Raw genomic sequence first — 115,343 nt, 5'->3', positions numbered from 1 at the left:
CGGCGGTCATCGCGGCGATCGAGGCACGACGCAGCACGGTGCGGCCGATGCCGCGGGACGTGCGGGGCTGGTGCGTCATCATCGGACCACCGTTCCGAAGGTCTCGCGGTCGGCGGGCAGACCGCCCTCGCCGGGCTTGAACGTCTCGGTGGGCGCGCCGCCCGTGCCGCCGATCGTCCACGGGAACAGGTAGACCGCGTGGCCCTCGGCCGGGCCGTACGGCATGCCGACGTACACGCCGGCCGCACCGCCGCCGATGCTCATCCCGGCGTACTCGCGCGGGGCCTGGGGGGTCGGGATCTCGGAGCCGGGCTCCAGGATCTTGTCGGTCGCCCCGGGCGCACCGACCATGCCGAACATGTGCACCGCGCCCCGGTCGGGGACGCCGTTGGCGGCGTCCTCACCCGGGACGCCGACGGCGAGCTTGACGTTGGCGCCGGTGCTCGTGCTGGTCGGGGCGGTGTTGTAGGCGGCGACGCGCTGGCCGAAGTAGTCGCCGGCCTCGGCCTCGCCGCCGACGTCGGCGGTGTTCTGGTCGATCCAGGCGAGCTCCGTATAGGCGCCCGCCGCGTCGATCTTGAACACCTGGACGGCGCCCGCGTCGACGGTGGTGGACAGGTCCTCGCCCGGGATTCCGACGGCGAGGAGGGACTCGGTGGTGCTGGTGGCTCCGGCGGCGCGGTAGGGCGTCGCGGCCAGCGACCGGCCGAAGCCGTCGCCGGTCTCGCAGGCGCCGAGCACGTTGGGCGTGTCCTGAGTGATCACGTTGAGCGGCTTGGGATAGCCCGCCGTGAGGGCGTGGCTGAAGATCGTCACCGCGCCGGACTCGGCGAGGGTGCCCTGGGCCTCGCCCGGGGAGCCGACCGCGAGGTGGGTCGCGGTGGCCGCGACGGTGGTGCCGAAGCGGTCGTACTCCTCCTTGACGTCGGGTACGGCTCCCGCGTTGGTGGTGTCCTGAGTGACGAGCGTGGCCGTCATCGTGGTCGAGCCGGAGAGGTAGAGGAAGGCGCCCGCGTCCACCGTGGTGCCGAGGTCCTCACCGGGCACGCCGGCGACGAGGAACGGCACACCGGCCGAGGTCTTGCCCGCGGCGAGGGAGTAGCCCGTCCAGTCGTGCGACTCGGAGGCGATGCCGGAGATCAGGCCGGCGCCTTGGACGTACTCGACGCTCGCCTTGCCGGCGGCCAGGCCGGTGGGCGAGCCGTGGACGACGACGATGCGGCCGGCGTCGACGGCGGTGCCGACGTCCTCGTAGGGCATTCCGATGGCGAGGTCGCTGCAGCCGTCGAGGTCGGCGTCGTACACGGCCATCGAGTAGCCGAACTGGTCACCCGCCTCGGACCCTCCGGACCTGGCGGCTTCCTGGGTCAGTTCCAGGACTCCCTTGCCGCCGCCGTACACGATGTGCACGACCCCGGCCTTGGAGATGCCGTTGGCGGTGGCCTCGGGGTCCGCGATCGCGGTGTCCCGGATGCCGTCCCCGTTGAAGTCCGATTCGGCCCCGGAGCAGCCGGCGGCCGCGGTGGCCGTGCTCACCAGGGGGGTCGGTCCTGCCGTCAGGGTCAGGGTGAGGGCCGTGGCCGCCAGGGCCCACGCTCCTCTGGCGGCACGCCGCCTGGCCGCGCCGTGCGGCGCGGTTCTCGCTCTGCTCACGTAATGGTCCCGTTTTCGTCGGTTCGAAGCTGCTGAGCGGCAGCCGGGAACCAGGAAGGAGCAACGGAACGTGAAAGATGTGCGACAAAGAGCGACGTCAGCGCGGGTCAGTGCGCGTGCGTCGGCATATCCCCCCGCTCGTCAGGGATCCCCCTCCTTGACAAGCCGCTTGACAGCAAGCGTTGAGCCACTGTGACGTGAACCTGCCTACTAGACAAGGCCAATGTCCGACATGAGGTGATCGCGGATCACAACAGATTGATCACATCAAAAAACGGCTCTGCCCGGCACCAACTGGTACCGGACAGAGCCGTTTTGGACCGTACGCCGCGGAATCAGTCCTCGGTCGGAGCCGAGACGGACGGGGCGGCCTGCTGCTCCGCCGCCGCGGTCTTCTTCGTCGTCCGCTTCGCCGCGGTCTTCTTGGTCGTGGCCGTCTTCTTGGCCGCGGTCTTCTTGGCGGCCGCCGCCTTCTTGGCCGGGGCCTTCTTCGCCGCGGTCGCCTTCTTGGCCGGAGCCTTGCGGGCGGCCTTCTTGGCCGGCGCGGGCTCCTGCGCGGAGGCCTCCGGCTCCGGCTCGGCCTCGGTCACCGGGGCCTCGACGACCACCACGGCGGCCTCGGCCGCGCCCGCCGGGGAGCCGGCGGGTGCGGTGGCCTTGCGGGTGGCACGACGGCGCGGACGGGCTGGCGCGGCCTCCGCCACCGGGGCCTCCTCGACCACGGCGGCCGGCGCGGGCTCGACGACGGGCTCGGGCTCGGCGACCGGCTCGGGCTCCGCGGCCACGACCGGCTCGGGAGCCCGCTCGGGCTCCGGCTCCGCGGCCACGACGGGCTCCGCGGCGGCCTCGGCGACCGGCGCGGGCGCGGTGGCCTTGCGGGTCGCCCGGCGACGGGTACGGCCCTTCGGCGCGGCCTCCTCGACCGGGACGGCCGGGGCGGCCGGGGCGGCCTCGGCCACGGCCTCGGCGACGACCTCGGCGGCCGGCTCCAGGACGGTGTCGGCGGGCTCGGTCACCGGCTCGGCGACGACCTCGGCCACGGGAGCCGTGGCCTGCGCCGGAGCGGCCTCACGCCGCGGGGCGCCCGCCGGAGCGGTCGCCTTGCGGGTGGCACGGCGCCGGTTGCGACGGCCGCTCAGACCCGCCGCGGCCTCCGCCTCGGCCGGGGAGCCGTAGAGCTCCTCGCCCGCGGCGAACTCCGGCTCGGGCAGCGCCTTCGGCGCCGCGACCTCGGCGGCGACCTCGGCCTCGGACTCGAAGGCCTCCAGCTCCGCCTCGGCGGTCTCGACCGTCTCGACCTCGTGCTCGTGCTGGTCGAACTCGGCGCGGCCGCCACGGCGCTTCGAGCGCTTGCCGTTGCCACCGCCGCCGATCGCGGCCGGCGACTCCATGTGGACGATGACACCGCGGCCGTTGCAGTGGACACAGGTCTCGGAGAAGGACTCCAGCAGACCCTGGCCGACCCGCTTGCGCGTCATCTGGACCAGGCCCAGCGAGGTGACCTCGGCGACCTGGTGCTTCGTACGGTCGCGGCCCAGGCACTCCAGCATGCGGCGCAGGACCAGGTCGCGGTTGGACTCCAGGACCATGTCGATGAAGTCGATGACGACGATGCCGCCGAGGTCGCGCAGCCGCAGCTGGCGCACGATCTCCTCGGCCGCCTCCAGGTTGTTCCTGGTGACGGTCTCCTCCAGGTTGCCGCCCTGACCGGTGAACTTGCCGGTGTTGACGTCGATGACGATCATCGCCTCGGTCTTGTCGATCACGAGGGAGCCGCCGGAGGGCAGCCACACCTTGCGGTCGAGCGCCTTGGCGAGCTGCTCGTCGATCCGGTACGTCGCGAAGACGTCGACCTCGGAGGTCCAGCGCTGGAGCCGGTCGGCCAGGTCCGGGGCCACGTGCGAGACGTAGCCGTGGATGGTCTCCCAGGCACCGTCACCGCTGACGATGACCTTCGAGAAGTCCTCGTTGAAGATGTCGCGCACGACGCGGACCGTCATGTCCGGCTCGCCGTACAGCAGGGACGGCGAAGAGGTCGTGATCTGCTTCGACTTCTTCTGGATGTCCTCCCACTGCGCCTGCAGACGCTCGACGTCGCGGCGCAGCTCGTCCTCGCTCGCGCCCTCGGCGGCGGTGCGCACGATGACACCCGCGTCCTCGGGGACGATCTTCTTGAGGATGGTCTTCAGGCGGGCGCGCTCGGTGTCGGGCAGCTTGCGGCTGATACCGGTCATCGAGCCCTCGGGCACGTAGACCAGGTAGCGGCCGGGCAGCGAGACCTGGCTGGTCAGGCGGGCACCCTTGTGACCGATCGGGTCCTTGGTGACCTGCACGAGGACCGACTGGCCGGACTTGAGGGCGGACTCGATGCGGCGCGGCCCGCCCGCCATGCCGAGCGCCTCGAAGTTGACCTCACCGGCGTACAGGACGGCGTTGCGGCCCTTGCCGATGTCGATGAAGGCGGCCTCCATCGACGGCAGCACGTTCTGGACCTTGCCCAGGTAGACGTTGCCGACGTACGAGGTGGCCTCTTCCTTGTTGACGTAGTGCTCGACGAGCACGTTGTCCTCAAGGACGCCGATCTGGGTGCGCTCGCCGGACTGGCGGACGACCATCACGCGCTCGACGGCCTCCCGGCGGGCCAGGAACTCGGCCTCGGTGATGATCGGCACGCGACGGCGGCCCTGCTCGCGGCCCTCGCGGCGGCGCTGCTTCTTCGCCTCCAGGCGGGTCGAGCCCTTGATGGACTGGACCTCGTCGGACGGCTCGGCCTTCTCGCGCGCCGGGCGCGGCTCGCGGACCTTGACGACGGTGCGCACACCGTCCTCGTCGCCGGCGGACTCGCCGGTGACATCGGCGGGCTCACCGCTGCGGCGACGGCGACGGCGACGGCGACGGCTGGAAGTGGAACCGAGGGCCTCTTCGGTCTCCTCCTCCTCTTCCTCTTCGGCCTCCTGCGCCTCGGCCTCGGTCTCGTCCTCGGCGGACTCGTCGAGGTCGGCGGCCTCGCCGCGACGGCGACGGCGGCCACCGCGACGGCGGCGGCGCGAGGGGCGCTCGCCCGACTCGTCGCCCTCGTCGAACTCGGCCGACTCGGCGGACTCGTCCTCAAGGTCGGCGGCCTCGGCCTCCGGCTCCTCCTCGGCGAGCACCTCGGGCAGGGAGACCGGCGCGGCCTCGGCGGCGCCACGGCCACGACGGCGGCGACGGCCGGCGGGCTGCACGGGCTCGGCGGGAGCCGCGGCCTCGGTCTCCTCCTCCTCGGCCTCCTCGGCCTCGATCGCGGCGGCAGCCGCGGCGGCGGCCATGGCGGCGGTCTCGGGGGTCTGGAACATCGGCTCGGTGAAGACCGGCGCCTGGAAGACGGCCACGGCGGGACGCGCCGCCCGGCGGGCACGGGCCGGGGCGGCGGGCGCCTCGGCGGCCTCGGGCTCGGCGGCGGGCTGCTGCGGGGCGGCAGCGGCCGCGGTGGTGGAACGGGTGGCACGGCGGCGGCCGCGCTTCGGGGCATCCACGGCGTCGGCGACGGTCACGGCGCGGGCGGCGGCCTTGGGGGCCTCCTCCACGGCGGCGGCCGGAGCCTCCGCGACTGCAGCCTCGGCAGCCTCACCGACCGGAGCGGTCGCCGCACGGGTCGCACGACGACGGGTACGCGGAGCCGGAGCCACAGCCTCCTCCACCACCGGAGCCGAAGCAGCCTCGACGGCAGCCGGAGCCTCCGCAACCGCAGCCTCAGCCACCGGAGCGGTCGCCGCACGGGTCGCACGACGACGGGCACGCGGAGCCGGAGCCACAGCCTCCTCCACCACCGGAGCCGAAGCAGCCTCGACGGCAGCCGGAGCCTCCACAACCGCAGCCTCGGCAGCCTCAGCCACCGGAGCGGTCGCCGCACGGGTCGCACGACGACGGGCACGCGGAGCCGGAGCCACAGCCTCCTCGACCACCGGAGCCGAAGCAGCCTCGACGGCAGCCGGGGTCACGGCGGCGGGCTCGACGACGGCGGACTCCGCGGCCCGGGTCTTCGGAGCGGCCACGGCGCGGGTCGCGCGGCGGCGGGGACGGGCGGGGGCGGCGGTCGGAGCGGCCTCCTCGACGGGGGCGGGCTCCGCCACCGGCGTCGGCTCGGCGGCGGCGGTGGTGCCACCGGGCGGACCGGCCGGCCGGGAAGCGGCGCGGCGACGCCTGCGCGGGGGCAGGTTGTCGCTGGGGCTGCCGCTGTCGGCGCCGGCGGGGGTGGTGTCGTTCTCGTTGTTGAGCATTGCGGGCGGTTCTCCCGTCACGCCCCCGGGCGCCGCGGCTGACTTCCGGTCCGGCTCGGCTCCGCGCGGAGCGCGGAACCGGCCTCCGGGGCGCGTTCGCCACACGGGAGCTGTAGTCCATGGCCGCCGGTTCCGTACGTGTTTGTCCGTACGGCCTGGCGGAAGTCTTCAGGTCTGTACGCGGCCCGACCCAGGTGGCTCCCGAGTGCCAGGGCTGCGCGACGACGACGATCCCTACGCGGCGGGACCTTCCGGCGCCTTCGCGTCGGCGGTCACGGCGGCCGTGGGTGGGGCGGCCGTGTCTGCCTCGCGGTCGGGCGCGAGCGGGTCGGTCACCGTGCCGGACTCCTCGTCGAAGAGCCCCTGCGCCAGCCTGGTCACCGCAGAGGGGACCGGCGGCGCCAGGTCGGCCACAGCTCGGAGACCGGACAGGACGTCGTCGGGTCGCACGGCAGGTGTCAGATGCCGAACAACCAGCCGCAGTATCGCACAAGCATTGTCCAGCGGCCTATCAGCCGGCGCGGGGAGCGCTTCGAGGCTGACGACCGCGCCGCGGGTGTCGAAGGTGCGGACGCCGTTCTTGGTCTTGCGCTGCACCTCGACGGTCTCGGCGGCGAGGAAGACCGCCACGGCCCGCTCGGCCTCGGTGAGCTCCACGCCGTCCAGGCGCAGCTCCCACACGGATGCGGTCAGCCGGTCGGCCAGGCCCGGGGTGCGGGCCTCCACGGCGTCGATGATGTCGAGTCCGACCGGCATCGACTCGTCGAGCAGTTCGCGGAGCTTGTCGGGGTCGCGCGGCGCGGCGAGGCCGATCTCCAGGTACTCGGCCTCGCTGCCGGTCCCGGTCGGTGCGGCGTTCGCGTAGCTGACGCGCGGGTGCGGGGTGAAGCCCGCCGAGTACGCCATGGGTACCTCGGCGCGGCGCAGGGCCCGCTCGAAGGCGCGCTGGAAGTCTCGGTGGCTGGTGAACCGGAGGCGGCCGCGCTTGGTGTAGCGCAGTCGGATGCGCTGCACCACCGGTGCGGGAGGCGGGCCTTCGGGCTGTCGCTTGCCCAGGGGTTCTTCTCCTTGTGCGGGGCTCCGCGGCTCGCGCATCGCCCTGAGGTCTGTCGACCCGCTCCGGCTCACCCCTGCCGTCGGGGCAGGGAGATCTCGTCAGCGGGTGCCGCGTCGGCGGCTGTCGTACTACCCAGAGTACGCGCCCGTGACCTCGCCGGTTCCCCGGGAGGAGTACCGAAGACCGCGCGGCGCACGGTGGCGCGTGCCTCGCGGACCGCGGCGCGGCCGGTCCGCCAGACCTCGCGCACGGCGTGTCCCACCGGGGTGAGCACGTGCCGGTACACCCGGGAGGCGGGCCACCGACCAGCACCCAGCCGACCAGCTTGAGTCCGCGCCACAGGGCCCCGAGGATCCGCCCGGCCACGTGCCAGGCCCAGAGCAGGACCTGCCCGACCTGGGTGAGCACGTACCGGTACAGACCGGCGGCCAGCCACGCGAGCCCCAGCCCGACCGGCTTCAGCAGGTACCGGTACAGAGCCACCACGAGCCAGGCGAGGCCGTGCCCGACAGGCGTGAGCACGTGCCGGTGCACGGCCCGGCCCGCGGCGACCAGCAGTTCCCACACCACTCGTACGGGCAGTACGACGAGTACGGCGACGATCTTCACGGGGATCCTGATGACTCCCACCAGGCACCCGTCGCCACCGTCGGCGAGAGGCCGTTCGTCCATGTCCATGCCGTCAAGGACACGACGGAGACCCCACCCGTGGCGGATTCTCGGGGGCCTCTCGTGACCCAAGGGTTACTCACCCGCTACGTCGCCACGGGCCGATGTGAATGCGTAGCCGTCTGAGACCAGAAACCGACACACCCACAACCAACATCGGAACCTGTCGTTCGTCACGGCGTGAAGACACCCATGAACGGAAAGCAAGGAACGTTCGCAGCGGGCCTCCACTGGAGGGAGCCCGACGTGCGGTTGCTCGATGAGTTCCTGCTTGCGGAGAATGCACTTCCTCCGGACGCCCCGCGCGCCCTGATATCGGTGCGCCTCTCGGCTCTCACCGCGGACACCACGTCGCCAGTGCGCCAAGAGCTCGAACTGCGCGCTTTGGCCCAGGAAAAGGGTTTGCGTGTCGTGGGTGTCGCAAGGGACCTGAACGTCTCGGCCACCCGGGTCCCGCCCTGGCGGCGCAAGGAACTCGGATGCTGGCTGAACGACCGCGCACCCGACTTCGATGTGATCCTCTTCTGGAAGATGGACCGTTTCGTCCGGCGGGTGACCGACCTCAGCACCATGATCGATTGGTGTTCGGCCCATGGGAAGAACCTGGTCTCGAAGCACGATGTCATAGACCTGTCCACCCCGCGCGGACAGGCCGCCGCAGAGCTCATCGGCGCTCTGGCAGCGATCGAGACGGGTAGCACGAGCGCACGCGTGACGAGTCTCTGGAACTACGCCAGAACGCAGTCGGACTGGCTCGTGGGAAAGCCGCCCTACGGGTACGTGACCGACGGCGGCGGAAAGCTGGTCATCGAGCCGCAGGCACGACGCGTGTTGGGGTGGTGCCGCGACGCAGCGCTGCGAGGAGTCTCGGCTCGTCGCATGGCCACGGTGCTCAACCGCGGTGGGGTCCCCACCGGTGGCGGCGGGCAGTGGACGGCCAGCACGTTGCTGAGGCGGTTGCGGAACCCGGCGCTGATGGGGCTCCGGGTCGTCGAGGAAAAGGACGGCGGTGTTCGCCGGTCCAAGATCGTCCGTGACAGGGACGGCCTCCCTGTCCGCGTGGCTGAGCCCATCTTCACGGAGGGCGAATGGCGAATGCTTCAGTCCGCCCTCGACCAGCGGAGGAAATCGCAGCCCCATCGCAGCGCGTCCGGGGCGACCTCGTTCCTCGGGGTTCTGGTCTGCACGGACTGCGGCACGAACATGACTGTCCAGCGGAGCGCGGTTCAGGGCCGCACCTACGCCTACCTGCGCTGCCGGAACTGCCCGAGCGGCGGCTTGGGCGCCCCCGAACCGGATGCCGTCTACCGGGCGCTCCGCGCCCGCGTCATATCCGCACTGGGTGCGCAGCCGGTACGCACACGGAGGTACGTGCGCGGCGGGGCCGGCCCTCAAGGGACCGAACCACATTGGGTCATCGAAGTGAGCGGGGAGACCCTCGGCGACCGCTGGGAACGGGAGGGGCAGGAGGTCATGAGCGACGACCTGCGGCGGGCCGGGATCACCTGCCGGGTCAGGCGCACGAAGATCCCCAGGACCAGGGCGCCGGAAGTCGGGCTGGAACTCGACGTCCCCTCCGATGCCGAGGAGCGCCTGATCATCAAACCGGACGCCTTCCCCGACCTGGTCCGTTGACGCAGTCGGCCCCGTCCTCAATGGACGGGGCCGACGCAGCGGGCACTTCTACTTGTTGACGACCGACAGCGGCAGCAGCTTCTTGCCGGTCGGGCCGATCTGGATGTCCAGGCCGAGCTGAGGACAGACGCCGCAGTCGAAGCAGGGGGTCCAGCGGCAGTCGTCGACCTCGGTCTCGTCGAGGGCGTCCTGCCAGTCCTCCCAGAGCCAGTCCTTGTCGAGGCCGGAGTCCAGGTGGTCCCAGGGCAGGACCTCCTCGTAGGTGCGCTCGCGCGTGGTGTACCAGGCCACGTCCACGCCGTAGGCGGGCAGCGTCTTCTCCGCGGCCTCCATCCAGCGGTCGTAGCTGAAGTGCTCGCGCCAGCCGTCGAAGCGGCCGCCCGACTCGTACACGGCGCGGATCACGTCACCGATGCGGCGGTCGCCGCGGGAGAGGAGGCCCTCGACGATGCCGGGCTTGCCGTCGTGGTAGCGGAAGCCGATGGAACGGCCGTACTTCTTGTCGCCGCGGATCTTGTCGCGGAGCTTGCCCAGGCGGGCGTCCGTCTCCTCGGCCGACAGCTGCGGCGCCCACTGGAACGGGGTGTGCGGCTTGGGCACGAAGCCGCCGATCGACACCGTGCAGCGGATGTCGTTCTGGCCGGAGACCTCGCGGCCCTTGGCGATGACGTTGACCGCCATGTCGCCGATCTGGAGCACGTCCTCGTCGGTCTCGGTGGGCAGGCCGCACATGAAGTACAGCTTCACCTGGCGCCAGCCGTTGCCGTAGGCGGTGGCGACGGTCCGGATCAGGTCCTCCTCCGAGACCATCTTGTTGATGACCTTGCGCATGCGCTCGGAGCCGCCCTCGGGGGCGAAGGTCAGGCCGGAGCGGCGACCGTTGCGGGTCAGCTCGTTGGCCAGGTCCACGTTGAAGGCGTCGACGCGGGTCGACGGGAGCGACAGGCCCACCTTGTCGTCCGAGTAGCGGTCCGCGAGGCCCTTGGCGATGTCGGCGATCTCCGTGTGGTCCGCCGAGGAGAGGGAGAGGAGACCGACCTCTTCGAAGCCCGTGGCCTTGAGGCCCTTCTCCACCATCTCGCCGATGCCGGTGATGCTTCGCTCCCGCACGGGGCGCGTGATCATGCCGGCCTGGCAGAAACGGCAGCCGCGGGTGCAGCCGCGGAAGATCTCCACGGACATGCGCTCGTGGACGGTCTCGGCGAGCGGGACCAGGGGCTGCTTGGGGTACGGCCACTCGTCGAGGTCCATGACGGTGTGCTTGGACACGCGCCACGGCACGCCGGAGCGGTTGGGGATGACGCGGCCGATGCGGCCGTCCGGCAGGTACTCGACGTCGTAGAAGCCCGGTACGTAGACGTTGCCGGTCTTGGCCAGACGCAGGAGGACCTCTTCGCGCCCGCCGGGCCTGCCCTCGGCCTTCCAGGTGCGGATGATCTCGGTCATGTCCAGGACGGCCTGCTCGCCGTCGCCGATGACCGCGCAGTCGATGAACTCCGCGATCGGCTCCGGGTTGAAGGCCGCGTGACCGCCCGCGAGGACGATCGGGTGGTCCACCGTGCGGTTCCTGGCCTCCAGCGGGATGCCCGCCAGGTCCAGTGCCGTGAGCATGTTGGTGTAGCCCAGCTCCGTGGAGAAGGACAGGCCGAACACGTCGAAGGCGGAGACGGGGCGGTGGCTGTCCACGGTGAACTGGGGCACGTTGTGCTCGCGCATCAGCTCTTCGAGGTCCGGCCACACGCTGTAGGTGCGCTCGGCCAGGACGCCCTCGCGTTCGTTGAGCACCTCGTAGAGGATCATGACGCCCTGGTTGGGCAGCCCGACTTCGTATGCGTCCGGGTACATGAGCGCCCAGCGGACGTCGCAGCTCTCCCACGGCTTCACCGTGGAGTTGAGTTCACCGCCGACGTACTGGATGGGCTTCTGCACGTGCGGAAGCAGGGCCTCAAGCTGAGGGAAGACCGACTCGGTCATCACGCGACTTTCGTGAAGCGGGCAGGGGGCAGCTATCTAGCGTACCCCGACGGCTCAGCCGCCCCCACCCGCGTGATCACTACAGGGCCGTGCGCAGGGCCGGGGCCGATGCCTTCGCCCAGATGTCCGGAAGCTCCCGTTCGCGCCGCTCGGCCAGGGCCTCCTCGCGGCCGTAGAGCACGCCCCAGGTGAAGGCCGGCTCCCCCGCGTCGGCGGCCTGGGCCGCGAGGCCGCGCAGGGCTTCGCGGGCCACCACGCTGTCCTGGTGGTCACCGAGCAGGGTCTGGACCTTCTTCACGGCCTTGGCCAGGTGTTTCGCCGGCTTGCCGAGTTCGGGCTCGGCCGACTCCGCCGCGTACCGGACGCGCTTGGCCGCCTTGCGCGCCTCGTGCAGGGCCAGATCCCGTTCCTTGCCCTCGCCCAGGGCGAGGGCGCTGTCGATGCGGGTGGCGAGGCGCGCGTAGTCGCGGAGCACGGCCTTGGGGAGGACCTTCTTCGGGGACTCGGCGGCACCGCCCAGCAGCGGGGGCGCGTCCAGCAAGGTGTCCAGGGCGTTCAGCAGGGCGACGTAGCGGTCGCTGTCCAGCGCGGCCAGGGCCCTGCGGCGCGATCCGGAGCGCCGGGCGGTGTTCCACGTCCGCAGCCGGCTGCGGACCGGGCCGGTCAGCAGGGGGCGCGGCAGTTCGGCGAGGTGGGCCTGGAGGCGCTCCATCAGGACCTCCTGGTCGCGGTCGACGCCGAGTTCGGCGGCCAGCCAGCGCAGTTCCTCGCCGATCGGGTCGGTGACCTCGCGGTCCAGGACCTTGCGGTACGTCTTGAAGACGCTGCGCAGCCGGCGGGTGGCGACCCGCATCTGGTGGACGGAGTCCGGCAGGTTGCGGCGTACGGCGGGGTCCTGGGCGACGAGGGCGTCGCGCTGCTCGGCCAGGTACGCGACGACGTGCGCGCCGGCGGTGCCCCCGGGTCCGCCGCCGGAGGGCCGGGCCGGGGGTTCGGCGTCGGTCTCGGCGAGGGCGCGGGCGAGCTTCGAGGGGGCGTCGGAGACCTTGAGCCCGGATTTACGGAAGGTCTTCTCGACGGCGTCGAGCAGGTCGGGGTCGACGCCGTCGGCGAGTTCCACCTCGACCTCGGTCCACCCTGCGGTGGTGTCGCCGCGCTCGGCCAGGACCTCGTCGGTGCTCAGTTCGGCGAGGAGCGCTCCGTCGGCGTCCAGCAGGTGGCTGACGCGGCGCGAGGAGACCAGCCGGACCTGCGGCGTGAGTCCGGCGTCACGGACGCGGGAGCGGATGAGGGCGGCGAGCGCGGGCGGGACGGTGTCGCTGAGCTCGGCCCCGACCTCGTCGCGTACCCCCGGGGAGACGGGCAGTTTGAGGTGCCAGCCCTCGTCCGCGCCGCCCGTTCTGCGCCGGAGGGTGAGACCGTCGGCGGCGAGCCGCTGGTCGGGGGTGTCGTAGTAGACGGCGTCGAGGTCGACGGTGCCCTGGTCGGTGACGGCCGCGATCGCGGCCGTCCCCGTCAGGTCCGGCACCCCGCGCCGGGCAGATTTGGCCTTGGAGAACTCGAATTTCCGCTCGATCTCGCGCTTTGTGTCCGCCATGTACCGAACTTAGACCTGAACGGAACACCTCTGCAGGATGAACGGAACTTCAGGCTGACAATGGTCGCTGGACCTTGATCGACTGGAGGAGTCCGACCGCTATCCACACGGCGAACATCGACGAGCCTCCGTAGGACACGAACGGCAGCGGCAGTCCGGCCACGGGCATGATGCCCAGGGTCATCCCGATGTTCTCGAAGGACTGGAAGGCGAACCAGGCGATGATCCCGGCGCACACGATGGTCCCGTAGAGCTCGGTGGTCTCCCGGGCGATCACGCAGGCCCGCCAGAGGATGACGCCCAGCAGCACGAGGATCAGTCCGGCGCCGACGAAACCGAGCTCCTCGCCGGCCACGGTGAAGACGAAGTCGGTCTGCTGCTCGGGCACGAACTGGCCGGTGGTCTGCGAGCCCTTGAAGAGCCCGGAGCCGGTCAGGCCGCCGGAGCCGATCGCGATGCGTGCCTGGTTGGTGTTGTAGCCGACGCCGGCGGGGTCGAGCTCGGGGTTGGCGAAGGCCGCGAAGCGGTTGATCTGGTACTCGTCGAGGACGCCGAGCTGCCATATCAGGACGGATCCGCCCACTCCGGAGGCGAGGAGGCCGATCACCCAGCGGTTGGAGGCCCCGGAGGCGAGCAGTACGCCGAGCACGATGACGACCATGACCATGACGGAGCCGAGGTCGGGCATCAGCATGACGATGCCCATCGGGGCGGCGGCCAGGCAGAGCGCCTTGACGACCGTGCGGTGGTCGGGATGGGCGAGGTCGCCCGCGTCCACGCGGGTGGCGAGGAGCATCGCCATGACCAGGATGATCGTGATCTTCACGAACTCGGAGGGCTGGAGCGAGAATCCGCCGCCGATGACGATCCACGCGTGGGCGCCGTTGATGGTGGCCCCGAGCGGGGTGAGCACGGCGAGGATGAGCACGAGCGAGAGCCCGTAGAGGACGGGCACGGCTCCGCGCAGGGTGCGGTGGCCGAGCCAGACGGTACCGATCATCAGCACCAGGCCGATGCCGGTGTTCAGGGCGTGCCGGGCGAGGAAGTAGTAGGGGTCGCCCTGGTTCAGGGTGGTCCTGTTGCGGGTCGCCGACCACACGAGCAGGGCGCCGAGGAAGGACAGGGCGAGCGAGGAGAGCAGGATCGGCCAGTCGAGCCGGCGCAGCACGGAGTCGCGGGCGGTGAGCCTGGCCATCGGGCCGCGCTCGGGCGCGTACCGGGAGACGGAGAACTTGTTGGCGGTTGGCATGTCGGTATGGGGTCCTCAGTCGTGCCGTGTCGGGGGAGGCCCGGCGAGCGCCGGCGGTTGCAGTTCCTCCGGGGACGGCGGTACGTACGGCCGGATCTCGGGGGAATCGATGGAACCGTCGGGGTTGATCCTGGGCAGTTTCGTCTCCGGGGCCGGCAGCAGGGCCCTCTTCGGGTCCTGCTTCCCGTCCATGGTCAGACCGTAGAGGGCGTTGTAGAGGTTGCGTACGGCGGGGCCCGAGGCTCCGGAGCCGGTGCCGCCCTGGGAGATCGTCATGACGATCGTGAAGTCCTTGGTGTAGGTCGCGAGCCACGAGGTGGTCTGCTTGCCGTACACCTGGGCGGTACCGGTCTTCGCGTGCATCGGGATCTTGTCCTGGGGCCAGCCGCCGAAGCGCCACGCGGCGGTGCCGCCGGGCTCGACGACCATGCGCAGGCCCTTGTCGAGGTCGGCGACGGTCTGGGCGCTGATGGGGAGCCTGCCGTGGGACTGGGGCTCGATCATCTCGATGTGCTTGCCGTCGGGGCTGATCACGGCCTTGCCGACGGTGGGGTTGTAGAGGGTGCCGCCGTTGCTGATGGCGGAGTAGGCAGTGGCCATCTGGATGGGGGTGACGAGGACGTCGCCCTGCCCGATGGCGAAGTTGATGCTGTCGTAGGCCTTGAGCTGGTTGCCCTCCAGGCAGCTCTCGTAGGCGATCTGCTCGACGTAGGTGCCGCCCCGCTTGCCCTGCTTGCACCAGGAGTTCTTGTTGGCCGCCCAGAAGCTCTGCTTCCACTGGCGGTCGGGGATGCGGCCCTTGACCTCGTTGGGCAGGTCGATCCCGGTCTCGGAGCCGAGCCCGAACTCCCGGGCGGTCCGGTAGAACCAGTCGTGGGCGTCCTTCTTGGGGCTGAGGCCGCCGTCGCGCTGCCACTCCTTGTGTCCGAGGGCGTAGAAGACGGTGTTGCAGGAGAACTTGAGGGCCTCGCCCAGGGTGATGGGGCCGTGCCCCCTGGACTCGAAGTTCGCGAAGCTGCGGCCGCCGAGACTGTAGGAGCTGCTGCAGTTGTACTTGTCGTTGAACTTGTATCCGGCCCGGACGGCGGCGCTCGCGGAGACCACCTTGAAGATGGAGCCGGCGGGGGCCATGCCCTGGATGCCGCGGTTGAGCAGCGGGTAGTTGGAGCTCTTGCTGGTGAGCTTGGCGTAGTCGGCGGCGGAGATGCCGCCGACCCAGGCGTTGGGGTCGTAGTCGGGCTGGGAGGCCATCGCGATGATGCGGCCGGTCCTGCCCTCCATGACGACGACGGCGCCCGAGTCGGCCTCGTACTTGCGGCCGGTGATGTTGTCGGTCTCGTTGCGGACGACCTTCATCGCCTGCTGGAGCTCGAACTCGGCGACGGCCTGGACCCGGGCGTCGATGCTGGTGACGAGGGTGGACCCGGCGACCCCCGGGTCGGACTTGGTCTGCCCCATGACCCGGCCGAGGTTGTCGACCTCGTACGAGGTGACCTGCGCCTTGCCGCGCAGCTGCCGGTCGTAGGTGCGCTCGATGCCGGAGCGGCCGACCTGGTCGGAGCGCAGGTGCGGGGAGTCGGTGTCCTTGGCCTTCTGGATCTCGTCGTCGGTGACGGGCGAGAGATAGCCGAGCACCTGCGCGGTGCGGGCTCCGCCGGGGGCCGGGTAGCGGCGGACGGCGGTGGGCTCGGCGGTGATGCCGGGGTACTCCTCCGGGCGTTCGCGCAGTTGCAGCGCCTGCTGGGTGGTGGCTTCGAGGGTGACCGGGATCGGCTGGTAGGGGGAGCCGTTCCAGCAGGGCTTGGGCGTCTGGGAGTCGCAGAGCCGGACCTTGTCCATGACCTCCTTGGGGGTCATGTCCAGGACGCCGGCGAGGCGGGTCATGACGCCCTTGCCCTTGTCCTTCATCTTCATCAGCGCGGTGCGGCTGGCGGAGACGACCAGGCGGGTCTCGTTGTCGGCGAGCGGGACCCCGCGGGCGTCGAGGATCGAGCCGCGCACGGCGGGCTGGACGACCCGCTGGACGTGGTTGCTCTTGGCCTCGTGGTAGTACTCGGCGCCGTTGCGGATCTGGAGGAACCAGAGCCGGCCGCCGAGGGTGATGAGCATCGAGAAGACGAGGACCTGCATGATGACGAGCCTGATCTGCACCCGGGAGGTGCGGCCGGTCTCCGGGACGTTGGTCACGTCTGCTCCTCCCTCACAGCTTCTTGACGCTCTTCACACCCTTGGCGGGCTTGACGCCCTTTATGCGGACGGCCTTGTTGGCGCGGGACCGCGCGGTCTTCAGGCGCAGGCCGCCGCGCTGGCTGCCGATGCGCAGTCCGGTGCCGCCGGCCAGCCAGCCGGCGGAGACGTCGGCGGCCTTGCCCGCGGGGCCGCCGCCGGCCTCGACGGCCATCGGGTCGTTCTCGGCGCGCCGGGCCAGCGCCATGATCCACGGCACGGTGAAGGGCGCGAGCAGCAGGTCGTAGAGGGTGGCGGTGAACACCAGCCCGGTCAGGCCCACGTGCCGGGCGGCGGTGTCGCCGACGAGGGCGCCGACGCCCGCGTAGAGCAGGGTGGAGCCGATCGCGGCGGCGACGACGGTCAGCATCGGGCCCCAGGCGGAGCGGAACCGCCCGCCGTCGGGGCGGACCAGGCCGGCGACGTAGCCGATGACGCACAGGACGAGCGCGTAGCGCCCGGCCGCGTGGTCGGCGGGCGGCGCCAGGTCGGCGAGGAGTCCGGCACCGAAGCCGATGAGCGCACCACTGACGTGCCCGTACACCAGTGCGAGGGAGACGACGGTGAGGAGCAGCAGGTCGGGTACGGCGCCGGGCAGTTGGAGCCGGCCCAGGACGGTGACCTGGATAACGAGGGCGACCACGACGAGGGTGGCCGAGAGCAGGATCCGGTTGAAGCGCATGCGGGGTCGGCTCCTAGTCGTCGGCCGGCTGGGCGAGCCGGCTGGCGGACCCGGACGGGGTGACCGTGACCGTGACCGTCGGGATGGGCTTGGGGGCCTCGGGCTTGGGCGGCAGGACGGCGTCGCGCGGGTCCTCGCGCGGCGGCATCACCACGACGCCGACGATGTCCAGTCGCGAGAAGCCGACGAACGGACGCACCCAGACGGTGCGGGTCAGGTCGCCGCGCGAGGGGTCGACCTTGACCACCTCGCCGATCGGGACGCCGGGCACGAAGGGCTTGTTCCCGTGCGAGCCGAAGGTGACGAGCCGGTCGCCGGGACTGACCTTGGCCTTGCCGTTGAGCATCTGGACGGACAGGGCCCGGTCGCCCCGGCCGGTGGCGAAACCGAGTTCGCCGGTCTTCTCCAGGCGCGTGCCGACGGTGAAGTCGGGGTCGTTGGCGAGGACGACGGTGGAGGTGGTGGGGCCGACGGTGGTGACCCGGCCGACGAGTCCGTCGCCGTTGAGGACGGTCATGTCGCGCTCGATGCCGTCCTTGCTGCCGGCGTCGATGGTGACGGTCCAGGAGAAGCCCTGGGCCGCTCCTATGGCGATGACCTCGGCGCCCTTGATGCCGTACTGTCCGGCGCCGGCCCGCTTGAGCATCTCGTCGAGCTCGTGGATGCGGCTGCGCGTCCGGTCCTCGCTGCCGAGCTTGGCCTTGAGGGCGGCGTTCTCCCGCTCCAGCGTGGCGATGCGGTTGTGGCGCTCCCCGGAGTCCCGTACGGCCCCTATGGCGTTGGCGACCGGATCGACCGCGGTCGCCACACCTTCCTCGACCGGCCCGAAGACCGCTGCGGCGGCCTGCCGGGCACCGTCGACCGGTGACTCCTCGCCCGCCCTGATGTCCACCGTGATCAACGCGAACGCGATGGCGATCAGAAGCACCAGGAGCAGCCGGCTTTCTCGTGTGTCCCTCACGTGCGGCGGCCGTGCCTTCCTCGTCGGAATTCTCTTTTGCCTGTATATCAACGATCCGCCGTACGGGCCCGGTAGCACCCGTACGGCGGATCCTTGTGTTCCGCTGAGCCTCTCCCCGACCGGGAGGGGTGTCGTCAGCGACGGGGCTGCGCGTCCAGGACCTGCTGGAGGGCCTCGAACTCCTCGACGCACTTGCCGGAGCCGAGGGCGACGGAGTCGAGCGGGTCCTCGGCGATGTGGATCGGCATGCCGGTCTCCCGGCGCAGCCGCTCGTCGAGGCCGCGGAGCAGGGCGCCGCCACCGGTCAGGACGATGCCGCGGTCCATGATGTCGCCGGAGAGCTCGGGCGGGCACTTGTCGAGCGTGGTCTTGACCGCGTCGACGATGGAGTTGACGGGCTCCTCGATGGCCTTGCGGACCTCGGCGGCCGAGATGACGACCGTCTTGGGCAGGCCCGAGACCAGGTCCCGGCCGCGGATCTCGGTGTGCTCGTCCTTGTCGAGGTCGTACGCCGAGCCGATGGTGATCTTGATCTGTTCGGCCGTCCGCTCACCGAGGAGGAGCGAGTACTCCTTCTTGATGTGCTGGATGATCGCGTTGTCAAGCTCGTCACCGGCCACCCGGATGGACTGCGCCGTGACGATTCCGCCGAGGGAGATGACGGCGACCTCGGTGGTGCCGCCGCCGATGTCCACGACCATGTTGCCGGTGGCCTCGTGGACGGGCAGGCCCGAGCCGATGGCGGCGGCCATGGGCTCTTCGATGATGTGCACCTGGCGGGCGCCGGCCTGCGTGGACGCCTCGATGACCGCGCGGCGCTCGACTCCGGTGATGCCGGAGGGAACGCAGACCACGACGCGCGGGCGGGCCAGGTAGCGGCGCTTGTGGATCTTGAGGATGAAGTACCGGAGCATACGCTCGGTGATCTCGAAGTCGGCGATCACGCCGTCCTTGAGGGGCCGTACGGCGACGATGTTGCCGGGCGTGCGCCCGATCATCTTCTTCGCCTCGGAGCCGACCGCCAGGATGCCACCGGTGTTCGTGTTGATGGCGACCACGGACGGCTCGTTCAGGACGATCCCCCGGCCCCTCACGTACACCAGCGTGTTGGCGGTCCCGAGGTCGATCGCCATGTCACGGCCGATGAACGACATGTTGTTCCCCTTGTTCCCCATGAGGAGCGTCTGGCCTTCCAGTTGATAGCGGCTGCTGTCAGGTCGGCGAGGTGGGTGTGTGGGTGGAGGCCCCATCGTAGTGCCGGGGTGCGGACACCGCGCGACGGGACTCCGGCAATCCCGCCGGAATGGATACCCGCCCCCTCAGTGGTGACGACGTGTCCTGCCCAGGCGTTCCCGCTCGGGCCCGGAATTACCTGGGGGCGACCGAAATTACTTCGGTCGCCCCAGGTCATGAGCGCTATTCGGCTGATGTCTCGTCAGAAAAGACTGATCAGAGTGCGGGGAAGAACAGCTTCAGCTCACGCTCGGCGGACTCCTCCGAGTCCGAGGCGTGGATCAGGTTCTCACGGGTGATGGTGCCGAAGTCACCCCGGATGGAGCCGGGCGCCGCCGCGATCGGGTCGGTGGGTCCGGCCAGCTGGCGGACACCCTCGATCACGCGTTCCCCTTCGACGACCAGGGCCACGATCGGACCGCTGGACATGAAGCCCATCAGCGGCTCGTAGAACGGCTTGCCCTTGTGCTCGCCGTAGTGCGCCTCCAGGGTCTCCTGGTCGAGCGTGCGCAGCTCCAGTGCGGGAATGGTCCAGCCGGCCTTCCGCTCGATGCGGCCGATGATCTCGCCGACCAGGCCACGACGGACGGCGTCGGGCTTGAGCAGGACGAGGGTGCGCTGGGTCATGGTGCGGCTCCTTGCGGCATACGGGTGCGGTAGGGCGAATCTACAGGGCCGTCCGGGGCGGTCCGGCAGTCCGGGTGCTCCGGCGGTACGAGCGGCCGGGGCGGCCGGGCGGTACGGGCGGCCCGGGGGATCCGGGCGGCGCGGACGGTACGGGCGGCCCAGGCCGTACGGGCGGCCCGGGCGGCCGGGTGGCTCGGGCCGCGCGGACGGTACGGGCGGCCCGGGTGGCGCGGACGGCCCGAGCGGTACGGGTGGCGCGGACGGCGCGGACGGTACGGGCGGCGCGGGCCGCCCGGGGATCCCTCAGGCCGTGTCGGGTGCTCCGGACGCCGCAGACGCCGCGGGAGCCTCCTGTGCGGCGGCCCAGCGCGCCTTGATCGAGTCGATCTTCCGGCCGTAGTGCACGGAGCACCACCACAGGCAGGCGAAGACCGCTCCGAGGAAGAACATCGTCGGGACGACGAACCCGCTCGCGACGAGACCGATCTGCAGGGCCCAGCCCAGCTGGACGGCCCCGGGACGCGACAGCATGCCGCACAGCAGCACCGACAGCAGCATCGCGATCCCGCACACCGTCCAGACCGTGGCCTGGGTCAGGTCCGGGTCCTTCATGGCGACGAGTCCCGCGAAGCCGATCACGAAAAACTCACCGATCAGCGTGCTCGCACACAGCGTGCGCATCCTCAGCCCCTCTTCAGCAGCAGGCGGGCCTCGCCCACCGTGATCACGGAACCGGTCACCAGGACCCCGGCCCCTCCGTACTCGGCCTCTTCCTCGGCCAGGGTGATCGCCGCCTCCAGGGCGTCGTCCAGCCGCGGCTCCACCTGCACCCGGTCCGTGCCGAAGACCTCGACGGCCACGGCCGCCAGATCGTCGGCGCCCATCGACCGGTGGCTGGAGTTCTGCGTGACCACGACCTCCGCGAAGATCGGCTCAAAGGCCTCCAGCACCCCGCGCACGTCCTTGTCCTCGCTCGCCGCCACGACGCCGATGAGCCGGCTGAAGCCGAACGCCTCGGTGACCGCCTCCGCGGTGACCGCCGCGCCCGCCGGGTTGTGCGCCGCGTCCAGGATCACCGTCGGGCTGCGCCGCACGACCTCCATGCGGCCCGGCGAGGTCACCGACGCGAAGGCCTTCCGCACGGTGTCCACATCCAGCACCCGGGCGTGCTGCCCGCCGACCCCGAAGAAGGCCTCGACCGCGGCGAGGGCCACCGCCGCGTTGTGCGCCATGTGGGCGCCGTACAGCGGCAGGAAGACGCCGTCGTACTCACCGCCCACGCCGCGCAGCGTCAGCTGCTGCCCGCCGACCGCGACCTCGCGCGAGACGACGCCGAACTCCATGCCCTCGCGGGCCACCGTCGCGTCCACCTCGACGGCCTTCTTCAGCAGCACCTGCGCCGCGTCCACCGGCTGCTGCGCCAGGATGACGGTGGCGTCCTGCTTGATGATGCCGCCCTTCTCCACGGCGATCTCACCGGGCGTGGAGCCGAGCCGGTCGGTGTGGTCCAGGCTGATCGGGGTGACCACGGCGACGGAGCCGTCGATGACGTTGGTCGCGTCCCAGCTACCGCCCATGCCGACCTCGACCACGGCCACGTCCACCGGGGCGTCCGCGAAGGCCGCGTAGGCCATCCCGGTCAGCACCTCGAAGAAGGACAGCCGGAACTCCTCCGCGGCGTCGACCATCTCCACGTACGGCTTGATGTCGTGGTACGTCTCCACGAAGCGCTCGGCCTCGATCGGCGCCCCGTCGAGGCTGATCCGCTCGGTGATCGACTGCACGTGCGGGCTCGTGTAGCGGCCGGTGCGCAGCTCGAAGGCGTTCAGCAGGGCCTCGATCATGCGGGCCGTGCTGGTCTTGCCGTTGGTCCCGGTGACGTGGATGGAGGGGTACGCGCGCTGCGGCTCGCCCAGTACGTCCATCAGCGCCGCGATCCGCGACACCGAGGGCTCCAGCTTGGTCTCGCCCCAGCGGGTCGAGAGCTCCTGCTCCACCTCCAGCAGCGCCCGGGCGACCTCGGGGTCGACGGGCCGGGCGGGCACCGGGTCGCCCTGGGGCGGTCCGGCGTGGGCGCGCAGGGTGCGGCTGCCGGCCTCGATCACCGCCAGGTCGGGGTCGCGGTCGGACTCTTCCGCCACGATCTGGTCGAACTCGTCGAAGGCGCCGGCGAGGTCGTCGTGGTCGTGTCGGTCGGGGTTCTCGGGCTGCTGGTCACTCACAGGGCCAGTCTACGGACGGCGGCCCGGAGGACTTTCGCCCCGGCCGTTTCGGGACCTTCGACGCCGGGAGCGACCTGATCGTTATGCAAGCCTTGCGAGCAGCAGATAGGGGAGCAAATGCCGCAGGCCAGTACCAACAAGACAGCTTCCAGCCGCGACATAGGGATCGACCTGGGAACCGCGAACACCCTCGTCTACGCGCGGGGGCACGGGATCGTCCTCAATGAGCCGTCCGTGGTCGCCGTCAGGGCGGGCACCACCAGCGCCCTGGCCGTCGGGGCGGACGCCAAGGAGACCATCGGCCGCACCCCCGGCTCGATCACCGCGATCCGTCCCCTCAAGGACGGTGTGATCTGCGACTACGAGGCCGCCGAGGAGATGATCCGGCACTTCGTGCGCAAGGTGGTCCCCGGCCGGCGGACCCGCACCCGGATGGTGATCTGCGTACCCTCCGGCGTCACCCCGGTCGAACGCCGGGCCATCGTCAACGCCTCCACCCGGGCCGGCGCCCGGGCCGTTCACCTGATCGAGGAGCCGATGGCCGCGGCGATCGGGGCCGGACTGCCCGTGGCGGAGGCCCGCGGCTCCATGGTCGTGGACATCGGCGGCGGCACCACCGAGGTAGCCGTCATCTCCCTCGGCGGCATCGTCACCTCCCGGTCGCTGCGCGTCGGCGGCGACCGGCTCGACGCGGCCATCATCGACCACGTGCGCAAGGAGCACTCGCTGCTCATCGGCGAGCGCACCGCCGAGCAGGCCAAGCTGGCCATCGGCTCGGCCTGGCCGGTGCCGGACCGGCCCGAGCTGGAGACGGCGACCTTCACCGTGCGCGGCCGGGAGAGGGTCGGCGGCATGCCCAAGACGTATCCGTTGGGCGCGGCCGACGTGCGCGCCGCCCTCGACGAACCGGTCGGGGCGATCATCGCGGCGGTCCGCGGCACGCTGGAGGAATGCCCGCCGGAGCTGTCCGGCGACGTCATGGAGCACGGGATCGTCCTGACCGGCGGCGGCGCCCTGCTCCCCGGCCTGGACCTGCGCATGGCCTCCGCCACCGGCATCCCGGTCTTCGTCGCCGACGACCCGCTGGACTGCGTGGCCCTGGGCTCCGGCCGCTGCGTGGAGGACCTGGACGCGCTGGGCGGCCTGCTCACCCCCGCGCGCGCCTGACCCGCGTCTAGGGCCTGTATTGAGTTGCCCCGCGGCGTCGCGACGCCCGGCACGCACCCTCGGCGCACGAGCCGAATGTCCTAGTAGCTCCGCTACGAGGATATTCGTCCCGCACGCCGAGGGCACGCACCGAACGCCGCTCCTTGCTCCACGGGGCAACTCAATACAGGCCCTAGCGCGTGTTCTGAAAGTCCCGCCTGGCTCACGACGCCTGGCACCGCACCTCGCCGCGTTGTCGGGTTCGCCCAAGTACGTCCAGTACAAGGGCGCCCCTCCGCCTTGCGATGCACGGCACCAGACGCCGTGAGCCACGCCCTTCGGGCGCCCGGCGCTACTTTCAAAACACGCCCTAACCCCGCGGGAGCGTGGCGACGACCTCGTAGGTGTCGTCCGTACGGGTCGCCGTCAGGGAGCCGCCGAGGCTGCGGACACGCTCGGACATGCTCGCCGTGCCGGATCCCGCCGATACGGGGGCCCGGCCCGGACCCCGGGCCGGCAGGGCGTTGCTGACGGCGATCCGCAGGCTCGGGCCGTCCGCCGCGATCGACACCTCGATGGTCTCCCCGTGCGCGTGCTTGGCGGCGTTGGTCAGGCACTCCTGCACCACCCGGTAGACCGCCGCCTGCCGCAGCGGCGACAGCCCGTGCACGTCCTCGTCCATGGCCAGCCGGACGGGCGAACCGGCCCGGCCACTCTCCTCCGCGAGCGCCGCCAGCCCGTCCACCCCCGGGGTCGAGGGCCTCTCGCCCCGCTGCACGATGATCTCGTTGAGCACCAGATGGGCCCGGCGCGCGGTGTCGGCCAGCTCCTCGAAGTCCTTCGCGTGCGCGCTCCCGCGCGCCCGTACCGACAGCACCTCCGAACGCACCGTCAGCAGGGTCAGCTCCCGCCCGACGAAGTCGTGCACGTCGCGGGCGACGGAGGTGCGTTCCTGCTGGACGGCCTGGAACACGGCGGACTCGGCCCGCCGGGCGGTGAGTTCCCGCACCAGGTCGTGGCGGTAGGCGGCGATCCCCACCGCGGAGGCCAGGGCGCCGATCGGCACGACGATGCCGAGGAAGCCGCTGAGCGTCCGCCCCGGGGGCTCGGGCCAGCCCGGCACCCGGAACATGACCAGCGCGAAGGCGATGTACCCGAGCGTTGCCAGGATCCCCGCCCGGCGCCCCCGGAAGCGGCCGACCGAGTAGAGCGCGAACTGGATCAGGGTCAGCTCGTGGAGCCATCCGATGAAGAGCAGCGCGGACAGGTACGAGATCCAGGGCAGCCGGCGGCGCACCAGCAGGGTCGTGCAGCCCAGGGCGAGCACAACGGCTGCGGTGGGCCCGCTCAGCGAGTTGTCGGCGGCGGCGAGGCCCGGCAGGTCGAGGGCCATCAGCCCGAGGCAGCCCAGCGCGGTGAGCACGTCGACGGCCCGCGGGGTACCGGCCCAGGTGCCGGTCAGCCGACGGCCGGCGGCCACGCACCGGTGGAACACCGGGGCGAGGGGCTTGACGTGCATGCCCTCCATCATCCGTGGTCGGTGCGGCGGATGAGTTCCGGCCGACAGGTGAACGCAGTGATTTAGGGCACTTCGGACAGGGTCGGAGGTCCCGGCGACCCGCGACCTTGCGCCCTGCCGCGGTCCCCGCCCCCGCTCCTAGCCTCGGAGGAATGACGACGGGAACGACAGGGACGCCGGGAACGACGCGGACGCTCCCCCACTGGCTGGTACCGCTGGCGGGGTACGCGGTGGTGACGGGGCTGGTGGTGGCGGAGTTCGGCGACCGGCTGCTGTGAGGCCCCTCCCCGTACGGCGAAGGCCCCCGCCACCGGTGATCCGGTGCGCGGGGGCCTTCGCCCCGTACGGGGCCCTCGTACGAGCCCTCCCTACGAGGGGCTACGCGGTGGGCAGCGTCTCCAGCTGGGCCTGGATCCGGGCGATGTCCGCCTCGGCCTTGGCCAGCCGGCCCTTGATCTTGTCCACGACGTTGTCGGGGGCCTTGGCCAGGAAGGCCTCGTTCCCGAGCTTCGCCTCGGCCTGCTGCTTCTCCTTCTCGGCGGCGCCGAGGTCCTTGGTGAGGCGCTTGCGCTCGGCGTCCACGTCGATGGTGCCCGACAGGTCGAGCGCGACCGTGGCGCCGCCGACCGGGAGGGTCGCGGAGGCGCTGAAGTCGTCGCCCTCCGGCTGGAGGCGCAGCACCTGGCGGATGGCCGCCTCGTGCGCGGCCAGCGCCGTACCGGACAGGTCGAGACGGGCCGGGACCTTCTGCTTGTCGTCGAGGCCCTGCTCCTTGCGGAAGCGGCGGACCTCACGGACGAGGTTCTGGACGTTTCCGATCTCGGTCTCGGCGGCCTCGTCGCGGAAACCGCTGTCCTTCGGCCAGTCGGCGATCACGAGGGACTCGCCGCCGGTCAGCGTGGTCCACAGCGTCTCGGTGACGAACGGGACCACCGGGTGCAGCAGGCGCAGCATGACGTCGATGACCTCACCGAGGACCCGGCTGGAGACCTTGGCCTGCTCGCCGCCCGCGAAGAAGGTCGTCTTCGACAGCTCGACGTACCAGTCGAAGACCTCGTCCCACGCGAAGTGGTACAGCGCCTCGCTGAGCTTCGAGAACTGGAAGTCCTCGTAGTACGCGTCGACCTGCGCGACCGTCTTGTTGAGGCGGGAGAGGATCCAGCGGTCGGTGGCCGACAGCTGCTCGGCCGGCGGCAGCTCGCCCTCGATCGTGGCGCCGTTCATCAGCGCGAAGCGCGTGGCGTTCCAGATCTTGTTGGCGAACTTGCTGGACGCCTGCACCCAGTCCTCGCCGATCGGGACGTCGGTGCCGGGGTTGGCACCCTTGGCCAGGGTGAACCGGACGGCGTCGGAGCCGTACTTGTCCATCCAGTCCAGCGGGTCGACGACGTTGCCGAAGGACTTCGACATCTTCTTGCCGCGCTCGTCGCGGACCAGGCCGGTCAGCGCGATCGTCTTGAACGGCGCCTGGCCGTCCATGGCGTACAGGCCGAACATCATCATCCGGGCGACCCAGAAGAAGATGATGTCGTGGCCGGTGAGCAGGACGTCGGTGGAGTAGAACTTCTCCAGGTCCGGGGTCTTCTCCGGCCAGCCGAGCGTGGAGAACGGCCACAGGCCGGAGGAGAACCAGGTGTCCAGGACGTCGGTGTCCTGCGTCCAGCCCTCACCGGTGGGCATCTCGTCGTCGGGGCCGAGGCAGACGACCTCGCCCTCCGGGCCGTACCAGACCGGGATGCGGTGGCCCCACCACAGCTGGCGCGAGATGCACCAGTCGTTGAGGTTGTCGACCCAGTCGAAGTAGCGCTTCTCCATCTCCTGCGGGTGGATCGCGACGCGGCCGTCGCGGACCGCGTCACCCGCGGCCTTGGCAAGGGTCTCGACCTTGACCCACCACTGCAGCGACAGGCGCGGCTCGACGGTGGTGCTGCAGCGCGAGCAGTGTCCGACGGAGTGCAGGTACGGACGCTTCTCCGCGACGATGCGGCCCTGCTGGCGCAGGGCGCCGACGACCGCGGAACGGGCCTCGTAGCGGTCCAGGCCGAGGAAGGGGCCGTGGACGGTGATGATGCCGTGCTCGTCCATGATCGTCATGTTGGGCAGGTTGTGGCGCTGCCCGATGGCGAAGTCGTTGGGGTCGTGGGCGGGCGTCACCTTGACACAGCCGGTGCCGAACTCGGGGTCGACGTGGGTGTCCGCGACGACCGGGATCGAACGGTCGGTCAGCGGGAGCTTGATGAGCTTGCCGACCAGGTGCCGGTAGCGCTCGTCGTCCGGGTGGACGGCGATGGCGGTGTCGCCGAGCATCGTCTCGGCGCGGGTGGTGGCGACGACGAGGGTGTCCTCGCCCTCCCCGTACTGGATGGAGACGAGCTCGCCCGCGTCCTCCTGGTACTCCACCTCGATGTCGGAGATGGCCGTCAGGCAGCGGGGGCACCAGTTGATGATGCGCTCGGCGCGGTAGATCAGGCCGTCGTCGAAGAGCTTCTTGAAGATGGTCTGGACGGCCTTGGACAGGCCCTCGTCCATGGTGAAGCGCTCGCGGGACCAGTCGACGCCGTCGCCGAGGCGGCGCATCTGGCCGAGGATCTTGCCGCCGTACTCTTCCTTCCACTGCCAGACGCGCTCGACGAACTCCTCGCGGCCCAGGTCGTGGCGGGACTTGCCCTCCTCGGCGAGCTGCTGCTCGACCTTGTTCTGGGTGGCGATGCCCGCGTGGTCCATGCCGGGCAGCCACAGCGACTCGTGGCCCTGCATGCGCTTGCGGCGTGTGAGGGCGTCCATGAGCGTGTGCTGGAAGGCGTGGCCCAGGTGGAGGGAGCCGGTGACGTTCGGCGGCGGGATGACGATGGTGTACGGGGGCTTCTCGCTCGCGGCATCGGCCGTGAAGTAGCCACGCTCTACCCAGCGCTCGTAGAGCTTCCCCTCTACGTCGGCCGGCTTGTAGGCGGTCGGCAGTTCGGAGTCGGGGCTGCTGGGTGTCTGCGTGTTCTCGGTCACGGGGCTCAGTTTAGGGCCGTAACAGTCCAGTCATGAAACCGGTTCCGGAGGGGCCCGGCGCCCTGGGACGCTTCGCCTTCCGTCAGGATGTGAGGAACGCATAAGCAACCTCAGAGGGGGACGCGGGATGAGCTACAACCAGCCGGGGCCGTACGGACAGCAGCCTCAGCAGCCTGGACCGTACGGTCAGCAGCCCCCGCCGCCGCCCGGCCCGTACGGCCAGCCCCCGCAGCCCGGCCCCTACGGCCAGCCGGCCCAGCCGGGTCCGTACGGACAGCCGGCGCCCCCGCAGCCCGGCTACGGCTACCCGCAGCAGCCGGACGTCCCCCCGCAGGGCTACCCCCAGCAGCCCCCGCAGCCCGGCTACGGCTACCCGCAGCAGGCCCCGTACGGCGGCGAGCCCCCGAAGAAGTCCAAGGCGGGCCTGATCATCGGCGTGGTGGTGGCCGTAGCGGTGATCGCAGGCGGCGGCTGGTACCTCCTGGGCAGCGGCAGCGCCATCTCGGACGACACCAAGGGCTACAAGCTCGCCTTCCCCGCCTCGGTCGACAAATACCAGAAGGCTCCGGACACCGCGGGCGCTCCCCCGGCGGACGCCCCGGTCACGGGCGAGGGCAAGACCAAGGCCGAGGCTCTTGGCGTGCAGAACGGGCACAACTCGACCGCCAAGTACCAGGTGGGTACGGACGGGAAGGGCAAGCAGCTCGCGGCCAACGGCCTGTGGGGCGACATCGCAGACCCGGAGAAGGCGGTCGACGGCTACTACGCCGGCATCGGCCAGAACAACAAGGAGACCGAGAAGCTCGGTTTCAAGTACGAACTGGTCGGCACCCCTGAGGCGTTCACTCCGGAGGGGTTCAAGGGCGCTGTGATGAAGTGCGCCAACATCAAGATGATCAGCATCAAGCCCACCACGGGCAAGACGCCCAAGGACATGGAGATCCCCTCGTGTGCCTGGGCAGACCACTCGACGCTGGTCGGCATCAACGCCGCCGACCCCGCCGCGCTCGTACTCGGGGGCAGCAGCGGCACTCTCGAGGAGGTGGCCGCGCTGACGGCGAAGCTCTACAACACGAGCCGCACCAAGGCCTGATGCAGCAAGGGCCCAGCACGCGAGCTGGGCCCTTGGGTCACAACATCAGTCACGTGCCGCCTGATAGCACGCCTCAGTGCTGTCGTCGTACTTCACACCCAGCTGGATCATCTGGGCGAAACAACCTTGCTGGCCGATGAAGCCCCGCTCGCCGAGATCGCAAGCACCGATGACTCCGTTGCCCACGATGTAGCCCAGATTCCGCATGTAGTTCTGGCAGTCCCCGGACGTGGCCTGCGCGGGTGACGCTGCGAGCACAGGAAGCGCACCCGCCATCGCCGTTGCCGCCGCCATCCCGATGATCCGTCGCACCTTGCTCATCTACGTACTCCTTGCGGGTTGTTTCCTACCAACCGGTAGTCAAGTCACCGAGGAATGCGAACTCAACACAAAATCGAACTTACGACCTACATGCATGCCTTCTTGGCTGATCTCCACACGCAGGAGGGCCGATCCCAGCCAACTGGCTGAAATCGGCCCTCCTGCGTACTGCCGTGCGGCTAGGCCGACTTCTCGTGCGGGCCCTGGTCCTTCGGGACGATCCGCGGGACCAGCGTCGGGTTGACGTTGGAGCGGACCACGTCGGCGGTGATGACGACCCGGGCCACGTCCTTGCGGGACGGGACCTCGTACATCACCGACATCAGGACCTCTTCCATGATGGCGCGCAGGCCCCGCGCGCCCGTCTGGCGCAGGATCGCCTGGTCCGCGATGGCCTCCAGCGCCTCGCGCTCGAAGTCCAGCTCGACACCGTCGAGTTCGAACAGCCGCTGGTACTGCTTCACCAGCGCGTTGCGCGGCTCGATGAGGATCTGGAGCAGGGCCTCGCGGTCCAGGTTGTGGACCGAGGTGATGACGGGGAGACGGCCGATGAACTCGGGGATCATCCCGAACTTCACCAGGTCCTCCGGCATGACCTCCTGGAACTGGTCGCTGGCCTCGATCTCGCGCTTCGAGCGGATCGTCGCCCCGAAACCGATGCCCTTGGCGCCCGCACGCGACTCGATGATCTTCTCCAGGCCGGCGAAGGCACCGCCCACGATGAAGAGCACGTTCGTCGTGTCGATCTGGATGAACTCCTGGTGCGGGTGCTTGCGCCCGCCCTGCGGCGGCACGGAGGCCGTCGTGCCCTCAAGGATCTTCAGGAGAGCCTGCTGGACGCCCTCACCGCTCACGTCGCGCGTGATCGACGGATTCTCGCTCTTGCGGGCGACCTTGTCGATCTCGTCGATGTAGATGATCCCGGTCTCGGCCTTCTTGACGTCGTAGTCGGCGGCCTGGATCAGCTTCAGCAGGATGTTCTCGACGTCCTCGCCGACGTACCCGGCCTCCGTCAGCGCCGTCGCGTCGGCGATGGCGAACGGGACGTTCAGCATGCGGGCGAGCGTCTGCGCGAGGAGCGTCTTGCCGGAGCCCGTGGGGCCCAGCAGCAGGATGTTGGACTTCGCGAGCTCGATCGCGTCCTCGCGGCCCTGCGCGCCGCCGTTCTCGCCGGCCTGGACCCGCTTGTAGTGGTTGTAGACCGCTACCGAGAGCGCCTTCTTCGCCGGCTCCTGGCCGACGACGTAGCTCTCCAGGAACTCGTAGATCTCACGGGGCTTGGGGAGCTCCTCCCACCGGACCTCGGAGGTCTCCGCGAGTTCCTCTTCGATGATCTCGTTGCAGAGGTCGATGCACTCGTCGCAGATGTACACACCGGGTCCTGCGATGAGCTTCTTCACCTGCTTCTGGCTCTTTCCGCAGAACGAGCACTTGAGCAGGTCGCCGCCGTCACCGATGCGTGCCACGAGGTGCTTCCCCTTCGCCTGGGAGACGCCTGGTTCAGCGCTCCTGGTGCCTCATATCCGACGGTACCTTGCCGGGGGCCCCGCGCGGGGCCCCCTTGACGTGGTTCACATCGCCGAATCCGGTGGTGTGCCCGCGCCAACTGACGGCAAGGGTCAGAGCTTGGTGCTCTTGCGGGTGGAGATGATCTGGTCGATCAGGCCGTACGCGAGGGCGTCCTCGGCCGTCAGGATCTTGTCGCGCTCGATGTCGTCGCGGATCTTCTCGATCGGCGTGGTCGAGTGCTTGGCCAGCATGGTCTCCAGCTGGTCGCGCATGCGCAGGATCTCGTTGGCCGCGATCTCGAGGTCCGAGAGCTGCTCACGGCCGGTGCCGCCGGAGGGCTGGTGGATCAGCACGCGGGCGTTCGGCAGGGCCATGCGCTTGCCCGGCGTACCGGCGGCGAGCAGAACCGCGGCGGCGGAGGCCGCCTGGCCCATGCAGACCGTCTGGATGTCCGGCTTCACGAACTGCATCGTGTCGTAGATCGCCGTCAGCGCGGTGAAGGAGCCACCGGGGCTGTTGATGTAGATCGAGATGTCGCGGTCCGGGTCCATCGACTCCAGGCACAGCAGCTGCGCCATGACGTCGTTGGCCGAGGCGTCGTCGATCTGCACGCCGAGGAAGATCACGCGCTCCTCGAAGAGCTTCGCGTACGGGTCGTACTCGCGCACGCCCTGCGAGGTGCGCTCGACGAAGCGCGGGATGACGTAGCGGTTGTCCACCTGCGGGCCGGAGTAGAGGCCGCTCGCGGAGCTCGCGGAGAAGTTGTTCTGCATCTGGGTGTTCACCATCCTGGTGGCGTTCTGCGGGCTGTCGGCTGCTGGGGTACTGACGGTGCCTACCGGGATCAGGCCCCGGTGCCGCCGCCGCCCGGTGCGTTGGACGCGGCCGAGATGATCTCGTCGATGAGGCCGTAGTCCTTGGCCTCCTCGGCGGTGAACCAGCGGTCGCGGTCGCCGTCGCGGATGATCGCCTCGACGGTCTGGCCCGAGTGGAACGCGGTGATCTCGGCCATCCGCTGCTTGGTGCGCAGCAGGTACTGAGCCTGGATCTTGATGTCCGACGCGGTGCCGCCGATGCCGGCGGAGCCCTGGTGCATCAGGATGTCGGTGTTCGGCAGGGCGAAGCGCTTGCCCTTGGCGCCGCCGGTGAGCAGGAACTGGCCCATCGAGGCCGCCATGCCCATACCGATGGTGACGACGTCGTTCGGGATGAACTGCATGGTGTCGTAGACGGCCATGCCGGCGGTCACGGAGCCACCGGGGCTGTTGATGTAGAGGTAGATGTCCTTCTCCGGCTCGGCGGCCAGGAGCAGGAGCTGCGCGGTGATCTTGTTGGCGATGTCGTCGTCGACCTGCTGGCCGAGGAAGATGATGCGCTCGCCGAGCAGCCGGTTGTAGACATGGTCGCCGAGGCCGCCACCGATGGACGGCTCACCCGCGGCGTAAGGCTTCAGATTCGTCACGTATCCACCTGCTCGTCTCCGACGGCCATGTGCCGTCTCAGCGTTTCGTTCTGGGGCGCGGTCGAGCCGGAGCGGACGGGTCCGCCGGCACCCGGGTACTCACGTGCCCTCGTATTCATGGACCCTAACGCGCAGGTCGGACAACGCCATCCCGCTTCCCGAACTGTTCGCTCGGAGCGCAAGCTCCGGCGGCCTTGCGGGGACCGCCCCGCAGCCACGCGGAAGGGCCCGGACGCGGCTGCGTCCGGGCCCTTCGGGGCACTGCTCGGCGGGCTCGGCCCGGAGTGTTACTTGGCCTCGTCGGCCTTGACCTCGGCGTCGCCGTCAACGGCGGCCTCGACGGTCTCGGCGGCCGTCTCGACCTCGTCCTCCTCGTCGGAGAGGTCGACGACCTCACCGTTGGTGTCGACGACCTTGGCGGCCTCGACGACGACCGCGAGGGCCTTGCCGCGGGCGACCTCGCCGACCAGCATCGGGACCTGGCCGCCCTCGACGACGGCCTGGGCGAACTGGTCGGGGGACATGCCGGAGGACTGCGCACGGCGCATGAGGTGCTCGGTGAGCTCCTCCTGGTTCACGCCCAGCTTCTCCTTGTTGACCAGGGCGTCCAGGACGAACTGGGTCTTGATGCCCTTGATCGCCTGCTCCTTGGTCTCGGCGTCGAACTCCTCGACCGTCTTGCCCTGGAACTCCAGGTACTTCGCCAGGTCCAGGCCCATCTGGCCGAGCTGGTGGTGCTCCAGGTTGTGCTTGCGGGTGTTGACCTCGTCCTCGAGCAGCTTCTCGGGGATCGGCACCTCGACGAGCTCCAGCAGCTTCTCCAGGACGCGCTCCTGGGCCTGCGTGGCCTGGTCGTACTGCTTCATGTTCTCAAGGCGCGTGCGGCTGTCCGCCTTGAGGTCCTCAAGGGTGTCGAACTCGCTCGCCATCTGGGCGAACTCGTCGTCCAGCTCCGGGAGCTCCTTGGCGGCGACCTTGGTGACCTTGACGGTGACCTCGGCGTCCTTGCCCTCGGCGGAGCCGCCCTTCAGCTGCGAGGTGAAGGTGGCCTCGCCACCGGCCTCCAGGCCGGTGACGGCCTCGTCGATGCCTTCGAGCAGCTCGCCCGAGCCGATGGTGTAGGAGACGTCGGAGGCGACGCCGTCGGGCAGCACCTCGCCGTCGACCTTGGCCTCCAGGTCGATGGTGACGACGTCACCATCGGCGGCGGCGCGCTCGACGTCCTTGGTGGACGCGAAGCGGCCCCGCAGCTGCTCGACGGACTTCTCGACGTCCTCGTCGGAGACCTCGATGGCGTCGACCTCGACCTCGATGCCGGAGTAGTCCGGGATCTCGATCTCGGGGCGCACGTCGACCTCGGCGGTGAAGGCCAGCAGCTCGCCGTCCTTCAGCTCGGTGATGTCGACCTCGGGCTGGCCCAGCGGGTTGAGGTCGGCCTCGTTGACAGCCTCGGTGTAGAACTTCGGGAGGGCGTCGTTGACGGCCTCCTCCAGCACCGCACCGCGGCCGAAGCGCTGGTCGATGACGCGGGCCGGGATCTTGCCCTTGCGGAAGCCCTTCACCGTGACCTGCTGGTTGATCTTCTTGTACGCCGCGTCGAGGCTGTCCTTGAGCTCCTCGAAGGGCACCTCAACAGTGAGCCGAACCCGCGTCGGGTTCAGGGTCTCAACGGCGCTCTTCACGGTTCGGTCTCCTTGTGGCTGACTGCTGGGGGATCTGCCGTCGCGCTGGAATCAGCGGCCCGGCGGACTTCGGCCCGGTACATCAGACACACGGGCACGCAGCTTGCATAGTAGCCGCAAGCGGCAATCAGCCCACAACGTGATCTTGCAGTGGTCGGGGTGGCCGGATTCGAACCGACGACCTTCCGCTCCCAAAGCGGACGCGCTACCAAGCTGCGCCACACCCCGTCGGTGCGACACGTAGGGTACATGCCCGGAGACCCTCTGATGCGCGGTGCTTCCAGAGCCGTTTCGGACAGACCACGGCGCGGGCACGGAATGTGGTGTGCGATCCGCCGGAACGACCCGCTAGGATGCTGTCCGTGCCAAGGTCCCGGACCTGCGGCGCAGCCCGTGCGGGCGTAGCTCAATGGTAGAGCCCTAGTCTTCCAAACTAGCTACGCGGGTTCGATTCCCGTCGCCCGCTCTGAGTACCAAAGGGCCAGGTCAGAGGACATTTCCTCGACCTGGCCCTTGGTCGTTCCCGGCCCCGGAATCAGCCCGTCGTGCCCCCCGTACGCTCCTTAGCGGCCGGAATGGTCGGCGCTGACCGATCTCTGTAGAGCTACGGATTAGAAGGGCCTCCAGAGCCGTGTACGTCGAAGCGGCCCCCGACGGATGCTCAGGGGCCGCTTCGTTGTCTCGCCCAGACTGCTCCTAGCTGGGATGTGCAGGCAGTTCACCGTGGGCAGCGCGGGATCAGCCTGTTGCCAGCGTGAGGTCGTGGGGGACGTAGAAGCAGGGCAACTGGGAGAGTCGGACCGAAGCGAAAGTGCCGGCCCCGGCTGAGATTGCGGCGCGGCTCGGGATCGTCGAGGGAGATCTGTGCGTGCGCACGGTCTACGAGTTCCTCGCCGATGGACGGCCGGTGCAGTTGTCCACGAGTTGGGAGCCGTACGAACTCACCGCGGGGACGCTCGTGGTCCTGCCGGAGGGTGGGCCGCATGCCGGCGTCGGTGTGGTGAACCGGATGGCCGCGATCGGGATCATCGTCAGCCATGCCGTGGAGCAGCCGGAGCCGCGGCAGGCGACCGCCGAGGAGGCGTCGCTCCTCGGGATCCAGAAGGCAGCTCTGGTCACCCACATCCGGCGGACGTACTACAGCGATCAGGGACAGCCTGTGGAGACTGCGGACATCGTCATCCCAGCCGCTCTGTGCGAGATCGTCTACGAGGTCCCTGTCGGCCGTTAGAGCAGCCGCAGGAGGAGAGAGGATCTCTGTGGACGCGGAGCGGACGGCCCGCATAGCCGCGCTGGCTGTGGCTGCTGGGCCCGTGTGGGCGGAGAGCCACGACGGCTCGGCCCGTCAGGAGTTCTTGAAGGAGATGGGCTGTGACGGCGTGGACGCGGTCCTGGTGACCAGGGAGGTGGTCGGATGCAGCCTCGGCGAGGCTCAGGAGATGTTCTTCACCGCGCCCTGCCGGGGTGTGGAGCTTGCCGTCCACAATGCCCTCATGGAGGCTCTGGAGCGGCCTCAGGGTGACGTCTGGCCTGTCGAGCGACCTGCTTCGGGTGCGCGCCGCTCGGGCCGCCGTCCGCCGACGCAAGCCACCAGTTCACCACCGTCCTCGGTGAAGAAGAGGTAGAAGGTCCATGAGCCGTCAACGGCTGTGATCCTCCCCCTCCGAACCGGCTGGGCGTGCTCGCGAAGCAGTCGCACCGCCCGTTCCCAGCCCAGGGTTTCCATGCCCCTGCGCTGGGACGACCTACGCCGGCTCTCGTAGCCCCGGGCGTAGTCCTCGGAGGACAAGTCCACGCCCTCCCAGACGACATGGTCGGCGCCATCGGCGAGGGCGGCCAGAGCGGCCTTCGATGCTTCGTCTTCGCCCGCCAGAAGCCGCATCAGGTCCTGTCGTTCCATGTTCACCCCTCCCCGCCTGAATCCTGCTGGAGCCGGGCAAGGCGCCGCAACGCCGTTAGGGTCCTCGGTATGACCAGCGACGCGCCTACCTGCCCGGACTGCGACCAAGCCATGAAGTTCGGCGGATTCGTGCTCTGTCGCCGGGAGGACGACGGCGAACGGGTCTGCCGGTCGCTGTGGAAGTGCCCCGCTCGGCATCTCTGGTGGCATTGAGCCGACCGGCCGGACCAGGCGTTGGAGGCGTGCCCGATGGCGGAGACGTTCCTCTGACGGTCGTGTCTGCTCGCGTGCCCGTCGGGTGCCCGATCGGACGGCGACTGGTGGGGAACCACGGTGAACCGGGGTGGGTGCTCCGCTCCGGTGCACGTCAGGTGCTCGGCAGGTCGGGCCTCCTGTTCGTACGCCATCTTCCAAACTAGCTACGCGGGTTCGATTCCCGTCGCCCGCTCTGCCGCACAAAGGGCCAGGTCAGAGGATGTTTCCTCGACCTGGCCCTTCGTCAGCTGCGCAGGTGCCGCCGCCCGCCGTCCTCGACCAGCACCGCCCGGTCCGGGTCGCCGGTGGCGGTGGTGCGGCCGGGCACGGTGGGGCCCGCGAGGGCGACGCCCGGGGCGGCGGGGCGCCGCGCCCGGTCGACGGGGTGGTTCGGGCCGTCGGCCGGCGTCGTCGGCGTCAGAGCTTGATGTTGGCGATCATCGTCGCCAGGGAGTTGAGGAAACGGTTCACGTCGTCCGCGATCGAGCTGGACGCCAGGAAGAAGCCGAAGAGGGCCGCGACGATGGCGGGGCCCGTCTTGATGTGGTTGCCGCGGATCAGCACCACCAGGATGACGCCCAACAGAACCACAACTGAGAGCGAAATGGCCACTACTGATCACACCTTCGGTCGTCCCCTGGTCGGCCGGGGGCGCACGGCCGGGAATGCCCCCACATGGACCATCCTCCCACCAACCGGCCACGGTCATACGCCCCGTGACGAAAGGCCATGGTTCCGTTTTCACCGATCGCCGCGGCAGGGGGGGTCAGGAGGCGGTGAGACCCAGGAGGGAGCGGACATGGGCGTACTTCGCGGACAGCCTCTCGCGGGTGGGGGCGTCCAGCACGGAGAGGCGTACGGGGTCGGCGTTGTGCGCGAGGTCGGCCTCCTTCACGAGCAGGGCGCCCGGGGTGGCCAGGATGCGGGCGGCGTACGTCTCGACCGGCTCGTCGGGGCGCTTGGTGACGGCCAGGACCATGTCCTTGACGGACTGCGGAAGAGCGGCGGAATCCAGCCATGTGAGGCTCAGCGCCTCGTCCTCGATCGCGTCGTGCAGCCAGGCCGCCGCCTGTTGTTCGGGGCTGCCGCCGCGCACGCGCACGCCCTCGGCGACGGCCGCGAGGTGCTCGGCGTACGGCCGGCCGGCCTTGTCGGTCCGACCCTCGTGCGCGTCGCGCGCCAGGGCCTCGACCTCCAGGAGGGTCAGGGGACTGCCGGTCATGCGATCTCCCTCGCTGCCGTGCGCAGGGCCCGGGCGGCCCTGCGGACATCTGTCTGCGTCGTACGCCAGTTGGAGAACGCGGCGCGCAGCCCGGCGGTTCCCTCGTACACGGTCGGGGTGACGAACACCTCGGCGGACACGGCCTCGCGCAGGGCGGTCAGCCGGGCCGGATCGCGGCCGTCGGCCAGGGTGAAGCAGACGACGTTGAGGCGGACGGGGGCGAGGAGGGTGAAGGCGGGGTCCTCCTCCAGGGCCGCGCCCAGGGCCCGGGCGCCGGCGACGTTGCGCTCGACGATCTCCCGGTGCCCCCGGCGGCCGTAGGCGCGCAGCGTGAACCAGGCGGCGAGGGCGCGCAGCCGGTGGGAGTTCTCCGGGGTGAGGTGGACGAGGTCGGGGTGTTCGCCGAGGGGGCCGAGGTAGGCGGCGGCGTTCTGGAAGACGCGCGCCTGGAGGTCGCGGCGGCGGGTGAACTGGACGGCGCTGTCGTAGGGGACGTTGAGCCACTTGTGCAGGTCGACGCAGACGGAGTCGGCGGCGTCAAGGCCTTCGGTGAGGTGTGCGTGCTCCGGGGAGAGCGCGGCGAAGGCGCCGAAGGCGGCGTCGGTGTGGAGCCAGAAGTCGTGCCGTGCGCGGAGGGCGGCGATGGCGGGGAGGTCGTCGAAGTCGACGGTGTTGACGGTGCCCGCGTTGGCGACGACCACTGCCGGTCCGGGGGTGTCGGCCAGTGCCCGGTCCAGGGCGGCGGGGTCCACGGCCTCGCGGCCGGGCAGGGTCGGGACGCGGACGAGGGAGTTGCGGCCGAGGCCGAGGAAGGAGAGGGCCTTGGCGATGGAGGAGTGCGGGGCGCCGGAGAGGACGCGGACCGGGCCGAGGGATGCGGCGCCGTCCTCGGCTGGGGACACACCGAGGCGTTCGCCGAGCCATTCGCGGGCGATGGCGAGGCCGGTGGTGTTGGACATGGTGGCGCCGCTGACGAAGGTGCCGGTGTGGGCGTCGGAGAGGCCGAAGAGTTCGCGCAGCCAGCCCACGGTCTCGCGTTCGAGGTCCTGGCCGGCGCCGTCCATCGAGGAGTTGGAGTTCTGGTCGTGGGCGGCGGTGAGCCAGTCCCCGGCGAGGGCGGCGGGGGTGGCGCCTCCGGTGACGAAGCCGAGGTAGCGGGGGCCGGCGGAGGCCGAGAGCCGCGGTTCCCAGCGGGCGCGGAAGGCCGCGAGGGCGGCCTCGGTGCCGTAACCGTGCTCCGGGAGCGGTTCGGGGTCGGCCGGCTTCGGGGCGGCCGGTACGACGGCGCGCTCGTCCAGGGTGGCGAGCGCTTCGGCGGCGGCGCGGCGGGTGGCGTCGAGGAGGTCGGGGAGCCGGGCGAGGTCGGCGGCGAGCGTGCGGTCCATGGGGGCACGGTAGGGCCGCGCGGGCCCGCGCGGGCGTGCCAATTCCGGGCGGGTGGCCCCCGTACCGCCCCGCGGGCCGGGCGGGGCGGCGTAGGCTCGACGGATGATCGCGAAGCGGCGGGAGCGGCGGGAGCGGCGGGAGCGGCAGGTGCGGCAGGTGCGGGGCGTTCGGCGGGGGCGGGGCGTTCGGCGGGTGCGGTCGGGTCGGTCGGTGCGGGGCGCGGTCGGGGGCGCGGTGGCCGCGGGGCTGCTCGTGGGGGCCGTGGGGTGCGGTACGCCGCCGGCGCCGCGGGCCGCGCCGGGGCCGGTCTCCGAGTCGCGCGCCCGCCCGGCGGGGCCGGGTACGGGGGGCGCGCCGAACCGGGGAGCCCCCGAGCCGTCCTCCGACCCGGCATGCCCCGAGGGCGGGGTCCGGCTGGTCGAGGCGGGCGGGAACGCGGCGATGGGGCTGCGGGTGGAGAGCTACCAACTGATCAACTGCGGTACGGAGGCGTACGTACTGGAGGGCTACCCACAGGTGTGGCTGCGGGACGGCCGCGACGAGCTGCTGGACGTCTCGGTGGAGCACGGCTCGGCGGGGATCACCACGGGGGTGCCGGACATCGACGCGGCGCCGCAGCGGGTGACGCTGGCGCCGGGACAGGCGGCCGCCTGGTCGGTGGTGTGGCGCAACCTCGTCACCGATGCGGCGGTGCCGGCCACGACGGCGGCGGCCCTGGAGCTCGCGCCCCGGCCCGGAGCGCCCCGGCTGTGGCTGCGGCCGGCCCGGCCGTTCGACCTCGGGAACACGGGGAGGCTGGGGATCAGCGCGTGGACGGCGGTCGCCCCGTGATCGTCTGGCTGAACGGGCCCTTCGGCGGCGGCAAGACCCGGACGGCGTACGAGATCTGCCGGCGGCTCCCGGGCAGCGTCGTGTGCGATCCCGAGCACGTCGGGTTCGGGCTGCACCGGATGCTGCCGCCCGGCCTGCGCGGGGACTTCCAGGACTTTCCGGCCTGGCGCCAGGGGGTGTTCGAGGTGCTGGACCTCGCGGCGCGGCGGCATCCGGGTGCGGTGCTGGTGCCGATGACCGTCACGGAGCCGGTCCCTTTCGCGGAGACCGTGGGGCGGCTGCGGGAACGCGGTCACGACGTACGGCATTTCGCGCTGCTGGCGGAACGGGAGACGGTGCTGCGGCGGCTGCGCGGGCGAGGGCTGGGTCTGGGGCTGAAACGGGAGGGCTTTGCCGTGTCGCGGCTCGACGGCTGTCTGGAGGCGCTGCGCGCGCCGGAGTTCGCCCAGCACCTGACCACCGACGGGTTGACCGTGTCCCGGGTCGCGGACCGGGTGGCCGCCTCGGCCGGCCTGGACCTGGCGCCGGACACCGACGGCCCGCTGCGGTCCCGGATCCGGCGGACGCTGGTGGGCGTGCGGCACATCCGCTTCGACTGAGGGGTGGTGCGCCGGCCCCACCTCGGTCCCGCCCCGGCCCCACCTGGGCCCACTTGGGCTCCGGCCCCGGCACGGCTCAGGGGGAGCGGCGGATGAGGAGCAGGGCCCGGTCGTCGTTGACGTCCTTTGCGACCTTCTCGATCAGGTGCCAGGCCGCGCCCGCCCAGCCGGCGGAGACGTAGCGGTCGGCTTCGCCGGTGAGGCGGTCGATGCCCTCGCTGATCTCGCGGTCGGCGGTCTCGACGAGGCCGTCGGTGAAGAGCATCAGGACGTCGCCGCGGCGGAGGTTGCCGCGGGCGGGGGTGAACTCGGCGCCGTCGTAGACGCCGAGCAGCGGGCCCTCACCGGACTTCTCCTGCCAGCGGCCGGTGCCCGCGCAGAGCTGGAGGGCGGGGAGGTGGCCGGCCGAGAGGAGTTCGTAGTCGCCGGTGTCCAGGTCCAGGACGAGGTGGATGGAGGTGGCGAAGCCCTCGTCCCAGTCCTGGCGGAGCAGGTAGCCGTTGGCGGCGGGCAGGAAGCCGTGGGGCGGCAGCGCGCCGAGCAGTCCGCCGAAGGCGCCGGACAGCAGCAGGGCCCGGGAGCCCGCCTCCATGCCCTTGCCGGAGACGTCGGTCAGGACGATCTCCAGGGTCCGGCCGCCGTTGGTCCGGGCCGCGACCACGAAATCGCCGGAGAAGGACTGGCCACCGGCGGGGCGCAGCGCCATCTCGCGGTGCCAGCCGCGGGGCAGGGCAGGCAGCTTGCTCTGTACGCGGATGCGTTCGCGCAGGTCGAAGAGCATGGTGCCGCCGCGCCGCCAGGGCACGCCGACGCGGCTGCGGAACTGCGCGATGAGCAGTCCGAAGAAACCGCAGGCCGCGACGACCAGGACGGTACCGGGGGTGACCCGTGCCGGGCCATGGGTGTAGGGGCCGAGCACGAGGGCCTCGACGATCAGTGCGGCGGCGGAGGCCGCGTACAGGGCGAGGAGGCTGGCGGGGCGCAGCAGGAGGCCGCCGGCCACGATGGGCAGGACGAGTGCCGCCGGCGAGAACCAGACGGGCATCATCAGCGTGCCGCAGGCTATGGCGGGGACGGTGAGCAGCAGTCCACCGAAGGCGAGCCAGTCGGAGGCGTCGCCGCGGAAGTAGTCGACGGCGGATTTGCGCAGGGCGGTGCGGCCCCGGTGCGACCGCATGCGCATCCGGGCCAGAAGGGTCTCCACACGTGCTCCGGCCATTGCTTCGGGACCCTATCCATCCTGGCTGTGAATGCGCAGGGGTACCCCCGGACCGGAAGCCGCGAAGTGCCCGAAACCTCCCCGGTGATGCGGAATGCCCTGGTAGGGATGGGCGCATGGCTCTGGAGATGCGCCCCTTGCCGACCGATGGGCGGGATGCCCCCTACGCCCCCTACGCCCCCTGTCCCAGTTCCCCCGCTCAGCGGCTCAGCGGCTCCCCGGCTCTGCGCCTCAGCCCGCCTGGCAGCCCGGGCACCAGAAGAGGTTGCGGGCCGCCAGGTCCGCCGTGCGGATCTCGGTGGCGCAGATGTGGCAGGGCATGTTCGCCCTCCGGTACACGTACACCTCCCCGCCGTGGTCGTCCACGCGCGGCGGGCGGCCCATCGCCTCCGGAAGGTGCTCGTCGCGGACGGTGTCGATGCGGTTGTTCCGCACGCCTTGGCGCATCAGCGCGGCGAGGTCCTCCCACATGGCCTCCCACTCGGCGCGGGTGAGGTCCTTGCCCGTGCGGTACGGGTCGATGCCGTGCCGGAAGAGGACCTCGGCGCGGTAGACGTTGCCGACGCCCGCGACCACCTTCTGGTCCATGAGCAGCGCGGCGATCGTGGTACGGGAGCGGGAGACACGGGCCCAGGCACGGCCGGGGTCGTCGCCCGGCCGCAGCGGGTCCGGGCCGAGCCGGTCGTGTATCGCCTTCTTCTCGCCCTCGCCGATCAGCGCGCAGGCCGTCGGGCCGCGCAGGTCGGCGTAGTGGTCCGCGTTCAGCAGGCGCAGCCGGACCGTGTCGGTCGCGGGCGGGGCGGGGGCCGGGCCGAAGCCGAGCTTGCCGAAGAGGCCGAGGTGGACATGGATCCACTCGTCGCCCTCGAACCCGAGGAAGAGGTGTTTGCCGTGGGCGTCGACGCCGTCCAGGGTCCGTCCGTCGAGCAGGGCCGCGCTCTCGGCGAAGCGCCCCTGCGGACTGCTGACGGAGACCGGCCGCCCGGCGAACCTCTCGTCGTGGTCCTGGGCGAGGCGGTGGATCGTATGCCCCTCGGGCACGGCGGGCTCCTCGGAGGAATGGAACGGCCGTGCCGCCCCCGGCGGGAGCGGCACGGCCGGAAGCGGGATCAGCCCTGCGGGTGGTGGGCCGGGATCGGGGGGAGTTCGCCGGTCTGCTCGTAGGCGGAGAGCATGTCGATGCGGCGGGTGTGGCGCTCCTCGCCGGAGTACGGGGTCGCCAGGAAGGCCTCGATGAAGCTGACGGCCTCGTCCTGCGTGTGCATGCGGCCGCCGACGGAGATGACGTTGGCGTTGTTGTGCTCGCGGCCGAGCTGGGCGGTCTGGACGCTCCAGGCCAGGATGGCGCGGACGCCCTTGACCTTGTTCGCGGCGATCTGCTCCCCGTTGCCGGAGCCGCCGATCACGATGCCGAGGCTGCCCTCGTCCGCGGCGGTCTTCTCCGCGGCGCGGAGGCAGAAGGGCGGGTAGTCGTCCACGGCGTCGTAGATGTGGGGGCCACAGTCGACGGGCTCGTGGCCGTTGTTCTTGAGCCAGTCCACGAGGTGGTTCTTGAGCTCAAAGCCGGCATGGTCGGATCCGAGGTACACGCGCATGGGTCGAGTGTGGCACGAGGAGCCCCGACAGCCCGCAGCGGGTGTCGCGTAAGTCACTTCTAAAGCTCAAGTAAACCCAAAGGACACAGATGGGACACGGCAGGACGCCGCTCCCGGTCGTTCGCCCCGGCCCGACGATCCGAATCGAGGTCTTCCGTCCTGTGTTCATCTCAGGTTTGAATGCCGGGGCTCGCAACCCGAGAACCTAAGGATTCGTCCATGAGCTCCACGACGACCCTTCAGAAGGCAGGCGACCCCACCGGAAACCCCGGTGACGGCGGCCTGCCCTCCGACGGTCTGAAGGCCGGTCTCAAGAACCGCCACCTGTCCATGATCGCCATTGGCGGTGTCATCGGCGCCGGTCTCTTCGTCGGCTCCGGTGGCGGCATCGCCAAGGCCGGTCCCGCCATCCTGATCTCCTACGCCCTCGTCGGAGCCATGGTGGTCTTCGTGATGCGGATGCTGGGCGAGATGGCCGCCGCCAGCCCGAACTCGGGCTCCTTCTCCGCCTACGCCGACCGGGCGCTCGGCCGCTGGGCAGGCTTCTCCATCGGCTGGCTCTACTGGTTCTTCTGGGTCGTCGTCCTCGCGGTGGAGGCCACCGCCGGTGCCGCCATCCTGGAGAACTGGATCCCGGCCGTCCCGCAGTGGGCCTGGGCCCTCATCGTGATGGCGGTGCTGACCGTCACCAACCTCGGCTCGGTCGCCTCCTACGGTGAGTTCGAGTTCTGGTTCGCGGGCATCAAGGTCGTCGCCATCGGCGCCTTCGTGGTCATCGGCATGCTGGCCGTCTTCGGCGTCCTGCCCGGCTCCGACAACCCCGGCGCGGGCTTCGCGCACCTCACCGACACCGGCGGCTTCTTCCCCAACGGGTACGGCGCCGTCCTGACCGGTGTGCTGATGGTCGTCTTCTCCTTCATGGGCAGCGAGATCGTCACGCTCGCCGCCGGCGAGTCGGAGAACCCCCGCAAAGCGGTCACGCAGGCCACCAACTCCGTGATCTGGCGTATCGGCGTCTTCTACCTCGGCTCGATCTTCGTCGTGCTGACGCTGCTCCCCTGGAACGACAAGTCGATCACCGAGAAGGGCTCGTACGTCGCCGCCCTGGACTCGATCGGCATCGCGAACGCCGGCACGATCATGGAGGTCATCGTCCTGACCGCCGTGCTGTCCTGCCTGAACTCCGGCCTCTACACCGCCTCCCGCATGGCCTTCTCGCTCGGTGAGCGCGGCGACGCCCCCAAGGCGTTCGCCAAGGTCAACAAGAACGGTGTCCCGGTCGCCGCGATCCTCGGCTCCACGGTCTTCGGCTTCGTCGCCGTCTACTTCAACTACGCCTTCAAGGACACGGTCTTCAACTTCCTCCTGAACTCCTCCGGCGCCATCGCGCTCTTCGTGTGGCTGGTGATCTGCTTCACCCAGCTGCGGATGCGCGGGATCCTGGTCCGCGAGGCCCCGGAGAAGCTGACCGTGAAGATGTGGCTCTTCCCGTGGCTGACCTGGGCCACCGCCGCGCTGATCATGTTCGTGATCGGCTACATGTTCGTGGACGACGCCAACCGCGAGGTGGTCACCCTGTCCTGCCTCGTCGCCGGCCTGGTCGTCGCCGTCGGCGTGGTCATGGACCTGCGCCGCAAGCGCGCCGCGGTCCAGGGCTGACCGCCCGGTCGTGTCCCGTGCGCACGCCGGAGCCCGGCCCACCTCGTCAGGCGGGCCGGGCTCCGGCGCTGCGGGGCGGGGCGGGGCCGCGTCAGCCGCGGCGGCCAGCCAGCTTCCAGGCGGCCGGCAGGGCGCCCATCGCGAAGGCGGCCTTGAGGGCGTCGCCGACCAGGAACGGGGTCAGGCCCGCCGCGACGGCGGCACCCAGGGACATCCCGGTGGAGGCCATCAGGTACGGCACGCCCACCGCGTAGATCACCGCGGAGCCGAGCGCCATCGTGCCCGCGGTACGCAGGACCGAGCGGTCGGCGCCGCGCCGCGCGAGGGCGCCGACGACGGTGGCGGCGAGCATCATGCCGAGCACGTAGCCGAAGGAGGCGCCGCCGGCCCCGGAGGTCCCGCCCGCGAACCACGGCACGCCGGCCATGCCCACGAGGGCGTACAGCGCCAGCGAGAGGAAGCCGCGGCGGGCGCCGAAGGCGGTGCCGACGAGCAGCGCGGCGAAGGTCTGGCCCGTGACGGGGACCGGGGAGCCGGGGACCGGCACCGCGATCTGCGCGGCGAGCCCGGTCAGGGCGGCGCCGCCGACGACGAGCGCGATGTCGCGCACCCGGCTCGCGGGCAGCAGGTCGGCGAGGACGGCGCCGGGCCGGAGGGAGACGGAAGCAGTGCTCATGAGGGGCTCCGCACAGTGGTGGGGGTCGGGACGATCACCGACGTTAGTGCGGGGTCCGGAGCCGCCCCACCGCCGCCCGGGACAAAGCCCCGCTCCCCCTGTTCGTGGGGACCGGACAAAGCCCACCCCTCTGATCAGCGTGGCGTGATCCTCGTCACTAGGAACATCCGACAACACGTCCGTTTTGCACGGACGACCGCCGCTCAGCGAGACTGTTGGATCCTGCCAAGTCAATGGCGGAGTCCCCACCACCGCTGGGCCGAACGAGAGTACGAGCACTCCTCATGCGTGAGCGCCTGCCAGACGCACCTCCCACGACGGGCGACCTGCCCCAGGAACCCCTCAGCCACAGCCTCAAGCAGCGCCATCTGACCATGCTGGGCCTCGGCGGCGTGATCGGCGCCGGCCTCTTCGTCGGATCCGGCGCCGGCATCGGCATCGCCGGTCCCGCGATCATCTGCTCCTACCTCCTCGCCGGCCTCCTCGCGATGCTGGTGATGCGCGCGCTGGGCGAGATGTCGGCCGCGATGCCCGCCTCCGGCTCGTTCTCCGTCTACGCGGAGCGGGCGCTCGGCCGCTGGGCCGGCTTCTCGGCGGGCTGGCTGTACTGGTTCCTGCTGGTCGTGGTGCTGGCCGTGGAGGCCACCGGCGCCGCGAAGATCGCGAACGGCTGGGTGCCCTCGATCGACCAGTGGGTCTGGGTGCTGCTCTTCATGGTGGTCTTCACCGTGAGCAACCTGGCCGCCGTGAAGAACTTCGGCGAGTTCGAGTTCTGGTTCGCCGCCCTCAAGGTCGGCGCGATCGTACTCTTCCTGATCCTCGGCACCCTGGCGATCCTCGGCGTGCTCCCGGACACGGATCCGGTCGGCATGGCCAACCTGACCGGCCACGGCGGCTTCTTCCCCGAGGGCTTCGGCGGCGTGATCGCGGGCATGCTGGCCGTCATCTTCGCCTTCGGCGGCCTGGAGGTCGTCACCATCGCGGCCGCCGAGTCCGACGACCCGGCCCGCTCGGTGTCCCGCGCGGTGCGCAGCGCGGTGTGGCGCATCCTCTTCTTCTACGTCGGCTCGATGATCGTCATCGTGACCCTGCTGCCGTGGGACTCGCTGGAGCCGGGGCAGAGCCCGTACGTCGCCGTCCTCGACTCCGTCGGCATCCCCGGGGCCGGCCAGATCATGAACATCGTGGTGTTCGTGGCCCTGCTGTCGGCGCTGAACGCGAACCTGTACGGATCCTCGCGCATGATCTTCTCGCTGGCCGAACGCGAGGAGGCGCCCACGTCGCTGCTGAAGGTCTCGGCCGGCGGCGTGCCGCGGCGGGCGGTGTTCGCGTCGGTGGCCTTCGGCTTCGTCTCGGTGGTCCTCAACCTGCTGTGGCCGGACACGATCTTCCTCTACATGCTCAACGCGGTCGGCGCCGTCCTGCTGTTCGTGTGGGCGCTGATCGCGGTCTCGCAGCTGAGGCTGCGGCGCCGGATCGAGCGGGACATGCCCGAGCGGCTGGTCCTGCCGATGTGGCTGTTCCCGTACGCCACCTGGGCCGCGCTGGCCGGGATGGCGGCGGTCCTGGTGCTGATGCTGTTCGACGACTCCGCGCGACCGCAGTTGCTGTGGTCGACGGGCGCCGCCCTGCTGGTCCTCGCCGTGGCGGGCGTCCGCGAGCTGCGGGAGCGGCGCGGCCCGAGGTCCTGACCGCCGGCCGGTCCACGGCCGCTGTCCACGGCCGCTGCCCACGGCCCACCTGGAGACCCCCGCGCATCCGGCGCGGGGGTCTTCGCGCGTCAGGTGCGCAGGTACGGGGCTCCGTTGACGTCGAGCACGGTGCCCGAGCTCCAGCGAGCCGCGGGCGAGGCCAGGTGCAGCACGGCGGCGGCGACGACCTTCTGGGGCGCGCCGACCCGGCCCCCTCCCCTGTCGTCGCGTCACCCGCGTCCTGTCGGCAGCGTACGGGTGTGATCACGGCCGGTCATTCGGCCGTCCGAATATCGGACAGCGATCATCCGAAGATCGGACAGAGGTGAGACTGGGGCACCTCATCACGTCCCCCCGCACAACCGGACAGGCACACCCGCAATGAGCCAGAGCACCCTGACACCGCACGAAGCGCCGCGGACCGACGCCGGATCCCCGCTCGGCAACGGCCTCAAGCAGCGCCACCTCTCGATGATCGCCCTCGGCGGTGTCATCGGCGCCGGACTCTTCGTCGGCTCCGGAGCCGGCATCGCCGCGGCGGGCCCCTCGATCGTGCTCGCCTACGCCGCGTCCGGACTGCTGGTGATGTTCGTGATGCGGATGCTCGGCGAGATGTCCGCCGCCAACCCCGCCTCCGGCTCCTTCTCGGTGCACGCCGAGCGGGCGATCGGCCCGTGGGCCGGGTTCACCGCCGGCTGGATGTTCTGGACGCTGCTGTGCGTGGGCGTGGCCATCGAGGCCATCGGCGCGGCGCACATCATGACGGGCTGGTTCCCGGGCACCCCGTCGTGGATGTGGGTGCTGGTCTTCATGGCGCTGTTCTGCGGCTCCAACCTGGCCGCCGTCTCGAACTTCGGCGAGTTCGAGTTCTGGTTCGCCGCGCTCAAGATCGGCGCCATCGGCCTCTTCCTGGGCCTCGGCGCACTGGCCGTCCTCGGCCTGCTGCCCTCTGCCGGCGCGCCCGGCACCGCCAACCTGCTGCACGACGGCGGCTTCCTGCCCAACGGGGTCGACGGCCTGCTGGTCGGCCTGCTGGCCTCGGTCGTCGCGTACGGCGGCCTGGAGACGGTCACCATCGCGGCCGCCGAGTCGCAGGACCCGGTCAAGGGCGTGGCCAGGGCCGTGAGGACCACCATGTGGCGCATCGCCGTCGTCTACGTCGGCTCGATGCTCGTCATCGTGACCCTGCTGCCGTGGAGCGACCCGAAGGTCACGGAGGACGGCCCCTACGCGGCCACCCTGGACCACCTGGGCATCCCGGCGGCCGGCGAGATCATGAACGTGGTCATCCTGATCGCGCTGCTGTCCGCGATGAACGCCAACATCTACGGCTCCTCCCGCATGGCCTACTCGCTCGTCTCCCGCGGCCAGGGTCCCAAGGCGCTGGGCAAGGTCACCGGCCGCGTGCCGCGCCGGGCGGTGCTCGCCTCCTCCGGCTTCGGCTTCGTCACCGTGCTGCTGTCGTACTGGTACCCGGACACCCTGTTCGCCTGGCTGCTGAACATGGTCGGCGGCGTCATCCTCGTGGTCTGGGGCTTCATCGCCGTCTCGCAGTTCGTGCTGCGCCGCCGGCTGGAACGCGAGGCCCCCGAGAAGCTCGTCGTGCGGATGTGGGGCTTCCCGTACCTGACCTGGGTCGCGCTGGCCGGGGTGGCCGGGGTCCTGGTGCTGATGGCGCTGGGTGAGGACACCCGGGTCCAGGTGGTCTTCACCGGCGGGCTCACCGTCGCCCTCGCCGTGACCGGATACCTGCTGCAGCGCAGGGCGCCCGCCGCCCGCTGACAGCGCCTCGACCGCAGGTGGGCCCCGTGCGAACGCACGGGGCCCACCTGCGTTTTACAGAGGTGACCCTTACGTGTGAGGAGGAATAGATACTGCTAGCGTGCAGTTGCGCATTAATTGCAATAAGCGATTGGCACGCCGAGGGGACCGGACAACACGCATGGCCATCTACACGCTTCCTGAGCTTCCGTACGACTACGCGGCGCTGGAGCCGGTGATCAACCCGCAGATCATCGAGCTGCACCACGACAAGCACCACGCGGCCTACGTCACGGGCGCCAACAACACGCTGGAGCAGCTGGCGGAGGCACGCGACAAGGAGAACTGGGGCGCGCTCAACGGCCTCGAGAAGAACCTCGCGTTCCACCTCTCCGGGCACATCCTGCACAGCATCTACTGGCACAACATGGCCAGCCCGAAGACCGGCGAGGGCGGCGGCGAGCCCACCGCGGCCGACGGCCTGGGCGACCTGGCCGACGCGATCACCGAGTCCTTCGGCTCCTTCGCGAAGTTCAAGAAGCAGCTGACCTTCGCGTCCTCCGCGACCCAGGGCTCCGGCTGGGGCGTGCTCGCGTACGAACCCGTCAGCGGCCGCCTCGTCGTCGAGCAGGTCTACGACCACCAGGGCAACGTGGGTGTCGCCAGCACCCCGATCCTGGTCTTCGACGCCTGGGAGCACGCCTTCTACCTGCAGTACAAGAACCAGAAGGTGGACTTCATCGAGGCGATGTGGAACGTCGTCAACTGGCAGGACGTCTCCAAGCGCTACGCCGACGCCAAGGCCAACACCCCGCTGCTGATCCCCGTCAAGGGCTGATCGCACCCCCGAGCCCTCCCCCAGCTACCGCCGGGAGGTGCCCCCAGCCTCGTGATCGTCTTCTCAACCTTCACTGGCCGGGGTGTCCAGCGGAAGACCCCCGTGAGGACGTGACTCACGGGGGTCTTCTGTGTCAGGTGCGGACGTACGGACTACTCGAAGGACGGGCCCTTGGTGCGGGTGCGCTTGATCTCGTAGAAGCCGGGCGTGGAGGCGACGAGCAGGGTGCCGTCCCACAGCCGGGCCGCGGCGTCGCCGCGCGGGGTCGGGGTGACCACCGGGCCGAAGAAGGCGACGTCGCCCTCGCCGTCGGCGCCCGGAACGGAGATCACCGGGGTGCCGACCTCCTGGCCCACGCGGTCGATGCCGTCGTTGTGCGAGGCCCGGAGCACCTCGTCGTACTCGTCGGAGTCGGCGTACGCGAGCAGCTCGGCCGGCAGGCCGACCTCGGCCAGCGCCTCGGCGATGACCTCGCGGGTCGGGCCCTTGTCCTCGTTGTGGATGCGGGTGCCGAGCGCGGTGTAGAGCTTGCCGGTGATCTCGTCGCCGTGCTTCTGCTGGGCGGCTATGACGACGCGAACGGGGGCCCAGCCCTTGGGGCCGAGCAGCTCGCGGTAGACCTCGGGAAGCTCGTCGAGCTTGTTCTCGTTCAGGACGGCGAGGCTCATCACGTGCCAGCGCACCTCGACGTCGCGGACCTTCTCGACCTCCAGCATCCAACGGGACGTCATCCAGGCCCAAGGGCAGAGCGGGTCGAACCAGAAGTCGACCGGGGTCTTCTCGCGCACCTGGGTCTCGGTCATGTCTCTCCTCGGTGTCGTTCTCGGGCGGGAAAAGGCGGCAACGGCCCATGTTCCCCGTGGCCAACCAGGACACCGTCGCGCGCATTCCCCCCGTGCGAGGATTCGACCCAAGAACGCGATCACGCACGAAGGAGTGCAGGTGCCCGGAGAGAATCTGTCCCGCGAGGAGGCCCGCGAGCGGGCCGAGCTGCTGTCCGTCGACGGGTACGAGGTCGCCCTCGACATCAGGTCGGCGGTGGACGAGACCGAGCCGGCGGAGGGCCCGCGGACCTTCCGTTCGGTGACGACGGTCCGCTTCCGGGCCGCGGTCCCCGGCGGCGCCACCTTCGCGGACCTGATCGCCCCTTCGGTGAACTCCGTCACGCTCAACGGGCGGGCGCTGGACGTGGCCGCCGTCTTCGACGGGTCGCGCATCGCCCTGGCCGACCTGGCCTCCGAGAACGTCCTGGTGGTCGACGCGAACTGCGCCTACAGCCGGACGGGTGAGGGCCTGCACCGCTTCGTGGACCCGGAGGACGGCGAGGTCTACCTCTACACGCAGTACGAGCCGGCCGACGCCCGGCGGGTGTACGCGAACTTCGAGCAGCCGGACCTGAAGGCGCCCTACCGCTTCGAGGTGACCGCGCCCGAGGGCTGGCAGGTGTGGAGCAACGGCGCCGAGGAGTCCCGCGAGGGCTCCGTGTGGCGGTTCGCCGAGACCGCGCCGATCTCCACGTACATCACCTGCGTGGTGGCGGGTCCCTACCACTACGTGACGGACACCTACACCCGCGGGGACCTGACCATCCCGCTGGGCGCGATGTGCCGCAAGGGGCTGGCCAGGCACTTCGACGCGGACGACGTCTTCCTCGTCACCAAGCAGGGCTTCGACCTCTTCCACGAGATCTTCGACTACCCCTACCCCTTCGGGAAGTACGACCAGGCCTTCGTGCCGGAGTACAACCTGGGCGCCATGGAGAACCCGGGAATGGTGACCTTCCGGGAGGAGTACATCTTCCGCGGCAAGGTCACGCAGGCCTCGTACGAGCGGCGCGCGAACGTGATCCTCCACGAGATGGCGCACATGTGGTTCGGCGACCTGGTCACCATGAAGTGGTGGGACGACCTGTGGCTGAAGGAGTCCTTCGCGGACTTCATGGGTTCCTTCGGACTCGTCGAGGCCACCCGCTTCGACCAGGCGTGGGTGACCTTCGCCAACAACCGCAAGGCGTGGGCCTACCGCGCCGACCAGCTGCCGTCCACGCACCCGATCACGGCCGACATCCGTGACCTGGAGGACGCGAAGCTGAACTTCGACGGCATCACCTACGCCAAGGGCGCGGCGGTGCTCAAGCAGCTGGTCGCCTACGTCGGCCGGGAGGCGTTCCTGGAGGGCGCGCGCCGCTACTTCAAGGCCAACGCGTACGGGAACACCACGCTGGACGACCTGCTGTCGGTGCTCGGCGAGGTGTCCGGCCGGGACATGTCCGAGTGGTCGCGGGCCTGGCTCCAGACGGCGGGCGTGAACGCGCTGACCCCGGTGGTGACCTACGACGCGGCGGGGCGGATCACCGAGCTCGCCGTCGTGCAGGAGGGCGACGAGCTGCGGCCGCACCGGGTCGGCGTCGGCCTGTACCGGCTGGAGCCGGACGGTGCGCTGGTCCGCTACGCGCGGGCCGAGGCGGACGTCTGTGGCGCCCGTTCGGTGATCGCGGAGCTGGCCGGGCAGGACCGGCCCGACCTGGTCCTGGTCAACGACGAGGACCTCACGTACTGCAAGATCCGGCTGGACGAGGGTTCGCTGGCCACGCTGCGCGGGCACCTGGGCGATCTGACGGATCCTCTGGCACGTGCGCTGAGCTGGTCGGCGCTGTGGAACCTGACGCGGGACGGCCTGATGCCGGCGCGCGACTTCGTCTCGCTGGTCCTGGCGCACGCGGGCCGGGAGACGGACGTCGGCGTCCTGCAGCAGCTGCACGCGCAGGCGCAGACCGCGGTCACCCACTACACGGCGCCGGACCGGCGCGAGCAGGGCGGCCGGGACCTGGCGGCCGGTGCGCTGCACGAGCTGCGGGTGGCGGAGCCGGGGTCGGAGGCCCAGCTGACCTGGGCGCGGTTCTTCGCGGCGAGCGCGGCGACGGAGGGCGACTTCCAGCTGCTGCTGGGGCTGCTGGAGGGGTCGGCGCGGATCGACGGGCTCGACGTGGACCAGGAGCTGCGCTGGGACTTCCTGCTGCCGCTGGCCGCGCACGGGGCGGTGGACGAGGGCGTCATCGCCGCCGAACTGGCCCGGGACGACACCGCGTCGGGCAAGCGGCACCAGGTCCGGTGCCTGGCTGCACGCCCCTCGCAGGCGGTGAAGGACCAGGCGTGGGCGGCGGTGGTCGAGTCGGACGCGCTGTCCAACGCGCTGGTGGAGGCGACGATCGCGGGCATGCAGCAGCCTTCGCAGCGGGGCCTGCTGGCAGCCCACGCGGGGCGCTACTTCGAGGTGATCGAGCGGGTGTGGGCGGACCGGTCGATCCAGATCGCGATGGACATCGTCAGGGGGCTCTACCCCTCGCTGCAGGGCGACGCCGCCGCGCTGGAGGCCACGGACGCGTGGCTGGCCGGGCACGAGAACGCCGCCCCGGCCCTGCGCCGTCTGGTGCTGGAGTCCCGCGACGACCTGGCCAGGGCCCTTGCCGCCCAGCGGTGCGACGCGGCGGCCGGCTGACCTGCGGCAACCCTGTCGGCGCCCGCCCCCGACCCCTGGTCCGCACACGCCGGACGGGCTGAAGACCCAGCCCCGCCGGCGTGTGCGGCACGGGGTCCGGGGCGGAGCCCCGGTGCCGGCGGCGCGGGCCGTGTCCCCCGTACGGGCGCACCCCATCGGCAGTCGAACGCCCGTACTTTAGCCCCGGCTTGTCCGGATTTGCCGACGAGCGTGTAACAGGGGTTAGCAAGGCCATGGCCTGAGGGAATCACCGCGTCATGAACCACAACGCGCCCCTCCCCCTCGCCCACCTCACCGTCAACCGCCCCCGCGTGCTGACCCTCGCACAGCTGCGCGAGCACGGCGTGAGCGCCTCCGAGGCCGCCGAGCGGGACTGGCAGCAGATCCTGCCAGGTGTGTTCCTGCTCCACCCCGGGCCGGCGACCAGCGAGGAACGGCTGCACGCCGCGCTGCTGTACGCGGGCCGGCGCGGCGGGGGCGAGGCCATGATCACCGGACTGGCGGCCCTGGCCCTGTACCGCTTCGCCTCCGCGCCCTCGCTGCTCGCCCTCCCGCGCATCGACGTGCTGGTGCCGGGCATCCGGAGGCTCCGGTCCACCGGTGACGTGCGGATCGTGCGCGCGCACACCGCACCCCGCTCCCAGGAGGTCACCGGGCTGCCCGTCGCGCCCGTCGCCCGGGCGGTCGCGGACGCCGTCGCGCAGCTCTCCGACGCCGGCACCGTACGCCGGCTGCTGAGCGAGGCCGTCCGCGGCGGGCACTGCGAACCGAGTGCCGTCGTACGGGAGCTGACGGTGGCCCGGCTGCTGAACCGGCCGCATGTGGTCGACGCCGTCGAGTCCCTCCTGGCGGAGGGCCGGGCCATCGCCGAGGACCGGCTGTACCACCTCGTGCGCGGCTACGGACTCCCCGACCCCCTCTGGAACGTGGACCTGCGGATCCCCGGCGGCCCGCACCTCGGCGGGGTCGACGCGTACTGGCCCGAGCACTCCGTGGCCGTGGAGATCGACACCCGTGCCCCGCGCCAGGGCGAGGACGAGGAGTGGTCCGAGACCGTGCGCAAGCGCGAGACGCTGGAGCGGCTCGGGGTGACCGTCCTCCACATCACCCCGCGCAAGCTCCGCGACTGGCCCGAGCAGCAGGCCGCGGTCGTCCGGACCGCCCTGACGGCGTCCGACGACCGCGAGCCCGCCGCCTACCTGGTGGTGCTCCCCAGGTGAGGGGAGTACTCCGGGGTGCTCCACAGCAGCCGCCCCGGATGCACGCCCTCCACCACCGATTCCACCCGGAAGCGGGTGCGGCGGCCGCCGTCGGGCGCGAACTCCGTCCGGGCCCGGCCGCTGAGCTGGAGGACGGCCCCGCTCTCCCAGTCCGGGAAGAGCAGCCCGGCCCGCGGGTCGGTCATCAGGTTCCCCAGGGTCAGGAACATCGCGTTCCCGGCGTAGTCCGGCCAGGACAGCTCGACCGGGGAGAGCACCTCCACGAAGCCCGGCAGGCCGCCGCGGTGGCTCGCGTCGACACCGTCCCCCTCCGCCGTGGTGGCGACGAAGAAGGTGTCGGCGCCCCGGACGGTACGCACCTGGCCCGGGGTCAGCGTGTCCCCGCGGCGCACCACGCCGGCCCCCTCGGCGACCAGTTCCAGCGGCTGCCGCTGCTGCAGGTACTTCGGGCAGTTGGCGAAGACCTGCTCGGCTTCGACGGCGAAGCCGCGCGGGGTCGCCGTGAGGGTTCCGTTCAGCCGCATCCGGCGCCGGGTGCGCGGGTCGAGCGCGATGGTCCCGACCCGGGTCCCGGCCGTGGCCAGCGCCCGGGCGAGCGGGTCGCCGACGGGCGGTCCGCCCGTGACGGCGACCCGGTGCGCCCCGGTGGCCCGTACGAAGCCGGGCGGCCCGGTGAGCAAGGAGGCCCACATCCGCCCGGTGTCGTCGGCGGCCCCGACGACCAGGTGCGGCTGGAGTTCCAGGAAGGCCGCAGCGACGTCGCGGATGCCCGTACCGATCGAGCGGCCGACGTGCTCGGCCGGCCCGCGCACGCCGACCCGCTCCTGCACCGCCAGTGACCCCCAGTGGTAGACGCTGCCCATCAGAAGAACCCGCAGGTCGGCGCCCCCGCGATGGGAGCGGGGGCATCCTCGGCGCCGGTCGGTACGGAGATCTCCAGACGGGTGCCGTCGGGGTCGTGGAAGAAGATGCCGCCGGAGGCCGCGCCCTCGCCGTGCGCGACGACGCCCTCGTAGGCGAAGTCGACGCCGAGGCCGCGCAGCCGCTCCTCGTACGCGCGCACCTCCTCGACGGCGCCGGCCGAGAACGCCAGGTGGTGCAGACCGGCCGCGGCCGGCTCGAAGGCGCCGTCGGCCTGCTGCCAGAGCGTGAGGACGAGCTCGCCGTCCCGGCCGAGGAAGGCGTAACGGCGGTCCTCCTCCTTGCCCTCCCCCAGCACCTGGAAGTCGAGGGCGTCCCGGTAGAAGTCGAGCGAGCGCTCCAGGTCGGTGACGTTCAGGCCGACGTGTCCGGTGCGGAGCGTACTGATGACGGTGGTCATGACGGGTCCTTCCCCAGGGGCCGTTCCATGAGTTCTAACCTTCTAAATCCAATTTAAAGGTTAGAGTGGAGGGCGTCAACCACTCACGTACCCTTGAGGGGTTAGCGAGCGAGGAGACGGACATGACGACGGCGGACCCGCGGCCCCTGACCGGGGAGCCGATCGCCCTCGACCTGCTGAACACGCGCTGGATGCAGGAGGGCGAGCCCGTCGACCTCTTCGCCGGGGCCTTCGGACTGAGCCGGGTCGAGGGGCTCGCGGTCTGGCTGGAGTCCGCCGGACTGGCCGGCCGCTTCCGGGCCGACGCCTCGACCCTCGTCCACCTGATGACCGCGCGCGAGGCACTCGCCCGGGCGGTCGCCGACCCCTCCGACGAGAGCGCGCGCGCCCTGGTCGACGCCGTACTGGAGCACGGGCGCATCCGCGCCACCCTGACGGCCGAAGGCCCGGGCGAGCGCGCCGAGTTCGACGACCGCACCTGGGGTCCGGCCTGGACGGCCGCCCGGAACTACCTGGAGCTGCTGGACTCCGCGCCCGACCGGATCCGCAAGTGCGCCTCCGAGACCTGCGTCCTGCACTTCCACGACACCTCGCGCAACGGAACCCGGCGCTGGTGCTCCATGTCCGCCTGCGGAAACCGGGCGAAGGCCTCGCGCCACTACGCGCGCACGCGCGAGCGCTGACCGCTCGAAATCTGTCACACCCGCACCGGGGAACGACACCGCTCCGGTGCCGACTTGGGGCCACTAAGTCGATAAATCAACTCTTCAGCCCCTGTGGTTCGCACCACTGTGCCCGGATACGGCCTCACTGGCGGAAGTCCCGCACTGGCGGATGTCCGCCACGACAGGTCTCGGTCGATGACACCCCTCCCCAAAGACCTGTCGATTGAGGAAAGCTGACCGGTCATCCGGCACCGAAATCCGGACCGTATCTTTCACTTACCAGGGATGCTGATGACCCTCGAATCCCCCAGTTCCATATCCGGGGCAAGACGCGTCGCCCGCGTCGCGGCCGCGGCCGGCCTGGTCGCCGCCCTCGCGGCGACCGGCGCCGGGCCCGCGTTCGCGGCCGCCGGCGCGGACACCCCGGGCACCACGCCCGCGGTCAAGTCCGCCGACCAGAAGCTCGGTTCGGCCGACGTCGAGCTGCTCCAGGAGGCCAAGGCCAAGGGTGACGCGAACGTCACCGTGATGGTCGCGACCGCCCCCGGCCAGACCAAGCAGGTCGCCGACCAGCTGGACGCCGTCCAGGGCGCCTCCGTCGGCCGGACGTACGACAACCTCGGCTACGTGCGCGCCACCCTGCCGACGGGCAAGGCCGAGGCCGCGCTGAAGGCGGCCGCCAAGCTGTCCTCGGTGCACGGCATCGACCTGCGTCACGAGATCCAGCTGCCGGACCCGCGGCCGGACGCCGGCCGGGAGGGCGGCACGGCCAAGAAGACCGCGGCCCAGACGTACGCGGCGCCGGACGGGAACACCCCGGCGAAGAACCCGTACAACCCGTCCTTCGAGACCGGTGCGGTCGACTTCGTCGAGAACAACCCGCAGGCCGACGGCCGCGGCGTGACCATCGGCATCATGGACTCGGGTGTCGACCTCGGCCACCCGGCCCTGCAGAAGACCACCACCGGCGAGCGCAAGATCGTCGACTGGGTGACGGCCACCGACCCGATCACCGACAACGACGGCACCTGGCGCGCCCAGATCACCCCGGTCACCTCCGCGGGCGGCACCTTCACCGCGGGCGGCCAGAGCTGGAAGGCGCCCGAGGGCAGCTTCCAGTGGAGCCGGTTCAGCGAGTCGATCACCGCCAACGGTGACATGGCGGGCGACGTCAACCGGGACGGGGACACCACCGACCGGTTCGGCATGCTCTACGACGCCGCCGCCGGCACCGTCCGCGTCGACACCGACCAGGACGGCGACTTCACGAACAACGAGCCGATGAAGCCGTACAAGGACGGCTACCAGATCGGCTACTTCGGCACGGACAACCCGGCGACCGAGGTCGTCGAGCGGATCCCGTTCGTGATCGAGATCCGCAAGGACGTCCCGATGGACCCGCTGGGCGGGGACTGGGTCGGCAAGAAGGCCGACTTCGTCAACATCGGCATCATCGAGTCCGAGCACGGCACGCACGTCGCCGGCATCACCGCCGCCAACAGCCTCTTCGGCGGCAAGATGAACGGTGAGGCGCCCGGCGCCAAGCTCGTCTCCTCGCGCGCCTGCTCCTGGTCCGGCGGCTGCACCAACATCGCGCTGACCGAGGGCATGATCGACCTCGTCGTCAACCGCGGCGTGGACATCGTCAACATGTCGATCGGCGGCCTGCCGGCGCTGAACGACGGCAACAACGCGCGCGCCGAGCTCTACCGCAACCTCGTCGACACCTACGGCGTCCAGCTGGTCATCTCGGCCGGCAACTCCGGTCCGGGTGTGAACACCATCGGCGACCCGGCCCTCGCGGACAAGGTCATCTCCGTGGGCGCCTCGGTCTCCAAGGAGACGTGGGCCGCCAACTACGGCTCCGGCGTGACCACGAAGTACAACATGTTCCCCTTCTCCTCGCGCGGTCCGCGTGAGGACGGCGGCTTCACGCCGACCATCAGCGCCCCCGGCGCGGCCATCAACACCATCCAGACCTGGCTGCCCGGCGCGCCGGTGAAGGAGGCCGGCTACAGCCTGCCGGCCGGTTACGGCATGCTCCAGGGCACCTCGATGGCCTCGCCGCAGGCGGCGGGCGCGAGCGCGCTGCTGATCTCGGCCGCGAAGCAGCAGGGCATCAAGCTGACCCCGGCCTCCCTGCGGGTCGCGCTGACCAGCTCCGCGAAGAAGATCGACGGCGTCCCGGCGCACGCGCAGGGCTCCGGTCTGATCGACGTCGAGGGCGCGTGGGAGTCCATCCAGCGCGACGCCAAGGCCAACGAGTTCACGGTCAAGGCCCCCGTCGACACCGCGATCGACCAGTTCCTGAAGACCCCGGGCTTCGGCACCGGCCTGTACGACCGCGAGGGCGGCCTCAAGGTCGGCCAGAAGAAGGTCTACAACGTCGTCGTCACCCGCACCACCGGCGTCAAGTACGGCACCCGGCACGACCTGAGCTGGCGCAACAACGACGGCACCTTCAAGATCATCGGCGGCTACGACTACGTCACGCTGCCGCTGAACAAGCCCGTCACCATCAAGGTCGAGGCCAAGGCCAAGACGGCCGGCGTCCACAGCGGCATCCTGCAGCTGGACGACGAGACCACCGAGGGCATCGACAAGCAGATCCTGACGACCGTCGTGGCTTCCGCCCCCCTGGCCGCGCCGGCGTTCTCCCTGTCGCAGTCCTCCACCGTGGAGCGCAACTCGCACAAGTCGTACTTCGTGACCGTGCCGCCCGGCGCCAAGAGCCTGGAGGTCGCCCTCGGCGGTCTCGCGGCCGGCGCCCAGACGCGCTTCATCGCGATCCACCCGTACGGCGTGCCGGTGGACCCCACGTCCACCATCAACTGCTACCCGAACTACAACAACCCGGCCAACACCTGCCGCCCCGACGTGCGCTCGTACCCCGAGCCGACGCCGGGCGTCTGGGAGATCGAGGTCGAGGCCCGTCGTACGTCGCCGGTCCTCGACAACCCGTTCACGCTGGACGTCTCCGTGCTCGGCGCGGCCTTCGACCCCGCGGTCAAGGTCCTGCCCGAGGTGAAGCAGGGCACCCCGGCCCCGGTCCAGTGGAGCGTCAAGAACGGCGGCGCGGCCATCACCGGCGGCAAGCTCAAGGGCGGCCCGCTCGGCTCCGCGAAGGTCGCCAAGCCGACCATCGCGGACGGTGAGACCCACACCACCGAGATCGCGGTCCCGGCCGGCACCTCCCGCCTCGACGTCGCGATCGGCAAGGTGTCCGACACCGCCGCCGACCTCGACCTGGAGGTCTACAAGGACGGCGTCAAGGTCGGCTCCTCCGCCGACGGCGACTCCGAGGAGGCCGTGAGCCTGGTGAACCCGGCCGCGGGCACCTACACCGTCAAGGTGTTCGGCTACGCGGTCCCGGCCGGCTCCACCACGTACGACTACCGTGACGTGTTCTTCTCGGCCGCCCTGGGCTCCGTCCAGGTCGACGAGGCCGCCGCGGTGAACCTCGCCACCGGCGCCACCGCGCAGGTCTCGGCGAACGTCCTGGTCACCAGCGCGGCCCCCGAAGGCCGTCAGTTCTTCGGCCAGGTCGAGCTGCTCAACGCCCGCGGCACCGCCGCCGGCACCGGCAGCGTGCAGATCGAGAAGGTCCTCCCGTAGCACCTTCCGCAGGGAAACCCCGAGGGGGCGGCGCTCCGACGAGCACCGCCCCCTCGGGCCGTTCCCCCTCGGGCGCAGGTGCCGACCGCGTATGCGAGTCCTTGTTTCGGCCTGAAGTCGATCATGTCCGGATAGCGGACGCGACAGACAGGACACCAACCGGTCCCGATCAGGCAAAACGGTCGCTCAGGGGGCGTGAAACACGGCCGCCACGCACACGTCATGGGTGTTCACATTCAGAACACCGTCCGTTCCTCGGACAATAGATTGGACAAGGCGCGTGGGGTCGAACGCATGATGGCCTCACGCGCGCCCGCGTCGTACGGAGCAGAAGGAGTCACCGTGAGGGTCGGAATCGTCGGAGCCACCGGTCAGGTCGGCGCAGTCATGCGCAGCATCCTCGCCGAGCGCAAGTTCCCGGTGGACGAGCTGCGCCTGTTCGCCTCGGCCCGGTCCGCCGGCTCGACGATCGAGTGGGAGGGCCGCGAGATCACGATCGAGGACGCCTCCACGGCCGACTACTCCGGCCTGGACATCGTGCTCTTCTCCGCCGGCGGCGCCACCTCGAAGGCCCTGGCCGAGAAGGTCGCCTCGCAGGGCGCCGTGGTCATCGACAACTCCTCCGCCTGGCGCAAGGACCCCGAGGTCCCCCTCGTCGTCTCCGAGGTCAACCCGCACGCGATCAAGAACCGCCCCAAGGGCATCATCGCGAACCCGAACTGCACCACCATGGCGGCGATGCCGGTGCTGCGCCCGCTGCACGACGAGGCCGGCCTGACCGCGCTGATCGCCACCACCTACCAGGCCGTGTCCGGCTCCGGCCTGGCCGGTGTGGCCGAGCTCGACGGCCAGGTCAAGGCCGTCTCCGAGGGCGCGACCGGGCTGGTCCACGACGGCGGTGCCGTCGACTTCCCCGAGCCGGGCGTCTACAAGCGTCCGATCGCCTTCAACGTGCTCCCGCTCGCAGGCTCGATCGTCGACGACGGCTCCTTCGAGACCGACGAGGAGCAGAAGCTCCGCAACGAGTCCCGCAAGATCCTCGAAATCCCGGAGCTCAAGGTCTCGGGCACCTGCGTGCGCGTGCCGGTCTTCTCCGGCCACTCCCTCCAGATCAACGCCCGCTTCGACCGCCCGATCAGCGTCGAGCGCGCCTACGAGCTGCTGAAGGACGCGGACGGCGTGGAGCTCTCCGAGATCCCGACCCCGCTCCAGGCCGCCGGCCAGGACGCCTCGTACGTGGGCCGCATCCGCGTCGACGAGACGGTGGAGAACGGCCTCGCGCTCTTCGTGTCGAACGACAACCTCCGCAAGGGCGCCGCGCTGAACGCGGTCCAGATCGCGGAGCTGGTCGCCGAGGAACTGCGCGGCTGACCCCGCACCCGGCACGACCCGGAGGGCGGGCGCCGCAGAGCGCCCGCCCTCCGGCGTTTCCCGGGGTCAGGCGACCTTCACGGTGACGTCGCCGCGCTGGACGGTGACGGACACCTCACCGCCGAGTACAGCCGCGTACGCCCGCAGGACGTCGAGGCTGTCCACCTGGCCGTGCTCGATCTGCGAGACGCGCGCCTGACTGAGGCCCAGAGCGGCCGCGACGTCGGCCTGGGTGAGCCCGGCGGAGCGCCGGAGCCCGGCGAGCTCGTACCCCCGGATCCGCGCGGTGTTCTCGGCCCTCACCTGAGCCCTCTGCTCTTCGGCGTCGGCGGTCCCGAGGAGCGGCTGCCGTTGCAGCGCCTCGGCGCGCACCTCCCGCCACGAACGTCCCTTCACCCTGTGCCTCCTCTTTCCTTGCCGGCCACGTACTGCTCGTAGCGCCGCTCGGCGACCGGGATGTTCTCCTCGTACCAGCGACTCCAGCGGCCCGCTTTGTCTCCCGCCACCAGGATGATCTCCCACATTCCGCGAACTTAAGGCTGAACTTATATCCACAGGTGGGTACGGCTGAAACCTCACCCCACCGGGTGACAGTGCGGGCAGGTCAGTCGAAAGTATTCCGAGAGCAGGACACCCTCACCCCGTGGAAGGATGTCCGGGCAACGTCACCATCGAAGGAGATGACCGCGTGCCAGGCACGAACCTCACCCGTGAAGAGGCTCAGCAGCGTGCGAAGCTGCTCACCGTCGACTCGTACGAGATCGAACTCGATCTCAGCGGTGCGCAGGAGGGCGGGACCTACCCGTCCGTGACCACCGTGCGCTTCCAGTCGGCCGAGGCAGGGGCGGAGACCTTCATCGACCTGGTCGCTCCGGCGGTCCACGAGGTCGTCCTCAACGGAAAGTCGCTCGACGTCGCCGCCGTCTTCCGCGACTCCCGGATCGCCCTGGCGCACCTCGCGGCCGGGGCCAACGAGCTGCGGGTCGTCGCGGACTGCGCGTACACCAACACCGGTGAGGGCCTCCACCGTTTTGTCGACCCGGTCGACCAGCAGGCCTACCTCTACACCCAGTTCGAGGTGCCGGACGCGCGGCGGGTCTTCGCCAGCTTCGAGCAGCCCGACCTGAAGGCCACGTTCCAATTCACCGTGACGGCCCCCGAGGGCTGGACGGTCATCTCGAACTCCCCGACGCCGGAGCCCGCGGACGTCAAGGACAACGTCTGGCGTTTCGAGCCGACCCCGCGGATCTCCTCGTACATCACGGCGCTGATCGTCGGCCCGTACCACTCGGTGCACAGCTCCTACGAGGGCCCCGACGGCCGGTCCGTGCCGCTCGGCATCTACTGCCGGCCCTCGCTCGCCGAGTTCCTCGACGCGGACGAGATCTTCGACGTGACCCGGCAGGGCTTCGACTGGTTCCAGGAGAAGTTCGCCTACGACTACCCGTTCGCCAAGTACGACCAGCTCTTCGTGCCGGAGTTCAACGCGGGCGCGATGGAGAACGCGGGCGCGGTCACCATTCGCGACCAGTACGTCTTCCGCTCGAAGGTGACGGACGCCGCGTACGAGGTGCGCGCGGAGACCATCCTCCACGAGCTCGCCCACATGTGGTTCGGCGACCTCGTCACCATGGAGTGGTGGAACGACCTGTGGCTGAACGAGTCCTTCGCCACCTACACCTCGATCGCGTGCCAGGCGTACGCGGAGGGCTCGAAGTGGCCGCACGCGTGGACCACCTTCGCCAACTCCATGAAGACGTGGGCGTACCGGCAGGACCAGCTGCCGTCCACGCACCCGATCATGGCCGACATCCGTGACCTCGACGACGTCATGGTCAACTTCGACGGCATCACGTACGCCAAGGGCGCCTCGGTGCTCAAGCAGCTCGTCGCCTACGTCGGCACGGACGCCTTCTTCAAGGGCGTGCAGGCCTACTTCAAGGCGCACGCCTTCGGCAACACCCGCCTGTCGGACCTGCTGGGCGCCCTGGAGGAGACCTCGGGCCGCGACCTGACCGCCTGGTCGAAGGCGTGGCTGGAGACGGCCGGCATCAACGTCCTGCGCCCCGAGATCAGCACCGACGCCGACGGCGTGATCACCGCCTTCGGCATCCGCCAGGAGGCGCCCGCGCTGCCCGCCGGTGCCAAGGGCGAGCCCACGCTGCGCCCGCACCGCATCGCGGTGGGCCTGTACGAGCTCCGGGACGGGGCGCTCGTGCGCACCGACCGGATCGAGCTGGACATCGACGGCGCGCTGACCACGGTGCCGGAGCTGGTGGGCCGTACCCGCCCGACGGTGGTCCTGCTGAACGACGACGACCTGTCGTACGCGAAGGTCCGCCTGGACGAGGCCTCCCTCGCCGCGGTCACCGCGCACATCGGCGACTTCACGGAGTCCCTGCCGCGCGCCCTGTGCTGGGCCTCGGCCTGGGACATGACGCGTGACGGCGAGCTCGCCACCCGCGACTACCTCTCGCTGGTGCTCTCGGGCATCGGCAAGGAGTCCGACATCGGCGTCGTCCAGTCGCTGCACCGCCAGGTGAAGCTGGCCGTCGACCTGTACGCCGACCCGGCGTGGCGCGAGGAGGGCCTGGCGGCCTGGACCGGGGCCACCCTGGAGCACCTGCGGGCGGCGGAGCCGGCCGGCGACCACCAGCTGGCGTGGGCGCGGGCCTTCGCGGCCACCGCCCGCACCGAGGAGCAGCTGGCGTACCTGTCGGCGCTGCTGGACGGCTCGGCCGTCATCGAGGGCCTGGCCGTCGACACCGAGCTGCGGTGGACGTTCCTGGAGCGGCTCGCCGCGACGGGCGTGGCCGACGAGGCGGCCATCGCGGCGGAGCTGGAGCGGGACGCGACGGCGGCCGGCGAGCGGCACGCGGCGACGGCCCGGGCGGCCCGCCCGACGGCGGAGGCCAAGGCGGCGGCCTGGGCCTCGGTGGTGGAGTCCGGCGACCTGCCGAACGCGGTGCAGGAGGCGGTGATCGGCGGCTTCGTCCAGACCGACCAGCGCGAGCTGCTGGCCCCGTACACGGAGAAGTTCTTCGCCTCCGTCAAGGAGGTCTGGGACACCCGCAGCCACGAGATCGCCCAGCAGATCGCGGTGGGCCTGTACCCGGCGCTCCAGGTCTCGCGGGAGACCCTGGACGCGACGGACGCGTGGCTGGCCTCGGCCGAGCCCAACGCCGCGCTGCGGCGTCTGGTGTCGGAGTCCCGCGCGGGCGTCGAGCGCGCTCTGAAGGCCCAGGCGGCCGACGCCACCGCTGCCGCTCAGGTCTAAGGGCGCGGGCTCGTTACGGGGGCCCGCCCCCGCGCCTCAATCGCCGGCGGGCTGGATTTTCCAGCCCGCCCGGCGATTGAGGGCACGGGCGCACAGCGCACATACGGGGTCCGGGCAGCGCCCGGGAAACGGAGAAGGGGCGGGGCGGGGCGGGGAGAAGGCTCCGCGCAGCGGCGTGCCCCGCTCGCGCTCGGTGCCTGCGGCCCGGCCCGACGGGGTCACCGCCGGGCCGACGCCACCTCGCGCAGGGCCGTGAGGACGTGCGCCACCGCGGGAGCGGATTCGGCTCCGCGCCGTACCGCCGCGATCACGTGCCGCGTCGGCCGGTCCCGCGACAGCACCCGTACCGCCACCCCCGAGGCCCGGCTCGACACCATCCGGGGGACCAGGGCCACGCCCATCCCCGCCTCGACCATGGCCAGGATCGCGGTCCAGCCCGATGCCGAGTGGGCCTGTTCGGGCACGAAGCCCGCCGCCTCGCACGCGCCCCGGGCGATCTCCGACCACGGTCCGCTGCCCCCGTAGATCCACGGGTCCCCGGACAGGTCCGCCAGCCGCAGGTCGGCCGCGTCCCGCAGGGGGTGCCCGGGCGGGAGCGCCACGTCCAGCGGGTCCTCCATCAGGGTGACCCGGGTGAACCTCCGGTCCCGCGCGGTCGGTGCGTGGGCGGCCAGCGACAGCGCCAGGTCCACGCCCCCGGCCGAGAGGAGTTCGTAGGACTCCGCGGCCTCGGTCTCCCGGACCCGTACCTCCACGCCCGGGTGGGCCCTGCGCAGTTCCGCCACCGCCGGGACCACCAGCGCGGGCACGGCGGTGGAGAACGCGCCGACCCGCACCTCGCCCGCGTCCCCGGCGAGGTAGCCCGCCAGTTCCGCGTCGGCCTGCTCCAGCTGCGCGAACACCGCCTCCGCGTGCCGCAGCACGAGGTGGGCGGCGTCGGTGAGGCGGACCCGGCGGCCCTGCGCCTCCAGCAGCACCACCCCCAGCTGCCGGGCGAGGTTCGTCAACTGCTGCGACACGGCCGAGGGCGTCATGTGGAGCGCCTCGGCCGCCCGGGTCACGGTCCCCTGTTCGGCGAGGGTCCGCAGGATCCGCAGCTTCTTGATGTCCCACTCGGTCATGGGCCCGAACCTACCGCCGGGCACTTCCCAGCCCGACCCCGCCGAGGATCAGCGCCATGCAGAGCAGCTGGGCCGGTCCGGTCGGCTCGCCCAGGAGCAGCAGGCCGAGCCCCGCCGCACACACCGGCTGGAGGTAGTAGACGACTCCCGCGCGGGCGGCCCCGATGACGGAGACGGCCTTGTTCCAGGCGAAGAAGGCGACGGCCGAGGAGAACACCCCGACGTAGAGCAGTGGTCCGACCGTGCCGGCCGTCGTCTCGAAGCCGCCCTGGACGTGGAGGGAGACGGCGTAGGCCGGGGCCAGCATCAGCGCGCCGAGGACGAATGTGGTGATCAGGAAGGCCAGTCCGCCGAGTTCGGCGGGCTTGCGCTTGAGCAGGGCGCTGTACGTGGCGAAGGAGAGGGCGGCGGCGAACATCCACAGGTCGCCGGCGCCGAAGTCGAAGCCGATCGAGCCGTCGCCGACGAGCAGCAGCACTCCGAAGGCGGCGAGCAACATGCCGAAGGTGCGTCGGGCGCCGAGGCGTTCGCCGCCGAGTCGGGCGTAGAGGGCCATGACGACGGGCGAGGCGGCCATGATCATGCCCATGTTGGAGGCCGTGGTGGTCAGTCCGGCCTGGTGCACGAGCGTGTTGTAGAGGGCGACGCCGAACAGCGACGCGAGGGCGACGAAGCCGAGGTGGCGCCGGATCAGGGCCCGTTGCCGCCAGGCCTGGCGGGCGGCGAAGGGGGCGACGGCGAGCAGGGCGATGATCCAGCGCCAGAAGACGGCCTGGACGGGCGGGACGGTCTCGGCCATGCCGCGGGTGGCGACGAAGCTGCCGGACCAGACGACCGTCGCGATCAGGGCGAGGAGTACGCCGAACCCGGCAGCACCCTTCTTGCCCGTGCTGCCGGGTTCGGCGTGCGAAACGGTGCGGACGCGGTCCATGACGGCCACTGTGCGTCTCCCCCTCGGGGTCGGTCTGATGTCGAGGGAGCTACCGTCGCACCCGCCCATTGGTCAGGTCCATCGAAATGTTTCGATCGTTCTTTTCAGTAGAACTGAACGGTTGTGGGGCGCGGGCGGCCGCCAGCTGTCCGGCGACGGTGGCCCCGAAGGCGATCGCCATGCCCACGAGCTGTACGGGAGTGAGCGCCTGCCCGAGGGCGGCCCAGCCGATCACGGCCGCGGTCAGCGGGGAGAGCGGGCCGAGCAGGGTGACCGTGGTGGCGCCGAGCTGCCCGATGCCGCGGAACCAGAGCCAGTAGGCGATGCCGGTGTTGATCAGCATCATGTAGCCGTAGCCGAGGAGGGCCTTCCCGTCGAGCGCGGGCGGTGCGCCTTCGACGAGGGCGGCCACCGGGATGATGACCAGCCCGCCCGCGGTGAGCTGCCAGCCGGTCATGGCCAGCGGCCCGACGCCCTCGGGCCGGCCCCAGCGCTTGGTCATGACGGTTCCGGCCGCCATGGAGGCGGAGGACACCACACCGGCGACGACGCCGACCAGGTCGAGAGCCGCCTCGGCCCGGAGGACGACCATGCTCACGCCGAACGCCCCCATTACGGCGGCCAGTACGGTACGCAGGCTCGCGCGCTCCCCCAGGACGAGGGCGGCGAGGCCCACGACGAACAGCGGGCCGGCGGAGCCGAGCACGGCCGCGACCCCTCCGGGCAGCCGGTAGGCGGAGAGGAACAGCAGCGGGAAGAAGGCGCCGATGTTGAGGGTGCCGAGCACGGCGGACTTCCACCACCAGGCGCCCTTGGGCAGGGTGCGGGCCAGGGCGGTCAGCAGCAGGCCCGCGGGCAGGGCCCGCATGACCCCGGTGAACAGCGGCCGGTCGGGCGGCAGCAGTTCGGACGCGACGGCGTAGGTCGAGCCCCAGGAGATCGGGGCGAGGGCGGTCAGGGCGACGGTGGCGAGACGCTTCATGGCGGGTGGCTCCTCGTGCGGGTGAGGAAGTCGGGACCGGGGGCGCGGTTCAGCCGACGGCGGGGGCCGGACGGCGGTCGGCAGCGGCGGCGGCGCCGACGGCCGCGGCCGGGGGCTGCGCGTGCACGGCCTCGGCGGGCAGGTGCCGTTCCAGCCGCAGCAGTGCCAGGGCGGCGCCGAGCGCGGCGACGGTCAGGACGGCCCAGGGCAGCCGGCCGTCCACGGCGAGCAGAGCGGTGAAGAGCGAGGGGGCGAGGGCGGTGGCCAGCGAGTAGGACAGCTGGTAGGTGGCCAGGTAGCGGCCGCGCACCGGCTCGGGGGCCGCGGAGACCGACAGGGCGCCGCCGGAGGGGCTGTGCACCAGCTCGCCGAGGGTGTAGACGACGACGATGACGAGCAGGGCGGCCAGGGTTACGCCCTGGCCGGGACGCAGGGTGCCGAGCACGATCTGCCCGGTGAAGGCGGCGGCGAAGAGCAGGGCGCCGAGGGCGGCGGAGCGGGTGCGGCGGGCGCCGGAGCGGCGGACGCGGCCCGCGACCAGCACGCTGATCCCGGCGCACAGGGCGGTGTTGAGGGTGAAGGCCGCCCCGGTGAGGGAGTCGGGTGCCGTCAGCCACGTGGAGAGGTAGAGCGGGAAGAGGACGGAGAGGGCCGCGTAGCCCAGCGCGGTGAGGAAGTTGGCGGCGGTAAGCCCCAGGAAGGGACGGTCGCGCAGGACCATCCGGTAACCGGCGGCCTGCCGCCCGGCGGTGGTGGCGTCCGCCTCGGCCGGAACCGGGCGGACCCTGCTGACGAGCAGTCCGGCGAGGGCGAAGGCGAGGGAGTTGGCCCAGGCGGTGTGGGTGAAGCCGCCGGTGCCCCACAGCGCCAGCACTCCGGAGACGAGGAGGGCGCCCGCGCCCATCCCGGCGTTCTGCAGGGCCCGGGTGGACGCCTGGAGCCGGTCACGGGCGGCGCCCCGTGCCACTTCCCCGATCAGGGACTGCTGCACGACGGAGAAGGAGCGGTCGGCGAGCGCGGTGACGAGGGCGACGGCCGCGAAGGCGGGCAGGGAGTTCGCGAAGGGATAGAGGGCGAAGCCGAGCGCCCTGATCCCGTAGAGCACCAGGTTGACCCGTTTGGCGCCGAACCGGTCGACGGCCGAGCCGGCCAGGGGCATGAAGGCCAGCCCGGCCACCCCGGTGACCGTCATGACCAGGCCGACGAGGGTGAAGGAGAGGCCGGTGACGTGGTGGAAGAAGACGAGCGAGAAGGGGACGTACATGCCGATCCCGATCGCGCTGACTCCGATGCCGAGGAGCAGCGACCGCTCCCCCGCGACCTTCGCCTCCCCGGCCTTCGACGTCCTGCTCCTGAACACTGCCATGGCGGCCTCTCCCCCGATTCGATTGCTGGCAAGTAGCTTACCGCTAAGCTACTTATCGTCAAGCAACTTTCTTGCGAACGATCCGGGGGAACCGGAATACTGCGCTCATGAGTGAGGAAAAGGACGCGGTCGACGCGATCACGGCCCAGTGGTTCGCCGTGCGCCCCGAGCTGGACACGGCCCCCATGGCCGTCTTCGGACGCATCTACCGGATCGCCAAGGCCATGGGCGACGCGATGGAGGAGCGCTACCAGCGCTTCGGCCTCTCGCGCGGGGAGTTCGACGTCGTCGGCACGCTGCGCCGTTCGGGCGCCCCGTACACGCTCTCGCCCCGTCAGCTCTCGGCGACGCTCATGCTCACCACGGGCGGCATGACGGGGCGGCTGGACAAGCTGGAGAAGGCCGGGCTGCTGTCCCGCAAGCCCGATCCGCACGATCGCCGGGGCCTCCAGGTGACGATCACCGACCGCGGCCTCGCGCTCGTCGACGAGGCCGTCACCGCCGGCCTGGAGGTGCAGCGCGCCGCGCTCACCGGACTGTCCGACGAGGAGGTGGCCCAGCTCACCGGCCTGCTCCGCAAGCTGATGGCCGGTGTCTGAGGACACACCGAGGCGCCGGGGGTCGACGCACGGCCGATACCGTTCGGCGATGCGGACCCCCGGCGCCCGGGAAGGTCGTACGGCTGCGGCCCTGCGGGGCCGCAGCGGGTCAGGCCTGCTTCTTCTGCGGCCTGTCCGACTTGTCGAGGACCATCACGAGGCCCACGATGACCAGGAAGATGACGAGCGGCAGGGCCACGTAGAGGCCGAGCGTCTCACCGATGCTCAGGCCCGGGCCCGGGTCGTCGCCGTCGTCGCGGGTCAGCGCGAGAGCGGGAGACGTCATCAGCAGCATCATCAGCGTCGTTCCGGCCGAGACGGCGCCGGCGCGCAGAGCGTTCTTCTTGTCCACGGTGCAAACGTAGCGAACACCTAAACGCCGCGCGCGCCCGGGGGTGCCGTACGGGGAACCGCCCCCTCCCGCACCGCGCTGAACAGCGCGTTCGCCCGGGGCGAGGCCATCAGCTCCTCCAGCGTCAGGGGCCGGCCCGCGGCATCGGCGACCGGCAGCCGCCAGTTGGGGTACTGGTCCCAGGTGCCCGGCAGGTTCTGCGGCCGCCGGTCCCCCACCGCGTCCGGCAGCCATACGCCCACCAGGCGCGCGGGGGTGCGCAGCAGGAAGGCGTACAGGGCCTGTACGGCGGCCTCCTCGCCCTTGGTGTCGAGGCCCAGCCCGTCCAGCAGGGCCAGCCACTCGGCGGTGTCGGCCGCGTCCTCGGCCCGCTCCACTTCGGCGGGACGGGTCAGCAGGCCGAGCCGGTCGCGCAGTTCCACATGGCCGCCGGCGAGCTTGGCGGCCGTGGGCGGCAGGTCGTGGGTGGTGACGGTGGCCAGGCAGTCCGCCCGCCACGCCTCCGGGGCGAGCGGGCCGCCGGCACCCTCCCAGTCCCGCTCGAACCACAGCACCGAGGTGCCGAGCACCCCGCGCCGGGCCAGCTCCCGGCGCACGTGCGGCTCCACCGTCCCGAGGTCCTCGCCGATGACCGGGGCCCCGGCCCGGTGCGCCTCCAGGACCAGGACCGCCAGCATCGCCTCGCCGTCGTAGCAGACGTACGTGCCCTCGGCGGGCGGGGTCCCCTCGGGGATCCACCAGAGCCGGAAGAGGCCCATGACGTGGTCGATCCGCAGGGCGCCGGCATACCGGAACACCCCGCGCAGCAGCGCCCGGAAGGCGGCGTAGCCGGTGCCGGCCAGCACGTCCGGGCGCCACGGCGGCAGCCCCCAGTCCTGGCCGCGCGCGTTGAAGGCGTCCGGCGGCGCCCCCACCGAGACCCGGCGGGCGTGGAGGGCCGGCTCGAAGGCGTCCGAACCGCCCGGATGCACCCCGACGGCCAGGTCGTGCACGATGCCGACGGTCATGCCGGCCCCGAGGGCGGCGCACTGGGCGGCGACGAGCTGGCCGTCCGTCAGCCAGACCAGCCAGCGGTGGAAGTCGGTGCGCTCCTTCGGGTCCTCGCCCGTGCGCGAGGCCTGCCGGCCCGCGTGGACGTCCAGCGAGGCGCCCCCCTGCGCACAGAACGCACGGTAGTCCGCGTCCCGTTCGGGGCTCCGCGGGACGGCGTACAGCAGCTCCAGGGCCTGTCGCTTGAGCGCCCAGACGGCGTCCCGGTCGATCAGCGCGCCCTTCTCCAGCACCTCGTGGCGCAGGGCCGCGCCCCGGCGGGCCAGCTCCGCCAGGGCCTCCCGCTCGGGGCAGTCGGCGTACTCGGGAACGTCCTCGATCCGCAGGTGGACGGGGTCGGGGAACCGGCGCGAGGACGGCCGGTACGGGGAGGGGTCGGTCGGGGTTCCCGGCAGGGCCGCGTGCAGCGGGTTGACCTGGATGAAGTCCGCGCCGTGGGTCCGGGCCGCCCAGCGGGCGAGTTCGGCGAGGTCCCCGAGGTCGCCCATGCCCCAGGAGCGCTCGGAGAGCAGGGAGTAGAGCTGGACGAGCAGCCCGTGGGCGCGTTCGGGCGCGGCGGGGGCCCGTTCGGGGGCCACTACCAGGGTCGCCCCGGCGGTCCGCCCGTCGGGGGCCTCGGCGGTGATCCGGTGGACGCCGAGGGGGAGTCCGGGGCCCCAGGCGAGCTCCTCGCCCGAGTCCTCGGCCACCACCACGACCCGGCTGCCCGGCGGGAGCCCGGCCGGGAGCGGCGGTACGGGCTCGCCCCGCCACAGCACCACCGTGGGCGGCAGCAGCCGGGCGACGGCCGACTCGCTGGCCGACCGGGCGGACTCCCGGATGCTCTCGGCATCGTCGGTGACGACCCCGAGCAGCCCGAGGATCGTTCTGATGGTGGCCTCGGGGACCTCGACGGTGACGTCGGGGGCGGGCCGGTAGGAGGTGGCGATGCCGTGCTGGGCCGCGAGTCGGACCAGGTCGTCCATGGACGGGCGCTCCTTCGTGCGTGCGGGCAGGCGGGGGTGAGGGTGGGTCAGAAGCGTGGAGCACAACAGCGGAACGCCGCCGGGGAACACCGCAGCCATACCCACTGGGAGGGGTCGCATTCCTGCCGGATCCGGGGCAGATCACCCACCCGCATTGACACTCCAGCCGCACGGGTGGTGGGCTCGGGGTCATTCGTACGAGTGGGGGACGTCTCGGGACGAGGAGGCTCTGTGCAGCTCAGAGGCAGGAAGCGGTCGACGGCGGCCGCCATCGCGGTGATCGGGTCGCTGCTCGGCGGCGCCGTGGCCTCCGCGCCACTCGGCTTCCTCGCCAGTCCCTCCCTCCCGGACGGGCCGACCACCACGCCGGGCGCCGGCGGTGCCGCGGGCGCCGCGGGCGTCGGCGCCAACGGCACCGTCGGCCCCGTGCTCGACCCGGGCGGCGACACCCCCCGGAGCGCCTCCGAGGGCCCGGCCGTATGGCCCCGTCCGCAGTCGATGGCCGCCGATCCGGCGCGCGAGGTCCCGCTGGGCAGGGAAGCCGTGCTGGTGGCCCCGGCGGACGCCGATCCGTACGCCCTCCGGGTCGTGCGCGAGGCCCTGCGCAAGGCGGGCGTCAAGACCCTGCACGAGCCGGCCCCCGGAGAGCCGCTGCCCCAGCGGGGCACCCTCGTACGGCTCCAGGACGCGGGCGCGCAGGAGGCGCTGCTGGCGATGGGCGCGACCGCTGCCACGGACCTGCCGGGCGGCGGCTACCGGCTGGCCGTGGGCCGGCCCGGCGGCCGGGACACGGTCGCGCTGGCCGGCGTCGGTCAGGAAGGGCTCTTCCACGCCGCGCAGACGCTGCGTCAGCTGCTCGCCGCGGGCCGCGGGAAGGTGCCCGGCGTCGTGGTGCGGGACTGGCCGGCCGCGCCGGTGCGCGGGATCACCGAGGGGTTCTACGGACAGCCGTGGACCCAGGAGCAGCGCCTGGCCCAGCTGGACTTCATGGGCCGCACCAAGCAGAACAGGCTGCTGATCGCGTCCGGCGACGACACGTACCGCACGACCGGCTGGCGCGAGGACTACCCGCGGGAGCGGCAGGAGGAGTTCCGCGCGCTGGCCGAACGGGCCCGCGCCAACCGGGTCGTACTGGCCTGGGCGGTCACCCCGGGACAGTCCATGTGCCTGTCGTCGGCGGCCGACCGGGCGGCGCTCGCACGCAAGGCCGACGCCATGTGGGACCTGGGATTCCGCGCCTTCCAGGTGCAGTTCCAGGACGTCAGCTACACCGAATGGGGCTGCCGGGCGGACCGGCAGCACTACGGCAGGGGCCCGGCGGCGGCCGCGAAGGCGCACGCGGAGGTCGCGAACGAGCTGGCCGCGCACCTGGCCGCCCGGTATCCGGGGGCGCCCGCACTGTCGCTGCTGCCCACCGAGTACTACCAGGAGGGCGCGACCACCTACCGGACGGCCCTGGCCCGCGCACTGGACGCCCGGGTGGAGGTCGCATGGACGGGCGTCGGCGTGGTGCCGCGCACGATCACCGGCCGGGAACTGGCCGGGGCGCGCTCCGCCATGGGGCAGCAGCCCCTGATCACCATGGACAACTACCCGGTGAACGACTGGGACCCGGGCCGGATCTTCCTCGGCCCCTACGCGGGCCGCGAACCGGCGGTGGCGGGCGGCTCGGCGGCGCTGCTGGCCAACGCGATGCAACAGCCCATCCTGTCGCGCATCCCGCTGTTCACGGCGGCGGACTTCGCCTGGAACCCCCGCGACTACCGGGCCGGCGAGTCCTGGCAGGCGGCGGTGCGCGACCTCGCGGGCTCCGACCCCAAGGAGCGCGCGGCGATCGCGGCGCTGGCGGGGAACACGGCGTCGTCCGGCCTCAAGCAGGAGGAGTCGGCGTACCTGAAGCCGCTCGTCGAGCAGTTCTGGAAGGCCCGGGCCGCGGGTGATCCGGCTGCCGGGACCGAGCTGCGCAAGGCGTTCACGGTGCTGCGTGAGGCCCCCGAGCGGCTGACCGCCCTGTCGGACGAGGCGGGCCCGTGGCTGGAGCGGCTCTCGCGCTACGGAAAGGCCGGCGAACTGGCCGTCGACGTCCTGCAGGCCCAGGCCCGCGGGGACGGAGCCGCCGCCTGGCAGGCCTCACGGGCCCTCGCCGAGGCGCGTCAGACGCTGGCCGAGCCGGGACCCGCCCAGGTGGACAAGGCCGTCCTGGACCCCTTCCTGAAGAAGGCGGTGGCGGAGGCGGACGCCTGGACCGGCGTCGCCCGCACGACCGGCACGGTGACGAAGGACGCGCAGGCCTGGACGGTGCGGCTGGACTCCGCGCGCCCGGTGTCGGCGGTGACGGTGATGACGGACCCGTTCCCGGCGGACTCGCGGGGCGCCGTGGTGGAGGTCCACGTACCGGGTGCGGGCTGGCGCAAGGTCGGCGACGCGGCGCCGTCGGGCTGGACCCAGGTCGACACCGCCGGGGTACGGGCCGACGCGGTGCGTCTGGCCTGGGCCGGGGCCGCGCCCGTGGTGCACCAGGTGGTGCCGTGGTTCGGGGACGGCCCCGCCGCCCGCTTCGAGCTGGCGGACGGGGGCCGGACCGACGCCGAGATCGGCGGCGCCCCGCAGCGGGTCACGGCCGTGCTGTCCGCCCTGGGTCCCGGCGAGGTCCGCGGACCGCTGTCGGCGCAGCCGCCGGCGGGTATGGAGGTCCGCCTCCCGCAGACGGCGGTGGTACCGCGCGGCGGTCAGGCGTCGATCTCCCTGGAGGTCGTGGTCGCGCCGGACACACCGGCGGGCAGCTACCGGATCCCGGTGGCCTTCGGCGGGGAGACCCGCGTCCTGACGGTCCGTGCGGTGCCCCGTACCGGCGGACCGGACCTGCTGCGCACCGCGCGGGCGAGCTCCTCGGCGGACGAGACCGCTTCCTTCCCGGCCTCGGCGGCCGTGGACGGCTCCCCCAGCACCCGCTGGTCGTCGCCTCCGGTGGACGGCGCGTGGTGGCAGGCGGAGCTGCCCGCCCCGGCCCGGGTCGGCCGGGTGGAGCTGCACTGGCAGGACGCCTACCCGTCGGCCTACCGGGTGGAGACCTCCGCGGACGGTGTGACGTGGCGGCCGGCCGCGGCCGTCACGGGCTCCCGCGGCGGGCGCGAGTCGCTGCGGCTGGACGCGCCGGACACCCGCTTCGTGCGGGTGACCTGCGAGCGCCGCGCCACGCGCTACGGCTGCTCGCTCTGGTCGGTGGAGGCCTACGCGGTCAAGCCGTAGGGGGTGTCTCGTCGATCGGGCCGGACGATCCGGCCCGGCCGGCCTTCGGGGCGCGGCGGAGCGGGCTCCGGGATGCCGGGCCGCGGGTCCGGCGACCTGCGGCCCGGGGCGTCCGGCGGAGCCCGGCGGGGGACCGTCAGGAGGCGGCCACCCCGATCCCGATCCGCTCCAGCGCGTCCTCGGCCCCGTACGGCTGGAGATAGGGCATCCAGCGGGGGTCCCGGTGCCCGGTGCCGATGATGCGCCAGGCCAGACCCGAGGGAGGGGCCGGCTGGTGGCGCAGGCGCCAGCCCAGTTCCAGCAGGTGCCGGTCGGCCTTGACGTGGTTGCAGCGCCGGCACGCCGCGACGACGTTGTCCCAGACGTGCTGTCCGCCCCGGCTGCGCGGAATGACGTGGTCGACGCTGGTGGCGACGGCGCCGCAGTACATGCAGCGCCCGCCGTCCCGCGCGAACAGGGCGCGCCGGGTGAGTGGAACGGGCCCCCGGTAGGGGACCCGCACGAAGCGCTTGAGCCGTACCACGCTGGGCGCGGGGACGACCCTTGTCGCGCTGTGCAGATAGGCGCCGGATTCCTCCAGGGAGACCGCTTTGTTCTCCAGGACGAGGACGAGCGCGCGGCGGAGCGGTACGACGCCGAGGGGCTCGTACGACGCGTTGAGGACCAGGACGTGCGGCACGGACTGCCTCCTTGTACGCCGGCGGCGCGTGGCTCGCGCCGGGACGATCTGCTCTCCAGTCTCTCCTTACGGCTGGTCGAAGCGCCACCACTCGCCCGTAACGGGTCCGAGGTGTTTTCGACCACAGTCAGTCATCCCCGGGTGAGTCTGGTCTCTCCCTCGAACAGTGCGCCGAAGTGAAGGGATTGCCCCGTTAGTGTGGTTGGCCTGCCCGCGCAACCGCCCCCGGACCTCGTCCGGGGGGACACCCCGGACGGGCAGACCGCACATCTGGAGGTTCCTGTCGTGCCCTGGCCCGCCGCTCTGCTGCCGCTGGCAGCCGATGTCCCGGACGCGCCCGCTTCGGTCAAGGAGGCGCAGGAGAGCGTCACCGAGGCCGCGAGCTTCATCGAGCAGAACTGGGCCACCTGGCTGAGCATCGGTCTGCGGATCCTGCTGATCGTGGTGATCGCCGCCGTGATCCGCTCGGTGGTCCGCAAGGCGCTGACCAAGCTCATCAACCGGATGAACACCAGCGCCGAGGCGGTCGAGGGCACCGCGCTCGGCGGACTGCTGGTCAACGCCGAGCGGCGGCGCCAGCGGTCGGAGGCGATCGGTTCCGTCCTGCGGTCGGTGACGTCCTTCCTGATCCTCGGCACGGCCGCGCTGATGGTCCTGGCCGCCCTGAAGATCGACCTGGCCCCGCTGCTGGCCAGTGCCGGTGTGGCCGGTGTGGCCATCGGTTTCGGTGCCCGCAACCTGGTGACGGACTTCCTCTCCGGCGTCTTCATGATCATGGAGGACCAGTACGGCGTCGGCGACAAGGTCGACGCCGGGGTGGCCTCGGGCGAGGTCATCGAGGTCGGCCTGCGCGTGACCAAGCTGCGCGGCGACAGCGGCGAGATCTGGTACGTGCGCAACGGTGAGATCAAGCGGATCGGCAACCTCAGCCAGGGCTGGGCGACCGCGGGCGTGGCCGTGCAGGTCAAGCCCTCGGAGAGCCTGCCGCGGATCCGCGAGGTGGTCCAGCAGGTCGCCGACTCGATGGCGAAGGAGTCCCCCTGGGACGAGCGCCTGTGGGGCCCGGTGGAGGTGCTGGGCCTGGACGAGGTGCTGCTCGCCTCGATGACGGTGAAGGTCTCCGCGAAGACGATGCCGGGTCAGCAGTTCGCCGTGGAGCGGGAGCTGCGCTGGCGGATCAAGGAGGCCTTCGACGCCGCGGGCATCCGGATCATCGGCGGCGCGCCGGCCGCGGACGAGGAGGACGGGGCCCCGGCGGACCCGACGGCCTCCGTCGCCGCACCGTCCGCGCTGGCGAACCCCGTGTCCCCGCAGTCCCTGGCCACCGCCCCGATCCCGCCGCCGGGCGGCCCGCGGATCACCAAGTAGCGGCCCCTTCGTCCCGCCTCCCGCTGCCCCGCAGGCCGTGTCCTCACGCCCTGCGGGGCAGCGGCATTGACACGGCTCCCACAGCGATAGGAAACTTACCTAACAGATCACCTCGGTGAGGGAGAGCCGCCGCATGCCCGCCGCCACGCCCGGAACGCCCAGCCTGTTGCGTGCCATGAACGACCGGGCCGCACTCGACCTGCTGCTGGCGCACGGCCCGCTGTCCCGGACCCGCATCGGGCAGCTGACCGGGCTCTCCAAGCCCACCGCCTCCCAGCTGCTGGCCCGTCTGGAGACCGCCGGACTCGTCGTGGTCACCGGCACCGACGGCGGCCGCCCCGGCCCCAGTGCCCAGCTGTACGCGATCAACCCGCGGGCCGCGTACGTGGGCGGCCTCGACGTCACCCCGGGGCGCGTCCTGGCCGCCGTCGCGGACCTCACCGGCACCGTGACCGCCTCGTACGAGGTCCCGTACACCGACGGCGCGCAGGCCCTCGACCTGGTGACCGAGGCCCTCGGCGGGGCCGTCGAGGCCGCCGGACTGCACCTCCGCGACCTGCACCGGGTGGTCATCGGCACACCCGGTGCCTTCGACCCGCAGACCGGCCGGCTGCGCTACGCCAGCCACCTCCCCGGCTGGCACTCCCCCACCCTCCTCGACGACCTGGCGGCGGCCCTGCCGATGCCCGTCGAGTACGAGAACGACGTCAACCTCGCCGCCGTCGCCGAGCAGCGCCTCGGCGCCGCCCGCGGGCACGAGGACTTCGTCCTGCTGTGGAACGAGGAGGGGCTCGGCGCCGCCCTGGTGTTCGGCGGCAGGCTGCACCGCGGCTGGACCGGCGGCGCGGGCGAGGTGGGCTTCCTGCCCGTGCCCGGCCGCCCCCTGGTCCGGCAGGTCACCCGGGCGAACTCCGGCGGCTACCAGGAGCTGGCCGGCGTGGAGGGACTGCCCCGGCTCGCCGCGGACCTGGGTGTCGAGCCCGCCTCCGGTGCACCGGACGGCCCGGACGCCCGGCCGCACGGCCCGGAGGCCGCCGCCGCCGTCGCCCTGCTCGCGCGGGCCGCCGCCGCGCCCGAGGGCGCGCACCTGCGGTTCCTCCAGGCGTACGCCACCGCCCTCGCCACCGGTCTCGCCTCGCTGGTATCCGTACTGGACCCGGAGATCGTGGTCCTGGCCGGGGCCGCGATCGACGCGGGCGGCGAACCGCTGCGCGAGCTGCTGGAGACCGAGCTCGCCGAACTGGCCCCCTCGCGCCCCCGGCTGGTCCCGGGCGAGGTGCTGGAGCGGCCCGTCCTGCACGGTGCGCTGGAGAGCGCGCTCGCCACCACCCGGGACGAGGTCTTCGACACCTCCCGCTGACCCCGCGTCACCCCCACCCACCCCGCACGCTCCGCGCACCACGCTCCGTCGGCACCCACAGGCCCCCACCGGAAGTCCCCTCCCGCAGAAAGCGATCCCCGCCATGCCCGGAACCGGACGCCCGACCACCGCGGCCGCCCTCCTCGCGGCGACATCCGCACGCGCCACGGCCTGTACGGGCCCGGCCGCCGAGTCCACCACCGACGACCCGAAGGCGGACCCGCGACCTACGGCCCGACACCTGGCAGTGGGGCCACTACGCCCGGGTGTGGCACACCCCGGGCTTCCCCACCCGGTGGCGCACCACGCTCCTGTACGCCGCGGTGGGCACCCTGTCGACCGTGAGGGAATCACCCTGACCGGCGTGAAAGGCTGACGACGTTGAAACTCGCAGTGGTGGGCGGCGGTTCCACCTACACCCCCGAACTCATCGACGGCTTCGCGCGACTGCGCGACACCCTGCCGGTCGAGGAACTGGTGCTGATCGACCCGGCCACCGAGCGGCTGGAGCTGATCGGGGCCCTGGCCCGCCGGATCTTCGCCCGGCAGGACCACGCGGGCCTGGTCACCACGACCACCGATCTCGACGCGGGCGTCGCCGGGGCCGACGCGGTCCTCCTCCAGCTCCGCATCGGCGGACAGGCCGCCCGGCTCCAGGACGAGACCTGGCCCCTGGAGTGCGGCTGCGTCGGGCAGGAGACCACCGGCGCGGGCGGGCTGGCCAAGGCCCTGCGCACCGTCCCGGTGGTCCTCGACATCGCCGAGCGGGTCCGGCGGGCCAGCCCCGACGCCTGGATCATCGACTTCACCAACCCGGTCGGAATCGTCACCCGGGCCCTCCTGCGCGCCGGGCACCGGGCCGTCGGACTGTGCAACGTCGCCATCGGCCTCCAGCGGAAGTTCGCGGCCCTGCTGGACCTGGCCCCCGCCGACGTCCACCTGGACCACGTGGGCCTCAACCACCTCACCTGGGAGCTGGGGGTGCGCCGGGGCGGCCCGGACGGCGAGGACCTGCTGCCCGGGCTGCTCGCCGAGCACGGGGAGGCCCTCGCCGCGGACCTGCGGCTGCCGCAGGGGGTCCTGGACCGGCTCGGCGTCGTCCCCTCGTACTACCTGCGCTACTTCTACTGCCACGACGAGGTCGTACGGGAGCTGGGCACCAAGCCCTCGCGGGCCGCCGAGGTCGCCGCGATGGAACGCGAACTGCTCGCCCTGTACGCGGATCCGGCCCTCGACGAGAAGCCCGCACTGCTGGCGAAGCGGGGCGGCGCCTTCTACTCGGAGGCCGCCGTGGACCTGGCGGCGGCGCTGCTCGGCGGCGGCGGCCCGGAGGTCCAGGTGGTCAACACGTACAACAACGGCACGCTGCCCTTCCTGCCCGACGACGCCGTCGTCGAGGTCCAGGCCCGCGTCCGCGCCGCCGACGGCTCCGGCCCGGTGCCGCTCCCGGTGCCGCGCCCGGACCCGCTGTTCGCGGGGCTGATCTCGCACGTGACGGCGTACGAGGACCTCGCGCTGGACGCGGCGCTGCGCGGTGGCCGCGAGCGGGTGTTCCGGGCGCTGCTGGCACACCCGCTGGTCGGCCAGTACGACCTGGCCGAAGGGCTGACCGACCGGCTCCTCGCGCACAACAAGGAGCACCTGCCATGGGCGTGACCCGCGTGCCCCTCCCTCCGGTCCTCGCGATCGACGCGGGCAACAGCAAGACGGACGTCGCGCTCCTCGGCCCGGACGGGTCCGTGCTGGCCACCGGGCGGGCCGGGGGCTTCCAGCCGCCCCGTACGGGGGTGGCCGCGGCCGTGGACGTACTGGCCGAGGCGCTGGCCTCGGCGGGGGTGCGCGCCGACGGCGGGGCCGGGCCCGTCGCGCAGCACGTGTCGGCCTGCCTCGCCAACGCCGACTTCCCCGTGGAGGAGAGGCTGCTGGCGGACGAGATCGGGCGGCGCGGCTGGGGGCGCGCCACCGCGGTGCACAACGACACCTTCGCGCTGCTGCGCGCCGGACTGCCCGCGGGCGCCGCACCGCGCGGAGTGGCGGTGGTGTGCGGGGCCGGCATCAACTGCGTCGGGATGACCCCGGACGGGCGGACCGCGCGCTTCCCCGCGGTCGGGCGGATCTCCGGCGACTGGGGCGGCGGGGGCGGACTGGCCGAGGAGGCCCTGTGGTTCGCCGCCCGGGCCGAGGACGGGCGGGGTGCGGCCACGGAGCTGGCCCGGGCGCTGCCCGCGCGCCTCGGCCACGCCTCGATGGCCTCACTGATCGAGGCCCTGCACCTGGGGGAGGTGCCGGCCGGCCGGCGGCACGAACTGACCCCGGTGCTGTTCGAGGTGGCCGCCGCCGGGGATCCGGTGGCCCTCTCGCTGGTGCACCGTCAGGCGGACGAGGTCGTGGCCATGGCCGCGGTGGCGCTGGGCCGCCTGGGTCTGCTGGACGAGGAGGTGCCGGTGGTGCTGGGCGGCGGGGTGCTGGCGGCCCGGCACCCCCGGCTCGACGAGCGGATCGCGGCCGGCCTCGCCGAACGGGCCCCGCACGCCCGGATCACGGTGGTCACGGCGCCCCCGGTGCTGGGCGCCGCACTGCTCGGCCTGGACGCGGTCGGGGCCCCGGCGCCGGTCCACGGAAAACTCCGCGCCCATTTCGGGTGAACCGGCCCCGGAAAGCGCCCGGTCTGGAACCGTTACGGCCGTAAGGACGTATTGACGGTGAAGGGGTGACGAAAGGCACCCGCGGGGGCGGATCGCCCCGGATCCAGCACCGGGTGCTGTGGTCCACCGGCACTACGGCCATACTGCTGCTGCGCAGGGGGACTCCCCTGCGCCCGCTGGGGGGACGACAGGACCGAGGGGGAGGTCACGGTGGCGATCACATCACGCGCGCCCGCGCCCGGGGGTGGTGTCCCCATGGCGCCCGCCGGCGCGTCGGCGTCGCCGCCGGAGGGCCCACCCGGCCGGCGCACCGCCTGGTCCGAGGGGGTGCAGCGGCTGCGTGAGGACGCCACCACCGAACCGGGCCGGCTGCGGATCATCGGGGCGGTACTGGCCGCCCTCATCATGCTGTTCGGCGCGGTGAGCGTGTGGGAGATCTCCGACCGGGCCACCGCCGCCGCCGACGTCGTGGACCGCAGCCAGCCGCTGAGCGCGGACGCGGCCAGCATCTACCGTTCCCTCGCCGACGCCGACACCACATCCTCCAGCGGGTTCCTCCTCGGCGCTCAGGAACCGCGCGAGGTCCGCCGACGCTACGAGAAGGACATCGCCAACGCCTCGCGCCTGCTGGTGAGCGCCGCCGCGAACACCGGCGGCAGCGAGGAGGCCCGTGAGCAGATCACCCTGTTGAGTGAACAGCTGCCGCGCTACACCGGCCTGATCGAGCAGGCGCGGGCCACCAACCGGCAGGGCCTGCCGCTGGGCGGCGCCTACCTCCGTTACGCCAACGAACAGATGGCCACCCAACTGCTGCCCGCCGCCCAGCGGCTGTACGAGGCGGAGACCCGGCGGCTGCACACCGACGACGACGCCGCCCGGTCCTGGCCGCTGGGTTCGCTGGCCCTGGGCCTGCTCACCCTGGCCGCCCTGGTGTGGGCGCAGCGGCGCAATTACCGTCACACGAACCGGGTCTTCAACCACGGGCTGGTGGCCGCGACCGCGGCCTCCGTGGTGGTGCTGCTCTGGCTGTCCGTCGGCCACACCGTGGCGCGTTCCTCACTGAGTGAAGCCCGCGCGGACGGGCAGGAGTCGATGAAGGTGCTCAACGACGCGCGGATCGCCTCCCTCCAGGCCCGGGCGAGTGAGAACCTGACACTGATCGCGCGGGGCGCCGTACTGGCCGAGGACAAGAAGTCCGACAAGTACGACGTGGACTTCACGAACAACATGAACCAGCTGGACGCGGGGCTCGCGACCGCACTGCTGCTGGCCGGCGACGACGCCGGCCGGGAGCCCGTGAGCCGTGCGGCCGACGGCGTGGAGCAGTGGAAGAAGCGGCACCAGGCGGCCCGGGAGGCGGACGTGAAGGGCGACTACGAAGCCGCGCTGCCCCAGGTCGTCGGGGACGAGCAGCACAAGCAGAGCAGCGGCGCCGCCTTCGACACGGTGGACGCCTCCCTGGAACAGGCCGTCGCCCACGAGCAGCGGGAGTTCACCCGGGCGGCCCGGAACGGGCTCGGCGCGCTGGGTGGCCTGGTGACGGGCTCGGCGGTCCTGGCGGTCATCGGCGCGACAGCGGCCCTGCTCGGTATCGGGCGCAGGCTTTCGGAGTACAGGTGAGAGCGATGCGGATACGGGCGAGGCGGGCCGCCGAAGGCCATGAGGAGTACGAGGAGCACGCGGTCCGCACCCGTGCCCCGGGCCCGGTGTCCGGGATCCGGCGGGCCGCGCGCCGACTGCGCGGCTGGGGCGGCGTGAGCGCGATGGCCGTCGCCTGCGCCGTGACGGCCGCGGTGGTGCTGCTGCCGCTGGCCCACGCGACTCCGGACACCACGCCCGGCGTCCCCGCCCGCGGGCCCGCCCCGGCGGCGCCGGCGGCGCCTTGGAGCCTCGCGGACACCTGCCAGGACCCCGAGGCCAGCCTGCGCCCGTCCGACGTGGACGGGGCGGCCATCACCCGGATCAAGGCGGCGGGCAAGCTCGTCGCCGGAGTGGACCAGAACAGCTTCCGCTGGGGGTACCGCAACCAGACCGCGGAGGGCGGCCGCCTCGACGGCTTCGACATCGACCTGGTCAAGGCCATAGCCAAGGACATCCTGGGCGACGAGAACGCGGTCATCTACCGGGCCATCCCGACGAGCCAGCGTGTCCCCGCCCTGCAGGAGGGGCGCGTCGACATCGTCGTACGGACCATGACCATCAACTGCGAGCGGCTGGCGGACGTCGCCTTCTCGACGGCCTACTTCGAGGCCGGACAGCAGGTGCTGGCCCCCAAGGGCTCGCCGATCACCGGCTACGACGCCTCGCTGAAGGGCAGGCGGATCTGCGTCGCGGCCGGTTCCACGGCGCAGAGCGCGCTCAAGGCCCAGTCGTACGGATCGGTGCCGGTCACCGTGGCGAACCAGCTGGACTGCCTGGTCCGGCTCCAGCTGCACGAGGTCGACGGCATCATCACCGACAACGCTCTCGCCGCCGGCCAGGCCGCCCAGGACCCGTCGGTGCGGCTGGTGGGCTCGCCCTTCACCCGCGAGTTCTACGGTGTCGCGATGAACAAGGACGCCTCCGACCTGGTCCGCCGGGTCAACAAGGTGCTGGAGAACTACCGCGCGGGCGGCAATGACAGCCCGTGGATGCGGGCCTACCTCAAGCACCTCCAGCCCGTGCTGCCCGGCGTGACCGCCCCGCCCGCGCCCAAGTACCGGGACGGCTGAGGCCGGTGGCGATTTCGGGCACGGGTCCGGGCACGAGGTCGGACGCGCAGGGGACCACGGAAGCGGACACGGAGGCGGCGGAAGCGGAGGCACAGTCGGTGGAGACGGGGTCTGCAGTGATGGACCGGGACGGCGTCGACCGTGCCCTGACCCGGCTGGGCGCGGAGCACGAGGCCGTCGAGACCTCACTGCTCGCACTCCAGGACCACGCCGGGCGTCGGCTGCTGGAGGGCGCCGAGCTGACCGGGCTCACCCGGGAGCGCTGGGCGGGCGCCGACGCCGACATCGCCCGGCTGTGGACGTACTTCGACGCCTACAGCGGGGCGCTGACCGCCGCCCGGGAGATCCGTGAGCGGCGCCGCTGGCCGAACCGCGAGGACCTGATCGAGCTGACCGAGCGGCTGCGCGGGCCCGGGGTCCTGATCGCCGGGTCCGCCACGGAGGGCGCCGCGCTGGCGGAGCGGCTCTCCCTCGCCGAGCTCGTGTCCCGCATGAACGACCTCTACGCGCGTTCGCTGGACGTGGTGGTCGCGGCGGACGCCGTGTGGTCGGCGCTGCCCGCCCGGATCGACCTGCTCGCCGCCGAACTGCACCGCACCCGTTCGCTGGCCCACTCGGTGGGCGTGCGGCCGGGCGAGCACCCCTCGGGCGACGACCTGGAGTACATCACCACCGAGCTCACGGAGCTGCGTGCCCAGGTGATCGCGGATCCGCTGGCCTTCTGGCGTCCCGCGGCGGGGAGTTCCGCGCCCGGCGGCGGCCGACCCGACACCGCGCGCTACGACCGGGCGGCGCTCGCGCTGGAGGACGTGCGCCGGGAGGTCGAGGCGGTGCTGGACGTGCGCCAGGACGCCGAGCAGCGGCTGATCAGCCTGCGCGACGTGCTCTCGCGGGCCGACCGGACCCTGGCGGAGGCACGGACGGCGCGCGGCGAGGTGCTGGCGAAGATCGCCGCGTCCGAGGTGCCCGTGGTCAGCGGTCCCCCGACGGTGCTGCAGGAGCAGCTCGCGGCGGCGGCCGAGCACCGGCGCCACGCGCGCTGGCACCGGCTCTCACCGCTGCTGGAATCCCTGGAGGAGCGGGCCGAGGAGGAACTGCGCAGGGCCCGTGAATCGTTGACCGCGGTGACGGCGCCGCTGGCCGTGCGGGCCGAGCTGCGCGGCCGTCTCGACGCCTACAAGGCGAAGGTGGCCCGGCACGGCCTCGCGGAGGACCCCCTGCTGATCGAGAGGTACGACGTGGCCCGGCGGATGCTGTGGAGCGCGCCCTGCGACCTGCGGGCCGCGGAGCAGGCTGTCCTGCGCTACCAGCAGGCGACCGCGGAGGCGCTGGCGCCGCGGCACCTGCCCGGGCAGACGGTCCGGCCGGACGGGCCGGGGACGGAGGACGCATGAGCAGGATCGGAGCAGCGTGCGTTCGCCCCGGCTGCCCGGGCGCGTACGAGGACATGGGTGGCGGCGGGCTGTACTGCGACACCTGCGGCCTGGCCCCGGTCGGCTCGATCGCGGCGGGTGCGGAGGAGCTGGTGTCGCCGCCGACGGGGATGACGAGTGCGGCCCGCGGCTCCCTGGGGTCGGGCGGGTCCCACGGGTCCTACGGCTCCCACGGGTCACAGGGCTCCCAGGGATCCCACGGTTCGGCGCGTTCCTCGGCCTCGGCCCGGTCCTCCCGGTCCTCCTCGTCCCGCCGCTCGGTGTCGGGCCGGCTCTCGCGGGCCCTGACGGGGCAGGCCTCCACCCGGTCGGTGTCGGTGCGCAGTTCGGGCTCGGCCGCGTCCTCGGGACGCAGCCGGCTCGGTGCCGGACTGGTCAACGTGCCGGAGGTGCCGCGTCCGGACCCTTCGGCGGCGGTGCTGGAGAATCCCGAGGTGCCGGAGCGTAAACGCTTCTGCTCGCGTTCGGACTGCGGCGCCCCGGTGGGCCGGGCCCGTGGCGACCGGCCGGGCCGGACGGAAGGGTTCTGCACCAAGTGCGGGCACCCGTACTCCTTCGTGCCCAAGCTGCGCGCCGGTGAGGTGGTGCGCGGGCAGTACGAGGTGGCGGGCTGCCTCGCGCACGGCGGTCTCGGCTGGGTGTACCTGGCGGTGGACCGGGCCGTCGCGGACCGGTGGGTGGTCCTCAAGGGCCTGCTGGACACCGGCGACCAGGACGCGATGGAGGCCGCGATCTCGGAGCGGCGCTTCCTCGCGGAGATCGAGCACTCCAACATCGTGCGGATCTACAACTTCGTGGAACACCTGGACCAGCGGACCGGCTCGCTGGACGGGTACATCGTCATGGAGTACGTCGGCGGCAAGTCGCTGAAGGAGATCGCGAACGAACGGCGCCGGCCGGACGGGCGGCGCGACCCGCTGCCGGTGGAGCAGGCGTGCGCGTACGGCATCGAGGCGCTGGAGGCGCTGGGCCACCTGCACAGCCGGAACCTGCTGTACTGCGACTTCAAGGTCGACAACGCGATCCAGCAGCAGGACCAGCTGAAGCTGATCGACATGGGCGCGGTGCGGCGGATGGACGACGACGAGTCGGCCATCTACGGCACGGTGGGATACCAGGCCCCGGAGGTCGCGGAGCTGGGGCCGTCGGTCGCGTCCGACCTGTACACGGTGGCGCGGACGCTGGCCGTCCTGACCTTCGACTTCCAGGGCTACACCAACGTGTTCGTGGATTCGCTGCCGGATCCGGAGCACATCGAGGTGTTCCGGCGGTACGAGTCCTTCTACCGGCTGCTCGTACGGGCGACCGACCCGGACCCGGGGCGGCGCTTCGCGTCGGCGCAGGAGATGGCCGACCAGCTGACGGGCGTGCTGCGGGAGGTGGTCGCGCTGCAGACGGGTCAGCCGCGACCGCAGCTCTCCACCCTCTTCGGCCCGGAGCTGCGGGTCCCGGACACCCGGCTGTTCACCGGCACGGACACGTCGGACACGGTCGTCTCCCGCCTGGGCCACCGCGAGACCGCCTCCCGGCGGGGCTCCGGCCTGCGGAGCCTGTGGGGCCGCGCCCGGCCGACGGCTCCGGCGCCCGGCGGACCCGGCAGGGGCCGGCGGCCGGGCGGCACGCCCGTACCCGGCACGCCCGTACCCGGCACAGCCGCGCACGCCTTGGGCGCGGGCACCCCGCCGGGCACGGCGAACCCGACCCGGCTCGGCGGCGCGGGCACCCCGCCCGGCGGGCCCGCCCTGCCCGGGGCGGCCTCCGGCGCGGCGGGGCCCGGCGGAGCCGGGCTGACCACTGCCACGCGTGTGGCGGGGGCGGCCGTGCCGCGGGCCCGGCAGGCTCCCGCGACCGCGGCGGGCCCCGTGTCCGAGCCCCTGACCACGCCCCCCGCCGGAGGCACCCGCGGCGCCACCACGCTCGACGCCCGCGACAGCGCACTGGCGCTGCCGGTACCGCTGGTGGACGCCGGTGATCCCAACGCCGGTTTCCTGGCCGGTCTGCTGGCCTCCGCGCCCGCGGACCTGCTGGGCGCGCTGGCCTCGGCCCCCGCCGACTCGGCCGAGTTGCGACTGCGCGAGCTGCGGGCCCGGCTGGAGCTCGGCGAACCGGCCGCGGCCGGGGACGCCCTGGCCGAGCTGGAGGCCCGTCACCCGGACGACTGGCGCGTGGTGTGGGCCCGTGGCATCGCCTCACTGGCCACCGGCGACGACGAGACGGCGGCCGTGTCCTTCGACGCGATCTACGACGCGTTCCCGGGCGAGCCCGCGCCGAAGCTGGCCCTCGGGCTGTGCGCGGAGGTGCTGGGCCAACTGGACAACGCCGCCGAGTACTACCGCCTGGTCTGGATCACCGACCCCGGGTTCGTCAGTGCGGCCTTCGGGCTGGCGCGGGTCCAACTGGCCGCCGGTGACCGGGACGGAGCCGTGCGCACGCTGGAATCCGTACCGGAGGCGTCCATCCACTACACCGCCGCGCGGGTGGCTGCCGTACGCGCACGTCTGCGCGACCGGTCACCGCAAGAGCCTCTGCTGGCCGACCTTTCGGCCGCAGCCGACCAGGTGGAGGCCCTGCGGAGGTTCGGGCTGGACCCGGCGCGGCAGGAGTTGCTGGCGACGGAGGTTCTGGGCTCGGCCCTGGACTGGGTACTGTCGGGTGGTCGGGGTGCCGACCCCGGCCGGACCTCGCTGCTCGGCAGTCAACTGGACGAGCGGGGCCTGCGCTTCGGACTGGAGCGCTCGTACCGCGTCCTCGCACGGCTGGCACGGCGTGGCGAGGAGAGGATCGAACTGGTGGAACGGGCCAACCGTTTCCGTCCCCGGACGTGGGTGTGATTGATGTCGATGCATCGGCTGTCGGGCTGCCCCAGCTGCGCGGAACCCCTCGAAGAGGGTGACCGTTTCTGCGGTCTCTGCGGCTACGCCCTGACCCCTTCTTCCGCGGCCGTGTCCACGGACCACCCGACCGTTCCCATCCCACCGGCACCACCCACGCCGCCCGCACCTCCCGGGGGCGGGTACGCGATCCCGGCCCCGGCCGCCTCGCACGCCGCCTCCGGCGCCGGTGAACCCGCCCCGGGCTGGGGCAGCGTGGCCGCGGCCGCGCCGACCCTGGTCGGGGACCCGGCCGACTGGGCGGCCGCCCCGGCACCGCACCGGCCGGAACAGGAACCGGAGCCCCGGCCGGGCCCGGCCGGCACCCCGTACCCGGCCCCGGGCCACGAGAACCCGTACGACACCGGCACGCCCCCGGAGGGGATCCCGTGGGGTGCCGCCGGTTCCCCGGCCCCGGCCCCGCAGGGCCCGGCGGACGGCCCCGAGACCCGCCACGACCGGCCCGGCGGGGACCCCGGCACACCCGCCGGGGCGACCCCCTGGAGCACGGGCGAGGCCCCGTACGAGAACCCGTACGACAGCGCGCCCCCGGCGGGCGCGGCACCCGCTGCGGCACCCGGCCCGACGCCCGGCGGGAAGACCTGCGTGGCCTGCCGGGCCGGGCACGTCGACACCGACGGGTACTGCGAGCACTGCGGGCACGCCCAGCCCCGGGAGCGGGACCACGTCGAGGAGGAGCTGGGCAGCGTCGCCGCCGTCAGCGACCGCGGGCTGCGCCACCACCGCAACGAGGACTCGTTCGCCGTGTCGGCCACCGCCCTGCCCGACGGCTCCGCCGCCACCGTGGCCGTCGTCTGCGACGGGGTGTCCTCCGCGAGCCGCCCCGACGACGCTTCGGCGGCCGCGGCCGCCGCCGCGAACGAGGCCCTGCTGGAGGCCCTGCCCCGCGGCGCGCACCCCCAGGAGGCCATGCACGAGGCGATCCTGGCCGCCGCCGCGGCGGTCGACGCGCTGGCCCCCGAGGTTCCCGGCGCGCAGAACGCCCCCGCCTGCACCCTGGTCGGCGCCGTCGTCAGCGGCGGCCTGCTGACCATCGGCTGGGTGGGCGACAGCCGCGCCTACTGGGTACCCGACGACCGCGCCGCGCTGCCCCGCCGGCTCACCGAGGACGACTCGTGGGCCGCCCAGATGGTCGCCGCCGGCCTGATGGGTGAGGCCGAGGCCTACGCGGACGCCCGCGCGCACGCCATCACCGGCTGGCTGGGTGCCGACGCGTACGAGCTCGAACCGCACACCGCGATCTTCAAGCCGGACCACCCGGGCGTGGTCGTGGTCTGCACCGACGGACTGTGGAACTACGCGGAGTCCGCGCGGGAGATGGCGCAGGTCCTGCCCGTCGACGCCGCGGTCCGCCCGCTGCACGGCGCACAGGTGCTCGTGGGACACGCCCTCGACGGCGGCGGCCACGACAACATCACCGTGGCCGTCGTGCCGTTCGCCACGCAGCCCGAACGCGAACGGGAACCGGGTTCGGCCCCGGAGACCGGCACGGCAGCACCAGCGGAACCGGAAGTGGAAGCGCGCCCGCAGGTCTGACCCGCCTGCCGAGCCCTCTAGGAGTCCAGCCGATGGCGAATTTCGCCAAGCCGAGCGCACCGCGCTTCAGCGTGGACGTGTACCAGAACGAGTTCCTTCCCGAAGGCGGGCGGGACGTCCACGCCATCGTCACCGTCACCGCCACCGGTGGGGGCAGCGTCACCCGCGGGACGCCCGCGGACGGCACGGCCGCCGTCGTGATCATGGTCGACTGCTCGGGCTCCATGGAGTACCCGGCGGAGAAGATGCGGGGCGCCCGCGAGGCCACGGCCGCGGCCGTCGACACCCTGCGCGACGGCACGGCCTTCGCGGTGATCGCCGGCACGCACGTGGCCAGGGAGGTCTATCCGGGCCTGGGTCGCCTCGCCGTCGCCGGCCCCGCCACCCGGGCCGAGGCCAAGGAGGCCCTGCGCGGCCTCGGCGCAGGCGGCGGCACCGCCATCGGCACCTGGCTGCGGCTGGCCGACGGCCTGCTGCGCGGCTCCACCGCGGCCATCCGGCACGGCATCCTGCTCACCGACGGACGCAACGAGCACGAGGAACCGGCCGTCCTGCGTGCCACCCTGGACGCCTGCGCGGGCCGTTTCACCTGCGACGCCCGCGGCGTGGGCACCGACTGGGAGGTGAAGGAGGTCACCGGCATCGCGAGCGCCCTGCTCGGCTCCGCCGACATCGTGGCCGACCCGGCCCACCTCACCGAGGACTTCACGCGCATGATGGAGAAGGTCATGGGCAAGGAGGTCGCGGACGTCTCGCTGCGCCTGTGGACCCCGGTCGGCGTGGAGATCCAGTACGTCAAGCAGGTCGCGCCCACCGTGCAGGACCTGACCGGCCGCCGGACCGACGCGGGCCCGCGCGCGGGCGACTATCCGACCGGGTCGTGGGGCGACGAGTCCCGCGAGTACCACGTGTGCGTGCGCGTCCCCGGCGCCGCCGTCGGCCAGGAGATGCTCGCCTCCCGCGCCATGCTGGTGCGGCCGGCGACGGGGGGCGAGCCCGAGGCCGTCCTGGCCCAGGGTCTGGTGCGCGCGGTGTGGACGCACGACGTGGCCGCGTCCACCGCCATCAACCCGCAGGTCGCCCACTACACCGGGCAGGCGGAGCTGGCGCAGGCTATCCAGCAGGGCCTCGAAGCCCGCAAAATGGGCGATGTCGATGGTGCTACGGCCAAACTCGGACGGGCCGTACAACTGGCGAGCGTCTCAGGGAACGCCGACACAGCACGGCTTCTGTCGAAGGTGGTGGATGTGGTGGACGCGGTGGCGGGTACTGTGCGGCTGAAAGCGAAGGTTGCCGACGCCGACGAGATGACTCTCGAAACACGTTCGACCCAGACCGTCCGAGTGAAGAAGTTCTGAGAGCCTCCCGCGATGACGCTGGGAGAAGAAGGGGGAAGAGCCGCCATGCCGACCTGCCCGAACGGGCACCAGTCCGCCTCCGACGACTGGTGCGAGGTCTGCGGCCACCGCATGGGTACCCCCGAGGGTCCCCCCGCCGTGCCTTCCTACGGCTACGGCTTCCCCCCGACCGCCGGTGAACCGACCGCCCAGGCAGAGCTCTGCCCGCAGTGCCGGACCCCGCGCGAGGCCATGGCCCCGTTCTGCGAGGAGTGCCGGTACAACTTCCTGACCCGTGCGGCGACCCCGTACACGCCGCCTCCGGTCGCGGACCCCGTGCCGCCGGGGCCCGGCGCCGGTCCCGCTGCCGGGCCCCGTCCCGGCAGCCCGCCCCCGCCGCCCGTGTCGGCGCCGGGGACGTACGGCGACCACTTCGAGTACCAGGGCTCGCGGCCGTCCCGGGTCAACCGCCCGGCGGAGCCGCTCCAGCGCGAGGACGACTGGCTGCTGCCGCCGCCCGCGCACGAGCCGCCGCCGGCGTACCAGCAGGCCCAGCAGGCCCAGCAGGCCCAGCAGCAGCCCCGGTACCAGCAGCAGGCCCCGCCGCAGCACCAGCAGGAGTACCAGCAGGACTACGGCCGGCAGCAGTCCCAGGCCCCGTCGTACCAGCACCTGCCGCCCCAGGGCGGGTCCTGGAGCGCGACGATCGGCCCCGACCGCTCGTACTTCATGGCGATGATGCAGCGCAGCGGCCCCGAGGCGACCGGGCTCAACCTGCCCGCGTACTCCCCGGAACAGCACCTCCCGCTGTCCGGCGGCCAGATCACCATCGGCCGACGCCGCGCCTCCACGGGCGAGTCCCCGGACATCGACCTGTCGGTGCCCCCGGAGGACCCGGGCGTCTCCCACCAGCACGCGGTGCTGGTGCAGCAGCCCGACATGAGCTGGGCGGTGGTGGACCAGAACTCCACCAACGGCACCACCATCAACGGCGGCGAGGACCCGATCCAGCCCTACGTCCCGGTCCCGCTCGCCGACGGCGACCGCGTCCACGTGGGCGCCTGGACCACGATCACCATCCGCCGCGGCTGATCAGGCTCCCCCCAGGGGCCACACGTAGGGACCCTGGGGGTCGTCCAGCCATGACCACTGGCCTTCCGGGCCGACCGAGACGCCGAAGCGTTCGCGGCCCGGGCGGCCCTCGCTGCGCCACAGGTCCAGGGCCTCGCGGGGGTGCAGTGCCCCGGCGGTCAGCACCAGCATGAACTGGAAGCGCTCGTTCTCCACCAGCTCGTACGGGAGCCCGCGCACCATCGCCGTCCGGTCGGGCGGCGGTACGCCCGTGGCCCCGCGCAGCGGGACGAAGTAGGCCGCGGTGTGCAGGAAACGGCCCTCGGCGAACTCGGCGTCCCGGACCGTGAGGGAGATCAGCCCGGTCGACAGCGGGGCCAGAATGCGGGCCCCGGGCCGGCACTGGCCGAGCCAGGCGGGCGGGACCAGCGGCAGCATGCAGGTCACCAGGATCCGGTCGAAGGGGGCACGGGCGGGGCAGCCGCGGGCGCCGTCGCCGGTGACCACCGTCGGGTGGTAGCCGAGGCGGGCCAGGTGGGTCCGGGCGGACTCGGTGATCTCCTCGTCCAGGTCCACGGTGGTGACGTGCTCGTCGCCGAGGCGGTGGCAGAGCAGGGCCGCGTTGTAGCCGGTGCCCGCGCCGATCTCCAGGACGTCGTCGCCGTCGCGCACCTCCAGGGCGGCCAGCATCTTCGCCATCAGGGAGGGCTGGCTGCTGGAGGACACCAGGCGGCCGTCGCGCAGCCGGGTGGCGAGCGGGGCGTCGACGTAGACCCCGCGCAGCCAGCGGGCCCGCTGCGCGGGGTCGGGGTCCTCGGCCCAGAGCCGTTCGTGGCCGGCGCCGCGGTCGGCCCAGAAGTAGGGCACGAAGGCGTGCCGGGGCACGGCCGCGAAGGCGGCCCGCCAGCGCGGGTCCTCCAGCACGCCGGCCGCGGTCAGCTCCCGCACCTGGGCGGCGTGCGCGGTCTCCCGCAGGTCCCGCGTCCCGGTGCGTGCGCTGTGTGCGGTGTGTGCGGCCATGCCTCCACTGTCCTGCGGCCGGGCCGCGCGTGCGAGCGCGAAGGCGCCCCCGGACGGTGCCGGGCGTCTGAGACGATGGTCGGGTGAATGAGATTCCGCAGGGCGGCCTTCAGGAGCAGGAGCAGACCTTCTACGAGCAGGTGGGCGGCGAGGACACCTTCCGTCGCCTGGTGCGGCGCTTCTACCAAGGGGTCGCGGAGGACCCCCTGCTGCGCCCGATGTACCCGGAGGAGGACCTCGGTCCGGCCGAGGAGCGTTTCGCGCTGTTCCTGATGCAGTACTGGGGCGGGCCGACCACGTACAGCCGGCACCGCGGCCACCCGCGGCTGCGGATGCGGCACGCGCCGTTCCAGGTGGACGCGGCGGCCCACGACGCCTGGCTGAAGCACATGCGGGTGGCGCTGGACGAGCTGGGCCTGGCTCCGGAGCACGAGGCGCAGCTGTGGAAGTACCTCACCTACGCCGCCGCATCGATGATCAACACGGCGGGCTAGACCGTTGCGGTACCAGGGCGCACCCCGGGCCGGTCGGCCTCGGGCCGGTCGGCCTCGGGCCGGTCGGCCTCGGGGCGGTCGGCCTCGGGGCGCGCGGGTCAGACGGGGCTGACCCGGAAGGCGCCGAGGCCGCCGGTGGCGCCGGGGCGGCGGGTGGCGACGGAGCCGTACGGGGTGCGCAGCCTCAGCCAGCTCCCGGAGGCGAGCAGCGCCACCGGGGCGGGGGCTGCGCTGGGCTCGGTGGCGGGGGCGGGCACCGTGGCCCGTACCGGCCGCAGGAAGCCCAGGGACTGCGCGGCGTGCGCGACGCGCAGCGGCAGCTCGGTGTCGCCCAGGGTGCGGGACCAGATCTCGCGGCCGATCCGGTCGCGTTCGGACCGGGTCCGGTGCTGCGCGGGCAGGGCCCCGTCACGGGCCCGGAACTCGGCGACGGAGGCCGCCAGGGCCTGCGCGATCGCTTCCGTGCCGGGCAGGCCCGGCAGTTGCCGCCAGCCGCCGCGGGGCGGGAGCACCCCGGTCCAGGGCGGCCCGGTGACCGGCCCGGGCACGGTGGCCCCGGCCGAGGCCTCGTCCACGGCCTCCAGCAGCTCACCGGCGGACACGGTGACGTCCAGCGGTGTCGTCACGGGTGCGGCGAGCCGCACGGTGCGGATGGCCAGGACCTCGAACGAGGGCGGCCGCCCGAACACGCCGAGCGCGCCGCCGCCCGCCTGGAGGCGGACGGCGGCGGCCCGGTCGTAGTGCACCAGCCGGCCCAGGAAGGCGGCGAGGTCCGCCGCCTCCCCGGAGTCGGCGAAGCGCAGCTGCTCACTCATGCCGCGATGGCCTCGGCGCGCGGCTCGTCGAGGTACTCCTCCAGGAAGTGCCTCTCCTCGGCCGTGATGCGGCGGGGCCGCCCCGCGGCGAGGTTGTAGGGCACGACCACGGTCTCCGCACGCACGTAGACGGTCTCGGGCCGGTCCTCCGTCGCCTCGTCCTTGACCTCGTAGCGGATGGTCAGGGAAGCGGCGCCTATCCGGGTCACCCAGGACTCGATGAGGACCGGCTCGTGCCGGTGCACGAGGGGCAGCTTGTAGTCGATCTCGTGGCGGGCCACGACGGACCCGCCGGTGAAGGACTCACTGCCCTCCCCCGGCGCGAGGCGGAACATGAAGTCGATCCGCGCCTCCTCCAGGTAGCGGAGGAAGACGACGTTGTTGACGTGCCCGAAGGCATCCATGTCCGCCCAGCGCAGGGGGCAACGGTATTGGTGTCTGGCCATGGCCGTGACCTCAGCTCTCCCCTCAGCCCCGGGTGAGCTTCTTGTAGGTGGCACGGTGCGGACGGGTCGCGTCCGGGCCGAGCCGCTCGATCTTGTTCTTCTCGTAGGACTCGAAGTTGCCCTCGAACCAGAACCACTTGGAGTCACCCTCGTAGGCGAGGATGTGGGTGGCCACCCGGTCCAGGAACCAGCGGTCGTGGGAGACGACGACGGCCGCACCGGGGAACTCCAGCAGCGCGTTCTCCAGCGAGCCCAGGGTCTCGACGTCGAGGTCGTTGGTGGGCTCGTCGAGGAGCAGCAGGTTGCCGCCCTGCTTCAGGGTGAGCGCGAGGTTCAGGCGGTTGCGCTCACCGCCGGAGAGCACGCCGGCCGGCTTCTGCTGGTCCGGGCCCTTGAAGCCGAAGGCGCTGACGTACGCGCGGGACGGCATCTCGACGTTGCCGACGTTGATGTAGTCCAGCTCGTCCGACACGACCGCCCAGAGGGTCTTCTTGGGGTCGATGTTGGCGCGGCCCTGGTCCACGTAGCTGATCTTGACGGTCTCGCCGACCTTGATCTCGCCGGAGTCCGGCTTCTCCAGGCCCTGGATCATCTTGAAGAGCGTGGTCTTGCCGGCGCCGTTCGGGCCGATGATGCCGACGATGCCGTTGCGCGGCAGGGTGAAGGACAGGTCGTCGATGAGGACCTTGTCGCCGAACGCCTTGGAGAGGTTGTTGACCTCGACCACGATCGAGCCCAGACGCGGGCCCGGCGGGATCTGGATCTCCTCGAAGTCGAGCTTGCGCATCTTGTCGGCCTCGGCCGCCATCTCCTCGTAGCGAGCGAGACGGGCCTTGGACTTGGCCTGGCGGCCCTTGGCGTTGGAGCGGACCCACTCCAGCTCTTCCTTGAGGCGCTTGGCGCGCTTCTCGTCCTTCTTGCCCTCGACCTTGAGGCGCTCGGCCTTCTTCTCCAGGTAGGTGGAGTAGTTGCCCTCGTAGGGGTGGGCGCGGCCGCGGTCGAGTTCGAGGATCCACTCGGCGACGTTGTCGAGGAAGTAGCGGTCGTGGGTGACGGCCACGACGGCGCCCTTGTACTGGGCCAGGTGCTGCTCCAGCCAGTTCACGGACTCGGCGTCGAGGTGGTTGGTGGGCTCGTCGAGGAGCAGCAGGTCGGGGGCCTCCAGCAGCAGCTTGCAGAGGGCCACGCGGCGCTTCTCACCACCGGAGAGGTTGGTGACCGGCCAGTCGCCGGGCGGGCAGCCCAGGGCGTCCATGGCCTGCTCCAGCTGGGCGTCGAGGTCCCACGCGTTGGCGTGGTCCAGGTCGTCCTGGAGCTTGCCCATCTCCTCCATCAGCTCGTCGGTGTAGTTCGTCGCCATTTCCTCGGCGATCGCGTTGAACCGGTTGAGCTTCTGCTTGATCGGGCCGACGCCGTCCTCGACGTTCTCCAGCACCGTCTTGGACTCGTCCAGCTTCGGCTCCTGCATGAGGATGCCGACGGTGTAGCCGGGCGTCAGGAAGGCGTCACCGTTGGACGGCTGCTCGATGCCCGCCATGATCTTCAGAACGGTGGACTTACCGGCACCGTTCGGACCCACCACACCGATCTTCGCGCCGGGCAGGAAGTTCAGGAAGACGTCGTCAAGGATCACCTTGTCGCCGTGTGCCTTGCGCGTCTTGCGCATGGTGTAGATGAACTCAGCCAAGAGAAACCGTCCGGCAGATCGATGGTGGGCAGATACACCCCATCTTGCCAGGCGTCCATACCTCGGGGGAAACCCGTATGGTCAGGCGCCCTGACCTGCGGTCCGCCCAGGGGCTGGTCTCACGGTCTGGTCACCGTTGGTCGACGTTGGTGACCGTTGGAGGCCGCCTGACGGCCCATAGACGGCCCAGCGAGGAACCCGGGAGGGGCCCCCGCCCCACCCCTACCGCCGGCATGCGGGGCGGCCCGCGGGGCCGGGGGCGGGGTGGTCAGAGGGGGCGGTAGACGGTGAGGGCTCCTGGGAGGGTGTCGAGGACGAGCTCGCCCGGGGCCTTGGCGTACTCGCCGTCGTAGGCGAGCGGGGTGCCCTGCGGGACGGATCCGACGCGCAGGCTGCGCAGGTGGGTGGCCGCGTGGACCGGGGACCGGCTCAGGGGGCCGGCGAAGGCGGCGGCCAGCAGCCGGGGGCCGGGCCGCCCGCCGCCGTGGACGACCCGCAGGTCGAGCAGGCCCTCGCCGACGCTGTCGCGGCGGCCCGGGGTGGGGCCGGTGCCGTGGTAGGTGCCGTTGCCGGCGAAGAGCAGCCAGACGCTCCGGGGCCGTCCGGCCAGTTTCAGCCGTACGGGCCGCTCGGCGCGCAGGACCTTCCAGGCCGCCAGCAGGGCGGCCGGTCCGCCGCCGATGCGCGGGCCCCAGTGCAGCCGGTGCCGCAGCAGCTCCGGGTAGGCGCCGATGCTGAAGTTGTTCAGGAAGTAGCCGGGCGCCCCGTCGGGGCCCGGGCCCGGGGAGAAGCGGCCCACGCCGATGCGGACGGCCTCCCCGTGCTCCAGGGCTTCGCAGGTGGACTCGGGTCCGAGGAGGCCGAGGTCCAGCGAGAAGTGGTTGAGGGTGCCGCCGGGGAACACGGCGAGGGGGACCCCGGCCTTCAGGGCGGCGGTGGCGGCGGCGTTGACGGTGCCGTCGCCGCCGCACACCCCGAGGACGAGGGAGCGCGAGGCCGCCCCGGCCAGTGCGGGGAGCAGGTCCGCGCCCCGGCACTCGATCACCTCGGCCTTGGGGAGCCTGGCGCGCACGAAGTCGGGCACGGTCGCGGCCGTGCCCGACCCGGTGTTGACCACCACCGTCAGCCCGGCCCCGTCGGGCAGCGCGGGGACCCCGACGGCCTTCGGCTCGTCGCCCGGCACGGCCCGGGCCTCCTGCACGTCCCGCGCCAGCCGGCGTACGACGAAGGCGGCGACCACGCCCAGTGCCGCTCCCGCCACCACGTCGGAGGGGTAGTGCACGCCGGTGTAGACCCGGGAGAACGCCACCGACGCGGCCACCGGGGCGAGCGCGGCACCCAGGGCGGGGGCCTCCAGCGCCAGCCCGGCGGTGAAGGCGAAGGCGGACGCCGAGTGCCCGGACGGGAAGGAGGTGGTCTGCGGCTGCACGGCCAGCTGCCGTACCGCGGGCACGCCTTCCAGCAGCGGCCGGGGGCGGCGTACGGACCACTTGCCGATGGTGTTGATGGTCGAGGAGGCCAGCATCAGGGAGGCCGCCCCGCGCAGGGCCGCCTTGCGCGCGCCGGCCGACCCGAAGACGGCGATGGCCGCGGCGGCTCCGCCCCACAGCACGCCGTGGTTCGCGGCCCGCCCGAGGCGGGGCAGCACGCGGTCGGCGCCGGGCCAGTGCCGACGGGCCACGGCGTCGAACAGCCGGCGGTCCCATCGCGCGAAGGCGCCGGTCCAGGTCAGTTCTTGATCAACCATTTCCTGCCTCTACCCCGGATCCCGTTCCGGAATCGGCGCGGGCACTCGGCGCCGGCCGTTTCCCCGTCTCCAGCTCCGCTTCCCTCGTCTCCAGCTCCGCTTCCTCCGCTTTCCTCGTCTCCTGCTCCTGAAGCGCTTCCCTTCCTACTCCTCCTCGTCGAGGGGGCGCTTGCGCAGCAGCAGGACGACCAGGCCGCCCAGCACGACGAGGCCCACCGCCAGGGAGGCGATGACGGGTGTGGCGGCCGAGCTGCCGCTGGTCGCCAGCCGCTCCTCGTCCGGGGAGGTCGTCGCCAGGGACGCGGACTGCGCGCCCAGCGCGACCGCCGCCGAACCGATCCCCGTGTCCGAGGCCTCGGCCGGGGTCGCACCGGCCTCGGGCGGCGGGGGCGGCGGCCAGGCCGCCCGCGCCGTGGCCGTCGCCGCGGACTCGCTGGAGCCGGCCACGATCTGCGCCTGGGCGGGGACTCCGCTGGTGAAGACCCGCCCGACCGGCACCTTGGTGGCCCCCTGGACGGTGACCGAGGCCGTCCCGTCGGGGGTGCCCGCCGGTACCTCGAAGTAGATCCGGCTCCCGTTGGCCGCCGTACCCAGCGGCCGCCCCTCGGCGTCCACCACGCGCACCCCCATGGCCGCGGCCGCCGCGTCCGGGATGACCGACACGCTCCGCGCGCCGGTGCGCACGGTCACCGGGCCGAGCCGGCTGCCGACCGGCCCCGACACGTCGGCGGGTTCGAGTCTCAGCGAAGCGGGCGGCTCCGCCAGCTGTCCCGCCGCCCGCTGGAGGTAGTCGGCCAGCTTCTCCGCGGACGGGTCCGCCGCCTCGACGCGCACCCCGTCCGCGAGCCGCCAGATCGCCACCTGCGTCCCCGCCGCCGCGCTCTCGGCCGTCAGCGACACGGCCCCGGCCGCCTTGGCGAGCCCGGCCAGGTCGTTCAGCTGCGGGTAGGAGTGCTCCAGCACCCAGCGGATCCGTCCTGCCTGTCCGTTGCCCGCCAGCGGACTGCCGCTCCAGCCGCTCTCCGCGTACCGGGCCTGCGGCTGTGCGTTGCCCGCCACGCCGACCCCGTACGTCTGGAGCGTCCCGCCCCCGTCGACCCGCATCTCGTACAGACCAGCGGGGATGTGCCGCACCGATCCGTCCCCGGCGTGGAGGACCGCCTGCCCGAACGTCTTCAGCCCGTCCAGCACGGCGCTCGCGCCCTCCGGCACGCGGGGCGCCACCGGCCCGGAGTCGGCGGCGGCCCGGGCGCCGGGCGCGGCGGTAAGGGCCGCGGCCAGCAGGACGGCCGCGAGCGGCCGGCGCGGGGAGCCCCGTACGGCGCCGCGTGCGGGAGCAGCTGGAACGGGGACAGCACGAGCGGGAACAGCAGGTACCGAAGCAGCAGGAGCGGGAGCAGGAGCGGAGGATGCGGGAACGGCAATCGACACAGTCTTCCCCTTCGGGCCAAAGACCCAGGTGCCCGTGAGTACCGGGGAATCCTAACCGCCTCGAACACTCAGCCCACCGCCGCCTTCTGAGTGTCCATCAGCGGATGATCGGTTCTGACCACTCGCCGGAAGGCCGCCGTCCCGCGGTTCAGGTCGTGCCCGATGGCAGTCGCGTCGATCTCCGCGCTGACCCACCGGCCTCCCCCCTCCCCGGCCGGTGGATCGTCCCGCACGCGCAGCCGCCCGTGCACCACCAGCGGCTCGCCCACCGACACGGAACCGGCGAGGTTCACCGCCAGGGTGCGCCGCGCCCACACCGTGTAGAAGCTGGTGGGCCCGTCCGTCCAGGCGTCCTTGCGCCGGTCGTAGTACCGGGGCGTCACCGCGAACCGGAACCGCGCCGACGGACCGTTCACCGTCTCCTTGTAGTCGACCTGCGTCGCCACGTACCCCACCAGCGTCACCTGGGTGTCGTACATCCCGGTCACCCTCCCCCGTCGTCCCGGCCCGCACGGACCATCCGTACGGGCTACGGACCATGCTGCCTCCGGCGGCCGCTCCCCGCTCCGGCCTGTGGATTACTGGCGGGTTGTGGACAACCGGCTCCCCCCTGCGGCGACCGCCGCGTACTGCTCCCGCACCTCCCGGTAGCGCAGCAGCTCCGCCGCCACCGGTTCCAGCACCCGGGCCCGCCCGCACCCGGCGGCGGCCTGCCGCAGCCTGCGCTCGGCGTCCTGCCCGTACCGCCGGGCCGGACCCCTGGCCGCGATCGAGCAGGCCCATTCCACGAGCGGCCCGCCGATGATGCCCGCCACCATCAGCAGCACCGGCGGCATCAGTTCGGGCTCCAGGACCCCGACGATCTGTCCGACGAGCCACAGTCCGCCGAAGATCTGGAGCAGCGTCATGGCCGCCTGCGTCAGCACCGCTGCCGGCCACCAGGCGGGCCGCGGCGGCTTGGCGTTCGGCACGGCGACCGCCGCCCCGAGGGTCACCGCGATCTCGTCCAGCGCCTCCGGGAGCTGTTCCGCTCCGCGCACCGCCGTCTCCCGGACCGCCTGCGCCCACGGGTCGGGCAGACCGGCGACCGCTTCGTCGGCGACGGCCCGTACGGCCTGTTCCACCCGCTGACGGGCGGTCACCTCCTCCTCGACCGGCAGCTGCGCGACCGTCTGGCCCCGCCCGCCGATCGCCGCCAGGGCGGCCAGGCCCGCGAGGGTGCGGGGCGCGCGCCGGTTCTCGTACCAGCGCCACAGCCGCAGCCACGGGGTCCCGCACGCCTTGCCCGCGTTGCGCCGCCAGGCGCGTTCGGCGGCGAGTCCGGCCGCGCACGCCCCGACGGCCTCGGCGAGCCGGTCCTCGAACTCGGTGCGGGCCGCTTCCCCGATCTCCGGTCCGGCGTGCCCGTCGGCGACGTAGAGCGGCCGCAGGCGGATCGCCGCGCGGTCCACGTCCGCCGAGATCCGCCGGGTCGCGGCGCCCCTCTCCTGCGTGAACTGTCCGAGGAGTTCGCGCAGCTCCCCGACGCCGTCGCCGGTCAGGGCGGACAGTCCCAGGACCGTGGCACCGGGCTCGCCGTGCTCGCCGAGCGCGATGCCGTCCTCGTCGAGCAGCCGGCGCAGGTCGTCCAGTACGAGGTCGGCGGCCTCGCCGGGCAGCCGGTCCACCTGGTTGAGCACGACGAAGGTCACCTCGGCGTGTCCGGCCAGCGGCCTCAGGTACCGCTCGTGCAGCACGGCGTCGGCGTACTTCTCCGGGTCCACGACCCACACCACGGCGTCGACCAGCGCCAGTACGCGGTCCACGTGCTCGCGGTGCGCACCGACCGCCGAGTCGAGGTCCGGCAGGTCGACGAGGACCATTCCGCGCAGGGTCTCCGCCTCGGAGGTCTCGCGGGGCCGGCGTCGCAGCCGTCCGGGGATCTCCAGCCGGTCCAGGAGCCCGGCGGCCCCGTCCGACCAGCTGCACGCGATGGGCGCGGCGGTGGTCGGGCGGCGCAGCCCGGTCTCGGAGATCTGCACCCCGGCGAGTGAATTGAACAGCGTGGACTTGCCGCTTCCGGTGGCTCCGGCGATCGCGACGACCGTGTGCTGGGGGGAGAGCCCGCGGCGTGCGGCGGCTTCGTCCAGGACCCGTCCGGCCTCGGCGAGGGTCTTGCCGTCGAGCCGGGTCCGGGAAAGCCCGACCAACTGGCGCAGCGCGTCGAGGCGCTGGCGCAGGGCCAGTGCCTCGGGGCTGAGCGGGGGCGCGGAGGACTTGCCGCCGTCGCTGCCGGCGCCGGAGACGGCCCGTACGAGCGCTTCGTCGCCCTCCTCCGTCCCGTCGTCGGCGTCCTCCTCGTCCGCTTGGGCGGGGCGGGGGCGGGAGCGCGCGATGAGCCCGTCGTCCCAGCGGTCGTCGGTGCGGTCGGTCAGGGCGGTCACGGCGTCACCTCTCCTTCTGCAGTACGGACAGCGCGGCGATCAGTTCGGCCTGCGGTTCCGGGCTCACTTCGAGTGCTTCCAACGGGGCGAGGCGGCGGTCGCGTTCGCCGCGCAGCACCTCGTCGAGGTGGTCGCCGACGAGTTCCCCGCCCTTGTCGCGCAGTCGCAGGGCGGCCTGGGCGCCGATCCGCTCGGCGAGCTTCTCCCCGGCGGGACGGGCCCGTTTGCCGCCGAGCAGGGACGCGACGAGCAGGGCCGCGACGCCCTCGGGGTCGGGTGCGGGCTGCCGGTCGAGCCCGGCCACCTCCTCCTCGACGAGTTCCTCCAGCACGCGCCGCCAGCGGCGTACGGCCATGCCGATGCGTTCCCCCGCCTCCCTGTCGGGCGTGGGCAGGACCAGCGCCCCGGAGGCCGGTTCGCGGCGCCAGGCCTCGGCGATCCGTTCGTCGGCGGCGGCGACGGCGCACTGGAGCAGGGCGGCGAGCGACTCGGCGAGCGAGTCGAGCAGTTCGCCGGCGCTGGTGTCGAGGGGGTAGCCGCGCCAGCGGGTCAGCGCGTCGCCGGCCAGGACGGCGCCCCGGTCGAGGCGGCCCCGGACCCGCTTGCCCTCGCGCCGGTACGCGTCCTCGACGGCGGAGGTCAGCCGTACGGCGGCGGCGTGCTGGGCGGCGACGGCGGAGGCGAGTTCGGGCATCCGCCTGCGCAGGGAGTCCAGGGCGCCGAGGGCGGTGCGCCCGACGGCGTACTGCCGGGCGGCGGGGTCCTGCGCGTGGTGGGCGAGCCAGGCGAAGAGCGGGGCGACGGCGCTGGCCGGGAGCAGTCCGCCGCCGCCGGTCGACTCGGGGAGTTCGGGGACGGTGAAGCGGGGTACGTCCCCCAGCCCGGCCTTGGTGAGCAGGGCCCCGTACTGGCGGGAGACCTCGGCGAGGACCTGGTGCGGCACCCGGTCCAGGACGGTGATCAGGGTGGCCCGGTACTGCTTGGCGGTGCGCAGGAGGTGCCAGGGGACGGCGTCGGCGTACCGCGAGGCGGTGGTGACCATCACCCAGACGTCTGCGGCGCAGATGAGTTCGGCGGCGAGTGTCCGGTTCTCGACCACGAGGGAGTCGATGTCGGGGGCGTCGAGGATGGCAAGTCCGCGCGGCAGGCTGGAGACGGTCTCGATCCGCATCTCTCGGGTCGCGTGGCCGCCCTGGGCGCCCTGGGCGCCGGTACGGCCGCGAACCGGGCCGCGGGAGGCGGCTCTGGGGGGCGTGTCGTCGTCCTCGTGGGGCACCCAGACGCGCATCAGGTCGGGCAGTACGCGCATTCCGGCGAACCAGTGGTGGTCGTCGGGGTGGCAGACGAGCACCGGCGTACGGGTGGTCGGGCGCAGCACACCGGCTTCGCTGACCTGGCGTCCGACGAGGGAGTTGACGAGGGTGGACTTACCGGCCCCGGTGGACCCGCCGACCACGGCGAGCAGGGGCGCCTCGGGCGCCTTCAGGCGCGGTACGAGGTAGTCGTCGAGCTGCGCGAGCAGCTCGGATCTGGTCTGGCGGGCCCGTGGGGTGCCGGGCAGGGGCAACGGCAGACGTACGGACGCGACCCGGTCGCGCAGGGCGGACAGGGCATCGAGCAGCTGAGGCCGAACATCCAAGGTCACCACATGCGAAGAATGCCCAATTTAGGACCATTTTTGAAGCTTATACGCCCCCTGCGCGCCGACCGCGACTTCAGTGGGACATTCCGGTCACGAAGGACGAGTGGGGCGCAGGCATAACGAGTGCACAACACCCAGGGCGCCGCGGCGCAAAAGCGATGCGAGAATCGCACCTGCCTGCGATTATCGGGACCGCTTCACGGAACCTCCACATCGTGGCCCGCGAGTGAAGCAACCGGGACAAGGCGGCCGGAGCCCTATCCTTGACCCGGAACGGACCGAAGTCCCACCCCCACCAGGGGCTCCAGGCCCACCACGGCCACCTTCCGGCCCCCGTAGCTCAGTGGATAGAGCAGGTGCCTTCTAAGCACTTGGCCGCAGGTTCGAGTCCTGCCGGGGGCGCACATTCTTCAACACCCGAACCACCCGAAGCCCTCCCTCCGCGGAGGGCTTTCGCACAGGTCGCAGCGGTTGAGAGGGGGGTGGCCGGGCCGGTCGGGCGGGGGCGCGGGGCACCGATCCGGACGCGCCGGGAGGCCGCCCGCGGCGGCCTCCGTCGCGGCCGCCCTGGCCGAACTCGCCCGCACCGGGCCCCAGATCGTCCGGAAAACGACCCTGTGGTCCGTGCGGCGGACCCGTCGACGGAAGAGGCCGCTCCGCCTCCGGCGGCCTCCGGGGGCTCCGGGGGCTCCGGCGACCCCGGGGGCCTCGGGAGGCCTCGGGAGCCTCCGGGGGTCGATGGCGCGGTCCGTCGGCCTCCCCGACTTGCGGGAATCCCCCGAGTGGGGTTGCGTCGGAAGGAGGGGGTGCGTGGTCCCGTCTCCCTGGGGTTGGGGGTGAACCCGTGTTCTTCACCGACCGCGCGGACGCCGGGGAGCGGCTCGCCGCAGCCCTCCGCCCTCTGCAGGAGGAACGTCCCGTCGTACTGGGCCTGCCCCGCGGCGGCGTCCCGGTGGCCTTCCCCGTGGCGCGGGCCCTCCACGCCCCGCTCGACGTGATCGTGGTCCGCAAGCTCGGTGTCCCGCACCACCGTGAGCTCGGCTTCGGGGCGATCGGCGAGGGCGGCGTACGGGTCATCAGCGAGGACATCGTCCGCAGCAGCCGGGTCACGCGCGAGGACCTGGAGGCGGTCGAGCGCGCCGAGGCGGCGGAGCTCGCCCGGCGGGCCCGCAGGTTCCGCGGCGACCGGCCCCGGGTTGCCCTCGACGGGCGGACGGTGATCGTCGTCGACGACGGGATCGCCACAGGAGCCACGGCGGCCGCCGCCTGCCAGGTCGTACGGGCGCAGGGCGCGGCCCGGGTGGTGCTGGCCGTCCCGGTGGCCCCGCCCGACGCGGTCGCCCGGCTGCGCGACGAGACCGACGACGTGGTGTGCCTCTCCGCGCCGCGCGCCTTCCGGGCCGTCGGCGAGTGGTACCAGGACTTCTCCCAGACCTCCGACGAGGAGGTCGTCGCCCTGCTGGCGCAGGCGGCGGCCGGCCCACGGCCCGCGCGGGCCGTCGGGAGCGTCGGCGCCGTCGAGGCCGCCCGGGCCGTCGAGGTCGAGGTGGACGTCGGCGGGCTGGCCCTGGCCGGGGACCTGGCCCTGCCGGAGGGGGCCGGGGCGGTCGTGGTGTTCGCCCACGGCTCCGGCAGCAGCCGTCGCAGCCCGCGCAACCGGACGGTCGCAGCGGACCTGAACCGGGCCGGTCTGGGCACCCTGCTCTTCGACCTGCTGACACCCGCCGAGGAGGCCGACCGGGCCAACGTCTTCGCCATCGAGCCGCTGGCCGGACGGCTCGCGGCCGCCACCGCCTGGCTCCGCCGGCGCGCGCCGCTCCCGATCGGCTACTTCGGCGCGAGCACCGGGGCCGCGGCCGCGCTGTGGGCCGCGTCCGCGGCCGACGCCGACATCGGCGCCGTGGTCTCGCGCGGCGGCCGGCCCGACCTCGCCGGGCCCCGGCTGGCCGGCGTACGGGCGCCCACCCTGCTCATCGTCGGCGGCCGCGACACCACCGTGCTGGAACTCAACCGCGCCGCGCAGCGCGAGCTGCTCTGCGAGACCCGGCTGGAGGTCGTCCCGGGAGCCACCCACCTCTTCGAGGAGCCGGGCGCCCTGGACGAGGTGGCCGCCCTGGCCCGCGACTGGTTCACCCGGCACCTGTGACGATGCGGCCCGCGGACGACGGCCGCGGGAGACGGATGGGGGGTGACGGCTGGGGATGACGGCTGGGGATGACGCTGGGGGTGACGACATGCCCCGCGGGGCGGGGCGCGCGACCATGGGGAGATGGAAGAGGCGTCCGTGCGCGACATCAGTGCCCCGGCGCGCATCGCCCGGGCCGGTGAGGGCATCGGCCGGGAGGAGCTGGCGCTCGCGGCCCGCAACCACGGCCTGCCGCTGGAGGCCCTGCGCTACGAGGTCACACCGCCCGGGCTGCACTACGTCCTGGTCCACTACGACATCCCCGCCGCCGACGCGCACGGCTGGCGGCTGACAGTGGGCGGCCTGGTGGACACGCCCCTGTCGCTGGAGCTCGACGTGCTGCGGGCGTTCCCCGAGGTCACCCGCCGCGTCACGATGGAGTGCGCGGGCAACGGCCGGGCGCTCCTGTCCCCCCGGCCGGTCAGCCAGCCGTGGCTGGTGGAGGCGGTCGGCACCGCCGACTGGACCGGGGTCCCGCTGCGTCTCGTACTGCAGGCGGCGGGGGTGCGGCCCGATGCCGTCGAAGCGGTGTTCACCGGGGCCGACCACGGTGTGGAGCGCGGAGTCGAGCAGGACTACCGGCGCAGTCTGCCGCTGCCGTACGCCACCGGGGAGGACTCGGGCGTGCTGATCGCCTACGCCATGAACGGCCGGCTCCTGCCGCCGCAGCACGGGTATCCGCTGCGGCTGGTCGTGCCGGGCTGGTACGGCATGGCGCACGTCAAGTGGCTGCGGGACATCACCCTCGTCGACGCGCCGTTCACCGGGTTCCAGCAGTCCGTGGCCTACCGCTTGCGGCACTCCGCCGACGATCCGGACGAGCCCGGCGAGCCGGTCACCCGCATCGCACCGCGCGCCCTGATGGCCCCGCCGGGCTTCCCCGACTTCATGTCGCGCACCCGCGTCGTGCATCCCGGCCCGGTACGCCTGGAGGGTCGGGCGTGGTCCGGCCACGGGGCCGTGGCCCGGGTGGAGGTGAGCGCCGACGACGGCCTGACCTGGGCACCGGCCGAGGTGGCGGCGCCGGGGGCGCATCCGTGGGCGTGGCAGGCGTGGAGTTGCGTGTGGACGGCCGTACCGGGCCGCCACACGCTCACCGTCCGCGCCACGGACAGCGGGGGACGCACCCAGCCGCTCGAACAGCCGTGGAACCGCGGTGGTTTCGCCAACAACCTGGTCCAGCGGGTCCCCGTGCTCTGCGTGTGATCGCGTGCTCTGCGCGTGCCCCCTGTGGCTACTAGGAAATGCCGAGGAGCCTGACCGCCTGGTAGTACGTCCACGCGGTGCCGTCGCACGAACGCTTGCGGCTGCCCGTGTAGCGGGCGCACACCCGCTTCATGTCCGCGTGGAACGCGTCGTCGAGCCGGGCCTTGGCGGCGGGGAACAGCCCGGCCGCCCGGTGGTTGCGGTAGCCGAAGTCGTGGCGGGCGCAGGCCACCGCGAAGGGGAAGCCGAAGGGGTTGTCCGGGGAGGTCGTGCACTGGTCGGTCGACCAGTCGAAGCCGTACGCGGCCCAGGCGGCGCGGTGCTCACGCGCGTCGGCCCAGGCCTCATAACTGGCGGTGCTGGGCTGTGTCCAGCGGCTCAGCACCTGCGGTTTGTCGGCCGGGACCCCGGGTGCGGCCCAGGCGGCGGGCGAGAGGGCGAGCACGGCGGTGGCCGTGGCGGTCGCGAGGGCGGGCAGGAGGCGGCGACGGCGCATGGGGGTCCTCGGGGGCCGGGCGGACGGTCGACCGGCCAACGGGGTCGGCCGCCGCCCGGTTACTGTGCGGCCCTCGGCTCCTTGCGCGGCCCCCGGTCACTGCGTGTCGCGCGGCCGTCACCGGAGACCCTCCCAGGTATGACGCCGTGTGAGACCTTCGGCCGGGGCGCGGTTCGTTCTGAGGAGGGACGCGCGAGGGAGACCTCTCCGCCGAGACTGGAAGGCATGAAACGCCGCCCGCTCGTCATCGCCGCCGCCACCGCCGGAGTCCTCGCCACCGCCGCCTTCGCCCTGCCCAACCTGCCGCCCAACCCCGTGACGGACACCATCGACCACAAGGTGTTCAAGGAGAAGGGCAAGCGTTTCGCGACCGCCGCCGATGCCCCGGCGCGCGCGGAAGCACCGTTCGCCCTGCCGTCCTGGATACCCAAGGACGCCACCGACGTCCGCATACGCGTACGCACCACCGGGGAGGCCCGGCTCATACGGTTCGACCTGGGCAAGACTCCGCTGGACGGTCCGCAGTGCACGGCGGGCACGCCGAAGCGGCAGGGCGCCCCGGAGCTGCATGCCCGGTGGTGGCCGAACACCCTGCGGGCCGAAGTCCGCTCCGAGTGCCGGGACTTCCACCAGTACCAGGTCGCCGTGCGCGGCAAGCGGGTCTACGCCTGGACCGACGGCACCCCGTCGCCGCGCGCCCAGGGTTAGGCGGTGGTCTGCAGGGCGGCGATCTCCAGGGCGGTGGCCTCCAGGACGGCGGCGGCCAGGACGGCGGCGGCCAGGGCGGCGGTCTCCAGGACGGCGGCGGTGGCCCTGGCGAAAGCCTCGGGGTTGTCCAGCATGATGTTGTGCCCGCAGTCGGGGACGGGCACCACGGCGACGCCCGCGGCCCGGAGGGCGTCGGCACCGGGGAGCGGGACGTCCGCCTCGGGCAGCAGGAAGGTGCGCGGGTTGTTCAGTTCCGGGAGCAGCTCGCGCACGGTGGGGGTGGTGCCCGCCGCGAGGTGGACGGCGCTGCGGTACAGGGCCGTACGGCCGGCCAGCCGCATCGCGGACCACCAGTGGGCGCCGGCCCTGTCACGCACCTCGGCCCAGCCGCCGGCCAGGAACTCGGGGTAGGAGGCGATCTGGCTGCTCCCCGCGGCGGCGGTACTGGGGGGCGCGGGGTCCAGGTTGGCGTCGACGAGCACCAGCCGGGACACCAGGTTGCGGGTGGCGGTCGGCCAGCACGACGGCCACGGCTCCGCCCATGCTGTGGGCGATCAGCTCGGCACCCTGCGCGCCAGCCTCGGTGAGGACGGCCGCCAGCGCGTCGGCGTGCTCTTCGAGGGTGCATCCGAAGCCCTCGGGCCGGTCGCTGTGCCCGTGGCCCAGCAGGTCGACCAGCAGGGAACGCCGGCCCGTCGGCAGCGGGTGCACGGCGCTCGCCGCGAAGTAGGCGGGCGAGGTGGCGCCCAGGCCGTGCATGTACACCCGCGCCGGAGCCCCGCCCGGCAGTTCGACCCAGCGGATCCGGTCGCCCTCCGGCGTGACCACGGCATTCCTCACGAAGCTCCCCCTCTTTCCTCAAGTCCTCAAAGCCCCGGACAGGTTGGTCAGCACCGCGCCCACCCGGCCGGGAGTTTCCGGGCCGCCCGCCACGCCGTGTCCGGCCACGCCCCGACCTGGGCCGTGCGCGCACTATCGTGACCGCCATGGACATCCGCCGGGCCCTCACACCCGCCGAGCTCTCGGCCGCCGAGTCCCTCTTCGACGGGCCCGCCCGCGAGGAGTGGTCCGAGCGCTTCCTCACCGCCCCCGGGCATCTGATGCTCATCGCCTACGTCGACGGCGTGCCCGCCGGGATGGTCTCCGGCATCGAGATGCACCACCCCGACAAGGGGACGGAGATGTGCCTGTACGAGCTCTCCGTGGACGAGGGCTACCGGTGCCGCGGGATCGGGCGCGCCCTGACCCTGGCGCTGGCGGACGAGGCGAAGGAACGCGGCTGCTACGGCATGTGGGTGGGGGTCGACACCGACAACGAGGCCGCACTGGCCACCTACGACGCCGCCGGGGCCCGCGACGAGGGCGTGTTCTCGATGCGCGGCTGGCCGCTCGCGCCGTAGCCCGGGCGGGCCCCTCCCGGGCGCGGTCGCTCCGCAGACCCCGTCCCGGACCTCAAAACAGCCTCGCCGCCCGCCCGTCGTGGCACTCAGGACCCCGGAGACGGTGACGGCGCCGGAGAGCATCGTGATGGCCGGCAGGGACGCTCTGGCGCGCGGCCTGAGGGAGCGGGGGCGACGGCGGGCACGGAACCGCCCGGGCGGCGGCGTGTCGTGCGCCCACTCGGCGCACCCTCCGCGCGCCCGCACCACCCCTCGCGGAGCATCGGCCGCATGACCGCAACCGCATTCGCCACGCTCCTCCCCACAGCCGCCCTGCTCTCCACCGCCGTCACGGGCTCACCACCGGTTCTCGCACCCGATGCGGGCTCCCGCTCCACCGCGCCCTACGTCGTCGTCCTCAAGGACACCGCCTCGCGCGCCCCGACCCGTGCCCTGGCCGCCGAGGCCGCTCAGTCCGGGGACGCCGTCGGTCCCGTCTACGAGGCCGCCCTCGACGGCTTCGCCGTCCGCACCACCGCCGCGCGGGCCCGGGCCCTGGCCGCCGACCCCCGGGTGGCCTCCGTGGAACCGGACACCGTCTTCCACATCTCCGGCACCAGCAGCACCACCAGAACCATGGGCATCACCACAACCATGGGAATCACGAGCGCTCCCGACACCAGAGACACCGCAGGCACCACAGACACCGCAGGCACCACCGATACGCCGCGCACCGGGCCGCAAACCCCCGCCCCCTGGCCCCTGGACCGGATCGACCAGCGCGAACTCCCGCTCGACGGCTCGTACACGTACGCCACGAAGGCCGAGGGCGTCACCGTCTACGTCCTCGACACCGGGATCAACACCCGCCACCAGGAGTTCGGCGGCCGCGCCCGCGCCGGGCACAACGCGGTGTTCATGGAGGGCTCCCGCGACTGCAACGGCCACGGCACGCACGTCGCGGGGACGGTGGGCGGGCAGACGTACGGGGTCGCCAAGGGCGTCTCCCTCGTCTCGGTGAAGGTGGCCGACTGCCGCGGCGTCGGGCGGCTGTCGGCCATGCTCAAGGGAATCGACTGGGTGGTGAAGGACGCCGCCCGCGCCCCGGGCACCCCGGCCGTGGCCAACATGAGCATGGGCGGCAGCCGCAGCCGCGCCCTCGACACCGCCGTCCTGCGGACCGTGTCCTCGGGTGTCACCTTCGTCGCAGCCGCCGGCAACGGGGGCAAGGACGCCTGCGGGGGCTCCCCCGCCTCCGTCCCGCAGGCCCTCACCGTCGGCGCGACCGACGCCGCGGACCGCCGGGCACCGTTCTCCAACCACGGTTCCTGCGTCGACCTGTTCGCGCCGGGCGTGGCCGTCACCTCCGCCCGGAAGGACTCGGCCACCGGCACGGCCCGCTCCTCCGGCACCTCGATGGCCGCCCCGCACGTGGCGGGGGCCGCCGCGCTGCTCCTGGCCGGCGGTGCGGTGCGTACCCCGGCGCAGGTGTCCGAGGCGCTGATTCGCGGTGCCGTACCCGACCGGATCACCAGTCTGCCGGCCGGCACCCCGAACCTGCTGCTGCACGTCCCCGCCGCCACCCCCCGCTGACACCGCCGGACGCCCGCCGCCCACGCGCCCGACAGAGGCGAGCAGGGCCTCATGAGGCCGTACATGGTCTTGACCGACGGCCGGACCGGCCGCGGGTCCGGCACACCCCGACCGGCCGGAACCCGGTGGGCCATCAGCCCCTCCCTGATGGCCCATCAATTTCTGTGTGCTTCGGGCGAAAGCAAGTCATTGACTTCTCATCACCATGACGCGTCAATATCGGCCACCGCACCGGCTCGGCCTCCCCCACACAGCGGGTGGGGGGAGGGTTCGTCATGACGAAGGAGTCGCGACCCAGTGAGAACGAGAACGCATCTTCGAGGGGTGCTGGCAGGGGCGGGGGCCCTGTCACTGGCCCTGACCGGCGCAGTGGCGGGCCTGGCGGGCTCCGCGCAGGCCGCGACCAAGACCACGGCCGTCTTCGAGAACTGCGACGCCCCGGCGCCGCAGCCAGACGGCTCGGGCAACCAGAACTGGACGGTCACGCTGCCCGACGGCGCCAAGGCCGGCGACGTCATCCCGATCACCATCGACCCGGGTGCGAGCCCGCTGATCCCCTCGTTCTCCGTCACGACGGTGAACACCTCCAAGATCACCCTCAAGGTCGGCGCGACCACCCAGGTGGTCACCAGCCCGCCGGAGACCGTGTCCGTCGTCGCGGGGCAGCCGCTCGACCCCAAGGCGTTCTCCGGAACCATCAAGATCCCGGACGGCACCGAGGGCACGACCGTCCAGGTCGCCCTCGATCTGGCGGTGACCGACGCCGACCTCTCCGGTTCGGTCTTCACCACCACCTGCACCCCGGCGCCCCGCCCGAGCGCCTCGCTCGGGTCGGTCGCGGTCGAGGCGCTGCCCAAGGACCCGGTCACCACGAAGCTGACGCCCAACAGCGGCCCGGCGGGCACCGCCGTCGTCGTGAACGGCGCCAACTTCCCGGCCGGGCCGGTCACCTGTTCCGCCCTGCTCGCGGGCGCCGCGACCGGTGACACCGGTACGGGCACCGCGGACGCGTCCGGCGCCGCCACCTGCAACATCACGGTCAGCAAGAAGGCCGACGCAATCCGGATCGACGGCTCGATCACCCCGTACAAGGCCTTCGTGTTCATGGAGGACCAGCCGGGCGTGAAGAACCCGGTCGACGTCGAGGTCCTTCCCGGGCCACTGGCCCTGGGCCCGAAGGACGGCCAGCCGGCCGTCAGCTTCGGCGCGGTCACCATCAACGGCAAGGCCCAGTCGGTGGTCGGCGTCTTCAACGCCGCGACCGTCCAGGACTTCCGCGGTGGCTCGCTCGGCTGGGACGTGACGGCGACGCGTACGCCGTTCCTGAACCAGACCACCGGCCACTCGATGCCGAGCGCGCAGATCGGCATCCAGCCGTCCTGCACCGTGACCAACCCGGACAGCCCGAGCACCTGCACCGCGGGCGCGCCCGGCGCGATCTCCGACGTCCCGATGATGGTGGCCTCCCAGGCCGCCGGGGGCGACGAGCTGACCGGTGGTGAGTTCGCCGTCGGCGGCGCCGGGATGATCCAGCTCCCGCCGTTCATGTTCGCCGACACCTACCAGACGGTCGTGACCTTCTCGATCGCCTGACCGCACCCACCCGCACGGCCCGCTCCACCAGGGTGGTGCGGCGCTCCGGCGCCGCACCACCCCTTCCCCTTTCCCCGCACCGCCCTTCCCCTCACCGCGCCGACTGGAGACCGCCCATGCACACCCGCAGCAGCACACCCGGTCGCACCCGCACCGCCCTGTACGGTCTGCTCCTCGGCCTGCTGCTCCTGGGCGCGGGCATGCTGCCGGCCGGCCCGGCGGGGGCCGCGGACAACGGCACGTGGGGGGTGTTCCCGACGCCCGCGGCCGGGGCGGCCATGACCGATCGTGCGTACTTCTTCCACGAGGGCGCGGCCGGGAGCACACTCTCCGACAGCGTGACGGTCCAGAACTCCTCGGACCGGGAGCTGACGTTCCAGGTCTATCCCACCGACGCCGTGAACACCCCGGCCGGCGGAGCCTTCGCGCTGCTCCCGGTGGAGACGAAGCCGGAGGACGTCGGCGCGTGGATCACCCTGGCTCCGGAGACCGCGAGCACCGTCACCGTGCCCGCCAGGAGTCGCAAGGACATCCCCTTCACCGTGAAGGTCCCGCCGGACGCGACGCCCGGCGACCACGTGGGCGGAATCGTGGCCCTGGGCACCGCGGTGGAGGGCGTGCGGCAGGACGGCAGGGTGCAGGTCGGGGTGAAGCGTTCGGTGGGCGCCCGCCTGTACTTCCGGGTGCCGGGGCCCGTCATGCCGGGGCTGAGCGTGGAGGACGTGCGGGTCAGCCGGTCCGCGCCGCTGCTGCCCTGGGTCAAGGAAGCCCGCGCCACCGTCCGCTACGCGCTGGTCAACCGGGGCAACGTGGTGGTCGAACCGAAGGTGGCGGTCTCCGCGGAGGGACTGTTCGGGCGCCGGGTGCTGGACCGGCCGGAGCGTGAGCTGAAGGTGTCGCTGCTGCCGGGCCGGCGGATCGAGCTGACCGAACCGTGGCCGGACGCGCCGCAGTCGGACCGGGTCACCGTCAGGATCACGGCGGGCGCCGCGGACCATCCCGATCTCGTCTCCCGGTCCGGGACCGACTTCGTCGCCGTGCCCTGGCCCGCCGTGGGTCTGCTGCTGGTGCTCACGGGCGCGGGCACCACCCTGTGGGTGCTGCGGCGGCGCCGTCGCGCCGAGAGCGAACAGGCCGAACCCCTCATGGACTTGGCTGGAACGCGCTGACCGGCAAAGGTGTCCCCGGTGACGGTATTCGGCCATCACCGGCTCAAGGGGGACACCTGTGAGGGAACGACAGCACGGCGACGCGGCCGGGGGCATCGGACTGCTGACCCGCATCGAGCGCGCCCTGGGCACCGGCACCGCCGCGTACCTGCCCGGCGACGGCTGGATCCGCCTCACCCTCCCGCTCGACGACGGCGGCCCGGCCCCCGTGACCGTGGACGTGGTCGTGGACGCGGCGCGGCCACCGGAGGGGATCGCGTACCTGCTGCCCGGCGGCGGACTGAATTTCGCGGCGGAGTTCCTCACCCCGGGCGGCCGGGGCAGCCACTGCCTCGCCCACGCGCTGCGCCGCCGGGGCCTGCTCGTCGTCGGGGTCACCCCGCGCGAGGACGCCGCCACGGCGGCCGAGATCACCGCCGAGCGGGGGCTGGAGGCCCACCGCCGGGACCTGGCCGGGGTGGTGGGCGCGCTGGACTCCGTACTGGGGCTGCCGTACCAGTACGTCGGGCACTCGGCCGGTGCCGCCCTCGCGCTGGACGCGGCCTCGCACGACACCTCGCCGCGGCTGCGCCGGGTCGTGGCCCTGGACACGACCGGTCCGTACACGGGTGATCTCGCGGTGCGGGCGGCCGACACCCGGGACGCGTACGCCACCCGTCTCGCGCAGGGCTTCCCCGTCGTCGATCCGGGGCTCGCGGCCGTGATCGCCAAGGCGGTGGCCGATCCGGACGGCGTCTCCCCGGCGCCGTGGCCGCCGGACCGGGCGCTGCGCTTCACCCACGCCGGGCTCGCCCACTTCGCGCTGGTCCGCACGGCCGCCCTCCCGGGACCAGCCAACTGGATCTACGCTCAGGGCCACAGCGCCGGGAGCTACGACTTCGGCCCGGCCCCCGCCGAGGACCGCTTCGCCCTGACCCGGACCCCGCTGGCCACCTGGCACGCGGCGACCGCGGCCCTCGGCAGCGGTCTCCTGCCGACGGCTCTGCTGCGGGACCTCGCCGCGGTCTGGGCGGGTGACGACGACACGTACCGGATCGCCTGGGACCGCATCACCGCCGAGGTGGTGTGGGTCAACGCCGAGCTGGGCCGCGGCGACCAGCCGCGCGGTGCGGAGCTGATCCGCGCGGGCGGCAACGAGCACGTCTCCTTCGCCGTGGTCCCGGGCTACGGCCACGGCGACGTCGTCTGGGCCGAGGCGGCCGCGCCGGACGTCTGGTCGCGCTTCTGACCCCGCCTGGGAACGGAACCCGCCCCCCGCGCTGTGAGGTGCGGGGGGGCGGGCCGGTAC

Annotated in this window: 90 protein-coding genes, 3 tRNA genes and 1 pseudogene (1 of these 94 cut by a window edge); 41 read left to right on the top strand and 53 right to left on the bottom strand. The window is 72.3% G+C overall.

Annotated features, from left to right (window positions below; genetic code table 11):
• From ACIPXC_RS06575 to ACIPXC_RS06560, 4 genes are all read right to left on the bottom strand, one after another.
• A protein-coding gene (locus tag ACIPXC_RS06575) for a LamG domain-containing protein (protein WP_401614131.1) crosses the window boundary here: on the bottom strand, positions 1 to 82 show its start. The gene continues 3,536 nt to the left of window position 1, outside the view; only the first 82 of its 3,618 coding nucleotides appear in the window; its start codon is at positions 80 to 82; its stop codon lies off the left edge, out of view.
• A complete protein-coding gene (locus ACIPXC_RS06570; RefSeq protein WP_401614129.1) occupies positions 79 to 1,536 on the bottom strand; it encodes an integrin alpha in 1,458 nt (485 codons plus the stop codon). Before ACIPXC_RS06570 ends, ACIPXC_RS06575 begins: the two co-directional genes overlap by 4 nt.
• Positions 1,537 to 1,988: 452 nt before the next feature.
• On the bottom strand, positions 1,989 to 5,912 hold the full coding sequence (locus ACIPXC_RS06565) for a ribonuclease E/G (RefSeq protein ID WP_401614127.1): 3,924 nt from the start codon (positions 5,910 to 5,912) through the stop codon (positions 1,989 to 1,991).
• Positions 5,913 to 6,146: 234 nt separating this feature from the next.
• A complete protein-coding gene (locus ACIPXC_RS06560; protein WP_401614125.1) occupies positions 6,147 to 6,926 on the bottom strand; it encodes a TIGR03936 family radical SAM-associated protein in 780 nt (259 codons plus the stop codon).
• Positions 6,927 to 7,884: 958 nt separating this feature from the next.
• Between ACIPXC_RS06560 and ACIPXC_RS06555 the strand changes: the two genes are divergently transcribed.
• Positions 7,885 to 9,273, top strand: a complete 1,389-nt coding sequence (locus ACIPXC_RS06555; RefSeq protein WP_401614123.1) for a recombinase family protein — start codon at positions 7,885 to 7,887, stop codon at positions 9,271 to 9,273.
• 48 nt (positions 9,274 to 9,321) lie between these two features.
• Here ACIPXC_RS06555 and ACIPXC_RS06550 read toward each other — a convergent pair whose 3' ends face one another.
• The 10 genes from ACIPXC_RS06550 to ACIPXC_RS06505 all read right to left on the bottom strand — a co-directional run bounded on the left by ACIPXC_RS06550 (position 9,322) and on the right by ACIPXC_RS06505 (position 22,044).
• On the bottom strand, positions 9,322 to 11,250 hold the full coding sequence (locus tag ACIPXC_RS06550) for a TIGR03960 family B12-binding radical SAM protein (RefSeq protein ID WP_401614121.1): 1,929 nt from the start codon (positions 11,248 to 11,250) through the stop codon (positions 9,322 to 9,324).
• A gap of 76 nt (positions 11,251 to 11,326) precedes the next feature.
• Complete coding sequence (locus ACIPXC_RS06545) at positions 11,327 to 12,844, bottom strand: CHAD domain-containing protein (RefSeq protein WP_401614119.1); 1,518 nt, start codon at positions 12,842 to 12,844, stop codon at positions 11,327 to 11,329.
• A 49-nt stretch (positions 12,845 to 12,893) separates the two neighbouring features.
• Positions 12,894 to 14,093 carry a rod shape-determining protein RodA gene (gene rodA / locus ACIPXC_RS06540; RefSeq protein WP_401614117.1) on the bottom strand — a complete coding sequence of 400 codons (1,200 nt, stop codon included), beginning with the start codon at positions 14,091 to 14,093 and terminating at the stop codon, positions 12,894 to 12,896.
• 15 nt (positions 14,094 to 14,108) lie between these two features.
• The gene (gene mrdA, locus ACIPXC_RS06535) at positions 14,109 to 16,280 is read right to left on the bottom strand and encodes a penicillin-binding protein 2 (RefSeq protein ID WP_401614115.1); all 2,172 of its coding nucleotides are present in this window, start codon (positions 16,278 to 16,280) and stop codon (positions 14,109 to 14,111) included.
• A gap of 13 nt (positions 16,281 to 16,293) precedes the next feature.
• The gene (mreD, locus tag ACIPXC_RS06530; RefSeq protein WP_400744038.1) at positions 16,294 to 17,001 is read right to left on the bottom strand and encodes a rod shape-determining protein MreD; all 708 of its coding nucleotides are present in this window, start codon (positions 16,999 to 17,001) and stop codon (positions 16,294 to 16,296) included.
• A gap of 13 nt (positions 17,002 to 17,014) precedes the next feature.
• Complete coding sequence (gene mreC / locus ACIPXC_RS06525) at positions 17,015 to 17,962, bottom strand: rod shape-determining protein MreC (protein ID WP_401614113.1); 948 nt, start codon at positions 17,960 to 17,962, stop codon at positions 17,015 to 17,017.
• 134 nt (positions 17,963 to 18,096) lie between these two features.
• Positions 18,097 to 19,116, bottom strand: a complete 1,020-nt coding sequence (locus ACIPXC_RS06520; RefSeq protein WP_030008578.1) for a rod shape-determining protein — start codon at positions 19,114 to 19,116, stop codon at positions 18,097 to 18,099.
• 295 nt (positions 19,117 to 19,411) lie between these two features.
• Entirely contained in the window at positions 19,412 to 19,822 is a 411-nt protein-coding gene (gene ndk / locus ACIPXC_RS06515; protein WP_046774906.1) for a nucleoside-diphosphate kinase, read from the bottom strand.
• A gap of 303 nt (positions 19,823 to 20,125) precedes the next feature.
• Entirely contained in the window at positions 20,126 to 20,503 is a 378-nt protein-coding gene (locus ACIPXC_RS06510) for a DUF4233 domain-containing protein (RefSeq protein ID WP_401614111.1), read from the bottom strand.
• Positions 20,504 to 20,505: 2 nt separating this feature from the next.
• A complete protein-coding gene (locus tag ACIPXC_RS06505; protein ID WP_401614109.1) occupies positions 20,506 to 22,044 on the bottom strand; it encodes a bifunctional folylpolyglutamate synthase/dihydrofolate synthase in 1,539 nt (512 codons plus the stop codon).
• 117 nt (positions 22,045 to 22,161) lie between these two features.
• On the opposite strand from ACIPXC_RS06505, the gene ACIPXC_RS06500 reads away from it, so the two are divergent.
• Positions 22,162 to 23,211, top strand: a complete 1,050-nt coding sequence (locus ACIPXC_RS06500; RefSeq protein ID WP_401614107.1) for a rod shape-determining protein — start codon at positions 22,162 to 22,164, stop codon at positions 23,209 to 23,211.
• 349 nt (positions 23,212 to 23,560) lie between these two features.
• On the opposite strand, the gene ACIPXC_RS06495 is transcribed toward ACIPXC_RS06500, so the two are convergent.
• Positions 23,561 to 24,709: a sensor histidine kinase gene (locus tag ACIPXC_RS06495; RefSeq protein ID WP_401614105.1), complete on the bottom strand. Its 1,149-nt coding sequence runs from the start codon at positions 24,707 to 24,709 to the stop codon at positions 23,561 to 23,563.
• Between the two features lie 152 nt (positions 24,710 to 24,861).
• Between ACIPXC_RS06495 and ACIPXC_RS06490 the strand changes: the two genes are divergently transcribed.
• A complete protein-coding gene (locus ACIPXC_RS06490; protein ID WP_401614103.1) occupies positions 24,862 to 24,987 on the top strand; it encodes a hypothetical protein in 126 nt (41 codons plus the stop codon).
• 100 nt (positions 24,988 to 25,087) lie between these two features.
• Here the strand turns inward: ACIPXC_RS06490 and ACIPXC_RS06485 are convergent, their stop codons facing one another.
• Positions 25,088 to 27,709: a valine--tRNA ligase gene (locus ACIPXC_RS06485; protein WP_401614101.1), complete on the bottom strand. Its 2,622-nt coding sequence runs from the start codon at positions 27,707 to 27,709 to the stop codon at positions 25,088 to 25,090.
• Between the two features lie 127 nt (positions 27,710 to 27,836).
• Between ACIPXC_RS06485 and ACIPXC_RS06480 the strand changes: the two genes are divergently transcribed.
• On the top strand, positions 27,837 to 28,802 hold the full coding sequence (locus tag ACIPXC_RS06480; RefSeq protein ID WP_401614099.1) for a hypothetical protein: 966 nt from the start codon (positions 27,837 to 27,839) through the stop codon (positions 28,800 to 28,802).
• Positions 28,803 to 28,847: 45 nt separating this feature from the next.
• Here the strand turns inward: ACIPXC_RS06480 and ACIPXC_RS06475 are convergent, their stop codons facing one another.
• The 6 genes from ACIPXC_RS06475 to ACIPXC_RS06450 form a co-directional block, all read right to left on the bottom strand.
• Positions 28,848 to 29,123, bottom strand: coding sequence for a hypothetical protein (locus ACIPXC_RS06475; protein ID WP_401614097.1), 276 nt, complete (start codon positions 29,121 to 29,123; stop codon positions 28,848 to 28,850).
• A gap of 179 nt (positions 29,124 to 29,302) precedes the next feature.
• Positions 29,303 to 30,589: an ATP-dependent Clp protease ATP-binding subunit ClpX gene (gene clpX / locus ACIPXC_RS06470; protein WP_030840753.1), complete on the bottom strand. Its 1,287-nt coding sequence runs from the start codon at positions 30,587 to 30,589 to the stop codon at positions 29,303 to 29,305.
• A gap of 153 nt (positions 30,590 to 30,742) precedes the next feature.
• Positions 30,743 to 31,420, bottom strand: coding sequence for an ATP-dependent Clp protease proteolytic subunit (locus ACIPXC_RS06465; RefSeq protein WP_030760910.1), 678 nt, complete (start codon positions 31,418 to 31,420; stop codon positions 30,743 to 30,745).
• A gap of 56 nt (positions 31,421 to 31,476) precedes the next feature.
• The gene (locus ACIPXC_RS06460) at positions 31,477 to 32,094 is read right to left on the bottom strand and encodes an ATP-dependent Clp protease proteolytic subunit (RefSeq protein WP_030008567.1); all 618 of its coding nucleotides are present in this window, start codon (positions 32,092 to 32,094) and stop codon (positions 31,477 to 31,479) included.
• A 287-nt stretch (positions 32,095 to 32,381) separates the two neighbouring features.
• The gene (gene tig / locus ACIPXC_RS06455; protein WP_401614094.1) at positions 32,382 to 33,776 is read right to left on the bottom strand and encodes a trigger factor; all 1,395 of its coding nucleotides are present in this window, start codon (positions 33,774 to 33,776) and stop codon (positions 32,382 to 32,384) included.
• 151 nt (positions 33,777 to 33,927) lie between these two features.
• A tRNA-Pro gene (locus ACIPXC_RS06450) sits at positions 33,928 to 34,004 on the bottom strand.
• Between the two features lie 167 nt (positions 34,005 to 34,171).
• Between ACIPXC_RS06450 and ACIPXC_RS06445 the strand changes: the two genes are divergently transcribed.
• Positions 34,172 to 34,242, top strand: a tRNA-Gly gene (locus tag ACIPXC_RS06445).
• Positions 34,243 to 34,551: 309 nt separating this feature from the next.
• A pseudogene (locus tag ACIPXC_RS06440) lies at positions 34,552 to 35,007 on the top strand (UTRA domain-containing protein); the annotation flags it as partial.
• 282 nt (positions 35,008 to 35,289) lie between these two features.
• On the opposite strand, the gene ACIPXC_RS06435 reads toward ACIPXC_RS06440, so the two are convergent.
• The 4 genes from ACIPXC_RS06435 to ACIPXC_RS06420 all read right to left on the bottom strand — a co-directional run bounded on the left by ACIPXC_RS06435 (position 35,290) and on the right by ACIPXC_RS06420 (position 38,538).
• Entirely contained in the window at positions 35,290 to 35,676 is a 387-nt protein-coding gene (locus tag ACIPXC_RS06435; RefSeq protein ID WP_401614092.1) for a hypothetical protein, read from the bottom strand.
• Between the two features lie 672 nt (positions 35,677 to 36,348).
• The gene (locus ACIPXC_RS06430) at positions 36,349 to 36,543 is read right to left on the bottom strand and encodes a membrane protein (protein ID WP_030026959.1); all 195 of its coding nucleotides are present in this window, start codon (positions 36,541 to 36,543) and stop codon (positions 36,349 to 36,351) included.
• Positions 36,544 to 36,697: 154 nt separating this feature from the next.
• On the bottom strand, positions 36,698 to 37,153 hold the full coding sequence (locus ACIPXC_RS06425; protein ID WP_401614090.1) for an HD domain-containing protein: 456 nt from the start codon (positions 37,151 to 37,153) through the stop codon (positions 36,698 to 36,700).
• The gene (locus tag ACIPXC_RS06420) at positions 37,150 to 38,538 is read right to left on the bottom strand and encodes a pyridoxal phosphate-dependent decarboxylase family protein (RefSeq protein WP_401614088.1); all 1,389 of its coding nucleotides are present in this window, start codon (positions 38,536 to 38,538) and stop codon (positions 37,150 to 37,152) included. The genes ACIPXC_RS06425 and ACIPXC_RS06420 overlap by 4 nt, the downstream gene beginning before the upstream one ends.
• A gap of 211 nt (positions 38,539 to 38,749) precedes the next feature.
• Here ACIPXC_RS06420 and ACIPXC_RS06415 point away from each other — a divergent pair, with 211 nt between their 5' ends.
• Both ACIPXC_RS06415 and ACIPXC_RS06410 read left to right on the top strand, forming a co-directional pair.
• Complete coding sequence (locus ACIPXC_RS06415) at positions 38,750 to 39,370, top strand: DUF4232 domain-containing protein (RefSeq protein ID WP_401614086.1); 621 nt, start codon at positions 38,750 to 38,752, stop codon at positions 39,368 to 39,370.
• Complete coding sequence (locus ACIPXC_RS06410) at positions 39,367 to 39,969, top strand: AAA family ATPase (RefSeq protein ID WP_401614171.1); 603 nt, start codon at positions 39,367 to 39,369, stop codon at positions 39,967 to 39,969. Before ACIPXC_RS06415 ends, ACIPXC_RS06410 begins: the two co-directional genes overlap by 4 nt.
• Before the next feature lie 76 nt (positions 39,970 to 40,045).
• Here ACIPXC_RS06410 and ACIPXC_RS06405 read toward each other — a convergent pair whose 3' ends face one another.
• From ACIPXC_RS06405 to ACIPXC_RS06395, 3 genes are all read right to left on the bottom strand, one after another.
• Positions 40,046 to 41,188: a PP2C family protein-serine/threonine phosphatase gene (locus ACIPXC_RS06405; protein ID WP_401614084.1), complete on the bottom strand. Its 1,143-nt coding sequence runs from the start codon at positions 41,186 to 41,188 to the stop codon at positions 40,046 to 40,048.
• Between the two features lie 231 nt (positions 41,189 to 41,419).
• Complete coding sequence (locus ACIPXC_RS06400; RefSeq protein WP_401614082.1) at positions 41,420 to 42,229, bottom strand: Fpg/Nei family DNA glycosylase; 810 nt, start codon at positions 42,227 to 42,229, stop codon at positions 41,420 to 41,422.
• A gap of 68 nt (positions 42,230 to 42,297) precedes the next feature.
• Positions 42,298 to 42,783: a ribose-5-phosphate isomerase gene (locus ACIPXC_RS06395; RefSeq protein ID WP_030036244.1), complete on the bottom strand. Its 486-nt coding sequence runs from the start codon at positions 42,781 to 42,783 to the stop codon at positions 42,298 to 42,300.
• A gap of 219 nt (positions 42,784 to 43,002) precedes the next feature.
• Here ACIPXC_RS06395 and ACIPXC_RS06390 point away from each other — a divergent pair, with 219 nt between their 5' ends.
• Complete coding sequence (locus tag ACIPXC_RS06390; protein ID WP_401614080.1) at positions 43,003 to 44,442, top strand: amino acid permease; 1,440 nt, start codon at positions 43,003 to 43,005, stop codon at positions 44,440 to 44,442.
• 91 nt (positions 44,443 to 44,533) lie between these two features.
• Here ACIPXC_RS06390 and ACIPXC_RS06385 read toward each other — a convergent pair whose 3' ends face one another.
• On the bottom strand, positions 44,534 to 45,118 hold the full coding sequence (locus ACIPXC_RS06385) for a biotin transporter BioY (protein ID WP_401614078.1): 585 nt from the start codon (positions 45,116 to 45,118) through the stop codon (positions 44,534 to 44,536).
• Between the two features lie 284 nt (positions 45,119 to 45,402).
• Between ACIPXC_RS06385 and ACIPXC_RS06380 the strand changes: the two genes are divergently transcribed.
• The 3 genes from ACIPXC_RS06380 (at position 45,403) to ACIPXC_RS06370 (ending at position 49,408) form a co-directional block, all read left to right on the top strand.
• Entirely contained in the window at positions 45,403 to 46,809 is a 1,407-nt protein-coding gene (locus ACIPXC_RS06380) for an amino acid permease (protein WP_401614076.1), read from the top strand.
• A gap of 381 nt (positions 46,810 to 47,190) precedes the next feature.
• Positions 47,191 to 48,591 (top strand): amino acid permease, encoded by a 1,401-nt coding sequence (locus ACIPXC_RS06375; protein WP_401614074.1) that lies wholly within the window; start codon positions 47,191 to 47,193, stop codon positions 48,589 to 48,591.
• Between the two features lie 160 nt (positions 48,592 to 48,751).
• Entirely contained in the window at positions 48,752 to 49,408 is a 657-nt protein-coding gene (locus ACIPXC_RS06370; protein WP_030958438.1) for a superoxide dismutase, read from the top strand.
• Positions 49,409 to 49,560: 152 nt separating this feature from the next.
• Here ACIPXC_RS06370 and ACIPXC_RS06365 read toward each other — a convergent pair whose 3' ends face one another.
• Entirely contained in the window at positions 49,561 to 50,211 is a 651-nt protein-coding gene (locus tag ACIPXC_RS06365) for a DsbA family protein (protein ID WP_401614071.1), read from the bottom strand.
• A gap of 139 nt (positions 50,212 to 50,350) precedes the next feature.
• Between ACIPXC_RS06365 and pepN (ACIPXC_RS06360) the strand changes: the two genes are divergently transcribed.
• Together pepN (ACIPXC_RS06360) and ACIPXC_RS06355 are read left to right on the top strand one after the other, a co-directional pair.
• A complete protein-coding gene (gene pepN / locus ACIPXC_RS06360) occupies positions 50,351 to 52,906 on the top strand; it encodes an aminopeptidase N (RefSeq protein ID WP_401614069.1) in 2,556 nt (851 codons plus the stop codon).
• Positions 52,907 to 53,163: 257 nt separating this feature from the next.
• Positions 53,164 to 54,126, top strand: coding sequence for a hypothetical protein (locus tag ACIPXC_RS06355; protein WP_401614067.1), 963 nt, complete (start codon positions 53,164 to 53,166; stop codon positions 54,124 to 54,126).
• On the opposite strand, the gene ACIPXC_RS06350 is transcribed toward ACIPXC_RS06355, so the two are convergent.
• Positions 54,102 to 54,989 (bottom strand): pyridoxamine 5'-phosphate oxidase family protein, encoded by an 888-nt coding sequence (locus tag ACIPXC_RS06350; RefSeq protein WP_401614065.1) that lies wholly within the window; start codon positions 54,987 to 54,989, stop codon positions 54,102 to 54,104. The genes ACIPXC_RS06355 and ACIPXC_RS06350 overlap by 25 nt on opposite strands.
• Positions 54,989 to 55,447 (bottom strand): VOC family protein, encoded by a 459-nt coding sequence (locus ACIPXC_RS06345; RefSeq protein ID WP_401614063.1) that lies wholly within the window; start codon positions 55,445 to 55,447, stop codon positions 54,989 to 54,991. Before ACIPXC_RS06345 ends, ACIPXC_RS06350 begins: the two co-directional genes overlap by 1 nt.
• Positions 55,448 to 55,569: 122 nt before the next feature.
• Between ACIPXC_RS06345 and ACIPXC_RS06340 the strand changes: the two genes are divergently transcribed.
• From ACIPXC_RS06340 to ACIPXC_RS06330, 3 genes are all read left to right on the top strand, one after another.
• Positions 55,570 to 56,130, top strand: coding sequence for a CGNR zinc finger domain-containing protein (locus tag ACIPXC_RS06340; RefSeq protein WP_401614061.1), 561 nt, complete (start codon positions 55,570 to 55,572; stop codon positions 56,128 to 56,130).
• A gap of 273 nt (positions 56,131 to 56,403) precedes the next feature.
• On the top strand, positions 56,404 to 59,727 hold the full coding sequence (locus ACIPXC_RS06335; protein ID WP_401614059.1) for a S8 family serine peptidase: 3,324 nt from the start codon (positions 56,404 to 56,406) through the stop codon (positions 59,725 to 59,727).
• Positions 59,728 to 60,069: 342 nt separating this feature from the next.
• The gene (locus ACIPXC_RS06330) at positions 60,070 to 61,098 is read left to right on the top strand and encodes an aspartate-semialdehyde dehydrogenase (protein WP_401614058.1); all 1,029 of its coding nucleotides are present in this window, start codon (positions 60,070 to 60,072) and stop codon (positions 61,096 to 61,098) included.
• A 66-nt stretch (positions 61,099 to 61,164) separates the two neighbouring features.
• Here the strand turns inward: ACIPXC_RS06330 and ACIPXC_RS06325 are convergent, their stop codons facing one another.
• Together ACIPXC_RS06325 and ACIPXC_RS06320 are read right to left on the bottom strand one after the other, a co-directional pair.
• A complete protein-coding gene (locus ACIPXC_RS06325; protein ID WP_046774885.1) occupies positions 61,165 to 61,494 on the bottom strand; it encodes a helix-turn-helix domain-containing protein in 330 nt (109 codons plus the stop codon).
• Complete coding sequence (locus tag ACIPXC_RS06320) at positions 61,491 to 61,622, bottom strand: hypothetical protein (RefSeq protein WP_401614055.1); 132 nt, start codon at positions 61,620 to 61,622, stop codon at positions 61,491 to 61,493. The genes ACIPXC_RS06325 and ACIPXC_RS06320 overlap by 4 nt, the downstream gene beginning before the upstream one ends.
• A gap of 164 nt (positions 61,623 to 61,786) precedes the next feature.
• On the opposite strand from ACIPXC_RS06320, the gene pepN (ACIPXC_RS06315) reads away from it, so the two are divergent.
• Positions 61,787 to 64,375, top strand: coding sequence for an aminopeptidase N (gene pepN / locus ACIPXC_RS06315; protein WP_401614053.1), 2,589 nt, complete (start codon positions 61,787 to 61,789; stop codon positions 64,373 to 64,375).
• Between the two features lie 218 nt (positions 64,376 to 64,593).
• Here the strand turns inward: pepN (ACIPXC_RS06315) and ACIPXC_RS06310 are convergent, their stop codons facing one another.
• Genes ACIPXC_RS06310 through ACIPXC_RS06295 form a run of 4 tightly spaced genes read right to left on the bottom strand, consistent with a single transcriptional unit; the run spans position 64,594 to position 68,775 of the window.
• Positions 64,594 to 65,496, bottom strand: coding sequence for a LysR family transcriptional regulator (locus tag ACIPXC_RS06310; protein ID WP_401614051.1), 903 nt, complete (start codon positions 65,494 to 65,496; stop codon positions 64,594 to 64,596).
• A gap of 10 nt (positions 65,497 to 65,506) precedes the next feature.
• Positions 65,507 to 66,427: a DMT family transporter gene (locus ACIPXC_RS06305; RefSeq protein ID WP_401614049.1), complete on the bottom strand. Its 921-nt coding sequence runs from the start codon at positions 66,425 to 66,427 to the stop codon at positions 65,507 to 65,509.
• 49 nt (positions 66,428 to 66,476) lie between these two features.
• The gene (locus ACIPXC_RS06300) at positions 66,477 to 67,409 is read right to left on the bottom strand and encodes an EamA family transporter (protein ID WP_401614047.1); all 933 of its coding nucleotides are present in this window, start codon (positions 67,407 to 67,409) and stop codon (positions 66,477 to 66,479) included.
• Positions 67,410 to 67,458: 49 nt separating this feature from the next.
• Positions 67,459 to 68,775 (bottom strand): MFS transporter, encoded by a 1,317-nt coding sequence (locus tag ACIPXC_RS06295; RefSeq protein ID WP_401614045.1) that lies wholly within the window; start codon positions 68,773 to 68,775, stop codon positions 67,459 to 67,461.
• A gap of 107 nt (positions 68,776 to 68,882) precedes the next feature.
• Between ACIPXC_RS06295 and ACIPXC_RS06290 the strand changes: the two genes are divergently transcribed.
• Positions 68,883 to 69,374 carry a MarR family winged helix-turn-helix transcriptional regulator gene (locus ACIPXC_RS06290; RefSeq protein WP_401614043.1) on the top strand — a complete coding sequence of 164 codons (492 nt, stop codon included), beginning with the start codon at positions 68,883 to 68,885 and terminating at the stop codon, positions 69,372 to 69,374.
• A 109-nt stretch (positions 69,375 to 69,483) separates the two neighbouring features.
• Here ACIPXC_RS06290 and ACIPXC_RS06285 read toward each other — a convergent pair whose 3' ends face one another.
• Both ACIPXC_RS06285 and ACIPXC_RS06280 read right to left on the bottom strand, forming a co-directional pair.
• Complete coding sequence (locus ACIPXC_RS06285; RefSeq protein ID WP_401614041.1) at positions 69,484 to 69,726, bottom strand: hypothetical protein; 243 nt, start codon at positions 69,724 to 69,726, stop codon at positions 69,484 to 69,486.
• Between the two features lie 20 nt (positions 69,727 to 69,746).
• Positions 69,747 to 71,741 carry a 4-alpha-glucanotransferase gene (locus tag ACIPXC_RS06280; protein WP_401614039.1) on the bottom strand — a complete coding sequence of 665 codons (1,995 nt, stop codon included), beginning with the start codon at positions 71,739 to 71,741 and terminating at the stop codon, positions 69,747 to 69,749.
• 231 nt (positions 71,742 to 71,972) lie between these two features.
• On the opposite strand from ACIPXC_RS06280, the gene ACIPXC_RS06275 reads away from it, so the two are divergent.
• Positions 71,973 to 74,990, top strand: a complete 3,018-nt coding sequence (locus ACIPXC_RS06275; RefSeq protein WP_401614037.1) for a beta-N-acetylglucosaminidase domain-containing protein — start codon at positions 71,973 to 71,975, stop codon at positions 74,988 to 74,990.
• Between the two features lie 136 nt (positions 74,991 to 75,126).
• Here the strand turns inward: ACIPXC_RS06275 and ACIPXC_RS06270 are convergent, their stop codons facing one another.
• Positions 75,127 to 75,669, bottom strand: coding sequence for an HNH endonuclease (locus ACIPXC_RS06270; protein ID WP_030840658.1), 543 nt, complete (start codon positions 75,667 to 75,669; stop codon positions 75,127 to 75,129).
• A 285-nt stretch (positions 75,670 to 75,954) separates the two neighbouring features.
• On the opposite strand from ACIPXC_RS06270, the gene ACIPXC_RS06265 reads away from it, so the two are divergent.
• The 11 genes from ACIPXC_RS06265 (at position 75,955) to ACIPXC_RS06215 (ending at position 92,042) form a co-directional block, all read left to right on the top strand.
• Positions 75,955 to 77,037, top strand: a complete 1,083-nt coding sequence (locus ACIPXC_RS06265) for a mechanosensitive ion channel family protein (protein WP_401614035.1) — start codon at positions 75,955 to 75,957, stop codon at positions 77,035 to 77,037.
• A 133-nt stretch (positions 77,038 to 77,170) separates the two neighbouring features.
• Entirely contained in the window at positions 77,171 to 78,397 is a 1,227-nt protein-coding gene (locus ACIPXC_RS06260) for an ROK family transcriptional regulator (RefSeq protein ID WP_401614033.1), read from the top strand.
• A gap of 381 nt (positions 78,398 to 78,778) precedes the next feature.
• A complete protein-coding gene (locus ACIPXC_RS06255) occupies positions 78,779 to 80,053 on the top strand; it encodes a 6-phospho-beta-glucosidase (protein ID WP_401614030.1) in 1,275 nt (424 codons plus the stop codon).
• Positions 80,044 to 81,042, top strand: coding sequence for an N-acetylglucosamine kinase (locus ACIPXC_RS06250; RefSeq protein WP_401614028.1), 999 nt, complete (start codon positions 80,044 to 80,046; stop codon positions 81,040 to 81,042). Before ACIPXC_RS06255 ends, ACIPXC_RS06250 begins: the two co-directional genes overlap by 10 nt.
• A 255-nt stretch (positions 81,043 to 81,297) precedes the next feature.
• On the top strand, positions 81,298 to 82,662 hold the full coding sequence (locus ACIPXC_RS06245) for a hypothetical protein (RefSeq protein ID WP_401614169.1): 1,365 nt from the start codon (positions 81,298 to 81,300) through the stop codon (positions 82,660 to 82,662).
• A 143-nt stretch (positions 82,663 to 82,805) separates the two neighbouring features.
• Entirely contained in the window at positions 82,806 to 83,753 is a 948-nt protein-coding gene (locus ACIPXC_RS06240) for a glutamate ABC transporter substrate-binding protein (RefSeq protein ID WP_401614167.1), read from the top strand.
• Between the two features lie 119 nt (positions 83,754 to 83,872).
• On the top strand, positions 83,873 to 85,147 hold the full coding sequence (locus tag ACIPXC_RS06235) for a hypothetical protein (RefSeq protein ID WP_401614165.1): 1,275 nt from the start codon (positions 83,873 to 83,875) through the stop codon (positions 85,145 to 85,147).
• Positions 85,144 to 88,017, top strand: coding sequence for a tetratricopeptide repeat protein (locus tag ACIPXC_RS06230; RefSeq protein ID WP_401614026.1), 2,874 nt, complete (start codon positions 85,144 to 85,146; stop codon positions 88,015 to 88,017). Before ACIPXC_RS06235 ends, ACIPXC_RS06230 begins: the two co-directional genes overlap by 4 nt.
• 3 nt (positions 88,018 to 88,020) lie before the next feature.
• Positions 88,021 to 89,613 carry a protein phosphatase 2C domain-containing protein gene (locus ACIPXC_RS06225; protein WP_401614024.1) on the top strand — a complete coding sequence of 531 codons (1,593 nt, stop codon included), beginning with the start codon at positions 88,021 to 88,023 and terminating at the stop codon, positions 89,611 to 89,613.
• A gap of 32 nt (positions 89,614 to 89,645) precedes the next feature.
• Positions 89,646 to 90,971, top strand: coding sequence for a hypothetical protein (locus ACIPXC_RS06220; protein ID WP_401614022.1), 1,326 nt, complete (start codon positions 89,646 to 89,648; stop codon positions 90,969 to 90,971).
• Between the two features lie 45 nt (positions 90,972 to 91,016).
• Complete coding sequence (locus ACIPXC_RS06215) at positions 91,017 to 92,042, top strand: FHA domain-containing protein (RefSeq protein WP_401614020.1); 1,026 nt, start codon at positions 91,017 to 91,019, stop codon at positions 92,040 to 92,042.
• On the opposite strand, the gene ACIPXC_RS06210 is transcribed toward ACIPXC_RS06215, so the two are convergent.
• Positions 92,043 to 93,041: a methyltransferase domain-containing protein gene (locus ACIPXC_RS06210; RefSeq protein WP_401614017.1), complete on the bottom strand. Its 999-nt coding sequence runs from the start codon at positions 93,039 to 93,041 to the stop codon at positions 92,043 to 92,045.
• A gap of 83 nt (positions 93,042 to 93,124) precedes the next feature.
• Between ACIPXC_RS06210 and ACIPXC_RS06205 the strand changes: the two genes are divergently transcribed.
• Positions 93,125 to 93,535 (top strand): globin, encoded by a 411-nt coding sequence (locus ACIPXC_RS06205; protein ID WP_386462282.1) that lies wholly within the window; start codon positions 93,125 to 93,127, stop codon positions 93,533 to 93,535.
• A gap of 98 nt (positions 93,536 to 93,633) precedes the next feature.
• On the opposite strand, the gene ACIPXC_RS06200 is transcribed toward ACIPXC_RS06205, so the two are convergent.
• The 8 genes from ACIPXC_RS06200 to ACIPXC_RS06165 all read right to left on the bottom strand — a co-directional run bounded on the left by ACIPXC_RS06200 (position 93,634) and on the right by ACIPXC_RS06165 (position 103,723).
• On the bottom strand, positions 93,634 to 94,350 hold the full coding sequence (locus ACIPXC_RS06200) for a hypothetical protein (protein WP_401614015.1): 717 nt from the start codon (positions 94,348 to 94,350) through the stop codon (positions 93,634 to 93,636).
• Positions 94,347 to 94,796, bottom strand: coding sequence for a thioesterase family protein (locus ACIPXC_RS06195; RefSeq protein WP_030958380.1), 450 nt, complete (start codon positions 94,794 to 94,796; stop codon positions 94,347 to 94,349). The genes ACIPXC_RS06200 and ACIPXC_RS06195 overlap by 4 nt, the downstream gene beginning before the upstream one ends.
• Before the next feature lie 22 nt (positions 94,797 to 94,818).
• Positions 94,819 to 96,483 carry an energy-dependent translational throttle protein EttA gene (gene ettA / locus ACIPXC_RS06190; protein ID WP_401614013.1) on the bottom strand — a complete coding sequence of 555 codons (1,665 nt, stop codon included), beginning with the start codon at positions 96,481 to 96,483 and terminating at the stop codon, positions 94,819 to 94,821.
• Positions 96,484 to 96,751: 268 nt separating this feature from the next.
• Positions 96,752 to 98,230 (bottom strand): bifunctional phosphatase PAP2/diacylglycerol kinase family protein, encoded by a 1,479-nt coding sequence (locus ACIPXC_RS06185; RefSeq protein ID WP_401614011.1) that lies wholly within the window; start codon positions 98,228 to 98,230, stop codon positions 96,752 to 96,754.
• Positions 98,231 to 98,374: 144 nt separating this feature from the next.
• Positions 98,375 to 99,661, bottom strand: coding sequence for a thioester domain-containing protein (locus tag ACIPXC_RS06180; RefSeq protein ID WP_401614009.1), 1,287 nt, complete (start codon positions 99,659 to 99,661; stop codon positions 98,375 to 98,377).
• Positions 99,662 to 99,729: 68 nt separating this feature from the next.
• On the bottom strand, positions 99,730 to 100,140 hold the full coding sequence (locus tag ACIPXC_RS06175) for a single-stranded DNA-binding protein (protein WP_401614007.1): 411 nt from the start codon (positions 100,138 to 100,140) through the stop codon (positions 99,730 to 99,732).
• 99 nt (positions 100,141 to 100,239) lie between these two features.
• Positions 100,240 to 102,084, bottom strand: coding sequence for a GTPase (locus ACIPXC_RS06170; protein WP_401614005.1), 1,845 nt, complete (start codon positions 102,082 to 102,084; stop codon positions 100,240 to 100,242).
• A gap of 4 nt (positions 102,085 to 102,088) precedes the next feature.
• Positions 102,089 to 103,723, bottom strand: coding sequence for a dynamin family protein (locus ACIPXC_RS06165; protein ID WP_401614003.1), 1,635 nt, complete (start codon positions 103,721 to 103,723; stop codon positions 102,089 to 102,091).
• Positions 103,724 to 104,055: 332 nt separating this feature from the next.
• Here ACIPXC_RS06165 and ACIPXC_RS06160 point away from each other — a divergent pair.
• From ACIPXC_RS06160 to ACIPXC_RS06150, 3 genes are all read left to right on the top strand, one after another.
• Positions 104,056 to 104,128 (top strand) — tRNA-Arg (locus ACIPXC_RS06160).
• A 442-nt stretch (positions 104,129 to 104,570) separates the two neighbouring features.
• Positions 104,571 to 105,872 (top strand): phosphoribosyltransferase family protein, encoded by a 1,302-nt coding sequence (locus tag ACIPXC_RS06155; protein ID WP_401614001.1) that lies wholly within the window; start codon positions 104,571 to 104,573, stop codon positions 105,870 to 105,872.
• Between the two features lie 123 nt (positions 105,873 to 105,995).
• Positions 105,996 to 107,117 carry a sulfite oxidase gene (locus ACIPXC_RS06150; protein ID WP_401613999.1) on the top strand — a complete coding sequence of 374 codons (1,122 nt, stop codon included), beginning with the start codon at positions 105,996 to 105,998 and terminating at the stop codon, positions 107,115 to 107,117.
• A gap of 31 nt (positions 107,118 to 107,148) precedes the next feature.
• Here ACIPXC_RS06150 and ACIPXC_RS06145 read toward each other — a convergent pair whose 3' ends face one another.
• Complete coding sequence (locus tag ACIPXC_RS06145; RefSeq protein WP_401613997.1) at positions 107,149 to 107,613, bottom strand: phospholipase; 465 nt, start codon at positions 107,611 to 107,613, stop codon at positions 107,149 to 107,151.
• A 225-nt stretch (positions 107,614 to 107,838) separates the two neighbouring features.
• On the opposite strand from ACIPXC_RS06145, the gene ACIPXC_RS06140 reads away from it, so the two are divergent.
• Entirely contained in the window at positions 107,839 to 108,321 is a 483-nt protein-coding gene (locus tag ACIPXC_RS06140; RefSeq protein WP_401613995.1) for a hypothetical protein, read from the top strand.
• A gap of 369 nt (positions 108,322 to 108,690) precedes the next feature.
• Here the strand turns inward: ACIPXC_RS06140 and ACIPXC_RS06135 are convergent, their stop codons facing one another.
• The gene (locus ACIPXC_RS06135) at positions 108,691 to 109,161 is read right to left on the bottom strand and encodes an alpha/beta fold hydrolase (RefSeq protein ID WP_401613993.1); all 471 of its coding nucleotides are present in this window, start codon (positions 109,159 to 109,161) and stop codon (positions 108,691 to 108,693) included.
• Positions 109,162 to 109,307: 146 nt separating this feature from the next.
• On the opposite strand from ACIPXC_RS06135, the gene ACIPXC_RS06130 reads away from it, so the two are divergent.
• The 5 genes from ACIPXC_RS06130 to ACIPXC_RS06110 all read left to right on the top strand — a co-directional run bounded on the left by ACIPXC_RS06130 (position 109,308) and on the right by ACIPXC_RS06110 (position 115,283).
• Positions 109,308 to 109,721 carry a GNAT family N-acetyltransferase gene (locus ACIPXC_RS06130; protein ID WP_401613991.1) on the top strand — a complete coding sequence of 138 codons (414 nt, stop codon included), beginning with the start codon at positions 109,308 to 109,310 and terminating at the stop codon, positions 109,719 to 109,721.
• Positions 109,722 to 109,991: 270 nt separating this feature from the next.
• Positions 109,992 to 111,293, top strand: a complete 1,302-nt coding sequence (locus ACIPXC_RS06125; RefSeq protein WP_401613989.1) for a S8 family peptidase — start codon at positions 109,992 to 109,994, stop codon at positions 111,291 to 111,293.
• 297 nt (positions 111,294 to 111,590) lie between these two features.
• Positions 111,591 to 112,886 (top strand): hypothetical protein, encoded by a 1,296-nt coding sequence (locus ACIPXC_RS06120; protein ID WP_401613988.1) that lies wholly within the window; start codon positions 111,591 to 111,593, stop codon positions 112,884 to 112,886.
• A 116-nt stretch (positions 112,887 to 113,002) separates the two neighbouring features.
• Positions 113,003 to 114,055 (top strand): WxL protein peptidoglycan domain-containing protein, encoded by a 1,053-nt coding sequence (locus ACIPXC_RS06115; protein ID WP_401613986.1) that lies wholly within the window; start codon positions 113,003 to 113,005, stop codon positions 114,053 to 114,055.
• Positions 114,056 to 114,113: 58 nt separating this feature from the next.
• The gene (locus ACIPXC_RS06110) at positions 114,114 to 115,283 is read left to right on the top strand and encodes a hypothetical protein (RefSeq protein WP_401613984.1); all 1,170 of its coding nucleotides are present in this window, start codon (positions 114,114 to 114,116) and stop codon (positions 115,281 to 115,283) included.
• Positions 115,284 to 115,343 lie beyond the last annotated feature (60 nt).

This window comes from Streptomyces sp. NPDC090021, from assembly GCF_044748225.1.
Classification (GTDB): Bacteria; Actinomycetota; Actinomycetes; order Streptomycetales; family Streptomycetaceae; genus Streptomyces.
Note: the sequence above shows the minus strand (reverse complement) of the source record. Positions and strands in the feature narration are given on the sequence as shown.

What these genes read in the sequence shown, in the direction of transcription:
- ACIPXC_RS06565 (WP_401614127.1), bottom strand. Translation starts at nt 5,912, where the DNA reads ATGCTCAACAACGAGAACGACACCACCCCCGCCGGCGCCGACAGCGGC.
- ACIPXC_RS06545 (WP_401614119.1), bottom strand. Translation starts at nt 12,844, where the DNA reads ATGGCGGACACAAAGCGCGAGATCGAGCGGAAATTCGAGTTCTCCAAG.
- rodA (WP_401614117.1), bottom strand. Translation starts at nt 14,093, where the DNA reads ATGCCAACCGCCAACAAGTTCTCCGTCTCCCGGTACGCGCCCGAGCGC.
- mreD (WP_400744038.1), bottom strand. Translation starts at nt 17,001, where the DNA reads ATGCGCTTCAACCGGATCCTGCTCTCGGCCACCCTCGTCGTGGTCGCC.
- ACIPXC_RS06520 (WP_030008578.1), bottom strand. Translation starts at nt 19,116, where the DNA reads ATGTCGTTCATCGGCCGTGACATGGCGATCGACCTCGGGACCGCCAAC.
- ndk (WP_046774906.1), bottom strand. Translation starts at nt 19,822, where the DNA reads ATGACCCAGCGCACCCTCGTCCTGCTCAAGCCCGACGCCGTCCGTCGT.
- ACIPXC_RS06510 (WP_401614111.1), bottom strand. Translation starts at nt 20,503, where the DNA reads ATGCGCACGCTGTGTGCGAGCACGCTGATCGGTGAGTTTTTCGTGATC.
- ACIPXC_RS06500 (WP_401614107.1), top strand. Translation starts at nt 22,162, where the DNA reads ATGCCGCAGGCCAGTACCAACAAGACAGCTTCCAGCCGCGACATAGGG.
- ACIPXC_RS06495 (WP_401614105.1), bottom strand. Translation starts at nt 24,709, where the DNA reads ATGCACGTCAAGCCCCTCGCCCCGGTGTTCCACCGGTGCGTGGCCGCC.
- ACIPXC_RS06490 (WP_401614103.1), top strand. Translation starts at nt 24,862, where the DNA reads ATGACGACGGGAACGACAGGGACGCCGGGAACGACGCGGACGCTCCCC.
- ACIPXC_RS06480 (WP_401614099.1), top strand. Translation starts at nt 27,837, where the DNA reads ATGAGCTACAACCAGCCGGGGCCGTACGGACAGCAGCCTCAGCAGCCT.
- ACIPXC_RS06475 (WP_401614097.1), bottom strand. Translation starts at nt 29,123, where the DNA reads ATGAGCAAGGTGCGACGGATCATCGGGATGGCGGCGGCAACGGCGATG.
- ACIPXC_RS06465 (WP_030760910.1), bottom strand. Translation starts at nt 31,420, where the DNA reads ATGGTGAACACCCAGATGCAGAACAACTTCTCCGCGAGCTCCGCGAGC.
- ACIPXC_RS06435 (WP_401614092.1), bottom strand. Translation starts at nt 35,676, where the DNA reads ATGGAACGACAGGACCTGATGCGGCTTCTGGCGGGCGAAGACGAAGCA.
- ACIPXC_RS06425 (WP_401614090.1), bottom strand. Translation starts at nt 37,153, where the DNA reads ATGACCGGCAGTCCCCTGACCCTCCTGGAGGTCGAGGCCCTGGCGCGC.
- ACIPXC_RS06420 (WP_401614088.1), bottom strand. Translation starts at nt 38,538, where the DNA reads ATGGACCGCACGCTCGCCGCCGACCTCGCCCGGCTCCCCGACCTCCTC.
- ACIPXC_RS06405 (WP_401614084.1), bottom strand. Translation starts at nt 41,188, where the DNA reads ATGGCCGGAGCACGTGTGGAGACCCTTCTGGCCCGGATGCGCATGCGG.
- ACIPXC_RS06395 (WP_030036244.1), bottom strand. Translation starts at nt 42,783, where the DNA reads ATGCGCGTGTACCTCGGATCCGACCATGCCGGCTTTGAGCTCAAGAAC.
- ACIPXC_RS06390 (WP_401614080.1), top strand. Translation starts at nt 43,003, where the DNA reads ATGAGCTCCACGACGACCCTTCAGAAGGCAGGCGACCCCACCGGAAAC.
- ACIPXC_RS06385 (WP_401614078.1), bottom strand. Translation starts at nt 45,118, where the DNA reads ATGAGCACTGCTTCCGTCTCCCTCCGGCCCGGCGCCGTCCTCGCCGAC.
- ACIPXC_RS06380 (WP_401614076.1), top strand. Translation starts at nt 45,403, where the DNA reads ATGCGTGAGCGCCTGCCAGACGCACCTCCCACGACGGGCGACCTGCCC.
- ACIPXC_RS06375 (WP_401614074.1), top strand. Translation starts at nt 47,191, where the DNA reads ATGAGCCAGAGCACCCTGACACCGCACGAAGCGCCGCGGACCGACGCC.
- ACIPXC_RS06370 (WP_030958438.1), top strand. Translation starts at nt 48,752, where the DNA reads ATGGCCATCTACACGCTTCCTGAGCTTCCGTACGACTACGCGGCGCTG.
- ACIPXC_RS06365 (WP_401614071.1), bottom strand. Translation starts at nt 50,211, where the DNA reads ATGACCGAGACCCAGGTGCGCGAGAAGACCCCGGTCGACTTCTGGTTC.
- ACIPXC_RS06355 (WP_401614067.1), top strand. Translation starts at nt 53,164, where the DNA reads ATGAACCACAACGCGCCCCTCCCCCTCGCCCACCTCACCGTCAACCGC.
- ACIPXC_RS06350 (WP_401614065.1), bottom strand. Translation starts at nt 54,989, where the DNA reads ATGGGCAGCGTCTACCACTGGGGGTCACTGGCGGTGCAGGAGCGGGTC.
- ACIPXC_RS06345 (WP_401614063.1), bottom strand. Translation starts at nt 55,447, where the DNA reads ATGACCACCGTCATCAGTACGCTCCGCACCGGACACGTCGGCCTGAAC.
- ACIPXC_RS06340 (WP_401614061.1), top strand. Translation starts at nt 55,570, where the DNA reads ATGACGACGGCGGACCCGCGGCCCCTGACCGGGGAGCCGATCGCCCTC.
- ACIPXC_RS06335 (WP_401614059.1), top strand. Translation starts at nt 56,404, where the DNA reads ATGACCCTCGAATCCCCCAGTTCCATATCCGGGGCAAGACGCGTCGCC.
- ACIPXC_RS06320 (WP_401614055.1), bottom strand. Translation starts at nt 61,622, where the DNA reads ATGTGGGAGATCATCCTGGTGGCGGGAGACAAAGCGGGCCGCTGGAGT.
- ACIPXC_RS06310 (WP_401614051.1), bottom strand. Translation starts at nt 65,496, where the DNA reads ATGACCGAGTGGGACATCAAGAAGCTGCGGATCCTGCGGACCCTCGCC.
- ACIPXC_RS06305 (WP_401614049.1), bottom strand. Translation starts at nt 66,427, where the DNA reads ATGGACCGCGTCCGCACCGTTTCGCACGCCGAACCCGGCAGCACGGGC.
- ACIPXC_RS06300 (WP_401614047.1), bottom strand. Translation starts at nt 67,409, where the DNA reads ATGAAGCGTCTCGCCACCGTCGCCCTGACCGCCCTCGCCCCGATCTCC.
- ACIPXC_RS06295 (WP_401614045.1), bottom strand. Translation starts at nt 68,775, where the DNA reads ATGGCAGTGTTCAGGAGCAGGACGTCGAAGGCCGGGGAGGCGAAGGTC.
- ACIPXC_RS06290 (WP_401614043.1), top strand. Translation starts at nt 68,883, where the DNA reads ATGAGTGAGGAAAAGGACGCGGTCGACGCGATCACGGCCCAGTGGTTC.
- ACIPXC_RS06280 (WP_401614039.1), bottom strand. Translation starts at nt 71,741, where the DNA reads ATGGACGACCTGGTCCGACTCGCGGCCCAGCACGGCATCGCCACCTCC.
- ACIPXC_RS06260 (WP_401614033.1), top strand. Translation starts at nt 77,171, where the DNA reads ATGCCCGCCGCCACGCCCGGAACGCCCAGCCTGTTGCGTGCCATGAAC.
- ACIPXC_RS06250 (WP_401614028.1), top strand. Translation starts at nt 80,044, where the DNA reads ATGGGCGTGACCCGCGTGCCCCTCCCTCCGGTCCTCGCGATCGACGCG.
- ACIPXC_RS06245 (WP_401614169.1), top strand. Translation starts at nt 81,298, where the DNA reads ATGGCGCCCGCCGGCGCGTCGGCGTCGCCGCCGGAGGGCCCACCCGGC.
- ACIPXC_RS06240 (WP_401614167.1), top strand. Translation starts at nt 82,806, where the DNA reads ATGGCCGTCGCCTGCGCCGTGACGGCCGCGGTGGTGCTGCTGCCGCTG.
- ACIPXC_RS06235 (WP_401614165.1), top strand. Translation starts at nt 83,873, where the DNA reads ATGGACCGGGACGGCGTCGACCGTGCCCTGACCCGGCTGGGCGCGGAG.
- ACIPXC_RS06230 (WP_401614026.1), top strand. Translation starts at nt 85,144, where the DNA reads ATGAGCAGGATCGGAGCAGCGTGCGTTCGCCCCGGCTGCCCGGGCGCG.
- ACIPXC_RS06225 (WP_401614024.1), top strand. Translation starts at nt 88,021, where the DNA reads ATGTCGATGCATCGGCTGTCGGGCTGCCCCAGCTGCGCGGAACCCCTC.
- ACIPXC_RS06220 (WP_401614022.1), top strand. Translation starts at nt 89,646, where the DNA reads ATGGCGAATTTCGCCAAGCCGAGCGCACCGCGCTTCAGCGTGGACGTG.
- ACIPXC_RS06215 (WP_401614020.1), top strand. Translation starts at nt 91,017, where the DNA reads ATGCCGACCTGCCCGAACGGGCACCAGTCCGCCTCCGACGACTGGTGC.
- ACIPXC_RS06210 (WP_401614017.1), bottom strand. Translation starts at nt 93,041, where the DNA reads ATGGCCGCACACACCGCACACAGCGCACGCACCGGGACGCGGGACCTG.
- ACIPXC_RS06200 (WP_401614015.1), bottom strand. Translation starts at nt 94,350, where the DNA reads ATGAGTGAGCAGCTGCGCTTCGCCGACTCCGGGGAGGCGGCGGACCTC.
- ACIPXC_RS06195 (WP_030958380.1), bottom strand. Translation starts at nt 94,796, where the DNA reads ATGGCCAGACACCAATACCGTTGCCCCCTGCGCTGGGCGGACATGGAT.
- ACIPXC_RS06185 (WP_401614011.1), bottom strand. Translation starts at nt 98,230, where the DNA reads ATGGTTGATCAAGAACTGACCTGGACCGGCGCCTTCGCGCGATGGGAC.
- ACIPXC_RS06175 (WP_401614007.1), bottom strand. Translation starts at nt 100,140, where the DNA reads ATGTACGACACCCAGGTGACGCTGGTGGGGTACGTGGCGACGCAGGTC.
- ACIPXC_RS06150 (WP_401613999.1), top strand. Translation starts at nt 105,996, where the DNA reads ATGGAAGAGGCGTCCGTGCGCGACATCAGTGCCCCGGCGCGCATCGCC.
- ACIPXC_RS06145 (WP_401613997.1), bottom strand. Translation starts at nt 107,613, where the DNA reads ATGCGCCGTCGCCGCCTCCTGCCCGCCCTCGCGACCGCCACGGCCACC.
- ACIPXC_RS06140 (WP_401613995.1), top strand. Translation starts at nt 107,839, where the DNA reads ATGAAACGCCGCCCGCTCGTCATCGCCGCCGCCACCGCCGGAGTCCTC.
- ACIPXC_RS06130 (WP_401613991.1), top strand. Translation starts at nt 109,308, where the DNA reads ATGGACATCCGCCGGGCCCTCACACCCGCCGAGCTCTCGGCCGCCGAG.
- ACIPXC_RS06125 (WP_401613989.1), top strand. Translation starts at nt 109,992, where the DNA reads ATGACCGCAACCGCATTCGCCACGCTCCTCCCCACAGCCGCCCTGCTC.
- ACIPXC_RS06115 (WP_401613986.1), top strand. Translation starts at nt 113,003, where the DNA reads ATGCACACCCGCAGCAGCACACCCGGTCGCACCCGCACCGCCCTGTAC.